Raw genomic sequence first — 115,343 nt, forward strand, 5'->3', positions numbered from 1 at the left:
CTGGAGAAAAAACTTTGTTTATTTTTATGTTTAGTTTTAATAAAGAATCAATTAAATGAGTATGTCCATCTTTTTTAAAAATAACAGAAGTCTGATTGGCAACTACACCAATTTTAAACTTTTTAAGCAATGGTAAATAGTTGTTTGTTCTGTTAGCGGCAACCAAAATTTCTTTATTAACAGATTTATTTTGTGCTTTACAAGAGGATAGTGTGGTAAAGCAGAAAAAGACAAGAATTAAAAATGTATTTTTGAAAACCAATTTAAAAGGCATAAGCATTTGAATTTCGAATTATTTATAGCAAACAGACTTACAAGGTCTCAGGAATATAAAAATAGTGTTTCATCTCCAATCATAAAAATAGCAATTATAGCTATAGCATTGGGTATGATGATGATGATAATTTCTATAGCTACAGGAATTGGATTACAAAGAAAAATTAGAGATAAAGTAGCAGGGTTTAATGGTCATGTAGTAATTAGTAATTACGATAACAACCAATCTAAGACGACACAGAACCCCATAAGTATTCATCAAAATTTTTATCCAAAGTTTACTACAGTTTCTGGTATTAAGCACGTTCAGGTTTTTGCTACACGAGCAGGAATCATTAGAACAGAAGACTCTTTTGAGGGGGTTGTTTTAAAAGGAGTTGATAAAGATTATGATTGGTCTTTTTTTAAAGAGTACTTGCAAGCGGGAAGATTACCTGTTTTTAGTGATAAAGCATCAAAAGAAGTATTAGTCTCTAAAATAATTGCTGATAGAATGCAGTTTAAATTAGAGGATACTTTTGATACTTATTTTATCAAAGAAGATCCAAATACAATGCCTAATAGAAGGGTATTTAAAATTGTAGGGATTTATGATACAGGTTTTGAGGAGTTTGATAAAAATATTATGATTGGTGATATCAATCAAATCAGAGGTTTAAATAAATGGAAAAATGATCAGGTAGGTGGTTTTGAAGTTTTTGTAAACGATTTTAATGAAATTGATAGCAAATCAAAAGAAATATATCAAGAAATTGATGTAACCTTAGATAGCCAAAGTTTGTTTGAACAATACCCACAAATTTTTGAATGGTTACAATTGTTTGATGGAAACATAGCTGTCATCATTATTATTATGATAGTCGTTGCAGGAATTAATATGATTACAGCTTTACTTGTGTTAATTTTAGAAAGAACACAGGTAATTGGTGTTTTAAAAACGTTAGGAGCTAAGAGCTGGTCTATCCGTAAAATATTTTTGTATAACGCTTCTTATATTATTGGTAGGGGATTGTTGATAGGAAATATTACAGGATTGCTTGTTATTTATTTACAATATCAGTTTAAGTTTATAGAATTAGATCCTCAAAATTATTATGTGCATGTAGCTCCCGTATATATTACATTTACTCAAATTGTAATTCTAAATCTAGGAACGCTTATTTTGTGTGTATTAATGATGTTAATTCCGTCTTATATTATTACAAGAATTAGTCCAGCTAAATCTGTAAAATTCTCATAAAAGCTTACATAAACACTGTGTTAAAATGTTTTTTGTCAGTTTTTAAATAATCATACTTTTTTAAATTGCAAAAAAAACTCCTCCATTGGGGATGGAGGAGTTTTCAAACTAACTAAAACTATCTAAACTATGAAAAACTATTTTGTTTTACATTGAATAGATATTCAATTAGTGTGCCAATAACTACTTTTTTGAATAAAATTAGTGAGGATTTTTACTTGAATTTTATGCATAAAAAAACCTCCATTGGGGGTGGAGGTTTTTTCAAACTAACTAAAACTATCTAAACTATGAAAAACTATTTTGTTTTACATTAAATAGATATTCAATTAGCGTGCCAATAAGTATTTTTTGAATAAAATTAGTGGAGATTTTTACTTGATTTTTATGCATAAAAAAACCTCCATTGGGGGTGGAGGTTTTTTCAAACTAACTAAAACTATCTAAACTATGAAAAACTATTTTGTTTTACATTAAATAGATATTCAATTAGTGTGCCAGTAACTATTTTTTTGAATAAAATTAGTGAAGATTTTTACTTGAATTTTATGCATAAAAAAACCTCCATTGGGGGTGGAGGTTTTTTCAAACTAACTAAAACTATCTAAACTATGAAAAACTATTTTGTTTTACATTAAATAGATATCCAATTAGCGTGCCAATAAGTATTTTTTGAATAAAATTAGTGAGGGAATTTTACTTGATTATTATGCATAAAAAAACCTCCATTGGGGGTGGAGGTTTTTTCAAACTAACTAAAACTATTTAAACTATGAAAAAAACTAAGAAGTTTTCTTGTTAAGTGGTTTAACAACTATCGTGCCAAAAGTTAGTTTACGTGTTTTTTTGCATGATAAGATGATCTTACCAAGGCAGAACTTTCTACGTGCTTAAATCCTAAAGATTTAGCGTACACTTCATATTCTTTAAATAATTCTGGTGTAATATATTCTTTTACAGGTAAATGCTTTTTACTTGGTTGTAAATATTGCCCTAAAGTAACAACATCAACATTGGCATTTGCTAAATCTCTTAAGCTTTCAAAAACTTCTTCTTTTTTCTCACCTAAACCTAACATAATACCAGATTTAGTTCTACGTTGTCCTTGTGCTTTAATATATCTTAACACTTCTAGACTTCTGTCATATTGTGCTTGTATACGTACTTCACGGGTCAATCTACGAACTGTTTCAATATTGTGAGAAATTACTTCTGGAGCAGCAGCAATCAATCTGTCGATGTTTTTAGTATCTCCTTGGAAATCTGGAATCAAAGTTTCCATGGTTGTATTAGGATTGGCTCTACGGATGGCAGCAATGGTTTCTGCCCAAATAATTGATCCACCATCTTTTAAGTCATCTCTATCAACCGAAGTAATAACGGCATGTTCAATACTCATAATTTTAATAGAACGTGCTACTTTTTCGGGCTCATCCCATTCTACTGTTTCTGGTTTTCCGGTTTTTACACCACAAAAACCACAAGATCTGGTACAAATATTTCCTAAAATCATAAAGGTAGCAGTTCCATCTCCCCAACATTCTCCCATGTTAGGACAACTACCACTGGTACAAATAGTGTTTAGTTTATATTTATCTACCAATCCACGTAATTCAGTGTATTTTTTTCCAACAGGTAACTTAACTCTTAGCCAATCTGGTTTTTTATTTCCAACAGGAATAGTTCCAGGATTTGTAGTTGTTTGTGCTTTATTTGGTAATACAGATTTAAATGTAGTTGCTTCCGTACTCATATGTTTTTATTTGGGCTGTAAAGATACAAAAAGTGAATAGGATGAAGTAATAACTACAGGAATAATGAAACTTCTAACGAGATTCTCTTTTTTTGTAAAAATATTCACCAACAAAGCATAAAGCAATAATAGAAAGTGCTACAATTACTCCTTCCATATTATCTTTAAATTGTTGCACTAATAAAATGATAAAAGCTAAAAGACATAAAATAAAACCAATTAGTGGAATTGATTTTTTACTATTAGTGTTCATCGCTAATTTATATCCAGATAAATTAACCATGGCAAAAATTAATAAAAACCCAACGCTACCAGCTGTTGAAATACTTTCTAGCTTTAAAAAATTAGTAAGGACTAAGGTTAAAATAGAAGTAATTAACAATCCAATAGGTTGATTCCATAATTGTCCTGTTAACTCATGTGGCAATTCGTCATCTTCTGCAATTTCATAACTCACTCTACTACCACCATATAAAGAAGCGTTAATGGCAGAAAAAGTTGAAATTAATGCTGCTATGGTAATAATAGTAAATCCAGTGTTTCCTAACATGGGTTTTGCAGCTTCTGCCAATACATAATCTTCGGCTGTTGCAATTTCATCAAAGGGCAAAGATCCAACAGTTACGCAGGCAATAATAATGTATAAAGCAATTACAAAAAGTACTGAGTATGAATAAGCTTTTGCGATGTTTTTTTTAGGATTTACAATATCAGGTGCAGCATTTGCTATCAATTCAAAACCTTCGTAAGCTACAAAAATGACCATTCCACCAGCCAGTAAATAAATAGGGTTTTCCCAATTTTCTGGAGATAGTTGATGAAGATTAGAAGTGTCTACCACAGTCATTCCGTAAAATCCAATGCCAATAAAAGCAATTAAAATAATAAGTTTAATAACGACTGCATAAGATTCAATTTTACTTACTACTTCAATGCTATAATAGTTAATAGCTGTGGCTAATATGATGATAGCACTTGCGTAAATATGAAAATCAATATTTTTATTAGCTGTAATTTCCCATAAATTAGGGGCATAGGATCCGAATGCTGAAGCATAAAGAGATAACATGATGATATAACTAATCCAAAGTAAATTGTTAATACCACCACTAAAAACCCCTTTATTAAAAGCTTGGTTAATAAATTTTACCGTACCACCTTTATCAGGATAAACTACAGAAAGTTTAGCATAACTGTACGAAGTAATAAAAGCAATAATTCCTGCAAATAAAAAAGCTAGGGGAGTTCCTCCTTTAGCGATTGAAACTGCCAATCCTAGAACGGCAAAAATTCCACCACCTACCATTCCTCCAATTCCAATAGAGATGGCTTCTTTAAGTCCGACTTTATTTTTCATATGTGTTTAAATTTAGAATAACGTAGTTAAATACCATGCACTAAATCCGATTAAGAATAATATCCCTAACCAAGACATGATTTTTAAAAATAATTTAGGTTGATATGCTACGGGAGTATGTTTACTTGTTATTAATTTATAGTTTAAAATAGCAAAGAATGGAGCGGTTAAAAAACTTAAAATCGTGGCTATTTTAATTAAGTTTAACATCTGATCTGTAAAAAAAGAAATTAAAATAATAGTTCCGACTGATAAAAATAAAATCCACAGAGCATAAGCGTGTTTAGAGGTTTTATAATTTAATAATTCTGCAGTAGTTTGCATGGCTCTTGGCGAGGCGTCTAAAGCAGTAATAGTTGTACTAAACATGGTGGTAAAAGCGGCAATAGCAATAAAAATAAAAGCGGTACCTCCAATGTTTTTGGTGTAGATTTCTATTAATTGTTTGCTAAAGCCTAAAGCTCCGTTAGAAAAAACTTCTCCGCTATTAAACATCACCAAAGCTCCCATTCCTAAAAAACAAGCACCGAGAATTAATGTTGAAATATATCCTACATTAAAATCCAATAAGGTTGTTTTTAAACTTCTTTTTTCTGTGGATTGATTTTGTTTTGCTTGAGACCATAAGGATTGCCAAATGGAAACATCTAAAGGAGCGGGCATCCAGCCTAAAAAGGCAATTAAAAAAGCCATTTCTACGCTTTCAAAATGAAATTTCTGAGTCAAGTTAATAGGAGTTGTGTTTTTAGACGAAGCAATAAATAAAGCTCCAATAGTAGTAATGGTTAAAGTTAATACAATAATTTTCATCACCTTGTCTAAAAATTGATAACGACCAATAAGTAAAATAATAGCACTAATTAAAGTGATGATAATACTTACCGTAGTAGCACTTCCTGTAAAACCAAAAATATTCATGGCCAAGCCAGCGGTAACTAGAGTAACGGCTGCTTGAATAGTAAACATAGAACAAAAGTTAATGATATAATATGCGACCAAAGTTCCTTTGTGTAGTTTGCTGTATCCGCTTAATAAATTATCTCCAGTAGCATTGGCGTAACGAGCACCAAATTGAAAAAATGGATATTTAACAATGTGTACTGCCACCAAAGCCCACAATAAGCTAAAACCAAAATCTGCACCTGCTCTTGTGGATTGTACCAAATGCGATACACCAATGGCAGCTCCTGCAAACAATAATCCAGGACCAAAGGCTTGAATTTTCTCTTTAATTGTCATTTTCTGAGTTGGTAATAATTTCTGCTAGTAATTTCTTAGCTCTTAAAAGTTTTACCTTCACATTATTAATAGGTTCATCAAGGTGATTGGCAATTTCAATATAAGTCATGTCCTGAAAGTACCTTAGGTTAATGACTTTTTGATATTTAAGTTTTAATTTTTTAATATTTCTTTTAAGTTCTGCTAAATTTTGTTCTATGATGATTTTATCTTCAGGAGATGGATTTGCATCAGACAAAGCATAAACCTCTCTGTTTTCATCTTGTAAAGAAATGGTTACATTTTTTTGTTTTCTTAACTCATCAATTAACAGATTTTTGGCAATGGTAAATAGCCAAGTTCTAAAACCATAATCATCATTATAAGAATCAATTTTATCAAAAGCTTTGGAAAAAGTAATAATAGTAATGTCTTCTGCATCAATAGAGTCATCACTTATTTTAGATTGTAGAAATGTAAAAACATCGTTCCAATATAAATTTAAAAGATAATTATAAGCGGTTTGATCTCCCTTTTTAGCAGCTTTGATATGAGTAAATAAAATATCTTGTGAAATCATGACCACTTATGGGGTTTATTGATTTTGTTATAAAGAAAAATATATAATTGAAAAAATAACAAACAGATATCTAAAACAGGGATGAGTAAAATAAGCCCTTTTTCTTTTAATTTATTTGATGCAATTCCCACAACAATATATTCACTTATAAGTTTAATTGCAATTAATACAGTAATAATTAATTGATAATTAGTGTTTTCTATATAAATAAGGCTTGCAGGTAAAACCAACCAAAAAAGTAATCTATTAAAAGCATATAGTCCTAATAAAAATTGATGCATTGGTTTGTACAAACTAGCAGTACTTATATGTCTTCTTTTTTGGGTAGCCCAACTTTTCCAATCCTTTTTTGGGGGAGATACAGTGTGTGAATTCTCGTTAAAACAAATAGCGGTGTTTTGTTTGTTGGCAATTTGGTTGATTAACAAATCATCATCTCCAGACATGACCCTAATATGTTGATGAAACCCTTTGTTTTTTAAAAAGACTGCTTTGCTGTACATTAAATTTCTCCCTACGCCCATGTATGGTACACCTATTTTGGCAAAAGAAAAATATTGTAAAGCGGTCATTAAGGTTTCGTAACGGATTACCTTATTTAAAAAACTGTTAGAAATATTTTGAAGAGCTCCATACCCTAGAACAATTTTAGTGTCTCCTGTAAATTGATTGGCCATTTCTTGAATCCAATAATCACTTTTTGGTTTACAATCGGCATCGGTAAAAAGTAAACAATCGTTAGTAGCAGCTTTAATTCCAAGAGTTAATGCATATTTTTTATTTCCATAAAAATAATCTGTTTCTTGAATGGTTACTACTTTTACAAAATCATATTTTGCTTCATATTCTTCAAAAATAATAGCAGTTTCATCGTAAGAACGATCATTAATCAACACCAACTCAAAATCGTCATATTTTTGATTGACCAAAAAAGGTAAATAAGTTTTTAAGTTTACTTCTTCATTTTTGGCACAAACAATCACCGAAACAGGAATGTTATTTTTGACTTTTTGTGGTGTTTTAGTAAAGTTAAAAAAGTTAAACACAAAGGTGTAGTAACCAAAATGTATAACAGTAATCAGTATACAAATTGATAAAAGGAAAATGGTCATAAAGGCCTATGCTATGAAAATTAAATTATTTATTCTCGCAATCTTCGGGCATTTTACCACAAAAACCACAAGGCTCACCAGAATCATTAAAATTAGCATTTTGACTAGCACAAGTTCCAGAGAACTTCCCGTCTTTTTTACCCCATATTTTAATAGCAATTCCTGCAAAAGCCAAGGCTAACAAACCAAATGAAATTAAGAATATTTTCATGAAAAATAATTTTAACAAATATACAATTTTTAAGCTTAATCTAAATTCATAAATATAGATTAAGCTGGTGTGTTTTTAGTAGGTGTTATTTGTGAAAAATTACATTATTGATAAAGACTTTTTTTAGGATTTTAATAAGGTTTAAATCCTAAAAAATGTTGATAAAACTGTTTTAATTAAGAGAATGTGCTTTTATATCAATAAAATTTAAAAAAGATATGTAAGTTAGAAATGTTGTGTTTTATGTTTTGAAAATGAGTATATTAGTGTTGTTTTTTGTAGCTTTAAAAGGACTGGTTTATGATTGATCAGTGTTAATTTTTTGTTACATCTCCCGTCTATACGGATGAGTTTTTGTAAATTTGTGTAAATTTTAACAAAAAATATTTTATGTACGATCAATTAATAGTTGTAAAAGTAGGAACCAATGTAATGAAAAACAAGAACAATAGAATTGTTCGCCCAGTGCTTCAAAACTTGGTGTCTCAAATTGCTGATTTATATGAGCGTAATATTATGACCATTTTAGTTTCTTCTGGATCTGCTATTGCAGGAAAAGAAGTATTAGGGCCTTCAATAATTAAAGACCCATCTATTAGAAGACAAGTTTATTCATCTATAGGACAACCTAGAATGATGCGTTTGTATTACAATATTTTTCATGATTTTGGAATTAATTGTGCGCAAGTGCTACCAACTAAAAGAGATTTTCAACCAGGAGTTCACCGTGATAATATGGTAAATTGTTATAAAGGGTTGTTAGAAGAGGGAGTAATTCCTGTGGCGAATGAAGATGATACAGTATCATTAACATCAACCATGTTTACAGATAACGACGAAATGGCAAGTTTAATTGCTGAGTTGGTAGAAGCTGATAAACTAATTATTTTAACAGATATTGATGGCGTTTATACAGGAAACCCAAGTGATGAAGGAACTGAACTAATTGAAGAAGTTACTTCTACCGAAAATTTAGACAAATACATTCAACCTAATAAAAAAGGTGAAGGTGAAGGTAGAGGAGGAATGAGATCTAAAATTAGTGTGGCTCAAAAATCTGCAAAAAATAACATTCCTACTTATATTGTAAATGGTAAAACAGAAAACATTATTTTAGATATCATCAATGATGAATATGTAGGAACAAGAATTTCTAATGATTTAGAAAAGTAATATTACTTTAAAAAACATTGACTTCAATTTCCAGAGGAATTTCAAATTCAGTTTTGATTTTTCTCTGGATTTTTTTTGCAATTTCGTAAACTTCTTTACCGGTAGCGTTTCCATAGTTAACCAATACCAAAGCTTGTTTACTATGTACTCCAGCTTCTCCAAAACGTTTCCCTTTAAACCCTGCTTTTTCAATTAACCAACCAGCTGGTACTTTTACTTGTGTTTCAGAAACAGGATATGATGGTATTTCAGGATATTGTTCTTTAAGTTTTTGATATAGTGAAATATCAATCACAGGATTTTTAAAAAAACTACCACTATTACCAATTTCTTTAGGATTTGGTAATTTGCTATTTCTAATGGCAATAACAGCATTGCTAATATCTTTTAAACTAGGATTTTTAATGCTTTTTAATTCTTCTTGAATGGCTCCGTAAGAAGTATTGGTTTGATGATCTTTGGTGGTAAGTTTAAAAGTAACATTAATAATAATATATCGGTCTTTTACTTCGTTTTTAAAAATAGAATTTCGGTATCCAAACTTACAATCAGCATTGGTAAAGGTTTTTATTTTTAAAGTTTTTTTATTCAAAGCTTCCAAAGAAACAATCGTGTCTTTAACTTCAAAACCATAAGCTCCAATATTTTGAATTGGACAAGTTCCAACATTTCCTGGAATTAAAGATAAGTTTTCTAAACCTCCAAAACCTTGATCTATACACCACAAAACAAATTCATGCCAGTTTTCTCCTGCAGCAGCAGTTACTTCAACTGTGTTTTCATCCTGATTGTTTACAATTACACCACTAAGATCTATATGAACCACTGTTTTATCAATGTTTTTAGTAAGTAACATATTACTACCACCTCCTAGTAAAAAAACAGATTTGTTTTCTTGTAAAACATCTTTTAATTCTTGTAGTGTTTTAACAGAAATAAACTTTTTAGCTTTTACATCAATACCAAAAGTATTGTGTTTTTGTAGAGAGAAATTAGTGTGATATTGCATAGGGTAAAGATGCTAAAATTTTAAGAATTATCAAGGTGAAAATAACGAGTAATCACAGGTTTTTATAACTCTTAGCTAAGAGTAAATATAAAAAAATCGCCCCAAAAGTATTTTTAATAAAATAGACTTTATGTTCATTGGTTGGTAACAAGATAGGACAGGATGCTTTTTAGAAAAGTAAAATATAAATTTGATGATTATCCGTGTCTGATGTTTAAACAGGCTAATTTTTAATCAAAAAAACATGAAGCTTCACTTATCTATTCTAGATCCTAAATCAATTTTTATAAAATATTGTCTTTTGTTTTTATTTACTACAACTGTTTTTGCTCAAAAACAAATGGAAAATTTAGATAGAGGTACAGTAGCTGTTCGTACCAATAATGATGAAGTTTTAGTTAGTTGGCGAATTTTAGGAACTGAGTTTGATAACACAACCTATAATGTTTATAGAGATAATAAACTGTTAAATAAAGAGCCTATCACAGGGGCGAGCAATCTTATAGATAAAACCACAGAAAATTATCATTATAGTATTGCTGCTATTGTTAACGGAAAAGAATTAGAAAAATCTCAACCCATAGAAGTTTGGAATAAAATTTATAAAAAAATTCCAATCACAGCTCCAGAAGGTGGTGTTTCTCCGGATGGTAGAGCATATAAATACACAGCAAATGATATTTCAGTCGCCGATTTAGATGGTGATGGAGCCTATGATCTTGTTTTAAAATGGACACCAACCAATGATCATGATAACTCTCACAGAGGATATACAGGAAAAACTTATTTACAAGGTTTAAAAATGGATGGAACTGTTTTTTGGACCATAGATTTAGGGATTAATATTCGTTCAGGGGCTCATTATACACAATTTATGGTATATGATTTAGATGGTGATGGTAAAGCAGAAGTTGCCTGTAAAACAGCTGATGGAACAGTTGACGGTACAGGTAGAGTGTTGGGAGATGCTTCAGCCGATTATAGAAATAGTACAGGATATATACTAGAAGGTCCAGAATATTTAAGTCTTTTTAATGGAGAAACAGGGGCTTTTATTACCACTCAAGATTATATTCCTCAAAGAGGAAATGTAGCTAGTTGGGGAGATTCTTACGGAAACAGGGTAGATAGATTTTTGGCTTGTGTAGCTTATTTAGATGGACAAAGACCTAGTTTGGTTTTTTGTAGAGGATATTATACCAGAACAGTTATAGCTGCTTATGATTATAGAGACGGACAGTTGACCAATCGTTGGGTTTTTGATTCTAATGATAGAGGAAATCAGTATTATGCAGGACAAGGAGCGCATAGTGTTACAGTTGGCGATGTTGATGGAGATGGAAAAGATGAAATTCATTATGGTTCTTGCGCAATTGATGATAACGGAAAAGGATTATATACAACACATTTTGGTCATGGAGATGCCATTCATTTAGGAGATTTTGATCCTGCAAGAGAAGGGTTAGAGTATTTTATGGTTCATGAAGAAGCTAATGATCCAAATGTTCCACAAGTGGATTATAGAGACCCAAAGACGGGAGAAGCTTTTTGGCTGACACCAGGAAAAGGAGATATTGGAAGAGGAGTAATTGCAGATATTGATCCTAATTATTTGGGAGCAGAAATGTGGTCATCAAACGGAAAAGGTATTTTTAATATCAAAGGGGAGGTGATCTCTAAAGTTTATCCAAGAACATATAGAGGACCAAGTTGGAATATGTTTGGCTGGTGGGATGGAGATTTGTTAAGAGAAATGGTTGATAAAACAGTTATCGTTAAATGGAATCCTGAAAAACAAGATACAGATGTTTTATTAAGAGCTTACGATTATGATGGTATGAAATTAAGAAGTAATAATGGTACAAAGTCTAATCCTTGTATCATTGCAGATGTATTAGGAGACTGGAGGGAAGAAGTTATTTGGAGAACTGAAGACAATACCTCTTTGGTTCTTTTTACGACTCCATATAGCACTAAAGAAAAAATCTTTACATTAATGCATGATCCTTTATATAGAACAAGTATTGCATGGCAAAATGTAGCATATAATCAGCCAGCACATACAGGGTTTTATTTGGGGGTAGGAATGAAAACTCCTAAGTCCCCAAAAATTTATTTAGCTAAAAGCCCTGAGTAATTTTAATAAAAAAAAAGAAATCTCCATGTGTTTTTTAATATATGGAGATTTCTTTTTTGCTTAATATCTATGTATTAGTGTAAAGGTCTCCTTTTTACAATTCCTCCTTTTAAATCTTTAATACTATTCATTACAATAAAAGCTTTGGAGTCTACTTTTTCTATTTCATTATTCAATCTACTTAACTCAAGTCTAGTAATTACAGTATAAAGAATATCAATTTTATTAGTATCTCCGGTTTTATCATATCCTCCTTGACCATTATAAATAGTAACACCTCTACCTAGTTTATCAGTAATCATTTTTTTGATTTCGGTGTTTTTAGCAGAAATGATTGTGACACCTATATATTCCTCAATACCTTCAATAATAAAATCTAAAGTTTTAGAGGCAGATATATAAGTAATCATGGAGTATAAGGCAATTTCAATAGATAACAAATAAGCAGCAATCGAAAAGATCAATACATTTATTAAGATGATGATATCGCCAATGGTAGTACCAAATTTTTTACTTAAATAAATAGCTAAAATTTCAGTCCCATCAATAACAGCTCCTCCACGAACAGATAGTCCAATTCCTGCTCCTAGAAAAAAACCTCCAAAAATAGCAACTAATAAATCATCATTGGTTACATTAGGAAAAGGTACGGTTGCAACACAAAGAGCCAATCCTGTAATGGCCAGTGCTGTTTTAATAGCAAATTGTTTACCCATTGTTTTGTACCCCATAAAAACAAAAGGGAGGTTTACAACAATAATTAATATATAAAGTGGAATTTCTGAAACTGCAGAAATCAATAAAGAGATTCCGGTAGCTCCACCATCAATAAAATCGTTGGTTAAAAGAAATCCTTTGAATCCAAATGAAGCGGAGAAAATACCAATAATAATTAAAAGACTATCTTTTAAAGAATTGATAAAACCTGTGTTTTTTTTATCGGTTAAGGTTGTACTCATATAGGGGTGATTATCATGTTAGATAATGTTTAAAAATACAAAACCCTTTGCAATAGCAAAGGGTTTAAAGAATGATTCTATAAATATTTTTATTACTTATCAGCAGCCAATTCTTTAGCTCTATTTACACAAGCAATAGTACCTTCTTTTATTAAGTTGTGTACATTGTTGTCGTCAAAATTATTTAAGGCTGCACGAGTAGTACCTCCTTTAGAAGCTACACGGTTCATCCACTCTTCTAAAGAAATATCGTTTTGTTTGTATAACTCAACAGCTCCTTCAAAAGTCTGAGCAGTTAAAGTTTTAGCTTCTTCTCTAGAGAATCCAAAATCTTCAGCAGCTTCAGCCAAAGCATTCATAAAGTAAAAAATATAAGCAGATCCACTACCAGAAATACCAGTTGTGTTATCAATCATATCTTCTGTTTCCACTTCAAAAGCTTTTCCTGTAGATTTTAAAATAGTCCCTACTAAGTCTAAGTTTTCTTTAGCGACTTCTTTAGAACCAACATAAGTAGTCATTCCTAGTTGAATAGAAGCAGGTAAATTAGGCATACATCTAATTACTTTGTCAATTCCTAATCCTTGTTGAATGGTTTCAATCGTCATTCCTGCCATGACAGAAACAAATAATTGATCTTTGTTTACAATAGATTTGATATCAGCAAATACCAACGGAGCAATTTGTGGTTTTACTGCTAAGAAAATAATGTCTGCATCTTTTAAAGCATCATAGCTAGTTGTTGCTTTCATTTTATTCATTCTATTGATTTCTGCAATTCTATCATCAGACTTGTCAATAATTTCAATATTTGCAATTTTTGCATTGTAAATTCCTTCTGCGTAGGTGAAACCCATGTTTCCACCACCAATAACAACTATTTTTTTCATAAAATTGTGTTTAGGTTTTTAAGATTATTGTGCGTTGTACTTCTCAATAGCGTCTTTAAGAATGGCAACCGCACGAATTAATTTTTCTTTTTTTAGCACGTAAGCAATTCTTACTTGGCTAAGCGCAATGTTTGGAGTGGAATAAAAACCACTTCCCGGAGCAACCATTACAGTTTGTCCGTTGTTACTATAACTTTCTAGCAACCATTTTGCGAATTTATCGGCATTGTCTACAGGTAAATCTGCCAAACAATAAAAAGCACCATTCGGTTTTACTACTTGAACTCCTTCTATTTTTCGCAATTCTTCTACCAGAATGTTTCTACGTTCTATGTATTCCTCACGAACTTCGTCAAAATAACTTTGAGGTGTTTCCAAAGCAGCCTCGGCAGCAATTTGTGCAATGGTAGGAGGGCACAATCTTGATTGGGCCATTTTCATTACCGTACTAATCAATTCTGGATTACGAGATACTACACAACCTACTCTTGCTCCACACATACTGTATCGTTTAGAGGTAGAATCAATCATAATGGCGTTCATATCCATTCCTTTTTCCTCCATAATAGAGTAGTGGCCTTCATCAGTATAGACAAATTCACGATACACTTCATCTGCAATTAAGAACAAATTATACTTAACAACTAATTTTTTTAATTGTTTAATTTCTTCCTTGCTATATAAAGTCCCTGTAGGATTTCCTGGGTTACAAATTAAAATAGCACGAGTTCTAGGGGTAATTAAAGCTTCAAACTCATCTACTTTAGGCAAAGCAAAACCATTGTCAATGCTTGTATTGATAGGTACCACATGCACCCCAGCAGCAATAGAAAAACTAGTGTAGTTAGCGTAAAATGGCTCAGGAATAATAATTTCATCCTGAGGATCAGTAATACTCGCAATGGTAAAATATAAAGCCTCTGAACCTCCTGTAGTTACTAATATTTCATCGTTTTTAAGATTGATATTGTGTTTTTTGTAATAATCAACCAATTTGTTTCTGTATTGTTCAGAACCATTTGAGGTAGAGTATTCTAAAACTTCCATATCAATATTTCTAACAGCATCTAAAGCTACTTTAGGTGTTTTAATATCGGGTTGGCCAATATTTAAATGAAATATTTCAATACCACGTTTCTTGGCGGCTTCTGCATAAGGAACCAATTTACGTATTGGAGACTCAGGAATAGCACGACCTTTGTTAGAAACTCTAAGCATTTATATTTTGTGTTTTAAAATTAGGCCAACAAAAGTACAAATTTCTAATCTTCTTAAAGAATACTAGCCATTTATTATGCTTTTGTTGTGGTTTAGATTTGTTAAATAAAAAAAACTGCTTATTAAAAATAAGCAGTTTTGAGTTTTATAAGGAATAGATTAAATTAATCTTTTAATACTTCCCCTATTACTCTAACAACTTTTGGCTTTTCAGTAGCGTTAGAAATAATTGTAATCGATCTTGAAATTCTACCCACTCTGTCAGTAGCATAACTTATTTTAATTTGTCCAGATTTTCCTGGCATGATAGGTTCCTCAGGTTTGGTTGGTACTGTACATCCACAACTACCTTTAACACTTTCTATAATTAAAGGAGCACTCCCAATATTTTTAATATTTAGGTAGCGAATTTTGTCAGAATTTCGAGCAATAGTTCCATAATCAATTACTTCTTTTTCAAATTGCATAACTGGTTTTAAAGTATTGTCTGTTTTAGCAGTTGCTTGTTGTGCAAAAGACAACATTGGAGCCAAGGCCATACAGATAATAAAAGCTAATTTCTTCATGTCTATATAAATTTTAAGTAAAAATAAATTTTATATTCAAACTTTCAATAACTATACCGTTATTTTTTTTAGTAGTGTAGATATTTGTATTTTTGGCCACCTGTTATTTAACGAAAATAAAGAATGAGTATTCCTAATACATACAATGCTACTGCGGTAGAAGAAAAATGGTACGACTACTGGATGAAAAACAATTACTTTCATTCAACACCTAACGATAAAAAACCCTATACAATTGTAATTCCACCACCAAACGTGACTGGAGTTTTACACATGGGACACATGCTTAACAATACCATTCAAGATGTATTGATTCGTAGAGCTCGTTTAAGAGGTTACAATGCTTGTTGGGTTCCTGGAACCGATCATGCTTCTATTGCTACAGAAGCAAAAGTAGTTGCCAAGTTAAAATCTGAAGGAATTAACAAGGATGATTTAACTCGTGATGAGTTTTTAAAACATGCTTGGGAATGGACAGATAAACACGGAGGAATTATTTTAGATCAGTTAAAAAAATTGGGTGCTTCTTGCGATTGGGAACGTACCAAGTTTACCATGGATGCTGATTTAAGTGAGGCAGTAACTAAGGTTTTTGTTGATTTATACAAAAAAGGAGATATCTACAGAGGATATCGAATGGTAAACTGGGATCCTGAAGCAAAAACAACTTTGTCTGATGAAGAAGTTATTTTTGAAGAAAAACAAGGAAATTTTTATCACATCAATTATAAAATTGAAGGAACTGATGAAGTGGTGACCATTGCGACTACTCGTCCAGAAACTTTATTAGGAGATACTGCTATTTGTATCAACCCAAATGATGAAAGATATGCTCATTTAAAAGGGAAAAACGCTATTGTACCTATTGCGAATAGAGTAATTCCTATTATAGAAGATGAATATGTAGATATTGAGTTTGGAACAGGTTGTTTAAAAATCACTCCTGCTCATGATCAAAATGATAAAGTTTTAGGAGAAAAGCACAATTTAGAAGTTATAGATATTTTAAATGATGATGCTACCTTAAACGATAACGGATTACATTACAAAGGAAAAGATCGTTTTGTGGTTCGTAAAGAAATTACCAAAGAGCTTGAAGAAATTGGAGCTTTGGTAAAAGTAGAACAACATTTACATAAAGTAGGAACCTCAGAAAGAACAAAGGCAGTTATTGAGCCTAAGATTTCTGCACAGTGGTTTTTACGTATGGAAGAAATAGTAAAGCCTGCTTTAGATGCGGTTTTAAAAGATGAAGAAATTAAATTATATCCAAAGCGTTATAACAATACTTATCGTCATTGGTTAGAAAATATTCGTGATTGGAACATTTCTCGTCAATTGTGGTGGGGACATCAAATTCCAGCTTTTTTCTATGGAGAAGGAGTTGAAGATTTTGTAGTAGCTACTTCTGTTGAAGAAGCATTACCATTAGCAATTGAAAAAACAGGAAATAATTCACTGTCAGTGTCCGACTTAAAACAAGATGAAGATGCTTTAGATACTTGGTTCTCTTCTTGGTTATGGCCAATTTCTGTATTCAACGGAATTAATGAGCCGGACAACGAAGAAATCAATTATTACTACCCAACCAACGATTTGGTTACAGGACCAGATATTATTTTCTTTTGGGTGGCTAGAATGGTGTTTGCTGGGTACGAGTTTAGACAAGAAAAACCGTTTAGCAATGTTTATTTTACAGGAATTGTACGTGATAAACAAAGACGTAAAATGTCTAAATCTTTAGGGAATTCTCCAGATCCTATTGAGTTGATGCAACAATATGGTGCTGATGGAGTTCGTGTAGGATTGTTATTGTCTGCAGCAGCGGGGAACGATTTAATGTTTGATGAAGATTTATGTGCACAAGGGCGTAATTTTGCAAATAAAATATGGAACTCTTTTAAGTTGATTAAAGGATGGGAAGTTTCCGAAACAGAAGCACAACCAGAAGCTTCTAAAATTGCGATTGAATGGTACAAAGCGAAGTTCCAAAAAACGTTGGCAGAAATTGATGCTAATTTTGAAGTATATCGTTTGAGTGATTCTTTAATGAGTATTTACAAATTGGTTTGGGATGATTTTTCATCTTGGTTCCTAGAAATGGTTAAGCCTGCTTTTGGATCTCCAATGGATGCCGTTACGTTTAAAGAAATCATAGGATTGTTAGAAGATAATTTAAAAATCTTACATCCATTTATGCCTCACTTAACAGAGGAGGTTTGGCAGTTGATTACAGATAGAAGTCCAGAAGAAGCTTTAATTATTGCAGAATATCCTAAAGCGACTTCTTATAACGAAGAAATCATTGCTAATTTTGAAATGGCCTCAGAAGTAATTTCAGGAATTAGAACCATTAGAAAAGATAAAAACATTTCTTTTAAAGAAACCATTGATTTATTGGTGTTTAACAATGACAATACATCAAAAGACTTTGATACTGTGATAGCCAAAATGGGGAATATAGCAGCATTATCTTATGTAGATACTGCTGTGGATGGAGCGTTGAGTTTCCGTGTAAAATCTAACGAATACTTTGTGCCAATGGCAGGAGCTATTGATGTGGAGGCTGAAGTAGCGAAGTTAAATGAGGAATTAAAGTATACAGAAGGTTTCTTAAAATCTGTTCAAAAGAAGTTGTCTAACGAACGTTTTGTAAGCAATGCACCAGAGCAGGTAATTGCAAGTGAGCGTAAGAAAGAAGCAGATGCTTTGGCAAAAATTGAAACGATAAAAGCAAGTTTGTCATCACTTGTATAATTACAAAATAAATAAGTTTAAAAATCCCATCATTTTATGATGGGATTTTTTTTGATAACTTTTTAATAAAACAGGGTTGTGTAGTGTGAATTGTTAATAGAAAATATATATTTTTAGGTTTTTACTAATTAAACTTAACTTTTAATAATGGATCATAAAACCTATAAGGAAAAAAGGAAAAAATCATCAGAATTTAAAAACAGAAAAGAATATCTAGAACACGAACTGTCTATTTTAAATTTTAGAAAGTGGAAAATCAATTTACCTTTTAGGGATTATTCTATAGAAATAGAAGATATTGCTCCAGGATTGGCTGCGACTATTGGAAAAGTGGTAATGGTAACAGCTGTAGTGGCAGCTTTTGCTGCTCAATTTGGTTTGTCAGCAGAATTTATCGCAGAAAATGTTAGATATGAATTGTTAATTGCTGGAGGGATTTTTGTGATTATTTTCTCTGCAATTTTAAATCCTAATGCAAATTTATCAGGGACACACGGACCAATGCTTCCTTTAATTCCAATTATTGCTGCTGCAGGAGGACATCCTTTAGCACTTGGAATATTAATTGGTGTTTTTGGAATTATATTAAGCGTTACCAAAGGAGGATCTAAATTGATGAATTTGACAGGAATTGGTGTGCGTGGTGGTTTGTTAATTTATTTAGGAGCTATGGGTTTGCTTAGTCAAATAGATAAGTTAGAAGGTTGGGCATCGTCATCAGGACAAAGCACTATATCATTTGTAATTATTGGAATGACCATATTAATTTATGCATATTTGGCTAGAGTAGGAAAAAGATGGATTGCGATTCCTTTATGTTCTACTTTAGCGGGGTTAGTAGCTTATTTTATGGGAGCTCATTTTGAGTTTTCAACAGCACCTGGTTTACCACATATGAATCCAATGTGGTGGTGGGGAGAAAATACAGGTTGGCAAATGGGATGGCCAACAGTAGAAAATTATATTGCTGTAATTCCTTTTGCTATTTTAGCTGTGGCTATGTGGTCTCCAGACTTTTTAGGACATAGAGTTTTTCAAGAAATTAATTATCCAAAAGGATCAGAAAAAGCATTAATGGATGTTGATGATACTATGTCTATCGCTTCTGTAAGACAAATTATAGGTTCATTTTTAGGAGGAGGAAATATTACTTCTTCTTGGGGAACTTATATGATTCCTGCAGCCATAGCAAAAAGACCTATTCCGGGGGGAGCTGTATTAACCGCTCTTTTTTGTGTATTAGCCTCTGTTTTTGGTTACCCAATGGATTTGGCCATGTGGCAACCTGTATTAAGAGTAGCATTAATTGTAGGGGTATTTTTACCTTTATTAGAAGCGGGAATGCAAATGGTAAAAAAGGAAAAAGATTCTGTAAGTGCTGGAACTTGTATTTTTGCTTGTGCCTTTGTAAATCCGGTGTTTGGATGGGCTTTAACCATGTTGTTAGATAACATGGGATTGATTGGTGATAGAGAAAGAGCCAAAGGAATGTCTTGGAAAGAAAAATTAGTTATTCCAGGAGTGATGTTTGTGGTTTGTGTGGTTTCTTTAGCCTTAGCAGGTCAATTACCAGGGATTCCTAGATTGCTTTAAATCATATAATGATAATAAATTAAAAAAGTCTCAATTTTTATTGAGGCTTTTTTTAACTCCAAATCAAAGACTTTCTTGCTTTCCAGTAATGACTTGATTCTTTTTTTATTCTTGTTAATTTTTGAATTTCTTTATTTGTAAGTTTAAAATCTAAGGCTTTTAAATTATCTTTTAATTGTTTTTTAGAAAATGCTCCACTTAAAACTACTGATGGATTTAGCCTGTCAATAATAAAACGCAAAGCAATTGCATCAATTCCGACATTATATTTTGTAGCCAATTCATTTAAAATAGAAGGAGTGTAGTTAAATATTCTTCCATTGGCAACGCCTTCTTTAATAATAACTTTTTTTTCATTTTTGATGAGTTCAACTAAAATGTTATAGGTGCTTTGTTCAAAAACATTGTAAGTAACCTGAAAAACATCAAACAAAAATTGACCGTTAACTTTTATTTGCATAGCTTCATTTAGAACTTCACTTTGTTGCGTTCCACTAGTGGTTAGTCCAATTGATAATCCTGTATTTCTTTTAATATCTGCTAGTTTTTTTAAGACCTTGTCATTTTCCAAAACACCACTTTCTATGGTTGCTGAATGTATTTGATACACTTTTAAATGTGGTAACATTTTTTTAGAAACTTCCCATTGCTCTATCAATTTTTCTATACTGTGTTCTTTTACTTCATGATCTCCTTTAAACCCCAATTGCCAGTTGGCAACATAAGTATATCCCCATTTGGTAGCGAGTGTAGTGTCGTGATGATTTTGAGTAGTTTGCCATTCATGTAAAAAATGTTCACCTTTACCATACGAAGGAGCAGTATCAAAGTACCTAATTCCTAATTGATAAGCTGTTTCTAACATTTCATAAGCATTGTTTTTAAATGCTTCTTCACTTTTATCTATTTTGTTATTATCTCTAATATTTATGTATTCTGGTCTTCCTAATGCAGCCAGTCCAAGTCCGATTTTTGTCATTTTTATTGCAATTTCTTGTAAAATCTAATCCAACAATTTAACCACTTTCAATATAGTATAAATTACAGTTTTTACGTATTTATTTAAGTGTGATTTTTAATTTTTAATTGAAATAATGTATTGTTAGTGATCATTGCACAAGATGAAAACTATACTTAGTTTTGAACTCAAATTAAAAGTAGAAATATGAGTTTTATAAAAGCGATGCAACAACGTTATACAACAAAAGTATACGATGCATCAAAGAAACTACCGATAGAAAAGATAGAGGAGTTGAAAGAAATTTTAAGAATGAGTCCTTCTTCTATTAATAGTCAGCCTTGGAAATTTACTTTTGTAAGAGATGCAAAAACGAAACAAAAGCTTTCGGAAGTCTCTTTAACAAATCATCAAAAAGTAACAGATTGTGATACTTTAATAGTATTTAGTAAAATTGATAATATTGAATTGTTTGAAAAGCAAATTAATGAAAACTTAACAGAAAGAGCTGTTGGTTATTATGTCAACTTTGTAAAATCTAAAGGAGAGGCAAATATTAGAAATTGGTTTGATAAACAAGTATATTTGTCTTTAGGAGTGTTTTTAAGTGCTTGTGCCGATATGCAGATTGACTCCACACCTATGGAAGGAATTGATACAGAAAAGTTTGATGAAGTGTTAGGGCTTACAGATTATAAAACTGTGGTAGCTGTTGCTATAGGAGGTAGAGATGTTGAAGATTTTAATCAGTTAGAGAAAAAGCCAAAAAGTAGAAAACCTTTAGAGGAAGTGGTAAAGAGTATATGATAAAAAAAAGGGCTTGATAATTTATCAAGCCCTTTTTTAATTTATGTTAGGAACTACAACTCAACATAGAACATCCTACTTTAGATTTTGCCCAATCGGGTCTCTTGGCAAACCATTTTTGATATTCAGGCTGCTCATCATAAGGTTTTTGAATTAATTGATATAGTTCATCAATCAAACTATAATCTCCTTGTTCGGCAGCTTCTATGGCTAGTTGAGACATGTAATTACGCAATACATATTTTGGGTTTACAGCATTCATTTTTAGAATTCTATTTTCTTTAGAAATCTTTTCAATTTCTAATCTTGTATGATATTGACCAAACCAAGCTTGCCACTCTGTTAACACTTCTCCTGCTAATTGTTCGGGAATGTAAAAAGCATCCATGCAATCTTCAATTTTATTGGCGGTTGCTAACAATCTGAAGAAAATTGTCATGTCTGTTTCTATCAATTTTAAGTTGGTTTCTAATGCTTGTATTAAAATATAATCCTGTTTATTTGGATTTTGAATTCCAATTTTAGCACACATCATTTGTAGATTTTGTTCTTCAAAATGAGTTTTATAACTATTCAAAGCTTCTTCTAAAGACTTTGCATCTTCTGTCAAAGTATAAAATGTATTGGCTAGTTGATACAAATTCCACAAACCAATATTGGGTTGTTGTCCATATCTGTATCTTCTATTTTGTCTGTCTGTTGTATTAGGAGTCCAATCAGGATCATAATTGTCTAACCAACCATAAGGTCCGTAATCTATAGTTAAACCTAAAACTGACATGTTATCAGTATTCATAACTCCGTGTACAAAACCAACACGTTGCCAGTGCACAATCATTTTTACAGTAGCATTTACTATTTCTTGAAAAAGTTTAGCATAATCATCTTTATTGTTTTCTTCTAAATGAGGAAAGTGATGACGAATAGTATAATTCATCAAAGCAGCTAAGATCGTTTTATCATTTCTAGAGGCAAATATTTGAAAACTACCAAAACGGATAAAACTTTCTGCAACTCTACAAACAATGGCTCCAGGTTCATAAGCAGGATTTCCGTTGTATAAAACATCTCTTAAAACTTCATCCCCAGAAAGTGCTAAAGACAATGATCTTGTAGTGGGAACTCCTAAATGATACATAGCCTCTGCACATAAATATTCACGAATAGAAGAACGCAACACAGCCAAACCATCTGCGGTTCTAGAATAAGGAGTTTTTCCTGCACCTTTTAGTTGTAGCGTATAAGATTTATTTGTTTTTACCTGAAATAAATTAATAGCTCTACCATCACCCAATTGACCTGCCCAATTTCCAAATTGATGACCTCCATAACACATGGCATAAGGTTCTGTATTTGGATAGACATAGTTTCCTGTAATTAAATTTTCAAATTCCTTACTAGTGATATCATCTTTAGAAAAACCTAAATTATTTGCTACTTCTTTGTTTACATGCAACAATTTTGAAGCTTTTGTTGCAATGGGATTTGCCAATGAATAACAAGCATTTTCTACCTGACGAGTATAATTCTCAGGATTGCTATCCGCAGGTAATTCACTAGTAAAGGTATTTTCTATATTTAATTTCATGTACTTTTTTTTAGGAAATAATGTCTTTCCATTTGTTACTTCTTTCTGCAATTAATTTTACATAACTACAAATGGCTACAGCTTTATAACCTTCTTTGGTTAGCTGTTCAAAAGTTTTTTCTACCAATATTTTTCCAATACCTTGTCCTCTTAAATTACTTGGAACTTCAGAATAAGTAAGATACATTATCTCATTTTTGATGTTGTATTCTACTATGGCAATATCTCCATCAACGTTTAAAACAAATCTGTTTTTTTCTTTCTGATGTTCTATTTCCATAAACTAAAAATCTTTTAATTTATCTGCATGTAGTTTTCTTAACTTGTTTAGTTTTGGTCCTATAACCATGGCACAATATCCTTCATTAGGGTTTTGTTTGTAATAATTCTGATGATAATCTTCAGCATCAAAATAGTTGATTAGCGGACTAATTTCTGTGACAATAGGATCTTCAAAATATTGCTGAACCTCTTTCGTTACTTTTTCGGCAATGATTTTTTGTTCCTCATGATGATAAAAAATTACGGAACGATATTGAGTACCAACATCTGCACCTTGTCTGTTTAAAGTAGTCGGGTTGTGTGCTGTAAAAAATAGATATAAAATATCTTCATAAGAAATGATATCAGCATCAAATTCAACTCTAACCACTTCAGCATGTCCAGTTAAACCTGAACAAACTTCTTTGTATGTAGGAGTTCCAGGAACAGACCCACCACTATAGCCTGAAATTGCTTTGATGACTCCTTTAACTTCGTTAAAAAAAGATTCCACACACCAAAAACATCCTGCTCCTAAGGTTGCTTGTTCTATGTTTGCCATTTATTTTTTGATTAAAGATTCTGAATTTACACAATAACGTAATCCACTTGGTTCTGGACCATCAGGAAAAACATGTCCTAAATGACTATCGCAATTGTTACACTGTATTTCAACTCTATCTCTTCCTCCAGATAAGTCTTTTAAATACTTAATAGCATTGATTTTTATAGGTTGTGTAAAACTTGGCCACCCTGTACCTGAATCAAATTTAATGGTAGAGTCAAATAACTCATTACCACAACAAACACAATTATAAATTCCAGCATCATAACTAGTACAAAAAGCACCAGTATGTGGGATTTCTGTACCAGACATACGAGTAATTTTAAATTGATCTGGTGTTAATTCTTTTTTCCATTCTTCGTCTGTTTTTTCTACTCTTTTTTCAGGAGATGGATTTCCGTTTACAGTAAAATTGACAATATCTTTCCAAGTAAGCATAAGGTTTTTTAATTTTTAATTATGAGTAGTAAAACTAAGTAAAAACTTACGAGGATAAAATAGTAATGGTTTAAAGTTGATGTATAGATATTTAAATTATTCATAATATTGTATATTTAATTTAAAAACGAATGGTTTTACTGTTTTTGTATCTTTTTTTGGCACTATTTGTATCATTTGTGTGCTCAATTCTTGAATCTGTATTGCTTTCTATTCCACAATCTTTTTTAATTGTAAAACAAGACAAAGGAGCTAGTTGGGCTGCTACTTTTATGGAGTATAAAAATAATATAGACAAGCCTTTATCGGCAATTTTATCTATGAACACAGTCGCTCATACTATTGGAGCTGCTGGTGTTGGGGCACAGGCAGTAAAAATTTATGGAGAAGCCTCTTTTGGTATTATATCAGCAATACTAACCATTCTAATTCTAATTTTTACTGAAATTATTCCAAAAACTTTAGGAGCTAAATATTGGAGACAATTGGCTGTGATTTCTTTACATACCATGTCCGGAATGGTTTTTTTAACATATCCCTTGGTATTGATGTCTGCAGTAATCACAAAATTATTTTCATCTGATAAAAAAGAACAAACAACAAGTAGAGAAGAGATTGCAGCACTTGCTAGTATTGGAGCTGATGAAGGTGTTTTTTCTGAAAAAGAACATAAAATCATTCACAATATTTTAAGGTTAAAAAATGTAAAAGTGATTGAAATTATGACACCAAGAGTGGTGGCTGTGGTGGCAGATGAAAATTTATCGCTAAATGATTTTTTAAAGAGTAAAGATTATTTAAAGTTTTCTAGAATTCCTGTGTATTCAGAAAACGAGGAAAATATTACAGGTTATGTTTTTAGACAAGAGGTTTTTGAAAAGTTAGCCGAAAACAAATATGAGTTAAAACTAAGAGATATTAAAAGAGATATTTATGTGGTTTCTAATGATATTGTCTTGTTTTCTCTTTGGGAAAATTTGTTAGATAAGAAAGAACATATTGCTTTAATAGTGGATCAATATGGTGGTTTAGATGGAATTGTAACCATGGAAGATGTGATTGAAACACTTTTAGGTTTAGAAATAATGGATGAAAAAGACACTATTACAGACATGCAAAAATTTGCAAGAGAACGATGGAAAACTCGTCAAGCTAAATACAAGCTTCTATATAAATTGAATAAAGAAATTTCTTCTGATGATGCAGATAAAAATGATGTTTAACTTTTTGTGAAATAGTAAAATATAACATATCATATAGTATATTTGCATCTTATTTTTATAGTTAAAATGTCAGAAGATTCTAAACAAAATTCAATAAACGATAAAGAAGTAAAACAATGTATCCATACATTGGAATCTTTGTTGAATGATACCAATCAACTTTTTGAAATGCCTGAAGAGCAACGTGTAACTTTAATGAAAGTTGCAGGTTTGTTAAGTAGACCTACCAAAGAAGAGCAGGATAGGAGAAGGAAAGATGCAAAAAAAGCAGCCAAACGTAAACAACGCGAAAGAGAAAAACACGCACGTAAAGAAACGGGAATTCGTTCTGCAAGAGAAGCAGCGGTATTTGAAGCTCCAAAAATGTTGACTTTTACAGAGGTTAAAAAAGATGATATTCCTGAATTAGAGTCGCCAAGAAACTGTTATGTCTGTAAGACTTTGTACACCAAATTGCATCATTTTTATGATAGCATGTGTACAGAATGTGGTGATTTTAACTATGCTAAACGTTTTCAAGAAGCAGACTTAACTGGTCAAGTTGCAATTATGACTGGTTCTCGTTTAAAAATAGGATATCATATTACCTTAATGATGTTACGATCTGGAGCTACTGTAATTGCTACTACTCGTTTCCCTGCAGATTCAGCCATTCGTTTTGCTAAGGAAGCAGATTTTCACGAATGGGGACATCGTCTAAAAATTCACGGTTTAGATTTAAGACATATTCCAAGTGTAGAAATTTTCTGTAATTACATAGAACAAAAATACGATCGATTAGATATTTTAATTAACAATGCTGCGCAAACGGTACGTAGACCTGCTGGTTTTTATACTCATATGATGGAGAATGAAGAAAAGCCTTTGTCTGCTTTACCAGTGAATGCTCAAGAATTGTTGAGTGATCACTACAGTTGTTTAGAAGAATTGAATTTGTTAAGTAGTAGTGTGGTAGCAACCAATAAGAATGCTCCTGTAAGTTGGCATGGAGAACAACCTGGGATTGGGTTAAGGGCTTCAGCTAAATTATCTCAAATACCCTATAGTTTTGATAATTCATTAACTACAAGTGAGGTTTTTCCAGAAGGAGAACTAGATGCAGATTTACAACAAGTAGATTTAAGAAAAACTAACAGTTGGCGATTAAAAATTGGAGAGATAGAAACCACTGAAATGGTAGAAGTTCAGTTGGTGAATTCTGTGGCTCCTTTTGTATTGATCAACCGTTTGGGAGAATTTATGAAAAAAGAAAATACGGGTAAAAAACATATCATCAACGTGTCTGCTATGGAAGGGAAATTTTATCGATTTAAAAAAGAAGACAGACATCCGCACACCAATATGGCAAAGGCTGCTTTAAATATGTTAACACATACTTCTGCTTCTACATTTGCCAAACATGGAATTTATATGAATGCAGTAGATACAGGTTGGGTAACTGATGAAGATCCTGTAGAATTGTCTAAAAAGAAAGAAGAGCTACATGATTTTCAGCCTCCATTAGATATAGTAGATGGTGCTGCCAGAGTGATAGATCCGTTATTTGATGGAATTAATACAGGAAAACATTGGTGTGGAAAATTCTTAAAAGATTATAAACCTATTGACTGGTAGGATATTCAATACGAACAAAAAAGGCTACTAATTTAGTTGCTCTTTTTTGTTTGCTGGTTTATTTCTATTGATGACAATATTTTGAATATGTGCAATACTGTATGCTGCCATTTGGGCTCTAGTAGCCAAATCACCTTCGTATAAGTTATCAATAGTTTTTTTCCAGATACTTAACCAGTGATCAAAATGTTTTTGAGTAATCATATGATTAAAGGCAGCATCGGTCAACAAATGTTTTTGGGTAGGGTTGCCTTTAAATTTAGCAACTCCAAATAAATTTGTTTCCCAAAAGTCAGTCAATTTTTCTAAGTGTGCTGGCCAATCTTCATTCGGAATCATTTTGTTGAAAATAGGACCTAAAAGATCATCTTTCCTAATCTCATCGTAAAAAGAACAAACCAATATGTTAACATCTTTTCTATTTTGGATATCTGTTTTCATACGATAAAGATATACTATTAGATTAATTATCTAAGGATTGATAAATGTAATATTAGTTCCATAAACTTTATAATCATTAGTAATAACAAAAGATCTTACATTGTATTTTTTAGCTTTTTTAAGTTCTTCAGGTATTTTTGCACTAAACGTAATATTTTTAATATTTCCAGTATAATTGATTACGCTGTCTGTTTCTGTAATTGGATTTTCTTTTGTACCCCATACAAAACCATAATTAGTTATTTCACTATCTCCCCTTGTTAAGAAATCAGCATTAAAATAGTATTCACCTGAACTCTCACTAATAGACAAGGTTCTTACTCTTGGGTACTCTCTAACAAAAACTTCTTCCTTGGTACACTTAATAGATATAATAAAAGCAAATAATAAAGCTATGGATTTTAATATTTTTATCATTTTTTTAATAGAATTAAGTTAATTGAAAAGCTGTTTTTTTGACCTCTAAATTTTTTTGGAGTCTCTAAGTTGTTAAGTTGATGAATATAACGAAGAGAAATCTCTGCATTAAAGTTATTAAAGCTCTTGTGAAATCCTAGTCCAGCTAAAAGGCCTATTTGAATTTTATTAATTTCAAAATCATTATTATTGTTCATACTGTAAACAATATTATTATTGTTTACAGTATCTTCATAATTAACTACGTTGTATTTAATATGATAATCAATATTTGAACCTCCTTGAAAATATAAACTAGAAGGTCTTTTTGAAAAAGCATATTTAAAAGATATTGGTATTGATAAAGTTGTTAAATCTATATAAGAATCATAGTTTTTAAGATTTCCATATTTATAATCTGTATTGTTTGATGAATAACTAGATTTTGAAAAAAGTAATTCTCCTTGATATGACATTTTTTGAGAAATTCTAGGAGATTTAATAGATATTAATAATCCAAAAGTTGGGGATATTGAATTGTCTTTAATATATGAATACTTACTGGATTTATTACGTGCTTTGATATATGATTTTTTGATTCCAACGATAGCTCCATACTCAATAATATTCCATTTTAAATTAGATTTAAACTCTTTGTAATTACTTCCTTTACATTTATTGTACTGAATAATTAAATTAGTTAAATCTTTTTCGTTGTATTTTAAATTTACAATTATTTCACTAGCATTGGTTAAGCAATCACTAATGAAATAGGAAACAATTCCTTTCCATCGGTTGTTTCGAACACTAACTTTTCCAATCAAACGATTTACTTCAACATTCATTATTTCTGATTTTAAATCAAAAATTTCATCATTTTTTTGTAAGTGAAACATTTCTCTTGATTTGTAAAGGCTAGTGTGTCCCTTGACTAAATATTCTGCAAATTCACCAACAGCAATTCTAGATCGATAGGCTTTATAGTTGTTATATCCAAATTCATATATTTCATTAGGGAAATATTCTTTAGTATCATTTCCTTTTTTGAATAAACAGGAAACATAATTTTTCGAATCTGGACGATACTTTACTTTACCATAAATAGTATCCTTTTTAAGGGTGATAATGTACCCGTCTTTGAAAGATTTTTGACCAAATGATTTTACACATAAGAGCATAACCATTGTCAAAGTAATCATAAGTTTTTTTTTCATAGCATATGTTAAAATAGTCAAACTATTATCTAAGTCTCTAATTCTGTTTAAATTTTCAGAAAAAGAATAAAACAACTCAAAAGTGTAGTTTTAACATTTTTATATAAAAGTAAAAAAAATGCTTTAAAAAAGCGATTCAATAGTTTTTTAATATAAAGCAACAGCCATTCCTAATAAAATGGCAATAAATTTAGGGTAACTAAATTTATGATTTTCGGAACTTTCAAAAAGAATTACAGTAGAAATATGTAAGAAAATACCTATGATTAATGCGGTGATTTGATGTTGGTAATCTTGAAAAAAAAGAATTTTAGAAGCTAAAAAACTTCCTAAAGGACTCATTAAAGCAAAGGTAGTCATGAAGAAAACAACCTTTTTTAAATCGTACTCATGTTTTAAAAAGAATGAAGTCAATACAATTCCTACAGGAACTTTATGAATTACAATGGCCCATAAAAAAGACTGATTATTAGCATATCCTAAGGGAATTCCTTCGGAGAATGCATGAAGACACAAACTTATAAACAACATCCAAGGAAATTGTTTTTTAGCATCGTGAATATGTACGTGCCCGTGTTCTGCTCCTTTAGAAAAAGATTCTAAAACTAGTTGAATGATAATTCCAATCAGAATAAAAACTCCTATCATTTTAGAGTTTATGGTTTCTGAATGTCCATGGTCATGATCTAAAATACCAAAAGCTTCAGGTAACAAATGGCTGATAGTCATAGATAGTAAATACGCACCACTAAAAGATAGTAGTAACTGGATAAACTTTTTATTTGGGTGACTAATGCTTACAAATAATACACTTACTAATACAGAAGCAATTAAATAAACGTAGATCATTTTGTTAAAATAAGTATAAGTCTATCAGAATTTTCGATATCAAATTCTGATAATTGATAGTCTCCAAAGATATGTTTAATTTTTAAATTGGCTTGCTTAGAATAGTGTTTGAATTTGTCTAAATCAATAGCTTTTACACGTTCTTGAAAATAGAGTTCTTCACCGTCTTCAGTCAAATTTATTTCTTTGGTAATAAAACCATCAGTTAGGTGTCTTTTAATACGAAACTCAATGTCATCACGTTCAATTACTTCAGCATTTACAAGGTTTTTAATTACTTTTTTTACATTCATATAATCAATAACTGCAACACCATCTTTGTTTAAACAAGTTTCAATATTCTGCAAAACTTTAATATCGTCATTGTCGTCATCAAAATAACCAAAACTGGTAAACATATTAAAAACTGCATCTACCTTTATAGAAAAAGGTTTACGCATGTCTTGAACAATAAATTTTAAGGTACTATTGGCAAACTGATTGGCGTAATCAATACTATTTTCCGATAAATCTGCACCGATAACAGGATAACCAAGTGTGTTTAAAAAGATTGAATGTCTTCCTTTTCCACAAGCTAAATCTAAAATTGAATTGTTTTTAGGGAGTTTTAAAAATGAAACCAAGTTTTGCATAAATACTTTGGCTTCATCGTTGTTTCTGTTTTTATATAAAATATGATAATAGCGAGTGTTAAACCATTCGCTAAACCAAGTTTTAGTGTTTTCCATGTACTTTTTTAATTGAACCTCAAATTTAGTTAATTTATTCTTTAGTAGTTTTATTCAAAAGACATTACAAACAATTACTTTTGTAGTCTAAAAATATATAAGTACATGGGAGTTAATTTTAAAATGGTAGCCATTACCTTACAAGGTCTAGAAGAAGTTTTAAGCAATGAGTTAAAGCAATTGGGAGCTCAGGATGTAAAAGCTGGAGTTAGAATGGTAGAGTTTGTTGGTGATGAGGGATTTATGTACAAAGCAAATTTGTATTTAAGAACGGCCATTAGAATTTTAAAACCTATTATTAAGTTTAAAGTAAAGAACGAAGACGATTTATATAAGAATTTATTAAAAATTCGTTGGGAAAAATATTTAGATGTTCATGGAACTTTTGCTACCAAAGGAACCAATCAGTATAGTGGAATTACTAGTAATACTCATTATTTGGCTTTAAAAACCAAAGATGCCATTGCTGATTATTTTATGGCAAAACATGATGCAAGACCTGATGTTGACATCAAACATCCAGATTTAAAGGTAAATGTACATATTGATAGATATGGATTTTGTACGGTTTCTTTAGATAGTTCTGGAGATTCTTTACACAAAAGAGGGTATAGAATGAACACCAACTTGGCTCCAATAAACGAAGTGTTGGCTGCAGGTTTGGTTTTGTTGTCTGGATATGATGGAGAAGAAAATTTTATAGATCCTATGTGTGGTTCTGCTACTATTTTAATAGAGGCAGCTATGGTTGCTTGTAACATTCCGGCAAACATTAATAGAAAAGAATTTGCTTTTGAAAAATGGAAAGATTATGATGAAAATTTGTTTTTTGCCATTCAAGATTCTTTAATCAAAAAAATTAGAGATCCTAAATGTAAAATTATGGGATTTGACAAAGCCCCATCAGCAGTAAGAAAAGCGAATGAAAACATTGCTAGTGCCAATTTAGAAGAGTTTATAGGAGTACATCATATTAACTTTTTTAATTCTAAAAAAGAAGTATTTGGACCCACTACTATTTTGTTTAACCCACCTTACGGGGAGCGTTTAAAGTTAGATAATATTGAAGGTTTCTACAAAAGCATAGGAGATACTTTAAAGCATCATTATCATAATTCTAGTGCTTGGTTTATTACTTCAGATATTGAAGCATTAAAACATGTAGGATTAAAAACAAGTAGAAGGATTGCTATTAAAAACAGTGATTTAGACTGTAAGTTTGTGAAATACGAAATTTACGAAGGAAGTAAAAAAGCGAAAAAGAACGATTATTAGGGGTTAAAATCTACTACAAAAAAAAGAGCTTTCTGTGAATTTTCAGAAAGCTCTTTTTTTAATCTATGGTATCGTATTCAATTAGATATAAATACTCATCGTCTTTTTTGTAATGATATTTTTCACGTGCATAATTATTAATGTTTTTTTGCACAGCATGTTCTTCTATTGTTTTTCTATTCTTTTTAATTTCTGATTTATAAAAATCGATAGATTTTTCTAATTTGTTAATTTCTCTGTTATATTCTAGTTGATACAAATAAGAGTTTGAGTCAAAAAATAGCATCCAAATAATAAAAGTGATAATAACAATTGGTCCAATTATTTTTTTGTTTTTTAAATTAAGCTTCATTATATCCCCTTTTTAGGTTTGATAATATTTTTAATACGGGTTCTTAATGACATGCTGTCATCGGTATGATGTCCATATGAGTAAGATCCATATCCATAACCATATCCATAACCATACCTGTATCCATATTTAGAGGTTTGAGCAAAATCATTAATAATAAAAGCAATGTTCTGTACTTCATTGTTTGTATATTTTTGATCAATCATTTTCATCATTCCTTTCTTAGTGTATCCTTGTCTGGTTACGTAAATATTTGCATCTGCAAAATCCATTAAATCTAAAGCATCGGATACCAAACCAATAGGAGGCGTGTCTATAATAATATAATCATATTTCCTTTTTAATATTTCGAATAAATCTTTAGTTGCATCACTTAAAATTAATTCAGATGGGTTAGGAGGAATGGTTCCTGTGGCAATTATCTCAAGATTTTCTATCTCGGTTTTTTGTGTTACTAGCTCTAAAGATTGTTGCCCAATTATATAATCTACCAATCCATAGTCATTTTCTAAATGGAAGTCTTTGTGGATTTTAGGTTTTCTTAAATCAAATCCTAAAAGAATGGTTTTTTTACCACTCATTGCAAAAGAACATGCAATGTTCATGGAGGTCACAGTTTTTCCTTCACCACTTATGGAAGAAGTACATAAAATGGTTTTGTTAGGTTTTTTTAAATCTTCTTTGTGAAATAAATATGGAATATTAGATCTTAAAGCTCTATATGATTCAGAGACTGCTGATTTGGGGTTGTTAAACAATACTAAGTTAGAATTATCATTATTTTTACCTATAACTCCCAGAACAGGAATATGGTATAATCGTTCTAATTGGTCTACTGTGTATATGTTATCGTCTAGCGCTTCTATAATCGTAATAAAAATTAATGGTAATATAATGGCTAATAAAATAGCAACAACATAATTAAATGATGATTTTTTAGCCAATGGTCCTTGGCCAATATCTTTTGCGTTGTCAATAATTTTAATACTTGATGAGTTTGCAGCAATGGCTGCTCCAGCATCGTAACTTTTTTGTTTTAAAAGACTGTAGTTGCTTTCAGAAACAGTATAATTTTTTTCTAACTGAATTAACTGATATTCTTTAAGAGGTAAATCTTTAATAGAAGTTTTAATATTGTCTAATTCTTCGGTTACTTTACGAGCTTTAAAAGCATTGTATTCAATCAAAGCATCAATTCTACTTTTTATATTTTGTTTAGAGAGTTTAATTTTATTTTCTAATTCAATAAACTCAGGATGTGTAGGATATATATGGTTAGATAATAGTTTTTGTTTTAATAATAAGAAGTTAATTAACTCTGTAATATTGGTTTGTAATCCCACATCTCCTAATTCTGCTAAAGGAATATTTTTAATATCAACATCGTTTGTAAGTTCATTGTTTTTAAGTCTTAACAATAACTCAGTGTTGTTTTTTATTTCTTTTTGTTGATTGGTATAATTTAAAATTTCTTGATAAGCTTGTTCTCCTTCATTAGATAAATTTACAGCATTTCTAGATTTAAAATTAATCAATTGATTTTCTAGTTCTTTTAATTTATCTGATTCTACATAAAATAAAGAATCAATAAATTTTTTGGTTTTTACTGCATATTCAATTTTTGTTTCTTTTTCAGCTTTTTCAAGAACGTATATAGTTTTATTAATGTAATCAATCAAACGTTTTTTGTTTGCTCCTTGTAAGCTTAAATTAAGTAATGATGTTCCCATTACAGCTGTGCTGATGTCAATATTTTTATAATTGGCAACAGTTGCATTAAAAGAACCAAAACTAATATAATATGGGGTGTTTAATGTTGGTTTATCAACCAAATGGAGATCAAATTCACAAAAAGGAGTGATAATACTTTTTGTAATATCAAAAGATTTAGTGAAATTTTCAGTATTTAAATCAATAGATTTAGAAGTGTGATCTGTATAGTTGTATAAATTAAGACTAGTTTCCTGATCCTTTAAGTCTAAAGAAATCTCTACCGTTTTTTCATCGGTAAAAACCAATTGAATTTTATTTCCTTGAACTTGATAGCTTTTAGGATTATTTATTTTAATTACAAAAGGAGTGTATCCATAAACATCCTTATATCTTGTTTCTAAAAGTATCTTTTCTTTTTTTAAGTAATTAATGTAAAACTGTAATTCAGAAACAACTTTTTCGTTATGGGTTCTAGATTTAAAATCTGCTTTTACAGATTCTACCATATTACTTGCTCCACCCCAATTAAAAGAAATATTGGTGCTGCTAGATAGCATTGGGTTCGATTTTTCATCAATAGTAATTAAACTATTAATTTTGTAAGTATCTGTACCCATCATATTTTTGTACTTAGCAAATGCTAATGATATCACAACAGATAAAACAAACAGTTTCCAATAACTAAAAACTTTAAGTAAATAACTTTTGATATCAATGGATCCAAATTCCTTGGTAAGATCTTTTATGTTCTTTGTAGACATTAACTTGTTTTATAATGAATTAATGAATAAAAATGTAGTTACTGCCACTGTAAATGTAGACAAAATAGTATTGAATACACTTAAACCAGTAGTCCCCACGCCAATAGGTTTTTGTTTAATAGGTTTAACATTGATAATATCATTGTTTTTAATTAAAAAAACTTCAGAATTAAAAGTGTTGATATCAGTAAGATCAATTTCATATTTTTTTAATCCACCTTCTTCTTGTCTAATAACTTCTACATTGGTTCTGTTCCCGTATTCTGTAATGTCTCCAGAATTTGCTATGGCATCAATAATATTGGCTTCGTATTGCATTAAATAATTGGTTCCAGGTTTTCCTATTTGTCCTAGAATAGTATATTTAATTCCAGCATATTTTACTTCAACAAAAAAACTATTTGTGTTTTGAATATATTTAGCCAATTCTTTTTCAATATTAACTCTAATTTCATCAATTGAGAATCCAAGAACATTCATTTCTCCAATATAGGGAAGTCTTATGTTTCCATGCGAATCTATTCTATAACCAGATAAATAAGGATTTATATTAATCCCTCCATTAGTTTGTTGTCCGCTATTGGCTAAAGAATTAAAAAAAGCTGTTAATTCTTGATTCTCAGAAGATACTTTAATAATAAGGATATCATTTACTTGAGTTTTAAAAGTTTTGTGTTGCAAGTTGTAAATTTCATCAGAAGTACTTCCTTGTAAATAGGTTGTTCTTTTGTTACTAACACAAGAAATTAAAAAACTTAAAGATAAAAAGGCAATAAGGAGTTTTTTCATTTAACTAAAATAATGGCTCTAACCACAAATATAAAACTATAAATTTGAGTATCTAATTTTAATTTGCTTTACTTTTACGCCTGTTTTATTGCGATATATGATTAAAAAATACATAAAATTTTTATTAAAAGCAACCAATCAACATGGAGTACATTCTCCTTTTATTTATAGTTTGGTTACTCAGTGCATTTACAAAAAATCTTCTTTTTCAATTTTAAATGAATTTGAGTACTATAAAAAAGTACTTGAAAATAACCATACAGAAATCACTATAACCGATTTTGGTGCTGGTTCTAAGGTTTTTAAAGACAATAAAAGAAAAGTATCCGATTTGGTTAGCAAGGTAAGTGTTTCAAAAAAATATGCATTGTTATTAAATAGACTTGTTCATCATCTAAATATAAATTATGCACTAGAACTTGGTACTTCTGTAGGTTTGGGAACGGCTTCTTTATGTTTTAATAATATAAATATTAAGGTTGATACTATTGAAGGTTGTGATAAAATTTTAGAGATAGCTCAAAAACAATTCAAAAATTACAAACTTCAAGATCAAATTACTACTTATTGTGGTGACTTTTCAGATGTGTTACCCTTGTTATCGGTTAAAAAATACGATTTAATTTACTTTGATGGAAATCATCAAAAAGAAGCGACTTTAAAATATTTTGAAGAATGTTTAAAAACTAAACATAACGATTCTGTTTTTATTTTTGATGATATTTATTGGTCCGATGAAATGGAAGAAGCTTGGAAAGAAATTAAAAATCATCCTGAAGTAAAAGTTACGGTAGATTTATTTAAATGGGGATTGGTTTTTTTTAGAAAAGAACAAGAAAAAGAACATTTTAAAATTAGATTTTAATAATGAAGATTTATACAAAAACTGGTGATGCAGGAGAAACCTCTTTATTTGGAGGAAAAAGAGTTTCCAAAGCACATATTAGAATTGATGCTTACGGAACGGTAGATGAGTTAAATTCATATATTGGATTGTTAAGAGATCAAGAAATTGACCAACATCACAAAACTTTTTTGATCAATATTCAGCAAGAATTATTTGTGGTTGGAGCTTTTTTAGCGACTCCAGAAGAGAGCGAAACACTAAAAAATGGTAAAAGTAGGTTGAAATTAGATGTTTTTGGTAAAAATGAGGTAGCAATTTTAGAAAAAGAAATAGACGCTTTAGATAGCCAATTAGAACCTATGACACATTTTATTTTACCAGGAGGAAATAGTATGGTGTCACATTGTCACATAGCTCGCACAATATGTCGTAGAGCAGAGCGTGCCTGTGTTTTGTTACAAGCAGAGGAGACTGTCAATTTAGGTGTACTTCAATATTTAAATAGACTATCAGACTATTTATTTGTGTTGGCACGAATGTTGTCCAAACAGTTACAGGTGGTTGAAACCAAGTGGATTCCATCAAAAAATAAATAAGTTCTTTAAAAGACTAAAAAAAACTTGACTTTTTTAATTAAAAAATTATTTTTGCAATAATTATAATTTGATAAAAAATGTATTGGACTTTAGAATTAGCTAATTATTTAGCAGATGCACCTTGGCCAGCTTCAAAAGATGAATTGATAGATTTTGCAATTAGAACAGGAGCTCCATTAGAAGTTGTAGAAAATTTACAAAGTTTAGAGGATGAAGGTGAAATCTACGATGATATTGTAGAAATTTGGCCAGATTATCCTACTGAAGAAGATTATCTTTGGAACGAGGAAGAATATTAAAAATATTTGAATATTAAATAAAGAAAAAGTCTCATTAGAGGCTTTTTTTTTATTTATTTTTGAAACATAAAACAATAAATGATGGGCATATTAGACTCAGTGTTAAAAGTATTTGTTGGAGACAAGCAACAAAAAGATTTAAAATTATTACAACCAATTGTTAGCGAGGTAAGAGCTTTTGAAGAAGCTTTTAAAAAATTAACTATTGATGAATTAAGGGCAAAAACAGTTGAGTTTAAAGATTTAATAGCAAAAGAGACAAAATCTATAGAAGAAGAAATAACTGCTTTAGAAGAAAAAGCAAAATCGGCTGCTATTGATGAAAAAGAAGCTATTTATAATCAAATAGATGTTTTACAAGATCAGGCTTACGAAGCTTCTGAAAAAGTATTAAATCAAATTCAAGCCGAAGCTTTTGCGGTAATAAAAGAAACAGCAAGAAGATTTACAGAAAATTCTCAGATAGAAGTTACTGCAAATGCATATGATAGAGAATTATCAGCAAATAATGCATATGTAGAATTGGTTGGAGAGGATAAAGCTATCTGGTATAACTCTTGGGATGCTTCTGGTACACAAGTTACTTGGAACATGGTTCATTACGATGTTCAGTTAATTGGTGGTTCTGTATTACATCAAGGTAAAATTGCTGAGATGATGACAGGAGAAGGTAAAACATTGGTTGCAACTTTACCTATATATTTAAATGCCTTATCAGGAAAAGGAGTACACGTTGTAACGGTAAATGATTACTTAGCAAAACGTGATAGTGCATGGATGGCACCTTTATTTCAATTCCACGGATTAACGATTGATTGTATTGATAATCACAGATCTAATTCCCCAGAAAGAAGAGCAGCATACAATGCAGATATCACTTACGGAACCAATAATGAATTTGGTTTTGATTATTTACGTGATAACATGGCTAGTACCATGGAAGATTTGGTACAACGTAAACCAAATTATGCTATTGTAGATGAGGTAGATTCAGTTTTAATTGATGATGCTCGTACGCCATTAATTGTTTCGGGTCAAGTTCAAGATGGAGACAGACATGAATTTAATGAGTTAAAGCCTAAGGTTGCTGATATTGTTAAATTACAAAGTCAATATTTGGTTGGAGTTTTGGCAAATGCTAAAAAATTAATCAAAGAAGGAGATACCAAAGAAGGTGCTTTTCAATTATTAAGAGTGTACAGAGGTTTGCCTAAAAACAAAGCATTGATTAAATTCTTATCTCAAGAAGGAATTAAGCAGTTGTTACAAAAAACGGAGAATCACTACATGGCAGATAACAACAAAGAAATGCCTGCTGTAGATAAAGAATTATACTTTGTTATTGAAGAAAAAAACAATTCTATTGAATTAACAGAAAAAGGAATTGCTACCTTATCTGGAGAAGATGGAGGAGACTTTTTTGTATTACCAGATATTGGGGTAAAAATTGGAGAACTTGAAAAACAAGAATTATCCGATGAAGAAAAAATAGCTCAAAAAGAAGAATTATACAGAGATTTTAGCATCAAGAGTGAAAGAATTCACACATTAAACCAGTTGTTAAAAGCTTATACTTTGTTCGAAAAAGATACAGAATATGTAGTCATGGACAACAAAGTGAAAATTGTTGATGAGCAAACAGGACGTATCATGGAAGGTCGTCGTTACTCTGATGGTTTACACCAAGCTATTGAGGCAAAAGAAGACGTGAAGATTGAAGCGGCCTCTCAAACCTATGCAACTGTAACTTTACAGAATTACTTTAGAATGTATCGCAAACTGTCTGGTATGACAGGTACTGCCATTACAGAAGCAGGAGAATTTTGGCAAATTTATGAATTAGACGTGGTTGTAGTTCCAACCAACAAACCAATTGCTAGACAAGATAAAGAAGATTTGATTTACAAAACGCAGCGTGAAAAATACAATGCGGTTATAGAAGATATTGTAAAATTAGTTGCTGCCGGAAGACCTGTTTTGGTTGGTACTACTTCTGTAGAAATTTCTGAGTTATTAGGTAGAATGTTATCTATCAGAAAAATTAAGCACAATGTATTAAATGCAAAATTGCATAAAAAAGAAGCAGATATTGTTGCAGAAGCAGGGAAACCTGGAATTGTAACCATTGCAACCAACATGGCTGGTCGTGGTACGGATATTAAATTGTCTGACGAAGTAAAAGCAGCCGGAGGTTTGGCAATTATAGGTACAGAGCGTCATGATTCTCGTCGTGTAGACCGTCAGTTACGTGGTCGTGCAGGTCGTCAAGGAGATGTTGGTTCTTCTCAATTCTATGTATCTTTAGAAGATAACTTAATGCGTTTGTTTGGTTCTGATAGAATTGCCAAAATGATGGATAGAATGGGCTTAGAAGAAGGAGAAGTTATTCAACACTCTATGATTACCAAGTCTATTGAAAGAGCTCAGAAAAAAGTGGAAGAAAACAACTTTGGTATTCGTAAACGTTTGTTAGAGTATGATGATATTATGAATTCTCAACGTGAGGTGGTTTACAAACGTAGACGTCATGCTTTAGATGGAAAACGTTTACAAGTAGACATTGCCAACATGATTTATGATGCTTGTGCTACCATTGTTGATGATAATAAATTAACCAACGATTTTAAGAATTTTGAGTTTGAGTTGATTTTAAATACTTCTATGAGTTCTCCTTTTACTCAAGAAGAATTTGAGAACACACAACCACAGGAATTGTCAGATAAGTTATATGATATAGTGATGAAACACTATATGGATAAAATGGCTAGAAATGCCAATTCAGCTTATCCAATTATTAAAAATGTATTTGAAAACGAGGGAGATAGATACGAGCGTATTGTAGTTCCTTTTAGCGATGGTACAAAAACGTTAAGAGTGGTTACTGATTTGAAAAAATCATATGAATCTCAAGGAGCTGAGCTAATTTCTGATTTTGAGAAAAACATCACCTTAGCTATTATTGATGACGAATGGAAAGATCATTTACGTAAAATGGATGATTTAAAACAATCGGTACAAAATGCATCATACGAGCAAAAAGATCCTTTGTTAATTTATAAGTTTGAAGCTTTTGAATTGTTTAAAAAGATGTTAGACAAAATAAACAAAGAAGTATTGTCTTTCTTGTTTAAAGGAGAGTTACCAGAGAGCAATCAACAAATTTCTGAAGCAAAAGAACAAAGAGTACAGCAAAATGTTCAAATTTCTAAACAAGAAGTTTTAAACTCATCTGAGGCAGCAAACAGACAAGCGATTCAAAATTCTCAATCACCAGAGCAGGCTAGACCTGAAACGATGGTGAGAGAACAACCAAAAATTGGTAGAAATGATAAAGTAGTGATTCAAAATGTGCAAACTGGTGAGAAAAAAGAAACCAAGTTTAAACAAGCCATTCCTTTATTAGAAACTGGTAAATGGGTACTTACGGGCTTGGCATAAGTCAAATTTTGTAAATAAGATAAAAAACCTGTAGATAAATTTCTACAGGTTTTTTGTTTATAATTATATATTAATGAATAGGTTTTTGTTTGGGTTCCCAAATGAGTCTTACAAAAGAGCTTAATCTTTCATTTTCTTTCTTAATAGGAATTCCCGCTACAATACCAATCATTAAATTATCAACAATTCCTAAGCGCATTTGTGGTCTTATGGTCATATCAAAATCATGGTTGTGAACTACTTTATTAAATTCAACTCCTATAAAGTTTTTAGTATTTGGAATCATATAGTGAAAACTAGAGTTGATTTTATAGTTCGTATGAAACTCATTGGACTCAAAATCTTGTTCAATCATAGGTCCGGTATATATCAAAGAGTGAAAATCTTGTCCCCATCTTTTTGCAATTACAAAAAAAGGATTGTATACATTTCCTTTTATAAAGGGCTTTCCAAAATTTTTAAAGTCAGATAATTCAAACTCATTAATATAACCGATAGCCATAGAAGTAGCTATTGATTTATTAACGAAGAAAGACCACTGCGTAGCAATTTTTATACTGTTTAATTGGTTTGATGGAGTATTAGCATTTTGATTGTTCGTTGGGGAGTATAGGGTAAATGGAAGTTCAACTTCAAAACCTAATCTGTCAATAGGTGCCCATTCATACTCTACCAAAGCTTCATATGAATCAAAATTTAGATTATCAGTCATTCCTAGACCTAAATTCCATTCTCTTTCTCCTTTTCTAGCTCCCAAATCACGTATTAAGTCAACGTATAAAGGTTCGGCGTGTAATACTTTGTCTGGTTTTTTAGAATCGTCTACTTTGTTTTTTGAATGTTATTAAGATTGCTGTTTTGAGCGGTTACATAGGTGGATTGTGCTAATAAGATTGTTAGCGTAATTCCTTTTTTGAAATTCATTTTTTTGATTTTTTTGCATGATAAATAATCCCATCATTAAATATGATAGGAACTTTTTTTTGTAAAAAAAATCAAAATTTGGGTGGAGGATTTTTTAATTCAAGATAGGCACTTGTTAGAAAAGACTTATCATCTATAAATTTTTGTCTGCATAAATTAAAAAATGACTTTTCTAGAGAAGTTGCATTATTAGTGTATACAATAAAATCTATTTTTAGACTACTTTTCGTTGTATAGTTTTCGGTATCATTATCATCATATTCCTCTATAGCATCTTCATAACCTAGTACTTTTTCAAGAACAATTTCAATAATGCTTTCTTGGTCGTTAAATGATAAATCTTCAGGAATATAATTGGGATTAGGGTCAGTAGTATCAATACTAATATTAAGCATATAGAGACCTGTAAAGCCACATATGAATTTTAGAAATTTGTTATTTCTTAATTTACCAATCACGAATTAAAACTAAGGAATTTTAAATGTTTGATGATGAATTTTTGTGTATAATTTAAATTCATTTGAACAAACAAACAACGATTGTACCGTTTTGAAAAAAAAAATGTCTTTTTTAAGTATTTAAATTAATCTCTTGTGCTTAAAAGATCCAAAGCTTCTTCTTGCCATTTTTTTTCTAATTCTTTATAATCAGATAAATTAACATCAAATTTATCTGATAAAATTTTAAGTATTAACTGATTATCCACATAGTTCATCACTTGTAAAGTAATCATACTTTGTTTTGCATCTATCATTTTTCCCTCTAAATCTTCTAATTTCATTTTGAACTTCTTTTTAATATTTGTTTCAAGTCATTAATATATAAAAATAATACGTACTTAATAGTTCAATCTATTGATTATATCAATCATAAAAATGTTTAGTTTTGCGACTTCTAAAAAGAGAATCCATTGAGTAAAAATACTTCTTTAAATATTGTATTGGTACATCCACAAATACCTAATAATACTGGAAATATTGGAAGACTTTGTGTGGGGTGTAATGCAAAATTACATTTGGTTAAGCCTTTAGGTTTTGAAATTACAGATACAAGAGTAAAAAGAGCAGGCTTAGATTATTGGAAAGATTTAGATATTACTATTCATGAATCTTTTGACGATTTATTAGGGTTGATAAAAGATCAAGAACGAATGTTTTTGTTATCTGCAAGAGCGGATAAATCTATTTATCAAACCAAATTTAAAGAAGGAGATTGGTTATTATTTGGAAAAGAAGCGGAAGGTTTATCAGCCAAAATTCAAGAAAAATATACAAATCAACTAAGAACTATTCCATTTCCTGGACCTATTAGAAGTTTTAATCTAGGAAATGCTGTAGCGATGGTAATAGGGGAGTGCTTAAGGCAATTTGATTTATAGTTTTATTTAAGAAAAACAAAAATCACAGCTATAATTGCAGGAAGTGCTTGTGTTATAAATATATTTTTACTGGCAGAAATGGCTCCATAAACACCCGCAACTATTACACAGCCTAAAAAGAAAATACTAATATTGGTAGACCATTCAGTGTAGCCAATAAATAAAGACCAAATGAGTCCTGCAGCTAAAAAACCATTGTACAACCCTTGATTGGCTGCCAATCCTTTGGTTGGAGTAAATAGATTTTCGGGTAAGGTTTTAAAAGTTTTTTTTCCAATGGTTTCCCAAGCAAACATTTCAAAATACATAATGTATATATGTTCTATAGCGACTAAAAGAATTAATATTTTTGAAACAATTTCCATGTAAAGCTAGTTTTTAGATTTTAAAGATAAGCATATTTAGATAAAATCAAATCTATTATTTCTTCTGTTTCATCAGCATATTCAACAGGAATATGTTGTTCTTTAGAAATCCATTCATGTACTATTTGTATATGTTTATCTTTTAATTTTTTAATTACTGGAATTCCTAATTCTAATAATGCACAAGCATTACATTGCTGTTCGTATTGATTTTTCATGGGAACAACGAGTAACTTTTTTTTTAGGTATAAAGCTTCTGCAGGTGTTTCAAAACCAGCTCCACAAATCATTCCTGTGCAAATTTCAAAACTTTTGATAAATGATTTGTTGTCTATAGGTTCTATGGTTACATTTCCATTTTTATAAGTGTTTTGGGTATGTTTAGAGAAAACTTGCCAATTGATATCTGTGAATTGATGAAAGAATTTTATGAGTTTTTTATCACCATAAGCAGGTAAATAAACGGTATAATGATCTCCATGAACAGGATTTAAATCTCTAATTTCTTTACGAATCACAGGTGTGAAAATATGCGAATTGTATTTTTTAAAATGAAACCCATAATAAGTATCAGTAGGAGCGTAGCGCTTTAAAATTCGTTCTCCTATAAAATCTTTTTTCTTAGGTTTTGGACTTTCTTTGGCTTTAACCGCAGCTTGGTGACTCATAGAAACACAAGGAACATTATTTAATTTAGCAGCCCAAGCAGATAAGGGTTCAAAATCATTAATCACCAAATCATATTGTTTGATATTGATTTTGCTCATTTCTTTTCTAAACTTGTTAAAGTCTGAGTTTTTTACTGTTTTCCATAAATCAACACCACCTTTTTTTCCAAAAATAAAACTCATTCCTTGTAGTTGATATTTAATATCAAAAGGAAGTTTTACATCTGCCTGAACCCCACTTACCAAAATATCTAAATCCACCTTTTTTTGTAAAATGGGTACAATATCTCTGGCTCTACTTAAGTGTCCGTTACCAGTTCCTTGTATGGCGTATAAAACTTTCATTAAGGTTGTAGTTTTTTATCAATCACATTCATTTCTTTCATCAATTGCTGAAACAAATCTTTGTTTTTTAAATCTGCTTTTCCCAAATCATTTTCATGATCGTGGTCAGTTGGATTTAATTTTTTAGCAATTTCATCTTCTTGATAGTGATATATTTTCCACTTTTTATTGTGATATTCTAAAGCAGTTAAATTTTCTATCCAATCTCCTGAATTTAAATATTCTACAGATTGATTTTTATCGTTTACAATAGTTCTGTGTTGTGGTTGGTGTATATGTCCGCAAATCACATAATCATATTCATTTAAAAAAGCGATATCAGCAGCAGTCTCTTCAAAATTATTAATGTGTTTTACAGCTGATTTTACACTGTTTTTAATCTTTTTAGAAAAAGAAATTCTGCCTCTTCCAAGTATTTTTTCACTAACCCAATTCACTAAGGTGTTAATCATAATTAACAAATCATAACCCACACCACCTAGTTTTGCTAGCCATTTAGAATGTTGCATGGTTACATCAAAAACATCACCATGAAAAAACCACGCTTTTTTGCCATCCAACTCTAAAACAAGTTTGTTGACTAATTGAAAATTACCAATTTGAAAACCCACAAATTTTCTAAGCATTTCATCATGATTTCCTGTGATATAATACACTTCAGTCCCTTTGGTTACCAAAGAGGTAATGTATTTAATCACTTTCATATGAGGTTTAGGAAAATAACTTTTTTTAAACTGCCATATATCTATAATATCTCCGTTAAGAATTAAAGTTTTAGGCTCAATAGTTTTTAAATAGTTCAATAATTCTTTTGCTCTAGATCCGTAAGTACCCAAGTGAATATCCGAAACAACGACTACATCTACTTTTCTTTTGTGTTTCTTTTTTATTGTAGGCATAAAATGAGAATAATTAATTAGGCAAACCTATCTCATCATTGTTAAAGCTAACTTAATTAAAAGTTAAATAATTGGTTTGATGTGTTTTTACTTTGAAAACGGCATTTTTTTTACAGAAATAACTGATTGCCATTCTATTAATTTTGCCTATTTTATGTAAAGAATTGACAAGTCTTTTTTAAAAATGATCTGTGTTAATTTTTTATATTTGATGAACTTAGAAAACTCAAGCTTTTGAATAATTATAGAAGTATCACTAAAGAAGAAATTGACCAACTTATTCAACAAAGATGTCAGTCTGATGAGTGGGATAAACTTTATATAAAACCAACAACTGATCTTTCAAAAATTACATCAGTTACTTTTTCTGGAGAGAACTACCTTGGTAGTATTGAAGGAAGTAGAACATTTTATGGAGGTATTGTAAAGCAAAACAGTATTAAAAATGTTCATTTACACAATTGTAGAATTGGAGACAATGCTTTTATCAACAACGTTAAAAGTTATATAGCCAATTATCATATTGGGGATAATGTATTGATAGACAATGTTGATATTATTGCTGTTGATGGGGCTTGTAGCTTTGGAAATGGTGTTACTGTAGATGTTATTAATGAAGGAGGAGGAAGAGATATTCTTATTTTTAATCAACTTTCTGCACAGATAGCTTATTTATTGGCGTTATACAGACACAAAACTGTGTTGGTTGATGAATTAAAACGCATGATAGAGGAATACACAAAATCTATTACTTCTACTGTTGGATATATAGGAAATGATGTTAAAATTTTAAATGCCAACACCATTAAAGGAGTTTGTATTGGTGATGGAGCTTATATCAATTCAGCCTCAAAATTAATTAACGGAAGCATTAATTCTACTAGCGAATCTCAAGTTTATGTAGGAACAGGGGTGATGGCAACCAATTTTATTATTTCTAGTGATTCAAAGGTTGATAATTCTTCTGTGTTAACCAATTGTTTTATTGGTCAAGGTTGTTTAATAGATAAGCATTACTCTATAGAACATTCTATATTTTTTGCCAATTGCCAAGGTTTTAATGGAGAAGCTTGTTCTATTTTTGCAGGACCTTACACAGTTACACATCATAAATCTACCTTGTTAATTGCGGGATTATTTTCTTTTATGAATGCCGGTAGCGGATCTAACCAAAGCAATCACATGTATAAGTTAGGGCCCATTCATCAAGGAATTATGGAGCGTGGAGCTAAAACTACGAGTGATTCTTATGTATTATGGCCATCAAAAATAGGTCCTTTTACATTGGTCATGGGAAGACATTACCAGCATGTAGATTCTTCAGACTTTCCGTTTTCGTATTTAATAGAAGACAAAAATAAATCATATTTAATTCCAGGAGCAAACTTAAAAAGTGTAGGTACGGTTAGAGATGCTCAAAAATGGCCAAAACGAGATAATAGACATCAAAAAAACAGAATGGATATTATCAATTTTAACTTGTTGAGTCCCTATACCATTCATAAAGTATCAGAAGGATTAAAATATTTAAATACTATTTTAGAGCTTTCTGGAGATAAATTAGAGGAATATAACTATAAAGATATGGTTGTAAAAAAATCTAGTTTACACAATGGAATAAAAATGTACAATATTGTGATTAATAAATTTTTAGGAAACTCTATTATAAGTAGGGTAGAAGATAAAAATATTAAAACAATAGATGAATTAAGAAAAATATTAAAGCCTACATCAAGTATAGGAAAAGGAAAGTGGATTGATGTCAGTGGTTTATTATGTCCCATATCTGCTTTAAATCTTTTTGTAGACAAAGTGGAAAAATTAGAAGTAAAAACAATTGAGGATGTTATTGATGAATTAAATCAAATCAACAATCATTATTATGAGTATGAGTGGAACTGGGCTGTTGAATTGATTGAAAGTTTTTATAAAATTAAAATTGAAGAAATTACTCAGGAAGATTTTATAAATATTGTAAACGATTGGAGAAAATCGGTAGTAGATTTGGACAAAATGTTATACAAAGATGCTAGTAAAGAGTTTGATTTACATTCTTATGTAGGTTTTGGAGCAGATGGTGATGAAAAAGAAAAATTAGCAGATTTTAAGAGCGTTCGTGGAGCCTTTGAAAGTAACTCAACCGTGTTAGAAATATTAAGTCATATCGACAGAAAAGAAAAGTTAGGAGCTAAAATAATTGCTCAAATCAAAGAGATTAAAGGATAAATTATGTGTGGAATCGTAGGGTATATTGGAAAGAAACAAGCTTCTAATATTTTAATTGAAGGGTTAAAAAAATTAGAATATAGAGGTTACGATAGTGCAGGAATTGCGGTGTTAGACAATGATATTTTGGTTTACAAACAACCAGGGAAAGTAGTGAATCTTGAAGAAAGCATTGATGAAAAAGTAGTGGGTAAAACCATTGGGATTGCACATACTCGTTGGGCTACACACGGTGAACCTACCGTAGAAAATGCACATCCTCATAAATCAAACAACCAAGAAATTGTATTGGTTCACAACGGAATTATAGAAAATTATAAATTCTTAAAGGATGAACTTTTAGATCATGGTTTTACTTTTTTAGGTCAAACGGACACGGAGGTGTTGGTGAATTATATTCAATATATTCAAGACAAAGATCAATCAACCATTGATGTTGCCGTAAGGAAAGCCTTGCAAAATGTGAATGGTGCATACGCTTTGGCTATTATTGATAAAAAAGAACCTAACAAAATGGTGGTGACTCGTAAAGGAAGTCCACTTGCTATTGGGTTAACAGGAACTAACGATGAATTTTACGTAGCTTCTGATGCTATTCCAATTATCGAGCATACACAATCTTTGGTGTATTTAAATGATAATGATGTGGTTGTGTTAGAAAGAGGTCAGCAAATGAAAGTGACTGATATTTATGGGGTTGAAAAGCAATACAAAGTAAAAACCCTTGATTTAAATCTAGATAAGGTTAGTAAAGGAGATTATGAGCATTATATGCTTAAAGAAATTTTTGAGCAACCTTCTACCATTAAAAACACTTTGTTTAGTCACTTAAATACAGAGAACTCAAACATTCATTTTGAGAATTTAGATGAGTTAAAAGAAAAATTAGTCAAAGCAAGTAGAATTATTATTGTTTCTTGTGGTACTTCTTGGCATGCAGGAATTGTAGGAGAATATATTATTGAAGAATTGGCAAGAATTCCTGTAGAGGTAGAATATGCTTCTGAATTTAGATATAGAAACCCTATCATTACCAAAGATGATATTGTGATGGCTATTTCTCAGTCCGGGGAGACAGCGGATACTTTAGCAGCTTTACGTTATTCCAAGGCACAAGGAGCTACAACTTTTTGTGTTTGTAATGTGTTTAATTCTTCTATGGCTAGAGAGTGTGATTTTACTGCTTATACTTATGCGGGAGCAGAAATAGGGGTTGCTAGTACTAAAGCCTTTACTGCTCAAGTAGCTGTGGTTTCTTTATTGGCAATTCAGTTAGGATTGGAAAGAAATGAAATTACTCAAGAAAGAGCAAACAGTTTAGTAGAAGAGATTAAAACGCTTCCTTCTGTGGTAAATCATATTTTTAATATTGATGATCATATCAAAAGTGTTGCTAAAAATTACATCAAAACGACGAGTTTCTTGTTTTTAGGAAGAGGAATCAATTTTCCTATTGCTTTAGAAGGAGCCTTAAAATTAAAAGAAATCTCATACATTCACGCTGAAGGATATCCAGCTGCAGAAATGAAGCACGGACCTATTGCCATGATTGAAGAATCTTTGCCAACGGTAATTATAGCAACTAATAATGAATATTACGATAAATTAGTATCGAATGCACAAGAGGTAAAAGCTCGTAAGGGACCAATTATTGCGGTGGTAAATGAAGATGATAGTGAAATGATTCACACTGCTGATTTTGTATTTAAAGTACCTAGAGTGTCAGATATGCTACAGCCAATTGTTGCCGTTCTTCCGCTGCAATTGTTTTCTTATCACGTAGCTGTTTTAAAAGGATGTAATGTAGATCAACCAAGAAACCTAGCGAAATCTGTAACGGTTGAATAAATTACTAAATTATCAAATAAAAAAGGCTATCTAAATTTAGATAGCCTTTTTTATTTGATGCTAAAGATATTACCAACCAATGAAATATTTTGAGTTTTTTCCCAATACTTTTTTTATAATGTTAGCTGATAAAATAGAGCTTAAGAATGTTGTAAGAAATAATAGAAGAACAATCAAGTAATATTTATTTACTTCTAATGAGAAAAAAAATAATCTACCATATATCTCTATAAATATTGAATGAATAAAAAATATTGGAAAACTGACTGCTGCAATATGTTTTAGGAATTTTAGATTTTTGTTTTCAATTTTTTTGCAAAAAGCAATCAAAAAGAAAATTAAACTGATTTTCTGAATGATCATTAAATCAAAACCACTCAAAATCCACGGGTAAAGTTTATGTAAATTTCCAATTTGTCCAAAATAACCCATTACATAGGAAGAAAATAGGCATGTAAAGAATAGTATGTAGATGTTTTTAGAAAAAAAAGTATCTGTGATGTTTTTGTGTTGACTGTATAAAATTCCTAATAAATAGAAGGGAGTGAAGTATAAAAAAGAATGTATTGGGTTAAAATTATGTAAAGGTCTATGTATAATTGAAGCTATTATAAATAATAAAACAGTTATGGAAATTTGTAGTTTTTTATTTATAGTTATAAATTTTATAAAAATATTTGAAAATAAAAAGATAATAAAGATAAAAGGAATGTACCAATAACATGGGGTATATTTAATAGAGCCAATAAATAATGATAATATATAATTGTAAAACAAGCTTCCTGTTTTAAGTCGATCAAAATTTGATAAAGGAAAATTTATTGTTTGATTAATGTATAAATAAGTTATTAAGATTAGAGAACTTATGATTACATATGGGACCCCTATGTTGATAAATTTTTTAATAATAAATTTTTTATATGAAAATGATTTGTAAAAAATACGATGAAAGAAAAAACCAGAGATGAATACAAATAAAGCAGTTCCTCCAGTTATTGTGTTTGTAATTGTATACTCATATGGGGCTTTAATATCCCAATTCATGTAACAATGACCTAAAACAATTAATAAAATTGAAATAGCTCTAAAGTAATCAAATTGAACTATTCTTGTTTTTGATGACATTTTTAATTGATTTAATTATATTGTTTGTGTTTGCCATATAATCAAACCAAAGCGTTTCTTCATCTTTTTTAAACCAGGTAAGTTGTCTTTTAGCAAAACGCCTTGAATTTTTTTTGATTTCAGAAACAGCGAAGTCAAAGTCTATAGTTCCGTCTAAATATAAGAATAATTCTCTATAACCAACCGTCTGTAAGGCGTTTAGATGTTTTAAGTTATAAAGAGATTCAACTTCTTTTAAAAGACCTTTTTCTAACATAATATCTACCCTACGGTTAATTCTATCATAAATAACATGTCTATCAGCGGTCAATCCAACTTTAATAGGAGTAAAGTTTCGAGGAGCTTTAGGTTTATTTTTAAAAGAACTATATGTTTGTCCACTTCCTATACAAACTTCTAACGCCCGAATAATTCTGTGTGGATTCTCAATCGCTATTTCATTGTAGGTTTCTGGATCTAATTCTTTTAATTGATTTTGTAAACTAGCTAAACCTTCTGTTTCTAATCTTGTATTTAATTCATCTCTAACAGAAGCATCAATGGTGGGGAAGTGGTCTAATCCGTTAATCACAGCATCTAAATACAAGCCACTACCGCCAACCATAATTACAATATTATTTATGGTAAAAAGCTCCTCTAATTTTTGCAATGCTTCACGTTCAAAATGACCAACGCTATATGCTTCATGTATGCTTTTGTTCTGAATAAAATGATGTGTTGCAGCAGCCAATTCCTCAGGTTCTGGAACAGCAGTTCCAATAGTCATTTCTTTAAAAAACTGTCTGGAATCACAAGAAATAATTTCAGCTTTAAAATGTTGAGCCAATTTAATACTCAACGCTGTTTTTCCAATAGCAGTAGGGCCTACAACGGTAATTAAATAATTCATTTATTTATAGTCTTTCTCCACATTGATGACAATATTTTGCATTATCACCATGATTACTTTCATTGCAATTATTACAAACTTGTGTGTTTATTTTGTGGTTTTTAAAGTTGGTATATTCAGAGGATACAATTCCTGTAGGAACCGCAATAATTCCATATCCCATAATCATTACAATGGCTGCAAAAAACTGTCCTAAAGCAGTTACAGGAGCAATATCTCCATAACCAACAGTAGTCATGGTTACCACAATCCAATAAATACTTCTAGGAATACTGGTAAAGCCACTATCTGCATTTCCTTCAATTAAATACATAATAGTTCCAAGTACAATAGATAATACCACAACAGCAAAAACAAAAACACCAATTTTAGCTCTACTGGCTTTAATAGCTTTTAGTAAATCGTTAGAAGCTCCTATATATCTGGCAAGTTTTAAAATGGTAAAAACTCTTAGTAAACGTAAAGATCTTAGTACTAACAACGCTTCTGTATTTCCTATAAACAATCCTAAATACTTGGGTAAAGTTGCTGCTAAATCAATTAAGCCATAAGTACTAAATATATATTTTAAAGGTGATTTTACAGTAGAAACTCTTAAAATATATTCAATGGTAAATAGAATGGTAATGACCCATTCTATGATTTGAAAATATGTTCCATAAATAGCTTGTAAATGCTCAACACTTTCTAGCATTACGACCAAAACACTAATTAGGATTAAAAGAAGTAATATAACATCAAACAATTTACCAGCAGGAGTGTCTGCTTCGTAAATAATTTCGTGTAATTTCTTTTTCCAATTGCTATTTTCTTTGCTATTCAAAGCGAATGATTTTTTTAAATTTACCTGTATCTAAATATTTTTTAACCTGATCTCTGTTGTAAAGATTATCTTCAATAGGAGAAATTAAGTTACGTACAATATCAATATGTGTAATTTGATAAGCCAATTCCACATAACCATATCCTTTTAATTGTCCGTTTTCTAATAAAAAGATAGATTTCTCGGCTGTTCCTCTACCGTTATCAATAAATAATGCATTACCAGAATTAAAAACAGTGGTTGGAATATTTTTTTTAGAAATCGTATTAAATCTAGGTTTGTTTTTTTCTATGGCTTGATTACTTTTAATACTAGAAATTAACAAACTTCCTGTTTCTTCAAAAGTAATGTCGTGAATCTTTTTTTGTAAAGATTTAGAACGATTGGATTTACGCATCAATAGTTGGTTGACCCCCGTTCTAATGTTTTTGTTTTTACCGATGTAAATAATATCACCGTTTTCGTTATGGATATAGAAGACTCCTGTTTTTCTTGGGGATTTGTCTAATAATTTTTGAAAGTGGTTGCTTAATTTACTTTTGGTTTTTCCTTCGGCCCTAATGTTGGTCTTAATAATGGTTTTATCTACATCTTTATTTAACAACATTTTAAAAAGCTTTACAGTTGCAAGTGCATCTCCATTGGCTCTATGTCTTTCACTCATAGGAATTCCAAGACTTTTACAAAGTTTACCAAGACTATAAGATTCTTGATCTGGAATTAATTTTCTACTCAATTCAACTGTACAAAGTGTGTCTTTTGTGTAATTATAGCCCAAACGATTGAACTCATTCCTAAGAATTCTATAATCAAAACTAGAGTTGTGAGCAACCAAAACACAGTCTTCTGTAATTTCTATAATTTGCTTGGCTATTTCGTGAAACTTAGGAGCATTTCGTAACATTTTGTTATTAATACCTGTTAGTTGTACCACAAAAGGTTGGATAGGAATTTCGGGATTGACCAAAGTAATGAACTTATCAACTACTTTTTTTCCATCAAATTTATGAATGGCTATTTCAGTCATTCCTTCTTCATTAAATTTTCCTCCAGTAGTTTCTATATCTAGAATAGCGTACATTTAATCAATTAACAGTTAATATTAAGCTTTGTAAGCTTTATGTTTTGTCACAAATATAACATATCCAAATTGATTGATGTTAGCAGAGGCATAACTATTTAAAAAGTGAGGTTGTATTGATTTTTATTAATTAGAGAATAACTTTTTTCTTTTAGTACATTTGTAAGAATTAAATAAGATCGGGTGAAAATATTTAATACCATTGATGAAGTTTTAAAAGAACTTAAACTTACTAAAAAAAGCATCTCGCCTTATTTCTATATTTTTAAGTTTGAAGAAATAGATTATGTTAAAAGAGTTGAAACTTTTCCTCATTACAAGCGGTTTTTTGAGGTTTCCTTTTATGAAGAAAATAAAAATAAAGTTCAAATAGGGCATACCAAACTTCAAGATTTAGACAATACCATCACTTTTACATCACCCATGCAATCGCTTTCTGTAAATCGTATAGAAAGACCTGTTGGCTTTGTATTGTTTTTTAATGCCAAGTTTTTTACACCAGAGAGACATCAATATAATATTCAGCAAGATTTCCCTTTTTTTAAGTTAAATACCACACCTATTTACAAGATTAGTAAGAACGAAAAAAGTTTTATTAAAAATATTTTAGAGGCCATTTATGTAGAGAACGAAGAAAATCAAGCCCAAAGTAAAGAAATGATTCAATCTTACCTGTTGATTTTGTTAAACTATATAACAAGAATTTTAAAAGGAGATTCTGGAAATGTGAAACTAAAACGATATGAAGAAATTACGTCTAATTTTGAAGAAATGATTTTACAAGAAGATGAAAGTTATAAAAGCATAGCTTCTTATGCCAAATTATTAGGAATTACTCCTTTGTATTTGTCCGAATGTGTGAAGAAAACAACAGGATTATCTGCTAAAAAAGTATTAACAAATTATCAAATCTTAAAAGCAAAATCTTTATTAGTACAAACTTCTATGTCTATAGATAATATAGCTCATATTATGGGTTTTAAAGAGACCACTAATTTTATTAAATTCTTTAAAAAGGAGGAGCAAATTACTCCATTAGCATATAGAAAACTACCATAAAAAGTATCATTATAGTATACTTTTGTATTGCTCTAACATTTATAAACCTCCTAACTTTGCCCTCATAAACAAAAGAAGTTTTATTTATGAAAAGTTTAAGGTTAGATAAAAACAAAAATATGGGAGTGATTACAGTGTTAATCGCCTTCCTAACCGCTTTGTCATCATTGGCAATAGATTCTTTTTTATCGGGAATGCCTTTAATGGCTCAATTTTTTGGAGTAGAAATCAATACCATAGAACTAATCATTACTCTTTATTTTTTAGGATTTGCTGTGGGTAATTTTTTTGGTGGTCCATTGTCTGATGCGTTCGGAAGAAAAAAAATTGCCTTGGCTGGAATTGGACTTTATGGATTTTCTGCTTTATCTATTCCTTTTTGCGATACCATAGAAATGGTTTTAGTGCTTAGGTTTTTTCAAGCTTTTGGTGGTGGTTTTGCTACTGTAACAGCCAATTTATTTATTAGAGATTGGTATCAAGGAAAACAAGTAGCTAGGTTAATTACCATTACGGCTATGATTATGATGTTGGTTCCTTTGTTTGCTCCTGTATTAGGAGGTTTTTTAATCAATTTACAAGGGTGGAAGTTGGTGTTTTATTTTCTGTTTGCCATGTCTGTGGTTTTGTTTATTATTTTCTATTTATTGATTCCAGAATCTAGAGAAAAAGCAAGTATTACCAATAAAATAACAGCCAAACAATTGGTTGCCAAATACAAAATACTATTGTCAGATAAAAAAGCTGTTATCTTTTTATTTGCATTGTGTTTTCCAGTATCAGGGTTATATGTATTTATTACCAGTGCTTCTTTTATCTATTTAGAATATTTTAATGTAGAAGTAAGTGTTTTCCCTTTAATATTTGCAACAAGCATTATATTAAACGTACTAGCATCGTTTTCAAATACTTATTTGCTTAGGGTATATGAGGCTAAAAAATTATTTCAATTAGGAATTACCATTCAGTTAATTTCAGGGTTTTCATTGTTTGTAATTACCTTATTAGATTTAGTAACTTTTTGGAATGTATTTATTTTAATAGCCTTGTTTATTGGTAGTATAGGTTTCATATTTGGAAATGGATCAGCTATTTTGTTAGATATCAAACCAGAAGTAAGTGGAGCTGCAAACGCAGCAATCGGAATTACAAGATTTATTTTAGGGTTTTTAGCCGGAACCCTAGTAGCCATTTTTCACACCAATGATTTAGTTCCTATTGGAATTGGAATGTTTGTTTGTTCTTTAATAGGGAATGTTATTTTTTTGGTTTTTAAATCAGTTAGTAATAAGTCAGTATTATTTGCAAGTTCCTGTAATTAACTTACATTTTTATAAAGTTTACAGCTGGCTTGGTTAAGAAATATGTTTAAAAACAGTTTTTTAACCAAGCTTTTATTTTGATAACTTAATATGAATACTGTAATTTTAATCGCTCATTGAATAAATTATATACCCACACTTATGAGACAAGTTTTTAAATGGTCTGTACTAAGTCTGTTTTCTTTTCAGATGTTTACAGTTTCCGCACAAGATGTAATCCCAAATAATCAAAGTGATTTTAATCCTATCATGTATCGTCAGAGTAGTCCATACAGATCTGCATTGGGACAACCAGGAGATCAATATTGGCAAAATCAAGCAGATTATAATATTGAAGCTACTTTAGATCCTGAAAAAAATACAATTACAGGGCATGTTACCTTAACCTATCACAACAATAGTCCGTATGATTTGAATTATATATGGATGTATGTAGAACAAAATCGTTTTACAGAAACTTCTAGAGGTACCTTAACTACTCCTATTATGGGAAATCGTTATTCAGGTGATGTAGATGGAGGTTGTGATATTTCTAATCTTGAAGCAAGAGCTAACAAAAGAAGTAAAGTTTCTTCAAAGCACGTAATTTCTGATACTAGAATGCAAGTGTTTTTTAATGATCCTATTTCAGCTAAGAATGGTGTTGCTACGGTAAGCATGGATTTTACTTATGTAATTCCTAAAGCAGGAATGGATAGAATGGGAAGATTAGAAACCGATAATGGAATTGTTTATTCTTTAGCACAATGGTACCCTAGAGTTGCCGTTTTTGATGATGTGAAGGGATGGAATACTGAACCTTATTTAGGGGCAGGAGAGTTTTATGTAGATTATGGTAATTACGATTACAAAGTAACCGTTCCTTATAATTATGTTGTAGTTGGTTCAGGAGCTTTGGAAAACGATAAAGAAGTTTTGACATCAACCCAAAGAGATCGTTTTGCAAAAGCAGCTAAAAGCGATGATAGAGTTTATATTATTACTCCAGAGGAAGTAAATGATGTTGATAAAACTCGCCCAACCAAGAAAGGAACACTTACTTGGCATTTTAAAATGGAAAACACTCGTGATGTTGCTTTTGCTACTTCTAAAGCTTTTGTTTGGGATGCTGCTAGAATCAATTTACCAAGTGGAAAAACCGCCATGGCACAATCTGTATATCCAAAAGAAGTTTCTGGAGATGATGCTTGGGGACGTTCTACAGAATATACAAAAGGATCGGTAGAAAACTATTCTAATCAATGGTTTGAGTATCCATACCCAAATGCTGTAAACGTGGCTTCAAATGTTGGTGGAATGGAATATCCAGGTTTAAGTTTTTGTAGTTCAAGAAGTAAAGGAGCAGGTTTGTGGGGAGTTACAGATCATGAATTTGGACACAATTGGTTTCCTATGATTGTAGGATCTAATGAGCGTTTATATCCTTGGATGGACGAAGGATTCAACACTTTTATCAACTACTACAGTGCCAAAGCTTTTAACAATGAAGAATATCCAAACGATTTAATCAAAGGAAGAAAAAGTTTAAGAATTTATAATTCTAAAAACAGAGAAGGAGTAGATACATATCCTGATATAGTAAATACTCGTAATTTGGGTAACACCGCTTATGGAAAACCAGGATTGGGATTGATTATGTTAAGAGAATATATTTTAGGTCCAGAACGTTTTGATTATGCTTTTAAAGAGTATATCAAAAATTGGTCTTACAAACATCCACAACCGTCAGACTTTTTTAACGCAATGGAGAATGGAGCAGGAGAGAACTTAAATTGGTTTTGGAGAGGATGGTTTTATGGAACAGGTAATATTGATTTAGCGATTTCTTACGTTCAGTCTTATAAAGGAGATTATGTAATTGTTTTGGAAAACAGAGGAGATATTCCAATGCCAGTAAAGTTAAAAGTAACTTATGATGATGATACTTCTGAAATTAAAGACATTCCTGTAGAAATTTGGCAAAGAGGAGATAGTTGGAATTATTTATTAAAAACAGATAAAAAATTAAAATCTGTTGAAATTGATCCAGATAAAATTTTACCAGATGTTAATAGTTCAAATGATGTTTGGCCTAGTGATATTTATAAAGATTAAAACAAAAAGTTCCAGAGAAATCTGGAACTTTTTTTATTTGTTATAGTTTCTATTTCCGAAAATGGCACTTCCTACACGAACCATATTACTTCCTTGTTCGATAGCCAATTCATAATCACCACTCATTCCCATAGAAATGGTGTTGAATTGTGGTTGAGTAGGTTTTAGTTCCTCATAAAAGGTTTTAAGCGATGAGAATTCTTGTTTTATTTGACTTTCATCCTCTACAAAACTAGCCATTCCCATCAATCCAACTACATTAATGTTTTGTAAACTACTATAATCATCGGAATTTAAGATATTCAATATTTCTTCTTTTGATAACCCAAATTTAGAGTCTTCTTCAGCTATTTTTAATTGTAGTAAACAGTTGATGATTCTATCGTTTTTTTTAGCTTGTTTGTTGATTTCTTTTAAGGTTGAAAATTTATCAACTCCATGAATTAAATCTACAAAATGAGCCATGTATTTTACCTTATTACTTTGTAAATGACCAATCATATGCCAAGAGATATCTTTGGGTAAAACATCGTATTTCTCTACCATTTCCTGAATTTTATTTTCACCAAAAATTCTTTGTCCCGCATCATAGGCTTCTTGAAGATCTGAAACAGGTTTGGTTTTGGATACGGCAACCAAAGTAACTTCTTTAGGAAGTGTTTTTTTGATATATACTAAATTTTGAGAAATACTCATTCAAATAAGTTTTAAGTTGTATGTAAAAATAAAAAATCCCCACAAACATAAGTCTATGGGGATTGAATTTATATAGTGAATTAAATTACTTCAAAATAGAAATAATTTGATCTGCTAATTCAGTACCAATACGGTCTTGTGCTTCTAAAGTTGCAGCACCAATATGTGGAGTTAATGAAATGTTAGGATTCATTAATACTTTCATAGATGGTTTAGGCTCGCTTTCAAAAACGTCTAATCCAGCTTTTGCAATTTCTCCACTTTCTAAAGCTTCAATCAAAGCAACTTCATCAATTACTCCACCACGAGCAGCGTTGATAATAATTGCAGTGTTTTTCATCATTTTAAATTCTGGAGTACTAATTACATAACCATCTTGAGCTGGTACGTGTAATGTAATAAAATCAGCATTCTTTAAAACTTCTTCTTTAGATACTGTGTTTACAGTAAAAGAAACTTTTTGTCCATCAAAGAACTCTAAGTCTAAATCAACTTTGTCAAAGAAAGGGTCAAAAGCAATTACTTTCATACCTAATCCCAAAGCAATTTTAGCAGTAGCTTGACCAATACGACCGAAACCAATTACTCCTAAAGTTTGTCCTTTTAATTCAACTCCCTTAGCATAAGATTTCTTTAAAGCTCCAAATTTAGAATCACCTTCTAAAGGCATGTTTCTGTTTGCATCTTGTAAGAAACGTACCAAACCAAATAAGTGAGCAAATACTAATTCTCCAACTGAGTGAGAAGAAGATGCTGGTGTATTGATTACGTGTAATCCTTTATCTTTAGCGTATTGTACATCAATGTTGTCCATTCCAACACCACCACGACCGATGATTTTTAAAGAAGGACAAGCATCAATTAATTCTTGTCTTACTGTGGTTGCAGATCTTACTAAGATCACATCAATGTTGTTTTCGTTGATGTAGTTTTCTAATTGATCTTGAGCAACTGTGTTTAAAATTACTTCAAATCCTGCTTTTTCTAAGGCATCAACACCTGATTGTGCTAAACCGTCGTTTGCTAAAACTTTCATTTAATTATTGTTTATGCTTAGGGTCTAAGCGTTAAAATTTCTTCATTACGTCAATTAAAGCTTGTACGCTTTCTTTAGGCATAGCGTTGTAAATAGAAGCTCTAAATCCTCCTACAGAACGGTGACCTTTTACGTTGCTAATTCCAGCTTCTGCACAAGCAGCTAAGAATTCTGCATCTTTAGATTCGTCTTTTAATAAGAATACTACATTCATTAATGAACGATCTTCTTTAGCAACACTATTTACAAATGATGGGTTGTTATCAATTTCATTGTACAACATAGCCGCTTTTTCTTCATTGTGTTTTTCAACAGCTTTTAATCCACCTTGAGCTTTCATGTATTCTAAATTTAACATAGAAACATAAATAGCAAAAACAGGAGGCGTATTAAACATACTTTCTCCTTTGATATGGATTTGATAATCTAACATAGAAGGAATGGTTCTACCAGTATTTCCTAATAAGTCTTTTTGAATAATAACCAAAGTAGCTCCGGCAGGACCTAAGTTCTTTTGTGCACCAGCATAAATAATTCCGAATTTAGAAACATCTACAGGTTTAGAGAAAATATCAGAAGACATATCTGCAACCAAAGGAACTTCTGTAGTAGGGAACTCTTTAAATTGTGTTCCAAAAATAGTGTTGTTTGTAGTAATGTGAACATAATCAGCATCCGAAGGAATAGTATATCCTTTAGGTATGTAGTTATAGTTAGTGTCTTTAGAAGTAGCCACAACTTCAACCTCTCCAAACAACTTAGCTTCTTTAATAGCTTTAGAACTCCAAGCTCCAGTATCTACATAGGCAGCTTTACCACCTTCGTTTTTCATTAAATTGATGGCTGTCATTAAAAATTGCATAGAAGCTCCACCTTGTAAAAACAATACTTCGTGAGTTTCTGGCACATATAACAATTCTTTAACCAATGCTACAGCTTTGTCATAAACAGCAACAAATTCCTTGCTACGGTGAGATATTTCAATTAATGATAAACCTGTGTTGTCAAAATCTAATACAGCTTGACTAGCTTTCTCAAAAACTTCTTGAGGTAGGATTGAAGGACCTGCGCTAAAATTATGTTTTTTCATTATATATTTAATTTTTGGAAAGCACAAATTTATAAAATCTAGTCACTTTACCTTTACGTTTGAGTATTTATTTTTAACGTTTTTTTATAATGTTATTAAAAAATTAACAGTATCAACGTTATCTGCATAATTCCATAATTTTGGAAGCTGTGTTTGACCAAATTTTACACTATCTTCAATATTTAGCTCAGAAGTGATACATTGAACTTTGTCTGAATCGTCTTTTAATTTGGTTTTAAGGCTATCAAAATCATCATAGAATTCATAAAATAGACTGGCGATAGGAGAGGCATAACTTTTGTCTTCTTTTAACATTAAAAAACCATTTTCTTTAATGTCAAATAAACTCATTAAATAGACTGCTTTATTGTAATCGTAATTGTTAGCGTATTTGGTATAGTTAAGAATGTCTTTGTGTTTGTAAACAGCCTTAAAAAGCTTGTCAAAATCATAATTTCTTGGAATAAATATTTTAGAAACATTTCTACAACCTAAGCCGTAGTATCTAAAAATATCATCACTTAAATTTTCTAGTTGTTCATGTGTTTCATTACCATCTAAAACGGCCACAGAATTTCTACTCTTTCTAATAATGTGAGGATGTTTACCAAAGTAGTAATCAAAATAACGAGCGGTGTTGTTGCTTCCTGTAGCAATTACAGCATCATAATTTTGTAATTTTTCTTCGGTAAAATTAAATGTTCCTTTAAAGCTAGGTTCTACATATTCTAAATATTTTGCTATTAAAGGAATAAAATATTTATCGTTTGATGACAATTTAGCCAAGACCTTATTTCCTGTGATGGCTACACATAAAAAATCATGAAAACCAACCAAAGGAATGTTTCCAGCCATAATAACCGCAATGGTTTTATCGCTGGTTGATTGAATGTTATAGTCTTGTAACCACTGTTCAATACTCTCTTTAGTCAGTGTTTTTGCCCAACTATCAAAAGCAAATAGCACATTGTTTTGAGTAAACCAACTGTTGTATTCTTCGGCTCTTTTTATTTGAGTAGTAAATACCTCAAAAAATAAGTCATTAAAAGGGACTTCTTCTTTTTTAAGAATCCCAGTTGTTGTAAATTGCGAAAGAAATTGCCCTAAGGTAATAAATGCTTGTTTTCTCTTATCTAAACTCATTATAAGTTAGTTTGTGGGTTTTGAATGAATACAAAATGTATTATTTTTGTGGCACAAATTTAAAGAAAAAAGAACGATGGCAATTATAATAACAGACGAATGTATAAACTGTGGAGCTTGTGAACCAGAGTGTCCTAATAATGCAATATACGAAGGTGCTGAAGAGTGGAAGTATTCTGAAGGGACTTCTTTAGAGGGAGATTTTGTGTTACCAAACGGACATAGTGGGAGTGCTGATGAAGAGCAAGAGCCTATTTCTGACGAAGTTTATTACATTGTGCCCGATAAATGTACAGAGTGTAAAGGTTTCCACGATGAGCCACAATGTGCTGCTGTTTGTCCAGTTGACTGTTGTGTACCTGATGAAGATGTGGTAGAAACAGAAGATGAATTGTTAGCTAAACAAGCATTTTTACACAAAGACTAAGGTTAAAAACATACTTATTAAAAACGCCAATCATAATTTATGATTGGCGTTTTTTGTTTGATAAATTGAAAGAAAAAAATATAAGATGATATATTTGTGATATTATCAAAATCTATTGAATCCTTTACAGTATGTCTACAAGATTGAATTTTTCTATGTTGTTATGTTTTATAACGACTGTTTGTACAAGTCTTTTTGCCCAAGAAAATAATACGACACCCTCAGATTTATTTCCATCCGAAAAAGTGGTGACTAGATATCATAATGATTGGACGATTAAAAACTATCAAAGTAGAATTGCTACGTTTGAAAAAGATGTTCCAGAGTTTGGAGATGTTTTTTTTATAGGAAATAGCATCACCCAACAAGGAAATGATTGGAATGAAAAGTTTGAATTAAATCACATCAAAAATAGAGGGATTGCAGGTGATGTAACCGATGGTGTGATTGCTAGACTAAATGAAATTGTGTATTACAAACCCAAAGCTGTCTTTATTTTAATTGGAATCAATGATTTGTTTAATTTACATCATGATGTAGATAATAGTCATAATTTAAAGTATGATAAAATTATTCCATCGGCTAAATATGTAGGGAAAAACATCATAAAAATCTCTAAAATTATTCATGAAAAATCACCAAATACTAAAATATTTGTGAGAACTGTGCTTCCAACCACACGTTCATTTTTAAAGGATGAAATTTTAGAAATCAATAAAATGATTAAAAAAGGAGCGCATAAAGGTTTTTATTCTGTAGTTGATTTATACAGCGTTTTTGTTGATGAATCTGGATTTATGCAAAAGGAATTAACCAAAGATGGTGTTCATTTAAATGACAAAGGGTATCAGCAATGGGTAGCGTTTGAGAAACCTATATTGTTAGAGTTTTATAAATAAAACAAGAGGTTGAATATTTATTCAACCTCTTGTTTTAAATTATTATTTTAATATTTTCTTGTAAGTAATACCTCTAGGGCTAATTAATTTTACATGATAGATTCCTGAATGGAATTTACTAAAATCGATGGTGTAATTTGTGGCGTTTTTTGGATTGTAAGTTTCTACTATTTTTCCAATATTATCATAAATTTCTACCCGAATTAAAGGAGTAGTTCCTGCAATATTTAAATCTGTTTTTACAGGGTTTGGAAAAATATCAATGGTTTTAACTTTTGATATTGCAGCGCTAAGATCTTCATCAACAGCAGTTGCATACCAACGTTGACAGTCACAGTTGGTGTTTTGATAGAGTTTTACTTGTGTTTCATAGGTGTAAGCAAAAGGTATTTCTAAAATGGTATTTTGAATAGATGGATAAATGACTAATTTATTATTCACAGGAGATTTTTGTACTCTAAATTTTTGATTGATTGCTCCGGTATAGTTGTTCGTTAGCTGAAGAACATCTCCATTTTCACTTCCATCTACGGCTTCTAGATAAAAATCTTTGTTTTTAGAGTTCTGTATTACATATTCTCCTGTTCCTAAAGGAGTAAATATCCACTTTTGAGATGCTTGATTTTCATCTTTATTATGTTGCCAAAGTAAAGCTCCTTCATCAACTATATGATTCTCTACATCTAAGAATTTATTACTATTTACATTTTCTAAGGTGTAAGTTCCTTCACTTAAAAAATCAAGAGATAATGATGGCCACCCGTCACTTCCCCAATCTAATTTACCAAAACCTAAAGTAGGCCCTCCCATATTGTTGGCTTCTTCACTAGGATAATAGCCTTTAGGGTCGTAATAATGAAAGCTTACATAGTCTACTCCACCTTCAGAATAAATACCAATATGTCCGGGACCATAATAACGATCTTCTAAACCACGAGCATCATCATGTTTAAAAAAGAGAGTACCTCCACTTGGAGTCCCATAGGTAACTAATGGTTTTCCCTCTTTATCAACGAAAGGTCCTTTGGCACTTTCTGAACGTCCCATTATAACGTAATAGCTACTAGCAATACCGTTACAACATCCTCCCTTATTGTAAAAGATGTAATAATACCCATCTCTATAAATCATAGTAGCTCCCTCTCCTTCGAAATAAACTCCAGTATTAGGACCTGTAAAAGAGTTGGCTATTGTTTTTCCGGGTAAATTTCCACTATAATTTTTTGGTATTCCGCTTATAGAATCAATTTCCGTAACAACCATTCCTCGTTCATTAAAAGATCCATAGGTCATCCATATTTTATTGTCATGACCTCTAGTAAGAGCAGGGTCAATAGCATTGAGCGCTAAGCCTGGTTGGTAAGACCAAATACCCAAAAATCCAGCATCTACCCAATTATAATCTGGGGAATCGGGGTTTAGAGATTTGGTAGAAACACAACCAATGGTTGAAGTCATTGTACCCCATTCCGAACAAGAGTAATATAAATAGTAACGACCATTCATTTTAATAATATCTGGTGCCCAAAAAGCTCCATGAAAAACAGCATCTCCATCATTATTTGTACCTCCTTTTACATAACTATTAATCCACTCTGGAAATTCTGTTTTTGTAAATGGAGAAGGTCCATTTTGCCAAGTAATAAGATCATATGAGTACATTGCGTGAATTCCATCTCCTGTGGCAAATATCCAATATCGATCACCATCTTTTACAATATTTGAAGGGTCATGTAGTCCTTCTGGCCAGTCTTGTGCAAATGCAGAATAAAATAAAGGAAAACAAAAAAATATTAGAAATATTATTTTTAACTTGAAGTTTAAGTAATTTAAAACGTATTTTTTTATCATAAGTATAGTAGTTCGTGTAAAAAAACATAAAAATAGTTAAAAAACAAGAGGTTTGGTGTTTATATTATAAAAACTAATACCATGGAAGAAGACGAGTTTTTTGTTTTTTATAATTAACAGTTCTGATTTATAACTCCTGATTTATATATGGTAAAAAGCATATATTTTTATTTATATGATAAAAAGCATATATTTGTACATATATGATAAAAAGCATATAAAAAATGAAAGCAGTCATCACAGCAGATATCATCAATTCAAGAGAGGTTTCTCCAGAAATTTGGTTAAATACTTTAAAAAGTACTTTGCTAAACATAGGGGAGGAGTATAGTGTTTGGGAAGTATTTCGTGGAGATAGTATTCAGATGATAATAGAACCTCAAAAAGCGTTAGAAGTAGCGGTTTTATTAAAGTCAGCAATCAAACAAATTCCAAATATTGACATTAGAATAGGAATTGGTATTGGAGAAGTTACTTATCAATCAGAAAAAGTAACGACTTCTAATGGACCTGCATTTGTAAATGCTGGTGAAGCTTTTGATGGTTTAAAGAAAAGTACCTTGTTCATAAAAACGCCATGGGGAGACTTTGATAAAACAATCAATATTATGCTAAATTTAGCGACTTTAACCATGGATTATTGGAAACCAGCCATGGCAGAAATTGTTTATGAACAATTACAAAATCCAGAAAGTAAACAAATAGAAATTGCTCAAGCTTTAAATAAAAAACAAAGTAATGTGAGTTATAGTTTAAAAAAGGCAGGATATGAGGAAATACAAGATTGTCTTCAGTTTTACAAACAGCAAATAGGAGGGTTATGTTAGTACTAAAATTATTGATAGCTCATGTATTAGGTGATTTTGTATTACAACCTAACAAATGGGTAAAACATAAGGAAAGGAAAAAATGGGCTTCCAAATATTTGTATATCCATACTGCAATTCATGCTTTGTTATTGTTGATTGTACTTGGTTTTCAAATAAAATATTTATGGAAAATTATAATAATTAGTATTTCTCATTTGGTGATAGATGGAATTAAGTTGCTAAAACCTATTAAAAATAGTCGAATATTATTTTTTGCAGATCAAATAGCACATTTAACAGTAATTGGATTGGTTGTCAGGCAATGGAGTGATTTAAATATAGATTTTAGTACTGTTGTTTCTGAACAAAACTTATTACTTGTATTGTCTTTGTTACTGTTAACATCGGTAACTTCTATTGTGTTAAAAGTGGTTTTTAGTGTATGGAATAAGGAGATAGAAGAAGTAAGTAAAGAAGATAGCTCATTGAAAAATGCAGGAAAATACATCGGAATTTTAGAACGTTTGTTTGTATTTGCTTTTGTCGTGCTGAATCAATGGCAAGCAATTGGTTTTTTATTAGCTGCAAAATCGGTGTTCCGTTTTGGGGATTTAACCAAAGCCAAGGATAGAAAATTAACTGAATATATATTGGTGGGAACTTTGTTAAGTTTTGGAATCGCCATTGTGATAGGTTTGACTTATCAATATTTGAGCTTTTAATGGTTTTATTGATTATTTTTAGATTCATGGGGAAATCTGCATTCTAGCAAATAGACACTTTTAGTAAATAATTGTGAAAATATTAAAGGTTCTCCCTGTAACTATTGTTACATCATATAGTATTTATTCTGATTAAATTTGTTATTTTAAGTTTAGTATTTTTTGAATACGAAACAAAAGAGATAGATTAATAAATTTTATTAAACATGAGCAAATTTTCAGAATTAATAAATCAAAATACTCCTGTATTAGTAGACTTTTTTGCAGAGTGGTGTGGACCTTGTAAAACGATGGGTCCAATTCTAAAAGAAGTGAAAGATAGTGTAGGTGATGACATTTTTATTATTAAAATAGATGTGGATAAGAATCAAGCTTTGGCAGCAAAATACCAAGTAAGAGGTGTACCAACATTGGTGTTGTTTAAAAATGGAAAACAAGTTTGGAAACAATCTGGGGTACTTCAAAAAAATGAAATTATAAATGTTATTGCTACTAATAGTTAAACTTTAGAAAGGTGACAAATTTTTGGGATGAAAGATATAGTGAAGAGGATTATGCCTACGGTCTACTTCCAAATTCATATGTTAAAATACAATTAGATAAACTTCCTCCTGGAAACATTCTTTTTCCTGCTGAGGGAGAAGGTAGGAATGCCGTATATGCTGCAAAAAAAGGATGGATGGTTACTGCTTTTGACAGTAGTAAAGTTGCAAAACATAAAGCTTTAGCATTGTCAAAATTGAATCATACAACGATTGATTATGTTGTTTCTAATGCAGAGGATTTTACATCAAATATAAAATTTGAGGTATTGGTTTTAAATTATGCCCACTTTCCTAAAGGTATTAGACGTAACATTCATAAACATCTTATTTCTTTTTTAAAACCAAAGGCTACTATTATTTTTGAAGCTTTTTCCAAGAATCAATTACAATATAGTTCTGGTGGTCCAAAAGATAAAAGTATGCTGTTTTCTATAAATGAGATTAAAAATGAATTTCCTAATATTAATTTTAAAGAATTAAAAGAAGAAAATATTCAATTGAACGAGGGTAGATATCATCAAGGGATGGCATCTGTAGTAAGATTCACAGGAGAATTAATAAAATAAATTATTTTTTAGTTTCCTTTTAAACGAGTCCATAAGTCAGATAATATTTTTTTGCCATCACGGTTGTTTTTTGGAACCTCAACAAACTGAACATTTCCATCAATATCAACATCTATTTTGTATTTAAAAACAAAGTTTTCAGATGTTGGATTGATACTTAAAAGTCCAAATCGTAAATCGTTAAAATAAAGAATTTCCTCTTTTTTAGTAATCGTATACCATCCTTCAGAAATAGCAATCATGCGTTTTACTTTTTCGTTTTTAACAAGATTTCCTAAGAGTTCATGGTTTTTAGGATAGTTTGTAAAAGTGATGGGTTGAGCATCAAAAAAAGAATAATTACCTAATAAATAAGCTTTCTCAGTTTCTACATTGGCACTCCAAAGTATGGTGTTTAAAGGAGATGGCCTTGTATCTATTTGTAAATACTCAATATTTTTACTTTCTAGTTCTGTTTTAAATTGATTGTATGCTATCCACTTAAAAAAAAGTTAAACATTAAATAAGAAGTACTGATTATCAATCCTGTTTTATTATAGAAACTACGTTTTTTAGAGGTCCTATTTTGTCTAAAAGCAAGAATTCAAAACACCAAAAAAGGAAGTGTGTATATGGGGTCAATCACAAATATGGTTTTAAATGCGAGTCTTGTATCAAAAGGCCAAAAGAGTTGTGTTTCCCATGTGGTATGTGCATCTAAAATAGGATGTGTTACAAAGCCCCAAAAGAACAACCAAGACCAATTTTTAAAGTTTTTATAGGTTTCATAACGAGAAATGATCCAACCAAAAACAGGAGCAAAAAGTACTGAAAACAGAATAGAATGTGTAAACCCTCTATGTATAGATAGTGCGGTTACGGTATCTGTAAAATAAGAAGCAAATACATCTAAATCGGGAATGGTTCCTGCAATGGCTCCATAAAATATGGCTTTGTTTCCAATTTTTTTTACCTAAAACAGCCTCACCAACAGCTGCTCCTAATACAATTTGAGTTAACGAATCCATATAATTGTATTATATATCGTTATTTATTTCTATCCAATACTTATCTGGATCTTGAAAGTAAATTTGTTGAATTCCATCTTTTCTAACGTAGTTTTTATTCGGAGTTCCTAACCAATCAGAGTAGTCAACATGTAACGTTTTTAAGTGATTTACAAATAAACTTATATCCTCTATTGCCAAAGCAAAATGAACGGCTTTATTGGTTGTAATGTCATCTAAACGAGGAATTAAATGAAGTTGTTTGCCTTCACCTAAGGATAACCATCTTGTTTTAGAATTAGAAGCTGTATTTTCAATTTCTTCTAGTTTTAAGACTCTTCTATAAAATTCAACAGATACATTTACATCTTTTACAGAAATGGCGACGTGATTAAATGAAAAAGGAAACATGGTCTAAAATTTTTAAGAAGTTCAAATATCGCTATTAATTTTAGGAAACTCTCTTGTTTATAAAAATTTAGAACTAAATAATGAATCAAACGATATTTTTTTGCTTGGTAACTAATGTTACTGACTACGGTTTTATTCTCGTCTACATTTGCTCTATAAATTAACCATTGATGAAAAAACATATGTATAGACCGTTATTACTTTTTGCATTTACAATATCTATGCAAGCACAAGAATTAATACCGATTACAAAAGTAGAAGTCTTGTCTAAAGTGTCCAAAAACAACACCAGTATTAAAATTTCTAAAGAAGATTTTAATCAAGCCAAAGCAGATTACAAACAAACAAACGCAGTGTTTTTACCCAACATTACGGCAAGTCATACTGCGATGACAACAACCAATCCTTTGATGGCTTTTGGTTCTAAGTTAAATCAAGAAATTTTAACACAGAATGATTTTAACCCTGCTTTATTAAACGATCCTTCTAGGACTAACAACTATGCTACTAGCATAGAATTTGAGCAACCATTAATCAATTTAGACGGGCTATACCAACGCAAAGCAGCCAAATCTAAAATGGAAGCCATGTCTTTGAAAACAGTACGAACACAAGATTATTTAGTTTTTGAAGTAGAGAAAGCCTACATGCAATTGCAATTGGCTTATAAAGCGGTTGATGTACTTAACAAAGCGGTAGAGGCCGCTAATGAAAATAAAAAAATAGCAGACAATAGTTTTAAGCAAGGCTATTTACAACGTACAGATGTGTTGAATGTAGAAGTACGAGTAACGGAAGTTAAAAACCAATTGCAAACAGCAAAAAGCAATGTGCAAAACGCATCCAATTATTTGTCTTTTTTAATGAATGATGATTCTTACGTTGTATATACACCTATGGATGAATTAACGGTTGTTACATTTTCAGTAGTGAACAAATCGGTTTCAGAAAACAGATCGGATATTAAAGCGATGGAATTGGCTTCTAAAGCCTACGAGGATATGAATAAGGCTGATAAAATGGCTTTTCTACCTCGTTTAAATGCATTTGGAAGTTATCAATTGTATGATCATCAAATTTTTAAAGGAGATGCCAATGGATATTTAATTGGAGCACAGCTAAGTTGGGATATTTTTAAAGGATCTAAACGTTTTGGAAAAGCACAAAAAAGTAAAGCCGAATTCGAGAAATCTAAATTAGAATACCAACAATATGTATTGCAAAGTAATTTAGAGTTGAACAAAACCAAACGTGCTTTTTTAGATGCTGAAAACAAGTTGATATTAACTGCTTTAGCTTTAGAGCAATCTGAAGAATCTTTACGAATTAGAACCAACAGGTTTAAACAAGGTTTAGAAAAAACATCAGATTTATTGATGGCTGAAACACAATATTTACAAAAGCAATTAGAATATTACCAAACCATTTTTGAATATAATTACACACAAGCGTATTTACAATTTTTAACTAAAAAATAATGATTACAATGAAAAAAATATATACAATCCTAACTCTATCGATGGCTTTATTAATAGCTAGTTGTGGTCACAAAGAAAAAGAAGTGGTCGTAGATAATTCTCCTGTGATAGCTGTAAAAGTAAATCCAGTAAATATCCATGGGGAAAGTCCATTTTTAAGTGTAAGTGGAAAAATTCAAGCAACCAACAGTGCCGATTTAAGTACTAGAATGATGGGTTATGTGAATAAAGTACATGTAAATGTTGGCGATAAAGTAAGTAAAGGTCAATTGTTAGTTTCTATTAATAATAGTGATTTACAAGCAAAAAAAGCACAAGTAAACGCAGGTATTACAGAAGCTACAGCAGCTTATAACAATGCCGAAAAAGATTACCAACGTTATCAAAGTTTGTTTGCAGATAAAAGTGCATCGCAAAAAGAAATGGATGATATGACGGCAAATTATAAAATGGCAAAAGCACGTTTAGAAGCTGCCAATCAAATGAAAAACGAAATTGAGGCACAATTTGCTTACAGTAATATTACTGCTCCTTTTAGTGGAATTGTGACAGGCAAAAATATAGAAAATGGCGACATGGCAAATCCGGGAATGCCTTTAATAAGTATAGAAGCACCTAATAGTTTTGAAGTAATGGCTATGGTTCCAGAAAGTGAGATTTCTGATATTAAAAAAGGAATTGAAGTGACGGTTTTGGTAAAATCTATAAACAAAACTCTTACAGCAAAAGTGAAAGAAGTAAGTATATCTGCTAAAAATACTGGAGGGCAGTATTTGGTGAAAATAGCTTTAGATAAAACGGAAGCATCTATTTTATCTGGAATGTTTGCCACGGTACAATTTCCTGTAGAAAGGAAAGAAAATACAACGTTGATTTTAATTCCAAATGAAGCCATTGTCACCAATGGTCAATTGTCTGGAATTTATACCGTGAGTCAGAGTAACAAAGCTATGTTACGTTGGTTGCGTTTGGGTAGAACATATGGAAATGAAACAGAAGTTTTGTCGGGTTTAAATGCTAATGAATCCTACATTGTTTCTGCAGAAGGAAAACTTTTTAATGGATCAAAAGTTTTAATTAAATAACTAAAAGTCGCGTTAAGGATAGAAACGGCATCCTTTTTACGTTGATTTTGAGTGCAGTTGCTTAAGTAAATTTGTATTGAAAACAACGTAAAAAGATACAGTGTATAGCCTGTTAAAACGCCCAAAAAAGAAGATAAAATGAAAGAAGGTATCGCAGGAAAAATTGCCAAAGTCTTTATGCAATCCAAGTTAACCGTGTTGTTAATGATTGTATTTATGGTGGTTGGTGTGTATAGTTCGTTTTTAATTCCGCGTGAGGAAGAACCACAAATTGATGTGCCCATGGCAGATATTTTTGTAGGATATCCTGGGGCAAGTCCTACGGAAGTGGAATCGAGAGTGATAAAACCGTTAGAACAATTAATTTCTAACATAAAAGGAGTGGAGTACGTGTATTCTACTTCTATGAAAGAGCAAGGGATGGTTATTGTTCAGTTTTATGTTGGAGAAGATATTGAACGTAGTTTTGTGAAGTTGTACAATGAGATTAACAAACATATGGATGAAATGCCAAAAGGTGTTACGTTTCCATTGGTTAAAACACGTGCTATTGATGATGTTCCTATGTTGGGGTTAACGTTGTGGAGTAAAAATTACGACGACTATCAATTAAGCCAAATGGCTCAAGAGTTAGAATCAGAAATTAAAAAGGTGAACGATGTAGCCATGACTCATAAAATTGGAGGTAGAAATCGCCAATTACGTGTGGTCTTAGATAAAGATAAATTGGCTGCCAGTGGATTAGATTTTTTAACGGTTTCTGAAATGATTAAGGCTAATAATAGTCAATTAAGTTCAGGAAGTTTTGATAAAAATGATACTGAGTTTTTAGTGAATACAGGTAATTTTTTAGCCTCTGTAACAGATGTAGAAAATTTAGTGGTTGGAGTACAACAAAATCAGCCTATTTATTTAAAACAAGTAGCCAAGATTATTGATGGACCAGAAGTGCCACAAAATTATGTGAGCTTAGGTTTTGGAAAAGGAAGTGTAAAATCGTCGGATTATAAATCGGAATATCCTGCTGTGACTATTTCTGTAGCTAAAAGAAAAGGAGCAGATGCTATGAAAATTTCAGAAGTAATTCTAGACAAAGTAGCTCATTTACGTAGTACTTTAATTCCGGATGATGTACATGTAGAAGTTACAAGAAACTATGGAGAAACAGCTTCACATAAAGTATCAGAATTGTTATTACACCTTATAGGATCTATTGTTGCCGTAACCCTTGTGGTGATGTTAGCCATGGGTTGGAGAGGTGGATTGGTGGTGTTTTTGTCTGTGCCGATTACGTTTGCATTGACTTTGTTAAGCTATTATATGCTTGATTATACACTAAACCGAATTACCCTTTTTGCGTTGGTATTTGTAACCGGTATTGTAGTTGATGATTCCATTATTATTGCCGAAAATATGCACAGGCATTTTAAAATGAAACGTTTGCCATTTAAACAAGCTGCGCTGTATGCGATTAACGAAGTTGGAAATCCAACCATTTTAGCTACGTTTACGGTTATTGCTTCGGTATTACCCATGGCTTTTGTATCTGGATTGATGGGACCTTACATGGCACCAATGCCTATTGGAGCTTCTATAGCCATGATTTTATCTTTATTTGTAGCTTTAACCATTACACCTTATTTGGGGTTTATTTTCTTAAAAGAAAAAGAGAAAAAAGGAGTAGAGCAAAAGCCAGAAAAGGCAGTAGAAGAGACTCTTATTTATAAAATTTATAACAAGTTTGAACGTCCTTTGTTACAAAGTACATCAAAACGTTGGTTATTTTTAGGAGGAACTTTTTTACTGTTAATGGGAACCATGGTGTTGTTTTTTACCAAATCGGTTGCTGTAAAAATGTTGCCTTTTGATAACAAGAATGAATTTCAGGTGGTGATTGATATGCCAGAAGGAACTACTTTAGAACGTACTGGAGTGGTGACACAAGAAATATCCCAATACTTATCGGGTAGACCAGAAGTGGTGAATTATCAAAACTACGTGGGTACATCTGCACCCATTACTTTTAATGGTTTGGTTCGTCATTACGATTTACGTGGAGGAAGCAACATGGCTGATATTCAGGTGAATTTAATTGATAAAGAAGAACGTACTGCACAGAGTCATGACATTGCAAAATTATTTAGACCCGATCTTCAAAAAATTGCATCAAAGTACAATGCAAATGTAAAGTTGGTTGAAGTTCCGCCAGGACCACCTGTAATGTCAACAATTGTTGCCGAAGTTTATGGGCCTGATTATGATGAGCAAATAAGAATTGCAAATAGTGTTAAAGAGATCTTAAAAAACACAGACGATGTCGTAGATATTGATTGGATGGTAGAAGCAGACCAAACAGAATATCAATTTGTTATCAATAAAGAAAAAGCCATGTTGTATGGTGTTGCACCACAACAAATAGCATTTACGATGAATATGGCATTGTCTAACAGAGCCATTACAAATTTGTATGATGAAAATGCTGTGAATCAAATTGGATTGGTATTGGCTTTAGATGAAAAAGAAAAATCTACCATTTCTGACATCTCTCAATTAAAAGTAACCTCTAAACAAGGAAATATGGTTGCTATTTCAGATCTGGTAACCATTACTAAAAATACAGCTGCAAAAAGTATTTATCATAAAAACCAAAAACGTGTGGTGTATGTAATGGCAGATATGGCTGGGGAATTAGAAAGTCCTGCCTATGCTATTTTAGGAATGGAAGAAAAGTTAAAAGAAATTTCATTAGCAAAAGGTTATAAGCTAAACGAAATGTATTTAGGTCAGCCCGATCTTGAAGAGGATTATACCGTAAAATGGGATGGTGAATGGCAAATTACATTAGAAGTATTTAGAGATTTAGGAATTGCTTTTTTAGGAGCGATTATCTTGATTTATATTTTAATTGTAGGATGGTTTCAAAACTTTAAAGCTCCAATTGTAATGATGGTTGCGATTCCATTATCGTTAATTGGGATTATTTTAGGACACTGGATTATGGGAGCCTTTTTTACAGCAACATCATTTATTGGAATGATTGCTTTGGCCGGAATCATGGTGAGGAACTCCGTATTGTTGATTGATTTTATCAACTTAAGAACTGCCGAAGGTGTACCCTTAAAGCAAGCTTGTATTGAAGCTGGAGCAGTACGTACTACCCCCATTTTATTAACTGCAGGAACCGTTGTTATTGGAGCATTTGTAATTCTATTTGATCCTATTTTTCAAGGTTTGGCTATTTCGTTAATGGGAGGAACTATTGTTTCTACAGTGTTAACATTATTGGTAGTGCCATTGGTGTATTACATGATTGAGAAAAAAAACTATAAATAATAAGCTGTCACTTCGAGTGGTTTTTTTAGAAAATTACTCGAAGTGACAATTAAATACATAAAAAATGAAATTAGTAATTGTAACAGTAGTAGAAGAGTTTCAACAAGATGTTTTGAAATTGTTTAAAAATGCAGAGATAGAAAATTTTAGTAGTTCTGATATAGATGGCTATAAAAATGGATCATCTGTTTTAATGGCCTCTAATTGGTTTTCGGCAGGAAAAGGAGGGAATGAATCTAGTATGTTCTTTTCTTTTGCAGAAGAAGACAATATTGATCATTTATTTGATTTGATCAAAGAATTTAATTCAAACTTAGAAACCAATAACCCTATAAAAGCGGTGGTAGTACCTATTGAAAAATCTATATAAATTTAAAAAATAAATTAAAATGTTAAATACATATTTTAGAGTTATTGTAGGAGTTATGGTCTTAATAAGTGTAGTCCTTACAGCATATGTAAATCCAAACTGGATGTGGTTTACAGTGTTTATTGGGGTTAATTTAATTCAATCAGCTTTTACCAAATGGTGTTTGTTAGAAACCATTTTAAAGAAACTAGGAGTGAAGTAAGGCTGTCTTTTGTATTATTTATAAAATCTGTATCTATTTTTAGGTACAGATTTTTTTGTTTGCAATGTAACCATTGTTACCAAAATGATTTATAGAAATATTTATTTTTACGCTATGGACAACTCAAACACAACCATTTATATTGTAGCAGCAATTATCCTTCTCCATTTTTTAGTAGGGTTTGGATATCTTATATATAAATTGACTAAGAAAGATTGAATTTACTTTCCAATACAAAAATTAGCAAAAATATTCCCTAATAAATAATCATTGGTTACTTCACCAGTAATCAGTCCAAAGTAATATAAGGTTCTACGAATGTCAATGGCCATTAAGTCGCTAGAAACATTGTTAATAATAGCATCATCTACTTTGTTAATTTCATTCAATACTTTTAGTAACGCATCGTAATGACGGGAATTGGTTATAATGGTATCACTATTATTTTTTGCATTTGCAATGTCCGTGCAAACACAAAAATTAATACCGACAACTAAACGTAGAAGTTTTGTATAAAGTATCCAAAAACAACATTTCACTAAGTTATACTACGATGATAGGTGTTTACAATAAGTGGTTTTTAATAGTTGTACTATTGAAAATTTACTGTTAATAAGTTTTTAATTTAGAAATTACTGTTTTCCAATTCTCAGAAAAATCAGTTTCTAGGGAATGTTTTACCTCTGTAAATGGATGCACAAATTCTAAGGTTTTGGCATGTAAAAACATGGCTTGATTTTGAAACTTCTCTTCAAACATCCTGTTGTGAAAACGATCTCCATATTTAGAATCTCCAATTAAAGGATGACTAATTTTGTTCATGTGAATTCGCAATTGATGCAAACGTCCAGTTTTGGGTTGTAATTCTACCAAACTATATCTAGAAACATCATAAGGTCCAACTTTTATAGGAACCTCAAAAGTCTTAATACGTTTGTAATAGGTAAGTGCTTTTTTATGTACATTGGCATCTCGTCCTTTTACAGGACTATCTACTTTTCCTTCTTCAGGAATAAAACCACGAACCAACCCAAAATAAGTTTTCTGAATTTGATTATTGATAAATAAATCCTGAAAAGGCTTTACAAACTCTTTCTGTTTGGCGAATAGAATAATTCCAGAAGTTTTTCTATCTAATCTATGGATAGGATAAAATTTAGTCCCCAATTCATTATCTAACAATTGAACCAATGATTTTTCTTCAAGCTGATTATTGGCCATTACAGAATGATGTACCAACGTATTGTTAGGTTTGTGAACTGCTAAAATATAATTGTCTTGAAAAAGAATTTGAATCATTGGTAGAATAATAATACAGCTTGTAAATATAGCAGTATTTATTTATTGCTACTGATATACTTTTCAAAGTAATAATTTGCCGCTGCTAAATCTTCAAGAGCATGGCCTACAGATTTAAATACAGTAAGTTCATCAGTATCCATTCTTCCTCCTTTTTTACCTGAAGTAAGTTCAAATAAATTAGCTTTGATTTCTTCTTCTCTTAATACTCCAGTTTTTAGAGGGATGGCTATATCTCCACTTTCATTAAGTCCATCGTAAGTGTCTACATAAACATTTGATTTAGAGATAGTTTCATCATCAGCTTCTCTCATGTCTTTTTTATAAGCTCCAACCAAATCTACATGTTGCCCTTTTCTTAAATGTTTTCCTAGTATAAGTGGTGTTTTAGATAAGGTTGCTGATGAGATAATATCTACATCACCTATTTTTTCTTCAATAGTTTTAATAGGAGTAATGGTAAAATCTTCATTCTCTAGTTGTTTACAAATGGCTAGTGCTTTGTTATAATTTCTTCCCCAAACAAAGACTTTTTTAAGTTTACGAACGCTTGCGTGTGCTTTGATTAAATTGATAGATAAAGCTCCCGTACCAATCATCAATAAAGAACTAGCATCTTTACGAGATAAATAGGAAGATGCTAATGCTGAGGCTGCAGCAGTACGTTTAGCTGTTAGACTTTTAGCTTCTATAATAGCTTTGATGGTTCCTTTGGTGGCATCTAAGTAAATATAAGTTCCTTGAATAGAGGGTAAATCAAATTGACTATTTTCTGGACTTACAGTAATAATTTTAACGCCAGCAGTTTCGCTAGGATTCCAAGCAGGCATTAATAATAGGGTGGAATCACTATTCATTTTTGGATTAGGAAAATCGTGATGATGTCTCTTAGGTACCATTAATTTATTTTCAGCAAAGTTTTTTTTTATTACTTCTATAAGCTCCGTAAAAACAGTGTTTTCTTCTATAAAAAGATTGTCTATTTGTATGATAGGATCCATAAATTATGTGTTTTGATTTTGTAGAAAGCATGTGTTTGTATAAACACCATACAAAGGTAAGGATTTCTATGTAGAAGAGAAGATTAGATCTTACTCACTAACAATAAAACTACTCCATTAACGGAGTTAAATACCTGAAAGTTTCTTGATATCCTTTTGCAATTAAACTTTCTGTTTGTGAAGTATGATACCTATCAAAAGAACCTAAATCTGGAGTAATTAAAATATCTGCTTGTTGGGTTTGTAATCTTGCAGCGGTTTCTAAAGTAAAATGAAAACTATTCTGTAAAACCTCAATCATATTTCCAGGTTTTCCGTATAGGTGTCTGGCATTTAAATCAATAGCAATAATGGTTTCAGCTTTCATTTCTTGTAAAGGACTTACGGGAACATTTTCAGCGATGGCACCATCTACTAGCATAAGGTCATCAATAGTAATAGGATTAAAAATTCCGGGAATACAAGAGCTTGCCATCACAGCTTGGGCAACATTTCCTTTTTTTAAGACTACCTTTTCACCTGTGGCAATATTGGTTGCCATAATGGCTAGTGGAATTTTCGCATCTTCTATGTTAACGTTTCCTATATTTTGTTTCATAAAATGAGCAATTTTGTTATTACTCATCAAACCAAATTTAGAGATGGAAAGAGAAGTAATGTCTTTCCAACTAATGTCTAAGGCAATGTCTTTTACTTTTTCACAATTGTTGTCAAATGCATAAAGTGCTGCAACCATGGCTCCAATGCTGGTGCCACTAATCCATTTTACTTGTAAATCTAATTCTTCAATAGCTTTTAAAACACCTACATGGGCTGCTCCTAAAACGGCTCCACCTCCTAAAGCCAATCCTACTGCATTACCTTTTTTTAGTGTTTTCATAAATAAATGTTTTAGAGTTCAAAAAAACTAAACATACATCCTCCGTATCGTTTGGCTTGGGTAAAATTAGGTAAGTTGCTTAAATCTGTTTGTTGAGAATGTTCAACCACTAAAGTTCCTTTTTCGTCTAACAAATTGTTTTCCCATACCAATTCAGGAATTTTGGCAAATTGTTCATCACTAAAATCATAAGGAGGATCCGCAAAAATAACATCGTATTTTCCTGTATGTTTTTCTAAAAAAGAAAAGACATCTGCTTTAATAGTGTTGATGTTAAATTCTAACTCTTTGCTAATTTGATTAATGTAATTTATACATCCATGATGTTGATCTACAGAAGTAATCTGAGTATTTCCTCTAGACCCAAATTCAAAACTAATGTTTCCGGTACCAGAGAACAGATCTAAGACAGTGATGTCATCAATATCGTACCAATTGTTAAGAATGTTAAAAAGTCCTTCTTTGGCCATGTCTGTGGTTGGACGAACAGGTAAGTTTTTAGGTGCGGTTAATCTTCTTGATTTATATTTACCAGAGATAATTCTCATAAGTGTAATTGTAATAGGTTATAATGTGCTTGTGGTAAGGTAACAACGTTTTTTCCTAATTTAGGATTTAAAGTAGCATAAATGCTTACATTTCTTACATAATTGTAAAGTAGCTGGTATACATCGTCTTTTTCTTTAATGGCACCATACAAGGTTAAAGCAAAGCTATTAGGATCCATTTTTAATTGTTCTGCTACAAATAAAACATAATACACAAAATCTTCTTTGCTTTGATAACTAAAATGATTTCCCAATAACAACTGATTATTTTCTATCACCATCAATTGAAAATTGTTTTCATAAACATTTACAAACATCGCTTTGTGTCCAACATCGTTAGATTTTAGAATGTTTTGTAAAAAAACAGTAGAAGAGTGTAAGTAGGTAAACTCACCAAAAGAATCAAAAATAAAATTATTTACGTTTACAAAAGGGATATAAACATTGTTTATACTGAACTCGTTTAACTCATCAAAACTTACATAATCATTCTCAAATACTTTAACGGTATTTTGTAAATAGCTATTAAGAATGTCTTCGTTAAAATAGGGTTGAGGCACAAAGGTGTTTAGTTCATTGTGATGAATTAATACAACCTCTTCGTAAGTATCATGTAAAAGCACATTGTTTTCAAAAATACGTTTCACTTCTTCTAGTATACTAGTAGGGGTGGTTATTTTGTTAGAAAACGGAATAGAGACAATATGTTCGTAATTGTTTTCTGCGTTGTTATATACGCAAAAAGAAAATCCATCCGAACTTAATTGGATGGATAACTTTTTATAATTATGTATAAGTGTTTCCTTACTCATTACTAGTTACTTGCCATAGCATCATATAATGGTGGCCAGTTTCCTGCTGTGCTTACTTCGTTTAAAGAACCAATAGTAATATATCCTCCAGGAATTTCATCTCCTCCTAATGCTAATTTTTCTTGTTTTATTAATGATGGACTCATTCCTTCTAAAACCTCTGCCTTGTCAATTTCAACTTGAAATACTGAAGCTAAAACATCATTTGCTCTCAGAATAACCGCAGATTGAATTTTAAATTCTTTATCAGAATTAGGAATTTTTAACATGTTTTTATAATTACGTCCTGCAAAAATCTTTTCTTTTACAGATTCGTAACCAATAGTGTCAGTTACTTTTTTCTCAACTTCAACCATTAAAGGAGACCAAGTAGTTCCTCTGTTTTCTTTAACAATTTCGGTATGTGTATTGGTAATGGCAAATTGAGCAGTATCAATAAATTTGATCAAACCGTCACCATCTCCTGTAAATTTCCCAGTGATTGTATTGTAAGCATCTTCAGCATCTGCAATTAACTTTAATTGTTTGATTACTTCAACATAACGTACTTTTTTCTCTTTGTTAAACTTGATAGGTTCCATGATCCCATCATAAATTAAATAAGAAATGTATCCTGCAGCACCAAGTAATATGATAGAAACAATAGGAGTGAATTTAATAGGTAAATATTTTACAATAAGTATAGCTAAGGCAACCGCTATTACTATTCCTAAAAGAATAAATAAAATCATTTTGTTTTTTGTATTAATTTTATAATGAACGAAGCCAAATTTACAATTTTTTTTTATTCATAAAAACTTTTACACATATTTCAATCCTTATATTTGTGTAAACTTTTTTCATGATAAAATCTTCTACAGTTTTTTATAAGACCTTATTAAAAAAATTCCCATTTGAACCAACACCAATTCAGCAAGAACTATTACGTCAACTATCTGATTTTTCGTTTGATACAGATGATGATGCTATTTTTATTTTAAAAGGATATGCAGGTACAGGTAAAACAACCACTATAAGTACTTATGTCAATCATCTGTGGGAAATTGGTAAAAAAGCAGTTTTATTAGCCCCTACTGGACGTGCCGCAAAGGTAATTTCTAATTATTCTAAGAAAAAAGCACATACTATTCACAAAAAAATATACCATCCTAAGAAACAGTCTAACGGGAATGTTGCCTTTGTAAAGCAACCAAACAAACATACCAATACTTTTTTTATTGTAGATGAATCTTCTATGATAGCAGATGGTTCTGGAGAGGTGAATTTGTTTGAGAGTAATTCTTTGTTAGATGATTTGATGGAATATGTGTACAATGGTCTTAACTGTAAATTAATATTTATAGGAGATGTTGCACAGTTGCCACCCGTAAAATCTGAAATGAGTCCTGCATTGTCTGTAGATACTTTGTCTATTAACTATGGTAAAAATCCTTATTTATTGGAATTAGATCAGGTAATGAGACAACACGAAGATTCCGGAATTTTATGCAATGCAACAGCACTTCGCGCTCAGTTAGAAAGAGATGGCTTTTATGATTTTCAGTTTGATTTAAAATTTCCAGACATCATTCGTTTACAAGATGGATATGATATTGAAGATGCTATTGTGAACGCTTACGACAGGGCAGGAGTAGAAGATACTGCTTTTATTGTACGTTCTAACAAAAGAGCCAACCAATACAATCAACAAATTAGGACTAAAATCCGTGGTCAAGAAAGTGAAATTTCTGCTGGAGATTATGTCATGGTGGTAAAAAATAATTATTTCTGGTTAAAAGATACTACCGAAGCTGATTTTATTGCTAATGGTGATATTTGTGAAGTGCAGCAAATTTATAATATTAAAGAATTGTACGGATTCCGTTTTGCAGAAGTAAAACTAAGATTGATAGATTATGAAGATTTAAAACCTATTGATACGGTTATTTTGTTAGATACTCTAACTTCGGAAACCCCTTCATTAACCTATGAAGAATCAAATAGATTGTATCAAGAAGTACTACAAGATTATGCAGAGGAAAGATCTAAATACAAGCAAATGTTATCTGTAAAGAACAACCATTACTTTAATGCTTTGCAAATTAAGTTTGCTTATGCCATGACATGCCATAAATCTCAAGGAGGACAGTGGGATACTGTTTTTATAGAACAGCCTTATTTACCTGATGGGTTGACCAAAGATAGTATGCGTTGGTTGTATACTGCTATTACTCGAGCCAAAGAAAAGGTTTATTTAATCGGATTTAAGAACGAGTATTTTGAGGAAAATGAATCGTAAATTTTGATGCTTTTAAAGTACTTCAATATTTAACATGATTACCAGCCGTATTTCTTATTAGTTTATTAATTTAGAAACTAAATCATAACAAATAAATGAAAATAGATATCAATGCAGATTTAGGAGAAGGTTTTTTGTTTGATGAAGAAATCATGCAAAATATTTCCTCATGTAATATTGCTTGTGGTGGACATACAGGTAGTGATAATTCTATGAGAGCAACCATTCGTTTGGCTGTAAAATATGGAGTAACTATTGGAGCGCATCCATCTTATCCAAATCCTGAGTTTTTCGGAAGAGAAGTCATGGATATTTCTGATGAAATGCTAAAGAAAGTTATTAGAGATCAAATTTTAACTTTGATAAGAATTGCTAGAGAAGAAGGTGCTTATGTGCGTTATGTAAAACCTCATGGAGCTTTGTATAATAAAGCTTCAGTCGATAGAGAAATGGCATTGTTGTTGGTCAATATTATTCAACAAATAGAACCAAGTGTGGCTTTAATGGGCTTGGCTGGTTCTGTGTTAGAAGAAGAAGCAAAAAAAGGACATCTAATCTTTTTAAGAGAAGGTTTTGCTGATAGAAGATATCATGATGATGGTACTTTGGTGTCTAGAAAAAATCCGTTAGGAGTGATTCGTTCTAAAGAACAAGTATGGGAACAGGTAGAAAGTATGATTTTGAATAAAAAAATCATCAGTTTAGAAGAAAATGAAATATCACTAAACATACACAGTCTCTGTTTTCATGGAGATACTCCCGAAGCAGTTGAATTGCTTTCTTATGTTAATCAACAATTAGAAAAACATAAAATAGAAGTCAAAAATGTCATTTAAAGTTGTTCCATATGGTGAAAGTGCTTTTTTAATTCAGTTTGCAGATGAAATTTCTGTTGAAACTCATTTAAAAGTAAAAGCTTGTTACCAACAACTTAAAAAGATGCATATTCATGGAGTTCATTCTTTAATTCCGGCATACAATTCTATTACGGTCATGTTTCATTCTGAAAAAATAGAAAGCAGTACTTTAAAAGTATTTTTAGAAAATACTCCTTATAAAATTACTGAAGAAGAACTAACCAAAAATATTATTGAAATTCCAGTGTGTTACGAAGCCCCTTATAGCTTAGACATGGAATATATTTCTGGAAAATTAAACTTAAGTCCCCAAGAAGTTATAGATCTACATACAGCGCAACCTTATCTAGTTTATATGATTGGGTTTGCTCCAGGATTTATGTATTTAGGAGGTTTGGATAAGCGTTTGCACACACCTAGAAAACAAACTCCAAGAGTTCAAATTCCAGCAGGAGCTGTTGGTTTGGCAGATCAACAAACAGGAGTTTATCCTTTGGTGACCCCAGGAGGTTGGCAAATTATAGGACAAACACCAATATCATTGTTTTCTAAAGAAAAACCATCATTGGTGGCTATGGGAGATTACGTACAGTTTGTGCCTATTTCTGTAGCTGAATTTGAAAAAATGAAAAAGGCATGAGTATAGAAATTTTATCTCCAGGTTTAAATACTACCATTCAGGACGGTGGTCGTTTGGGATTTCAAGACAAAGGAATTCCTGTGAGTGGTTTTATGGATGTTACATCTGCTCAATTAGCAAATACTTTGGTGACTAATGAACTCAATACTGCTGTGATTGAAATGACCTTATTAGGAATAAAATTTAAAGCAACGCAAGCCATTACCATTGCCATTACTGGAGCAGATATGCAGCCCAAATTAAATGGAAAATCAATCACTATGTACAAAGCTGTAGAAATTCCAAAAGACGGTATTGTTACTTTTAAAGGAGCATCTTCAGGAGTTTACGGATATATTGCAGTATTAGGAGGATTTAAAACACCAAGAGTATTGGGGAGTAAGTCGACTTATGTACCGGCAAAATTAGGAGGATACAAAGGAAGGATCTTACAAAAAGGAGATTTATTACCAGTTTTACACAATACTTTAAAGGCTATTAAATCTAAAGTAAAAACTCCTAATTTTTTATTAAGTGTTGAATTGTTTTGTGTGAAAGGACCAGAATGGGATTGGTTTTCTACAGAAAGTAAAACCGCCTTTCTCGATACTATTTTTACCATTGGAAAAGATAGCAATAGAATAGGAATTCGTTTAGAAGGTAATAAAATAGTACTTCCTAAAAAAGATGAGATCATTTCATCAGGAATTATTAAAGGTACAGTACAAATCACCAAAGCAGGTGATCCTATTGTAATGATGGCTGATGCACCTACTACAGGAGGTTATCTTCGTATGGTAAATCTTACCCAAAAATCTTGTGATTTACTAGCTCAAGTTCCCATAGGAGGAAAGGTACAATTTATATTAAAATAAAGTACGGGTAAACATATTAAAACATTTACCCGATACTATTTAGACAGCCACATTTGTATAATTTTGAATGTTGGTTTGGTGTAAAAATTTCATTTCAAAAACCTGTTCTTTTTCTTCTAATTTTTCATTTTCAGAAATCCACAATCTCATCAAATGATCAAATTCAGATTCAGGTAAATCTTTTCTTTTAATAATAGTGTTGTAAATGTTGTTTAGTTTTTTTCTTTGTTCGTGTAAGCTTAATTGATTTGCCATAATGGTATGTTTTTTTGTTTGATACAAATATGTGATCAATGTGTGTTGTGTTTGTGCACAATTGGTTATTTTTGATTTTTTACTAAAACATTCCATAAATTATGGCAACCAATAAAAATGCAATCATTCGTTATCAAGCGTTAGACAAATGCTTTAGAAATACTGGGAAAAAATACAATATCAATGATTTAATAAAAGCGTGTAATCAGGCTTTGTATGATTTTAATGGAGAAACAGATGGTATTAAACGTAGACAGATTTACGATGATATCAACTTTATGAAAAGCGAACAGGGTTATGGAGTTGAATTAGAGGTAACCAAAGAAGGTAGAACTGCTTATTATAGATATGTAAATCCCGACTTTTCTATCAACAACCAACCGATGAATGAAACGGAAGCCAAGCAATTAAAAGAAGCTTTGTTAACCTTAAACAGGATTAAAGGAATGCCTCAATTTGGTTGGGTAGAAGAATTGACTTTGAAGTTAGAAAAGGATTTTGATTTTCACGAAACGCCAAGAGAAATTTTAGGTTTTGAAAACAATCCGTATCTAAAAGGTTTAGAGCATTTAAACACTTTATTTAATGCTGTTTTATATGAAAAAGTATTGCTAATAGGTTATCAAACCTTTAGAAATAATGAAGTGGAAGTATTTTCTATGCATCCACAATATTTAAAACAATATAATAATAGATGGTTTGTATTAGGAACCCATTCAAAATATAAACCTGTAACTACTCTAGCTATTGATAGGATTGTGTCTATTAAAGAGAGTAAGGAAGAATACGAGGTTTCAACTATTGATTTTACAGAGCGTTATGAGGATATTATTGGAATTACCAGAGGTTTAGACGATAAGTTAACCACCATTACACTAAAGGCTAATAAAAGTTTGGCTTCGTATATTTTAACGTCACCATTACATGGAAGTCAAAAAAATGGGGAATTGAATGAAGATGGATTAACGTTTACTTTAGAAGTAATTCCTAATTATGAATTAGAACAACAAATTTTATCTTACGGAGAATCTTTAAAAGTAGTATCCCCTCCTGAGTTTGTGAATAAAATAAAAAACAGAATTAAAGATAGTTTAGATAATTACAAAAACTAAACATTTAAAGTTATCATTATCCAATGAAGCAAAAAACTTATACAAGGTGCCTAGAATGTAACACTGTAAATGAAGATAGTGATTACTGTAAAAACTGTGGAGCATTAATCAATATTGTTCTAAAACGTAGGCTAGAAAGTGAGGCTATGGAAGAGAGAAGAGTAGCTCTTGAGAATAAAATAAAGGAAGAGAGTAAAGTTTTAAAATTCTTTGAAAATGGTTTAACGCACCCATTCTTTATTATAAGATTATTCTTTAAAACATTACATTACATCTGGCTCTTTTTATCCATGGTTTTAGGTGGATTAATAGCCTCTATATTAGCTGCTGCGGCAGGTTAATGATAAAAACTTAGAATCCTAAAATGAAAGTTTTCCGTTTTTTTAAACCAATGCAATTGATATATTTTGTTTTAGTTATCATAGCTTTAACGGTTTATTCACTAAAACAGCATGGATATCAACTTCCGTTGTTCATCAATAATTTTTTAAATGATTTACTTTGCTTACCAATTGTTTTAGGAATAATTACTCGTGTGATACAATTTCTTAAAAAAGATTCTGAATTTAAACTTCCTATTGGATTTATTATTTGCTTGGCAACTTACTATTCTATCTATTTTGAATATTATCAACCTAGAGTAAATAATCGGTATACTTCTGATTGGATTGATGTTTTATTATATTTCATAGGTGGTTTTTCTTATTTTTTCATCAGTAGATATAAAACAAATAAAAAAAGTATATAATAAGTTTTTGACATACTTTCCTTCATCAAATTTTAAAGTCTTGCTAAAGAGCATTAAATAAATCATGCTCTTAAAAGAAGTGTTTTTAAATATTAGTTGCTTTTAGCATAAATCTAGATTATCAACCCAAAATGTCTAAATAAAATAGAATCATTATTTAGCTATGGTTTACAATTTAAAGACCATTGTTTTTTAGGAAAACATTTCTTGAATTTATTTATGAAAAAATACCTGTAAAGTTTTGGTCAATTCTAAAAGATAAATACATTTGCAAAAGTAAATGCATCATTGTTGCTTTTACGGGATAACTCTCCTTAAACAGGATTCATGAAAAATAGCTGGTTAAAAATTACGATAGCCCATTTGTTTCTCGCTCTTTTTATTTCTATAAAAATGGCAGGTTTGCATGCTTTTTTTCATTCTGATGAGGATAATGGTCATATAAATCACTGTAAAGTTTGTGAGCATGTTGTTTTAGACAATTTAACTCCTAGTTTAGCAAGTTATACAGGTGATTTTGAATTTGATCTTCTAAAAAAAGAAATAACACAAGAAGTTAAAACTGACTATAACTTTGTAGTAATTTCTGCTAGAGATACTTCTCAACTTTTTTCTAGGCCTCCGCCAGCAAAAAAATAATTAAACCTAAGAACCTTTTTATATAACTACATGATTTTTTTGCCATAGTATTTAATGGCATTAAAGAATCTATATAGGGAAGTTATGTATGTAGGTATCGTTATTTCTTTGTCTTCAAATTCTTGTTAGGAGACAATTATACAAATCAATCAACAAATTATGTATCGTAAATTATTGAGTATGTTCCTTTTTTGGGGAATATATATTACTGCGTTTGCACAACATATTCCTCATCAAATAAAAGGAAAGGTGTTAAATGCTAGTTCTTTAAATCCTATTGAAGGAGTTACTGTTATGGGGAATGGTCTTTTTGCTGTTACTTCAGCAAGCGGAGAGTTTTATATCAATAATGTTAAAACAGATCATTGTGTATTAACTATTTCTCATGTGGGTTTTGAAATAAAACAAATACATGTTACCAATGATGAAAATGATGAAGATGAGGAAGCGATAAAGATATTATTAAATCCTTCTAGGACCTCTTTAAAAGAAGTTCAGTTATATGCCAAAAAACAATTTCATCAACCCATAGAAATGCCTATGATATCTAAACAGGTTGATAAGGAATTTATGGAGCAAAACAGAGAAAATAGTTTAATGCAAACTTTGTCTAAAATTCCAGGAGTAACTACCATTAATATTGGATCAGGACAATCAAAACCTGTGATTAGAGGTTTAGGGTTTAATAGGGTAGTAGTGGTGCAAAACGGAGTAAAACACGAAGCACAACAATGGGGAGCTGATCATGGTTTGGAAATAGATCAGTATGCCGTAGAAAGTATAAAGCTTATTAAAGGGCCAGCTGCTATTATGTATGGTTCTGATGCCATTGCAGGTGTAGTTGATATTCAACAACCTAGTATTCCACTAAAAAATACGTTTAAAGGAGAGGTAAATGTTTTGGGAGAAAGTAACAATGATTTGTTGGGGATTTCCACAGGAATTACAGCAAGGACTAATCAATGGTTTTACCGAACAAGATTAACGTATAGAGATTTTGCTGATTACAAAGTACCAACAAATAAAATTAGTTATGAGAACTACCTTTTTAATCTTCATGACAACAATTTAAGAAATACAGCAGGTAAAGAGGCTGATGCTAGTTTTAGTTTGGGGTACAAAAACAATAATTTTATTACTGAAACTACTTTTAGCAATGTAAATGCAAAAAACGGTTTTTTTGCGAATGCTCACGGATTGGAAGTAAGAAATTCCGATATAGATTATGATAGTTCTAACAGAGATATCGATTTTCCATATCATAAAGTCAATCATTTTAAAATTACCAACAACACTAAAATTGCATTAGGAGATCATCAATTAGTTATTGATGTAGGGTTTCAAAACAATATAAGAGAAGAACATTCTGAACCGGTGCCACATGGTTATATGCCAAAACCTGAAAACAGCAAAGAACGCAGATTTCATAAAAATACCTATAGCTTAAATATTAAAGATGATATCCATATAAACGACCAACATCATTTGGTAGCGGGAATCAACTTAGAACAGCAACAAAACACTATTGGAGGATGGGGGTTTTTAATTCCAACCTACCAACGTTTTACAGCTGGAGCTTTTGTATATCACCAATTAAAAATCAATCAAAAGTTAGACATCATGTCTGGAATTCGTTATGATTTTGGATTGATAAATACCAAAGAACATTTTGATTGGTATAGAACTCCAGTAGAAAATAATGATGGAACTACTTCACAAGTTTATTTACAAAGAGCTCGTAACAAAAGCCTTGATTTTAGCAATTTTAGTGGAAGTGTTGGAGTCAATTATCAGCATCACAACACTACTTACAAAGTAAATATTGGAAAGAGTTTTAGAATGCCTTTGGCTAATGAGTTGGCTTCTGATGGAATAAATTACCATATGTATAGATATGAACGAGGGAATATCAATTTACAACCAGAGTCATCTTACCAAGCAGATGTTGAATTTAATTATGCTGGGAATAAAGTACATGTAAATGTAAGTCCGTTTGTTAATTATTTTGACAATTATATTTATTTAAATCCAACTTCTAATTACGATAATTCTGAAAATCTACAAACGTATGAGTTTACGCAAGCCAAAGTTTTTAGATATGGAGGAGAAGTAAGTGTTGCTACTACTTTATTTAAAAAGTTAGAACTACAGGCATCGGGAGAATACGTGTATTCTAGACAAACTAGTGGAGCAAAAAAAGGATTTACCTTACCGTTTTCTCCACCTTTATCAGGATTGTTTACAGCTACTTATTTGTTTAAAGATTTATCTTTTATAACATCACCTAAGTTGGTGGTAGATTATAAAATAACTGCTTCTCAAGAAGAAATTGTACCTCCTGAAGAAATTACAGAAGGATTTCAAGTGATGAATATTTCTTGGTTTGCTAATCTTTATCTATTAAATAAAACACAGTCCGTAAAAGCAAAATTCAAAATCAACAATGTGTTTAATACCAAATATTTTAATCACACAAGTTTCTATCGTTTAATTGATGTTCCAGAACCTGGAAGAAACTTTTCAATATCATTAACAATACCATTTTAAATACAATTATTAATCAATTAAAATCAAATTAAAAATGAAAACAACAATGAAGAAATTAAACATTAAATTTTTAGCCATGGCTTTTTTTATGGCCTTAACCTTACAATCTTGTAGCGAAGACGACGACCCAATATTAAATGCACCTATTATTTCTGGTTTTGAATATGGAATTCATGGAGAAGAAGGGCATAAAGCTTATAGAGGAAAAGATTTGCATTTAGAAGCAGAAATTACTGCAGAAGCAACTGTAAAAAGTATTTCTGTATCTATTCATTCTCACGAAGCTGAAGTAGGTGAAGGAGAAGTAGAATGGGATTTTGAACAAACTTTTACCGATGTAAAATATTTGGTAATCAACCCAACATTTCATGAACATATAGATATTCCTGCTACAGCTCCAGCTGGAGAATATCACGTAGAATTTGTTGTAACAGATGAATTAGGAAACACTACAGAAATAGAAGGTCATGTTGATATTTTGAGTCAAGTAGCAATCAGTGACTTTGAAATGGATGAAACGGTTGTTAGAGGAAATGATATTCATGCAGAATTTATGATTGCTGCTGTTAACGGAATTCACAACATTACTGTAAATATTCATGCACATGGATTAACAGTAGGAGCTGGTGAAGAAGAATGGCATTTTGACCAAGTTTATGAAGATGGTTTTCACGAATTAACAGAAGCTGAATTTCACAAACATATTGATGTTCCTGCAACAGCACCAGCTGGAGAATACCATGTACAAATAACTGTGAAAGATGAAGATGGAAACACTGCAGTTTATGATGGTCATATAGACGTTACAAAATAATTAAACAAATGAAAGAGGTTGTTTAAAAATGTATTAGAAAACGTCATTCTGAATTTATTTCAGAATCACAACATACTTTAAATAGTAGCTATGAGAAACTGAAACAAGTTCAGTTTGACGAAGTTTTATCTTTTAAACAATCTCTTTTTAATAAAACTAGCAAATGAAGTTTTTAAAACCTTATTTTATTTTATGGTTAATGGTAGTGACTGCTTGTTCTACCGATAATGATATTGATAAAGATTTAGACAAGCCCACTATTACTGTTAATTATGATGGTGGTTTCCCTCAAGGATGTGAACAATTACAACGAGGAAATACTTATATCATAAAAGCAAAAGTTACAGACAATTTGGCTTTGGCCTCTTATAGTATTGATATCCACAATAATTTTGATCATCATACACATGATGATCAAGGAAAAATCTGTGACTTAGAACCTATAAAAACCCCAGTAAACCCTTTAATTTTTAAAGAAAATTTTAAAATAGAAGGAAATTTAAAAGAACAAGAAATTGAAATAGAATTAAACCTTCCAGAAAGTATTGATACTGGTGATTATCACTGTGCTTTATCGGTAACTGACCAAACAGGATGGAATACTAGAACTTCTATTGATATTAAAATTGTGGAGTAAAAGTTTTATAAAACATGAAAAAATTACCTGTAACTGTATTGAGTGGATTTTTAGGAGCTGGAAAAACTACTTTATTAAATCATATTTTACACAACAAAAAAGGATTGAAAGTCGCTGTAATTGTAAACGATATGAGCGAAGTTAATATCGATTCTCAGTTTATAGAAAGTGAAAACACCTTGTCTAGAACCGAAGAAAAGTTGGTAGAAATGTCTAACGGATGTATTTGCTGTACCCTTAGAGAAGATTTAATGGTAGAGGTAGAAAAATTGGCAGCTCAAAATAAGTTCGATTACCTAATCATAGAAAGTACAGGTATTAGCGAGCCCATTCCTGTAGCACAAACTTTTAGTTTTGAAAGTGAAGATGGAACCATAGACTTAAGTAGATTTAGCTATGTTGATACCATGGTGACTGTAGTAGATGCGTTTAACTTTTTTAAAGATTTTTCTAGTTCTGATTATTTAGCAACTCGAGAATTAACAGATATTGAAGGTGATGATAGAACCATTGTAAACTTATTAACCGATCAAATAGAGTTTGCAAATGTTATTATTGTAAATAAAAAAGACATGGTTTCTGCTGATGCTTTAGAAGAGTTGTGTGCCGTTATTAAAAAATTAAATCCCGAAGCTCAAGTAATCACCACCAATCATTCCGAAGTTGCTTTAGATAAAGTAATTAGTACAGGATTGTTTGATTATGAAAAAGCAGAAGCTTCTGCAGGTTGGATCAAAGAATTGGAAAATGAACACACTCCAGAAACCGAAGAATATGGTATTGGTTCTTTTGTGTTTAAAACTAAAAAACCATTTCATCAAGACCGTTTTTTTAATTATTTAAACACCAATTTTCCTCCAAATATTATTAGAAGTAAAGGATTGTTTTGGATGGCATCAAGATCACATCAAGCCTTGTTATGGAGTACCGCTGGTGGTTCTGTAAAAGCTGATCATGCTGGAGTTTGGTGGGCATCTATGCCGTATAAAGAAAGAATTAATTATGCTTCTTTTAATGAAAATACAGCGCTAATAGAATCGGACTGGGATGCAGATTTTGGAGACAGAAAAATAGAATTGGTATTTATAGGTCAAAACATAAACAAAGAAAATATGGTATTAGCATTGAATAAATGTTTGTTAACAGACCTAGAAATTATAGAATGGAAAAACGGATTGTTTCCTCAAAAAGACAATTGGCCTATTGTAAAATAAAACACATTTGGAGTTTTTTTAATTAATCATAATGAAAGTGATAATATTAATAAACTACCAATATAGTTATAATCGTAGAGGTCGATTTTTACGCTAGGATTTAGTTACGGATTTGGTAAGGGAGAAGCCATGATTTACTCTGGAAGAAGAAGATAAATACAAACATCAAATACAAAATAAAATCGCTGTATTGACTTTCAATACAGCGATTTTATTTTATTAATTAGTCAATAATCAATCTTTTGTCCTTAGGGTGTTTTACTAAATATTCAATATTTAAAGTTTTACTAGTGGTTTTAGGAATGGTTAAGTTCCACTTTAATTCTCCAGACAAGCTATTCATTTCTGCATCTGAAATATTTAAAACCTCAACTTTAATTTCATCTGTGACAGAAACTGGCACTTGATCTAACACTTGAATATTAATAGGTTGATTTTTGTTATTTTTAATATCAACTTTCCAATGTCTAGTAGTTTCTACATTTTTACTCAAGAACTTCTGACCCACATTTTCGGTTACTGGACTTCTGTTAATATCTATTTGTTTGTCAACTCCTAAAGAAATAATAATTTCTTCTTTTACAGCTTCTAAATCTAATACTCCTTTGCTTTTAAAAGTGTTGTCAAAAAACACATTGGTCTCTCCATCTAACAATTGATATTTTTCCCAATCCTTAATTTTAGCGGTTAAATATGCTGATTTGTTCACTTTTGGAACTGTGTAATATTGATATTCTGCAGGAACTTGTAATGTTTTTAAGGTGATTTCTTTTACGTTTACAGTACTTTTTACTGTTTGATTCTTTTCAATCTTAAAATTAACAGCTGTTTGGTTGATGCTTGTAACGGCATTGGCTCCATTTTTAGTGGTAATAACAACAACACCATCACTTCCTCTACTTCCATAGACACTAGTGGCAGAAGCATCTTTTAAAACTTCAAAAGACTTTATTTCCTCTGGAGTTAAATTAGATATTTTATCCACAGAAACTCCATCAACTATGTACAAAGGAGAAGATTCATTATCATCTTCTGTACTAGTAGTTCCTCTAATTGCTAGTCCTGGAACATGACCTGACAACATTGAAGTTAAGTTAGAATTAGGTACTTTAACTTCTTTTGGACCAACAGAAGTAATAGAGCTCACTGTACTTGCTTTCTTCTGATTTCCATAACCAACCACCACAACTTCATCTAGAGATTCACTACTAGGGTTCAATCTAAAATTTAACGTTTCATTTGTTACGAATTTTTCTTGAGTTTCATAACCTAAATAACTTACTTGAATGATTTTGGTATTGTTAGGTAAACTCAGAGCATACTCTCCATCAAAATCAGTCATTGTAATAATATTAGTACCTTTTGCAGAAACATTAGCTCCTGGTAATGGAGTTCCACTTTTATCTAAAACTTGACCTTTTATATAAGAAATGTTGTTAGTAGTACTTCTTCTTTGGTTAAAAGACAATTGATAAGGTGTTAATTCTGGAGCTACTCCAGAAACTGTTGGGTTGTCTGATGAAAAAGTCAAAGCCACATCATTCCAATCTACTTGTGAGTTTTGCTGTAAATTGGCTTTATAAGTAATTTCTAAAGGATTGTTAATGTCAATTGCTTTGATGTCATAAGAAGGATACCAACTCACATTGTCTACCAAATAAGTAATTTCAAAATTTGTGTTTTCTATTTTGGTAGTTTCTACTTTTACAAAGATTTCTCCTGTGGGTAATTCTTTGTTATTACTAAGGGTATTAATTTCTCTAGTAATTTTTCTTTGCTCTTCTCGTAAATTTGTGAGTCTTTTAGCAATAGCCAATTCTTCTAATTTTAATTTTTTATACTGATTGGCATAATAAGTAGCAGTTTGGCTTAAATTGTTTACGGTTAAGGTTTGATTGGTTCCTCCAATGGTTTTGTTTTTTTGTAAAAAATCGATGTTCTGACTTACTATTTCAGACTGAGTGATCTCTAAGGTAATTTTATCAGTGATTGTTTCGCGCTTTTCTTCCAAAGCTTTTACTTGCTCAGATTTTTTAATTTCGTTGAGGTAGTTTTTTTTGTGATTTACGGCAAGAATATTAATGCTTGGAGCTGTTTTTACTTGAATGCTTTTTACATCGATAAAAGGAGAGAGTCCATTAAAGATAAGAGTAGTAATTCCTTTTTTTAAAGAAACTTTTACATCTCTGTTAATTTGTGCCTTGTTTAAGAAAACAGTGGCTTTGTTTACTTGGCTTGCTGTTTTTTGTTCTTCTTGGGCAAAAGTAATTTGCGTTAATAGTACAAGTGCTATCAGCACTCTATAAGTCTTTTTCATATAATTTTGTTTTTCTCTAAAATAGAAAAAAACATTGACAATTATTTCTTTTATCTATTGTCTGATTCTTCTTTGCGACCTTCAATAATCAACTCGTTGGCTTCTTGCATCAAATTAGAAGATATATTGTGAGAAGTAGGTTTTGTTTGATCTATGCAAAAATCTACATAAAGTGGTAAGTGATCAGAATTGATAGATTCGAGTGTTTTTATTGTTCGAACTTTAATGTTATTAGAGTGATATATCAAATCCAAAGGAATTTTAAAAAAACGATATTTGGCAGGAAACGTAGAAATAAATCCTCTTCCTTTTCTAGCATCTTTTAATCCTGATATTTTAGTAAACATTTTGGTAATTCTAGACCAAGCAACACTATTAAAATCTCCAATAACCACTGTGGGTAATGTTTGTTTTTTTACTGTTTTGGCTATAGAAAGTAATTCTCCATCTTTTTCTTTAGAGTTAGATTCTTCTGTAGGACTTGCTGGGGGTGGATGGATTCCATAAAACATAAAAGGAATTCCGTTGTTGGTTTTTATTTTTGCAGCAATGCTAGGAATGTCATCAGAAATAAAATAATTTACCTTAAGATCTTCAATTTCTAATTTGGTATAAAAATGCATTCCATAGGTGTTTTCTAACGCTACTTTTTTATAGTTAGGATAATTATCTTCTATTTTTTCTAAAGCATGTTCCCAATCTTTATTGCTTTCAAGGGTTAACAAGATATCTGGTTGATACTTGGCTATCAAATCAATTAAAAGATGATATTCTTTGTTAAACTGATATACATTTACTGAAATGATAGAAATAAAATCATCACAATCCGTAATTACTTTTTTGTTTCTTAAAGCAACATAAGGATATAAAATTTTGATATTATGAGCAATAGTAATTGATAAAATTAGCTGAGCTACAATAAAATAATAAGTAGGTTCTAAGTATAAGAATCCGAATAATAAGATAAAAACTTGAAAAACGGTAAGGTGTATTTTACCAAAACTAGCAATTCTAAAAATCCAATGTTGGTGAGGAACTTTTGGTAAAAAAGTAAACACAATCATTAATATGTTTAATGTGTAATAAACAGCTTCCATTAATTATTTGGTTGTGATTTTAAATTAATACCAACGTTTTTTCTTGGCTTTAGAAGCTTCAGATTTACGACCTTTTTTATACTTGCTTCCTTGTTTTTTATGTACTTCTGGTTTGGCAGCAGGATCTAATGGATAAGGATGATTTTCTTCAACAGTAATAAATTTCCCCATTAGTTGTTGAATGTCTTTTAAATAAGGTTTTTCATCGGCAGAACAAAAGGCTACAGCACGTCCTTCTTTTCCTGCGCGACCCGTACGACCAATTCTGTGCACATAACTTTCTGGAATGTTAGGCAAATCAAAATTGATTACAATATCTAAATCTGGAATATCAATTCCACGAGCAGCTACATCAGTTGCAATTAAAATATTAACATCTTTGTTTTTAAACTTATTCAATGCCTTGGTTCTAGCAGCTTGTGTTTTATCACCGTGAATGGTATCAACCTTATATTTATTTTTTAACAAGGTTTCTTCTAATTTATCAACCCCAAACTTGGTACGTCTAAAAATGATAATATTTCCGTGTAAATTGTTTCTTAACAAGTGCAAACACAATTCTATTTTTTTAGGTTTTGGCACCATGTATAACTCTTGATTCACTGTTTTGGCAGCAGAAGATATAGCTGAAACCGATACTTTTTCAGGCTCTGTTAATAATTCTTTGGCCAAAGCTTCAATTTTAGGAGGCATGGTGGCAGAAAATAGAAGCGTTTGTTTTTGTTTAGGACACAAACGTTCAATTTTTTTAACATCATCAATAAAGCCCATGTCTAACATCATGTCGGCTTCATCTAACACTAAAATCTGAATGTAATCTAAGTTTAAAACATCTCTTTTGTGTAAATCTAACAAACGACCAGGAGTAGCAATTAAAATATCGACTCCTTTTTTTAGTTGATCTATTTGTGGTTCCATAGACATTCCACCGTATACAGAAGTAGTTCTTAAATTGGTGTAAGTACTGTAACTTTTAAAGTTTTCTTCTATTTGTACAGCCAATTCACGAGTAGGACTCACCACCAAAGCTTTTATTTTTTTGTCTTTTTTACTAGCATCTGTTTGCGAAAACAAACGATCTAAAATAGGCAAGGCAAAAGCAGCAGTTTTTCCAGTTCCTGTCTGGGCACTACCAATAACATCTATTCCATCTAAAACCAAAGGAATGGTGGCTTGTTGAATAGGAGTAGGAGTGGTGTAGTTTTGCTCTGCTACCGCTTTTAAAATTTTAGCGTTTAAGTGTAAGTCTTTAAATGTCATAAATAGTGTTTACTAGTCTTGCAAAGATAGGGAAGTTGTTAGTAATATGTGTGTAAGTATTTTTATCTAATTTGTTTAGAGCGTAATATTGATTGTATCTTTAAGAATTGACAAAATTGCACACATGAAAAATATTTTTATTATAGGAAACGGCTTTGATTTGGCACATGGGTATGATACTGATTATGCTTCTTTTATTAGGTATTTAATCGATAATGATAAACTAATAGAAAAAATTAACACTAGAGAGGGAGAAAGAACAGTTGTAAGGAATCCTGGGGCTAGTAGAGCTACACATAATTCAACATTTACAACAAATAAAAATGGTTTGAATGTGAAATATGAAATGTTTATTGATAATGAATTTTTAAAAGAGATTATATTTAAAACCAACATAGAGAAGTGGTGTGATATTGAAGTTTTGTATTATGAATTATTAAAACCGTCAAAGAATCCCAAAAAACTAAATAATGAACTAAGTCAAGTTAAAAATGAATTAGAAAAATATTTATGTCAATTTAATAAAGAACAAAATGTCATCGCAGAATTCTCTTCTTTCTTTGAGAAAATAGGAAAAGGCAGAGACAATTTGGTATTGAATTTTAATTATACCAATACATTTGAACGTCTTTATAAAAATAAAATAGATAGTATAGAAGTGTTAAATTTTCACGGTCAGTTAAATAGCAAAACAAATCCTATTATTTTTGGTTATGCACCCACAGAAGAGGAAACTAAAGTTTTAATTAATAAAAATGATAATGAGTATTTAAAAAATATCAAACGTTATTATTATAAACAAACTCAGAACGAAAATAAGCTTAATGAGTTCTTGGAAAAATCAGATAAAAATATTGTGAATTCAGAAGAGATTAATGTTTTTGTGCTAGGTCATTCCTGTGGTGTTTCAGATAGAAAAATACTGAATGATATATTTACGGACAAAAATGTAAAAAATATTAACATCATGTATTATAAAGATTATCAAGGATATTTTGATACGTTGGTAAATATAGATAGGGTGATAGGTAAAGAAAGTAATTATGGTGTGATTAGAAATTTTGAATTGTCATTACAAGCTCCACAAAAGAATGATGTTGAGGATATAAAAGTAAACTTTAATAATAAACTAAATGTTTTGGTTAAAGAACTACCCGTAGAGATAAAGAAAACATATCCAACATTTAAAATAAATAGTTAATTAAAATTGGAAACAAAACAATGTCATTAAACATACAAGTAAAATATTTTTCTGAATTAACCACTCAGGAGCTATACGGAATACTACAATTAAGAAGTGAGGTTTTTGTGGTAGAACAAAATTGTGTGTACCAAGACATAGATGGGAAAGATGAAAAAGCTTTACATGTATTAGGTTATAAAAATCAAAAAATAATTGCTTATACACGTGTTTTTAAATCGGGAGATTATTTTGAAAGGGCAAGTATTGGTAGGGTAGTAGTGGCTAAAAAAGAACGTTCTTTTAAATATGGTTATGCTATTGTAAATAAATCCATAAAGATAATTGAAGATCAATTAAAAGAAGAGAAAATAAAAATTTCAGCCCAATTGTATTTAAAATATTTTTATAACAATTTGGGATTTATAGAAGAAGGAAATCAGTATTTGGAAGATGGAATTCCACATATTGCCATGATAAAATCCAAAGAGCTATCTTAATTTTGGAGACGATATTAAATAAAAAATGAATGTATTTAAATACATTCATTTTTTATTCTTTAAATCACTTAAAAAGTGGTTTATCACTATTTTTTATAAATATTTTTAGGAATGGCATGTTTGTTTAATAACAAAGCAGTGCTTTTGTATTTTACATATTCTTTGGTTACATATAAATATCCGTTATAGTCGTTAGATTGTCCCCAAGAGTTTTTTACAATATAATATTCTTTATCATTTTGGTCTTTTGCCAAACCAATAATTTGCATTCCATGATCATCTGTAGTTGTGTAATTGTCAAATGCTTTTTGTCTCATTTCAACAGTAACGTTTAATTCAGGTTTTGGACCGTTAAACATGGTGTTACGTTCTTCAGTAGTCATATTTTTGTAGTCAACAGCTGGTACATAAGCCACACCATTTTTCCAACTAAAGTATTTTTCACTTACATCAGTTGCCCATCCAACAGAATATCCTTTTTTAAGAGCGTTGTCTATAGAAGCAGTTAAATCTTCCATGTTTACATTATAAGCATAATCAAAACTCCAGTTGTCTGGAACTGCTAAAAATACATTTTGATATACAGGTTCACTAGGAATACAAGTCATTTCTATATAATCATTGGCATTTAATCCAATTACTTTATTGGCAAATTCTTTAGGAGTATATGTTTTTCCTTCGTATTCAAAATGTTCAGGAACTTTTCCTAAATAAGAATCAACCACGGCAGTAAAAGCCTCTAACCAGTTTGGTGTTAATTCTCCATTTTTGTTTTGAATTACACCATCAAGCATTCCTTTTAAAATAGCTTGCATTTCACCAAATTTGTTGTAATCAGTTCCATAGTTTAAACCAGTATAAACTTCTTGTGGTAAAGCTCCGTATTTTTTGTAGATGTTGATCACATCATGTAAAGCTCCACCATCACCCCAAGCTACATGTCCATGCATACGAACATAATTAATGGCTTTTTCTATGTATACACATCTGGCAGTATAAATTTCTGAAATATCAACAGCTTTTTTACCATTCTTAATCATTTCTGATTCAATAAAAGAGTTTCCAGAATAACTCCAACAAGTACCACTACTTCCTTGGTTTTTAACGGAGGTAGTTTCTAAGTTGATGACATCAGTAAATTGAAAACTTTCTTTGGATACAGTACTTTTGTTAGCGTCTAAAGATTTAATTAAGTCTACCTGAGCAGATGAACCAATAGTAACAAAGGAAATCAGTAGAAAAGTTTTTAGGTTATTTTTTAGGGATTTCATAAAATAAAATAGGGTTTATATATTTTTTAATAACTTCACTTTTTAACATTTAATAATATCAAAAAAAACGAATGATTTATTAAATGTTAACAGATGTGAATTTGAGGTAAATATAGCTAAAACACCAGTGTTATAGAGGTAATGAAATCATTTTTAAGCATATGTTAAGAGCTAAAAAGTATTTTATTATTATATAAAAGACAAAGGCATTGAAGTAATATCAATGCCTTTATTTTTTTTAGGAAAATTCTGTTCCTAAGAGTGATTAGAAATCTGTTCTTTAAATATTTTTAAACGTGCTTCTAAATCTTTGTAGTTAGTAAATCCGTTACTTAAATAAGCTTTTTTCCCTCCTCCTTGAATTACTAAACATGGCATTCCGCTAATGCCACTTTTAGCAAAAGTTTCAAAATCTTGTTTGGCTAAATTTAAGTATTTGTCTTCTTTCATTTGAGATGTAAAATTCTCAAAATCATAATCAATAACTGAGATAGCTTCTTTGTAGGAGTTTATTTCTCTTACATCTTTGGCATCAAGATTAATGGTTTTTAACAATAGTTCAGCAAAATCTAAAGCCTTGTTTGGAGCATTTTCTTTAATAATGCTTAAAGCAATGGCAGGAAAAGTAGAATCTAACCAAATATTGTCTTCTGTTTCAAGTTTGTTTACAAATGCTTGACCAAATTTTACTCCCGAAACTTCTTCTACGCTCCTAAAGGCTCCATCTTTAACGTAAGGAGCAATGTCATTAATTTTTCCTATTCTGTTTCCTAAAAACAATCCACCACTAATTACTTCAAAGGCGATATCATCAGTATGATTTTTTTTGAATTCCTGAAACGGTTTAGAAAAACCATAACACCAACCACAAAAAGCATCGTAGTAATATGTGATTTTTAATTCTTTTATTTTTTCAATTTTGTTGTTTTCTAGAGAACTTTTCTCATTATTATTTGGAGAACAAATTCCTGTATTGATATCACAATAATTGTCTTTAGTATCCATTTTTTATTGATTTTGGATGTTGGTCGGTAAATTATTTTTGAATTACATGATGAGATTAATTCCTAATTCAGTTTATATCCCATCAATAAAACTCTCAAAAGAATCTTTAAATCCGTAACCTTCTGTCAATTCTACTTTGGTTAATTTTTTATGTTCTACCAATGCCCACAACACAAATTCTTTAAAAAAGGCGAGATCTTTTTTGTCTAAATCAGGTTGATATTCTGTCAGTAAATCTGTCAAAGGAGTGATGTATTCTAATTGTTGTTCGTACTCTTTGTCTGTTAAATCATTGGCCAATTCAAAATCATCACCAGCTATAAACCATTTAATGATATCATCATAAGGAGTACTAGCATCTTTTCTAACTAACTTTTCAATGGTAGGAAAATAATTTGGAAATAAGGTTTTAATGGCATCGTTGATTAAAGTTTCTGCTACCGATGCCGCTCCTTCTTGCTCTCCTTCATACACCAATTCAACTTTTCCGTTAATAGCGGGAATAATACCCATAAAATCACTCAAACGAATGCTTGTTTTTTGATCTCCATTGGCTAACATTCTTAATTCAGCCGTACTCATTAAGTTTTCATAAGCAGAAATACTCAAACGGGCACTCACGCCACTTTTTACATCTACATATTCACTTTTCCTAGCTTCAAAACCAATTTGTTCCAATAAATCTTTAGCAAGTTCTGGTACATAAATATTTTTAGCTTGATTTTCTTCTAATTTTGCCTCTTGCTGTGTAATGGCTTTAGCAATCTGAATATTATCTGGATAATGCGTTAAAATTTGAGAACCAATTCTATCTTTTAAGGGCGTTATAATACTTCCTCTGTTGGTATAATCTTCAGGGTTGGCCGTAAATACAAATTGCATGTCTAAATCAAAACGAAGTTTAAAACCACGAATCTGAATATCTCCTTCTTGTAAAATATTGAATAATGCCACTTGAATTCTAGCTTGTAAATCGGGTAATTCGTTAATCACAAAAATAGAACGGTTGGCTCTTGGAATCATTCCGTAGTGAATAACTCTATCATCAGCATATGATAACTTTAAGTTGGCCGCTTTAATAGGATCAACATCTCCAATAATATCTGCTACAGTTACATCAGGAGTGGCTAATTTTTCTGCAAAACGCTCCGATCTGTGTAGCCAAGTAATAGGAGTTTCATCACCTTTTTCAGCAATCAATTCTTTGGCAAAACGAGAAATGGGTTTTAAAGGATCATCATTAATTTCAGAACCAGTCACCACAGGAATATATTCATCTAACAAATTCACCATCTGACGTGCCAAACGTGTTTTTGCTTGTCCACGCAATCCTAATAAGTTGATGTTGTGTTTAGATAAAATAGCACGTTCCAGTTGTGGAATTACCGTGTTTTCATATCCATGAACGCCTGTAAACGTGTCTTGTTGTGCTTTTTTTAGGTTGATTAAATTATTTCTTAACTCTTCTTTAATGCTTTTATATTGATAACCAGCAGCTTTTAAGGCTCCTAAGGTTTTGATATTTGGTTGTTTCATATTATCCTTTAATTCTTTTTTTTCTGTTTTGTTCGTAATCTTCAAAAATCATTTCTCCTAGTCCTTGTAAACCTGTGTAAAAGGCTTTTCCTTGATTGGCTTGGGTAAAGGCTCTTACAAATTGCATTAAATAAGGATCTTTTGCAATCATAAAAGTGGTGATAGGGATGTGAAGTTTACGTGCTTGACTCGCTTTATCGTAACATTTACGAACAATATGTTGATCTAATCCATTACTGTTTTTATAATATCTACCATCAGGCAAACGCAAACAACTTGGTTTTCCATCGGTAATCATAAAAATTTGTTTGTTGGTGTTTTTTTTACGTCTTAATAAATCCATAGCCAATTCTAATCCCGCAACCGTATTGGTATGATAAGGTCCTACTTGTAAATAGGGGAGGTCTTGAATGGAAATTCGCCAAGAATCATTTCCAAATACAATAATATCTAACGTGTCTTTTGGATAACGAGTGGTAATGAGTTCTGCCAATGCCATGGCTACTTTTTTAGCTGGAGTAATTCGGTCTTCTCCATATAAAATCATACTGTGGCTAATGTCAATCATCAAAACCGTACTCATTTGAGATTTATGTGTGGTTTCATTCACCACCAAATCTTCTTCGTGTAGTTGAAAACCATCTGCAATACCGTTATTGATTTGGGCATTACGAATACTTTCGGTCATAGAAACCTGATCTAAGCTATCACCAAATTGATAAGCCCTAGTTTCTCCAGTCGTTTCATCACCAGTACCTATTTTTTTTGTGTTGTGATTTCCAGATCCAGATTTTTTGAGTTTTCCAAAAATCTGATTCAACGCTCTTTGACGAATGGCTCTTTCTGTTTTGGCAGTAATCCCTGTTCCTGAATTTCCATCGGGTTTTACACGTTCTTGAATGAATCCTTTTTCAAATAAATCACGTTTGAAATCTTCTAAAGTATACTCTGGGGTTGTAATCTCGTAGGTTTTGTCTAATTGTTCTAGCCAATTAAAAGCCTCATCAACATCACCAGAAGTATGGGTAATCAATTCTTTAAAAATATCTAAAAACTTGTCGAAAATACTCAGTTCTGGAGCTTCATATTTTTTAAAAACAAAACCGGTATAAGTACTATCTCTGTTGTTCATGGGTTTAATTTTAAATGATGCATAAAGCTGCTACTAAATTTAAGAAATTTAGTAGTTTGATGGTTTAGTCGTAACAAGATGTGCTTAATTAAGAATTGTTATAAAATTATAACTCTGTAAAAATCTTATTATCTACTTGTTTGCTTACCACTACATTTTTTGGACCAAAAGTTCCGTTTAATCGATCAAAAGAAAGTAAAATATTTCCTGCTTTTTGATAATTGTTCCAAGCCATGGTAAACTTAGGCGTTTTATCATTAAAATTTGGGAAGTAAGACCATTGTTTTACCAAATGTTCTTGTTGATCTACATAAATCAAATATTTGTTCTCAGGGGTTACTCCAACATTTTCAAAAGTCATTTGCAATACATCTGCTGTATGTCCATCAGGAAGTTTTTCCGTTTCTATATATTTTAAATTTACTCCCGGATCTAATAATTTCCATGGCATTACCAACCAATAAGAATCGTTTATCCACCATTCTTTTCCTTGTTGTAATAACTTTTGGGCTTTTTCAGTATCCTCAACTAAAACACCATTTTTAAAAGATTTTCCTTTTAAAGTATTGATGTTAACTAAAACGACTAGGTTTTGTTCAGGGTTTTCTACACGAACATCTCCAGACCATTTATCCCAGTATAAAGTTCTTTTTCCAAAATCCCATTTGATAAAATGAGTATTGTTCCAGTTTTTTACACCTCCCATTTGTTCCATCACTTCCAAAGCTATTTCTTTGGCTTTTTTTGATGAATTCTGGGCTTGAATATTTATACTTCCTATTAATAGAAAAGAAAAGAGTAAGATTGATTTTATTTTAGTAGATAATTTCATGTTGATTATTATTTAGGATTAGAGTTTTATGATGAAAGTAAACCACTAATTTCTTCAATCCAGTAGTTTGTTTTGGCACCAATCTTACCAGTGCTATATGTTTTTTTAGTGTTGTTGATTAAATCATTTACAATAGATACAATTAATGGACCTTGTACATGTTCTGGATAATTAATTTCAAAAACTTGTTGACTTCCATCAGCCATTGTTAATACCACAGGATTATCATTAAAACAGGTCATTTTAATATTTCCTTTGGTTCCGTTAATGATTAACTCATCACGCCTTGTGCTAATTCCGTTGTTAAAAGCCCAAAAGCAAGAACCTACCACATTGTTTTTAAACAAAATATTGGCAGCTACTACATCATTAGATTTATTGATTTTAGACTGATTAACAGCCAAACCTTGAACATGCTCAATATCACCAATTAAAAATTCCAGAATATTAATTTGATGAGAACCCAAATCATAAAAGTAACCATCACCAGCAATTTTAGGATCTACTCTCCAATTGTTTTTCACGTAGTTTTCATCAACTACATCTAAGGGTTTTGTTAGGTTAATTTGTACATTTAATAAAGTACCAATAGTTCCATTGTCTATCAATTCTTTTGCTTTTAAGAAGTTTGGTAAACAAGTTCTGTAGTAAGCAATGTATAAAGGTAAATTTTTGTCTTTAAAAGCTTTGGTAATCTCCACACATTCTTGATGTGTAATAGCCATAGGCTTTTCTATATAACAAGCTTTTCCAGCCTCAGCAACTTGTAAAGCATAAGCTTTGTGGTATTTTGGAGGCGTAGCAATGTAAACCGCATTAATATCTGGATGGTTAATGATTTCATCAGCATTGGTTGTCCACTCTGGAATATGATGCCTTTTGGCATAATCTTTTGCTTTTTCAGCATCTCTTCGCATGACAGAAATAACAGATGAGTTTGGAGTTTTGTACATGGCAGGTGCACTTTTTACTTCGCACACATTTCCTACTCCAATAATTCCCCAGTTTACTTGTTTCATAAGATTAATTTTATTTTACCTAAAAGTAAGGTATTCTATGTAATTAATGAAATAAGAAAAATGAAGAAAAGATTGGAATTACTCAATTACATTTTGTTTATTTGCAGTTCAATTTAGAGAGGTGCCAGAGTGGTAATGGAGCAGCCTGGAAAGCTGTGGTCGAGAAATCGGCTCCAGGGTTCGAATCCCTGTCTCTCTGCAAGTTTTTAGTCCATTCGAAATTAACAATCATTATAGTTTTATAAAGTGTTTTTGAATATTACTTACTAGTTTCATAAATACTAATCAAGCATTCAAAAAAACATATATTGATAAGCGTTTATGTATTTTTAAGCATGAAAAAAATTAAAAAAACATTTATTTATATTATTTTAATTTTTGGAGTAATATCTTGTTCAGATACTAATGATAATATTGTTGTGCCTGTAGACAATTTAAGTTTTATGGTACTTTCTATGTCAGATGACTATTCTTCTGTATATCAATTAAATGTACACGAGTCGGGAGAGGTGATAGAAACTAGTTTAACATCTGAATTCGGGATAAAAAATAGAATTGAATTTATACCTTTTTTGCGTATAGATGGAGATATATTTTTACATAGAGATGTTGGTGTTCTACACATAAAGAATTTGAGGACAAATAAGTCTATATCAATTAATTCTTTATGTGATATTCCGTTAGATAATCATTATTTGAATATAATAACGAACTCAAATAAAGTTTTAATATTTTTTAAACCCTACGATGAAGAAATACTCGTAACAATTGATAAAAATCTAGAAGATATAACTTGTAAAACAATACCAATTAATAAATCTCCTTTTAGGAATTCATCTGATGTTCAATACTTAAGTCCAAAACATATTTTGTTTGACAAAAAATATATATTAGAGGATAATTTTAGTTACAAAAAATTCTGGTATAGTTTTAATATTGAATCAAATCAACTAGATAGTGTAAGTTACGAAACATTAACTAACCAAAATAATCTTCTTTCTATACCTATTGTAACGGGTGGGGATAAGTTTTATGCTTTCTCTGGCAAAGCTTATAAGGTATTTGATTATGAATTAAATCTGTTACAAGAGGTAACCCTTGAAGAATATCTTCATCCAATCTATGGTAGTCACATTATAGATCATAAAATAAAAGTAGAGATACTTAAACCAACTGAAACAGGATACACTAGAACACCAAATGTGTATGATATAGATCAACGAAAATTCTTAATAGAGGAAAATTTATCTCTTAAGAAGGAGAAGATATCTAATTTTGGAGTTGTATTGATGTATGAATTTGATCTGAAAAGAGAACATATTATTTATAGCATATTTGATCAATATTCCGGATTTAAAATTATAATTACAGATTTTAAAAAGAATGTTTTACATGTAATTCCTATCAACTCAAAGCCTCTTAAAATAAGCATTCTATAGTTTCGTCAGTTGTTTTTAAAATCAAGTTAATAATTTAGAAGTGTAGACTAAAGTTATTAAAAATACATATGCTTTTTTATAAAAAAGTTAACTATAATTAAGTGTCGTAAATGAATATGAAGAATCGTAAAGAAGAGCATTGGACTACTTGTTTAGATTGTAAAGGACAAGGTAAAAAGAAGAAGAGGATTCGGAAAAAAGAACGTCTGTATCATGAATGGAAACAGGCTCAGTTTGAAAAAGAAAGTCAAAAAGTAGAATCGCCAATAGCTCCTGAGAAATCATATTTAAGATGTAAAAAATGTGCAGGAACGGGCTTGGTTCGTTCGGAGTTTTTACCTGAAATCAAGCAACAAAATTATCCACATGTAGCCATTATTGGAGGTGGGATAGGAGGGATGGCTTTGGCTGTGGCTTGCTTTCACAGACAAATTCCTTTTACTGTTTATGAAAGAGATGAAAGTTTTGATGCTAGATCTCAAGGATATGGATTGACTTTACAGCAAGCAAGTAAAGCTATGGAAGGATTTGGAATTACATCATTAGAACAAGGAGTAGTCTCTACTAGGCATGTTGTACATAATAGTAAAGGAATTATACTTGGAGAATGGGGAATGAGGAAGTGGATAGAATCAGGAGAAAATAAAAAACCAAAAAAGACCAATATACATATTGCAAGACAGTCTTTACGTTTGAATTTGTTAAAGCAATTAGGTAATGATAATAACGTACAGTGGGGACATCAATTTTTAGGTTTTAAACAAAATGAAGATGCAAGTGTAACTTTGAATTTTAAAGTAAACGATAAAATTATTCAAAAAAAAGCAGATCTTGTTGTTGGGGCTGATGGTATTCGTAGTTCTGTAAGAAAATTATTGATAGGTGATGATATTACACCTTTACGTTATTTAGGTTGTATTGTTATTTTAGGAATTTGTCCTTTGTCTGTCTTAAAAGAGTTGAATAGTGATTTGTTAGATTCGGCTACCGTTTTTCAAACAGCAAATGGTCACGAAAGGATTTATATGATGCCTTTTACTAAGGATTCAATCATGTGGCAACTCAGTTTTCCGTTGTCTGAAGAAGAAGCTAAAAATTTAAGTGCACAAGGTGCTAAAAAATTAAAAGAAGAGGCTTGTAAAAGATTGCCATGGCATCATCCAATTCCGCAAATTTTAGAAGCGACTTTAGAAAAGAATATTTCTGGATACCCTGTATATGATAGGGCGTTACTGAAACCAGCATTTTTAAAAAAATGGGAACAAATTACGCTTATTGGAGATGCGGCACATCCAATGAGTCCTTTTAAAGGTCAGGGAGCAAATCAAGCTTTGTTAGATGCTTTGGCTTTGGCCAGAACTATCACAAAAGGTATTTCTACTAATTGGAGGGAAGTTGGTATAAGGAAAAGTATATTAAATCAATTTGAATCTGAAATGTTGGAAAGAAGTGCTATAAAAGTAAAAGAATCTGCCTCTGCTGCTGATTTTTTACATTCAGAAATAGTACTTCATAAAGGAGATGAACCAAGGGGTAAAATTCTTAAGAGCAGTAGATAATTAGTATTTATTTCAGTCATCTAAAAAAAAACGTTTGATAGAGTTATATAACCCTATCAAACGTATACAAATAATTAGATAAGTTTTAAATCATGAGCGTTTTTACAAGCTCAATTTCTTCTAATATATTCTCAAAAAAGGTTTGTAAATTAATATCTTCTAAATCTTTTAACTGTTCTAGTTCAGTTGCCATTTCAGATAATTTATTCATGCCAGCTGTAGAGGTTGTCCCTCTTAATTTATGTCCTATTTGTTTAATTCCTTTTAAATCTTCATTTTCAATATGTTTTTTGAGAATGTCAACAGATTCTTTTAACTGTTCTTTAATTAACTCTTGTATTTGCTTTAAAGCATCTATATCTTCACCATAATAGGTTTTTAATTGATTGATGTTAAAATGTTGTTCCATTTCTTCTAAAGTTAGTTCTGTACTTGAATTTATTTCTGTTTGTTCTTCTTTAGGAAGCCATTTATCAAACATGGCTGTAAGTTGATCTTCTATAATTGGTTTTATTAAAAAGTCATCCATTCCAATAGCTAGGCATTTTTCTTTTTCACCTTTAACATTACCAGCAGTAATTGCAATGATAGGAGTATGAATTTTAGTGTTTTTTTCTATTTCTCTAATTTTTTGAGTAGCCTGATATCCATTCATTCCTGGCATTTGAACATCCATTAAAATTAAGTCAAACTTGTCAGACTCATAAAATTTAATACCCTCTAAACCATCAACAGCTTCAACTAGTAAAGCATTAGGTATTTGTTTTTTGATGATTGTTTTTGCTAAAAATCTGTTTACACTATTGTCTTCAATAATTAGAATTTTTAGATTGGATTTAAAATTAGAATGATCTTCTGTTTCTATTTCAATAGTTTTGTTAACACCATTATGTTGACCTCTTAACTGCGATAATGTTTTGTATATCTCGTGAGCTTTTACAGGTTTTGTTAATCGTTTTGATACCCCTAACTCTTTACACTTAGGAAAAATATCAGCATCACTAGAAGAACTGTACAACAATATAATAGGAGATATTTCTGGAGAAGGAAAGAAACTGTCTCTAATTTTCTGAATAGTTTCAATTCCATTCATATAAGGCATATGATAATCCATAATAATGACATCATATTCATTGTTTTCAGATAAATATAACAAAGCCTCAAATCCACTTTTAGCTTCATCAGAAGCAATGTTTTCTAATTTTAATATTTGCTTTAAGATATTTCTATTGTTTTCGTTATCGTCAACAATTAAAACATTTTTAATAGATTCTAAATTTTCCCAAATGATTTCTTCTCCTTTTTCTGTGTTTAGAGTAATATCAAAGTAAAAAGTACTTCCTTTACCAACGGTACTAGTTAATTCTAATTTACTATTCATCATTAGCAATAGTTTGTTAGAAATGGTTAAGCCTAAACCTGTAGCTCCATATTTTTTTGTGGTTGATGAATCTTCTTGAGAAAAAGCTTCAAATATTTTCTGTTGTTTTTCTTGTTTAATACCTACTCCAGTATCTCTAACACTAAATCGAATGGTTTTTAAGTCTCCTTTGCTTTCTAGTATTTCAACTTTTAATTCAATTTCTCCTTTTTCTGTAAATTTGGTAGCATTTCCTAATAAATTGATAAGGATTTGTTTTAATCTAATGGCATCAGCCCAAATAAATCTTGGTACATCAGGGGAAATGTTTAACAACATTTCTAAATGTTTTTGTTGTATTTGATAGTTAACAATATCTGTTGAATGGGCACCAATATCATAGACGTCACATTTTTCAATATCTAATTCTAATTTACCTGCTTCAATTTTAGAAAAATCTAAAATGTCGTTGATGATATTTAACAGTCCGTTAGCAGATTGATTTACAATATTTAGATATTGTTGTTGTGTTTCTGTTAAGTTTGTTTTTAATACCAAATCTGTAAATCCAATCACTCCATTTAATGGGGTTCTGATTTCGTGACTCATATTAGCTAAGAACTCAGATTTTGCAACACTAGCTTGTTCTGCTAATATTTTTGATTTTTTTAATTCCTCTTTCTGACGAATCATATAGCTGATGTTCTGAGTAAAGATCATCATTCCTCCAATTCTTTTATCAAAAGTGTACCAAGGTCTCATTACCCACGTAATAGAATGTTTTCTGTTTGATGTTTTTGAAATGTATTGATCTTCTTCTTTTTTATGGATATTCCCGTTTTTTAAGACGTCTTGATGAATTTCTTTCATTTCCTTTCCTAAAACACAGTCAATATCATAATGAGATTTTCCTATAATATCTTGATTCTCTAAATGATAATCATTAATCCATTTTTTACTAACCTCAATATAATTCATCTTAGCATCTAGCATGGCTACAGCAGCAGGAGCATTTTCTACAAAGGCAGATAATCTTGCTCTTTCAGCAAGTAAATCACTTTCAAATTGTTTTCTTTTGGTAATGTTTGTAGCAACTCCTAAATATCCTATGATTTGATTTTCACTATTTTTAATAATAGTAACAACTAATGATACTATTAGTTTTTCTCCATCTTTCGTTATGTATGTCCATTCCCTTTGTTCAGAACCATGTTTTTCTGCCATGTAAACAAACGTTCTAAATCCTTCAATTTTTTCTCCTTCAGACTTTGTAAGTTCTAGACCTCTCTGTTTTACTTCTTCTGGATTATGAATAATAGCAGGGCTATTTTTTCCGACCATTTCTTTTTCAGAATATCCTAGAAGGTTTTGAGCCCCTTTGTTAAAAACCGTAATAAGCCCATCTGTATCTGTAGCAATAATTGCTACCTGAGAAGCAGCTTTTAAGATATCATTTAGTAATTTTTTAGATTCTTTAGACTGAATTTCAGCAAATTTTCGTGGACTAATATCTTGAAAAGTACCTAATAGTCTTACGCATTTTCCATCTTTAATTTCAGGATGTCCAATGGCTCTTACCCATATACTGTTGCCTTTTTTAGTAACCAATTCTAGTTCTAAATCCCATTTTTTATTATTCTCAATACTATTATTTACTGCTTCAATAATTGCATATCTTGATGCTCCTTCTTTGTAAAAATTAATTCCAGTTTCCATATCTGGAATAAAATCATCATCAACTTCATGAATTTTCTTGGTCATTTCGGTCCAATGGACTTTGTTTTTAATCAAGTCTACTTCCCAACCACCAACTCTTGAAACTTTGTTGGTTTGTTCTAATATATCTTTTGTTTTTTGTAGATCTTTTTCTAAATAATATTGCTCTGTAATATCTACTGCATTTCCAATTACATAATATTTATCTAAATCATCACTTTGTAAAGTATTACTAAAGAGCCATATTTTTATGGAACCATCTTTTGATTTGGTAACCATTTGTCCTTTAAAGACTTTATTGTGTTTGATAGCCATTAAGTATTGGTGGATATTATCGTGTCTTTCTTCTGGTACGATATCAAATAAAGTAAAGTTTAAAACTTCTTCAACAGTATATCCTATAGCTGCTGCTCCTGAAGTATTAACAGTTAAAAGTTTTCCGTTTAAATCATGAGTACACATCAATCCCTGAGAATTTTCAAAAAAGGATTTAAATCTTTTTTCGCTATTGGTAAGTTTTAAGGAAAGTTTAATATCATCAGTAATATCTCTGGCGTTTGCAAAAATATTTCCAGTGTTAGGCTCAGGTGTTGCTACCCATTGTAACACTTTGTAATCTCCTGATTTTGTTCTAAATCTATGAGTAAAATTAATGGTTTCAAACCCTTGTCCAAGTTTCTGAATTTCTTCCATACTACTTTGTTGATCTTCGGGATGGATGTAATCAAAAAAGGAATTGTTTAATAACTCATCTAATTCCCAATCCAAACAATTTTGAAAAGCAGGGTTTACTTTTTTAAAGAAACCATTTGTGTTAGCAATACATATTAAATCTTTGGAGTGTAAAAATAACTTGCTAAAATATTTATGTTCCTCTAAATTCCTTCTTTTTACAATTAAATCGGTGGCTTCTTTGGCTAGTATTTTAAGTGCTTTGCTTTGTTTTTCGGTAATTTTTCTAGGGATAGTGTCAATTACACATAGTGTTCCTAAAGCATGTCCGTTAGGATCTATAAGTGGCTGACCGGCGTAATATTTAATGTTAGGATCTCCAGTAACCAAAGGATTGTTGCTGTATCTATCATCTTTGGTAGCATCTTCTATTTCAAAAATTTCATTTTGTTCAATAGCATTATTACAAAAAGCTATTTCTCTAGGGGTTTCACTAGCTTCTAGTCCTTGTTTAGATTTAAACCATTGCCTTTCTCCATCAATTAAAGAAATTAAGCACATTGGGGTTTCACATATTAAAGAAGCTAATTTGGTAATTCTATCAAAATCTTCTTCAGCTTCGGTGTCTAAAATTTCATAATCAAGTAGGGCTTGTAGTCTTTCAATTTCTTTTTGATTCTTGTTTTTATCGAAGTTGCTCATGGGGCTTTTTTGTTTTTGAAGAAATAATTAATCTATAAGAGAGTTTCTTAATAAATAAGTTTTAATGAAAATAAGAATATATTATGACATTAAACATAGTTAACGCCTACTTTTTTCCTAACTTTATTAATCATAAAAAAAATCCCCTATGAGGCAAAATCATTTGACTTTAAAAAAAGTTACTTTGTTGTTTATACTTATTTGTTGTACTAAGAATGGATTTTCTCAAGATTTTTCTTCGGATGAGCTTTTTACACAGGCTAGAAATGCAGCATTTAAGGAAGATGATTATTCCAAAGCTATTTTATTAAGTAAAAAAGCGCTAGAGAAAAGTCCAGATTATGCAGATATCAGAATTTTTTTAGGTAGAGTTTATACTTGGTCAGATAAAAATGAAGCAGCCAGAAAAGAGTTTAATATTGTTTTAAAAAAATCTCCTGATAATGAAGAAGCAAGCATTGCATTGGCAAATGTCGAGTTTTGGAATAATAAGTCTAGAGAAGCACTAAAGGTAATTAATGCAGCATTAGAACATCATCCTAGTTCAGTAGATTTATTACTTTATAAAGCAAGGTTATTAAACGATATAAAAAAATGGTCTGAAGCAGAAGAAGTGGTTGAGTTAGTATTAAAACAGGATGCTACCAATGATAAGGCCAGATCGATGCTTATAAAAATTAAAGATAATTCTTTTAAAAATCAAGTAGGTATTTCTTATGAGTATGTATATTTTGACAAACGTTTTAATGATCCGTGGCATCTAACGAGTATAGATTATAGCACGCAAACATCAATAGGTTCTGTAATAGCAAGAGTAAATTATGCCAATAGGTTTTTAACCAATGGTTTGCAATATGAAATAGATGCATACCCTAGTTTTACTGAAAATTCTAGAGCATATATGAGTATAGGTTATTCTGATGCTAGTATTTTTCCTAAATACAGAGCAGGGTTTTCCTTTTACTATGATTTACCTAAAAGTTTTGAAGCAGAAGCAGGTTTTAGATATTTAAACTTTGGGAGTGATACATGGATTTATACAGCTTCTGTTGGTAAATATTACAAAAGCTATTGGTTTAATTTTAGGACTTATTTAACTCCTTCTGAAAATGATTTATCTAGGTCTTTTTCTTTTTCTACAAGATATTATTATAGCGGAACAGATGATTATATTGGAATAAGAATCGGTTCTGGTTTATCTCCTGATGATTCGTCAAATGCAAATTTGATAGGAACCTCAACATATAAATTAACAACTCATAATATCAATTTAAATTATAGAAAAACAATTAAAAAACTGAATGTGATTACATTAAGTGCAGGGTTTGAAAATCAGGAATATAGAGTTGATACTAGAGGTAATCAAATTGATTTTGGAATAAGTTATTCAAGACGTTTTAGATAAATGAAAAGAAAACATGTATATATAGTTGGATCCATTGTTTTATTTCTTCCTTTTTGGATGTGGTTGTTTTGGTTGTTTACACCTAAAACATTAATGCTTGGTTCTATAGTAGACAAAACAGTGTTAACCCCAAAGGGACAAGAACATATTTCCTTAACATGGATGTTAAATCATAAAAAAATGACCAAAACATCTACCAAACTTTATGAAGTAGGTCATGATTATTTTGGTTTTTTTCCAAAAGAAGATGAAAAGTTTAGAACAAAAGGTTTAGAAAGATTTACAGATCAACAATTAGAAAAATTAAGTA

At 30.9% G+C, this 115,343-nt stretch carries 105 protein-coding genes, 1 tRNA gene and 3 pseudogenes (2 of these 109 only partly in view); 49 read left to right on the forward strand and 60 right to left on the reverse strand.

The genetic code is table 11. The features are described from left to right. A protein-coding gene (locus BUB70_RS08910) for an exo-beta-N-acetylmuramidase NamZ family protein (RefSeq protein WP_084730245.1) crosses the window boundary here: on the reverse strand, window positions 1-274 show its beginning. Its footprint begins 926 nt before the window's first position; 274 of the gene's 1,200 nt are visible here — the first part of the coding sequence; the start codon lies at window positions 272-274; its stop codon lies off the left edge, out of view. A 6-nt stretch (window positions 275-280) separates the two neighbouring features. On the opposite strand from BUB70_RS08910, the gene BUB70_RS08915 reads away from it, so the two are divergent. Continuing rightward, window positions 281-1,516 carry an ABC transporter permease gene (locus tag BUB70_RS08915; RefSeq protein ID WP_073120686.1) on the forward strand — a complete coding sequence of 412 codons (1,236 nt, stop codon included), beginning with the start codon at window positions 281-283 and terminating at the stop codon, window positions 1,514-1,516. 829 nt (window positions 1,517-2,345) lie between these two features. Here BUB70_RS08915 and lipA read toward each other — a convergent pair. The 6 genes from lipA to BUB70_RS08945 form a co-directional block, all read right to left on the reverse strand. Beyond that, window positions 2,346-3,269, reverse strand: a complete 924-nt coding sequence (gene lipA, locus BUB70_RS08920; protein WP_229742969.1) for a lipoyl synthase — start codon at window positions 3,267-3,269, stop codon at window positions 2,346-2,348. A gap of 73 nt (window positions 3,270-3,342) precedes the next feature. Beyond that, window positions 3,343-4,626 carry an APC family permease gene (locus tag BUB70_RS08925; protein ID WP_073120688.1) on the reverse strand — a complete coding sequence of 428 codons (1,284 nt, stop codon included), beginning with the start codon at window positions 4,624-4,626 and terminating at the stop codon, window positions 3,343-3,345. Between the two features lie 12 nt (window positions 4,627-4,638). Next, on the reverse strand, window positions 4,639-5,865 hold the full coding sequence (locus tag BUB70_RS08930; protein ID WP_073120691.1) for an NRAMP family divalent metal transporter: 1,227 nt from the start codon (window positions 5,863-5,865) through the stop codon (window positions 4,639-4,641). Next, window positions 5,855-6,424, reverse strand: a complete 570-nt coding sequence (locus BUB70_RS08935) for an RNA polymerase sigma factor (protein WP_073120693.1) — start codon at window positions 6,422-6,424, stop codon at window positions 5,855-5,857. Before BUB70_RS08935 ends, BUB70_RS08930 begins: the two co-directional genes overlap by 11 nt. Continuing rightward, window positions 6,421-7,536, reverse strand: a complete 1,116-nt coding sequence (locus BUB70_RS08940) for a glycosyltransferase (RefSeq protein ID WP_073120696.1) — start codon at window positions 7,534-7,536, stop codon at window positions 6,421-6,423. The genes BUB70_RS08935 and BUB70_RS08940 overlap by 4 nt, the downstream gene beginning before the upstream one ends. A gap of 25 nt (window positions 7,537-7,561) precedes the next feature. Continuing rightward, a complete protein-coding gene (locus BUB70_RS08945) occupies window positions 7,562-7,747 on the reverse strand; it encodes a membrane or secreted protein (RefSeq protein ID WP_073120699.1) in 186 nt (61 codons plus the stop codon). A gap of 390 nt (window positions 7,748-8,137) precedes the next feature. On the opposite strand from BUB70_RS08945, the gene proB reads away from it, so the two are divergent. Next, complete coding sequence (gene proB, locus BUB70_RS08950; RefSeq protein ID WP_073120701.1) at window positions 8,138-8,920, forward strand: glutamate 5-kinase; 783 nt, start codon at window positions 8,138-8,140, stop codon at window positions 8,918-8,920. A gap of 7 nt (window positions 8,921-8,927) precedes the next feature. Here proB and murB read toward each other — a convergent pair whose 3' ends face one another. Then, window positions 8,928-9,929, reverse strand: coding sequence for a UDP-N-acetylmuramate dehydrogenase (gene murB, locus BUB70_RS08955; protein ID WP_073120702.1), 1,002 nt, complete (start codon window positions 9,927-9,929; stop codon window positions 8,928-8,930). Window positions 9,930-10,173: 244 nt separating this feature from the next. Here murB and BUB70_RS08960 point away from each other — a divergent pair, with 244 nt between their 5' ends. Then, entirely contained in the window at window positions 10,174-12,066 is a 1,893-nt protein-coding gene (locus BUB70_RS08960) for a rhamnogalacturonan lyase (protein ID WP_308691365.1), read from the forward strand. Window positions 12,067-12,140: 74 nt separating this feature from the next. Here BUB70_RS08960 and BUB70_RS08965 read toward each other — a convergent pair whose 3' ends face one another. The 4 genes from BUB70_RS08965 to BUB70_RS08980 all read right to left on the reverse strand — a co-directional run bounded on the left by BUB70_RS08965 (window position 12,141) and on the right by BUB70_RS08980 (window position 15,699). Beyond that, entirely contained in the window at window positions 12,141-13,025 is an 885-nt protein-coding gene (locus tag BUB70_RS08965; protein WP_073120703.1) for a YitT family protein, read from the reverse strand. 92 nt (window positions 13,026-13,117) lie between these two features. Then, a complete protein-coding gene (proC, locus tag BUB70_RS08970) occupies window positions 13,118-13,915 on the reverse strand; it encodes a pyrroline-5-carboxylate reductase (protein ID WP_073120704.1) in 798 nt (265 codons plus the stop codon). A 24-nt stretch (window positions 13,916-13,939) separates the two neighbouring features. Then, the gene (locus BUB70_RS08975; RefSeq protein ID WP_073120706.1) at window positions 13,940-15,133 is read right to left on the reverse strand and encodes a pyridoxal phosphate-dependent aminotransferase; all 1,194 of its coding nucleotides are present in this window, start codon (window positions 15,131-15,133) and stop codon (window positions 13,940-13,942) included. Window positions 15,134-15,297: 164 nt separating this feature from the next. Next, a complete protein-coding gene (locus tag BUB70_RS08980; RefSeq protein WP_073120708.1) occupies window positions 15,298-15,699 on the reverse strand; it encodes a DUF1573 domain-containing protein in 402 nt (133 codons plus the stop codon). A gap of 123 nt (window positions 15,700-15,822) precedes the next feature. On the opposite strand from BUB70_RS08980, the gene BUB70_RS08985 reads away from it, so the two are divergent. Continuing rightward, window positions 15,823-18,456, forward strand: a complete 2,634-nt coding sequence (locus BUB70_RS08985; protein ID WP_073120710.1) for a valine--tRNA ligase — start codon at window positions 15,823-15,825, stop codon at window positions 18,454-18,456. Window positions 18,457-18,603: 147 nt separating this feature from the next. Next, window positions 18,604-20,049 (forward strand): DUF3360 family protein, encoded by a 1,446-nt coding sequence (locus BUB70_RS08990; protein WP_073120711.1) that lies wholly within the window; start codon window positions 18,604-18,606, stop codon window positions 20,047-20,049. A gap of 52 nt (window positions 20,050-20,101) precedes the next feature. On the opposite strand, the gene BUB70_RS08995 is transcribed toward BUB70_RS08990, so the two are convergent. Next, window positions 20,102-21,028 (reverse strand): aldo/keto reductase, encoded by a 927-nt coding sequence (locus BUB70_RS08995; protein WP_073120713.1) that lies wholly within the window; start codon window positions 21,026-21,028, stop codon window positions 20,102-20,104. A gap of 186 nt (window positions 21,029-21,214) precedes the next feature. Here BUB70_RS08995 and BUB70_RS09000 point away from each other — a divergent pair, with 186 nt between their 5' ends. Beyond that, entirely contained in the window at window positions 21,215-21,814 is a 600-nt protein-coding gene (locus tag BUB70_RS09000; RefSeq protein WP_073120714.1) for a nitroreductase family protein, read from the forward strand. 46 nt (window positions 21,815-21,860) lie between these two features. On the opposite strand, the gene BUB70_RS09005 is transcribed toward BUB70_RS09000, so the two are convergent. From BUB70_RS09005 to msrB, 4 genes are read right to left on the reverse strand one after another with little or no spacing between them, the layout of a single operon-like run. Next, complete coding sequence (locus BUB70_RS09005) at window positions 21,861-23,402, reverse strand: protein adenylyltransferase SelO (RefSeq protein WP_073120943.1); 1,542 nt, start codon at window positions 23,400-23,402, stop codon at window positions 21,861-21,863. A 10-nt stretch (window positions 23,403-23,412) separates the two neighbouring features. Continuing rightward, window positions 23,413-23,682, reverse strand: a complete 270-nt coding sequence (locus BUB70_RS09010) for a GNAT family N-acetyltransferase (protein WP_073120715.1) — start codon at window positions 23,680-23,682, stop codon at window positions 23,413-23,415. Window positions 23,683-23,685: 3 nt separating this feature from the next. Next, window positions 23,686-24,225, reverse strand: a complete 540-nt coding sequence (gene msrA / locus BUB70_RS09015; RefSeq protein WP_073120717.1) for a peptide-methionine (S)-S-oxide reductase MsrA — start codon at window positions 24,223-24,225, stop codon at window positions 23,686-23,688. After that, window positions 24,226-24,666 (reverse strand): peptide-methionine (R)-S-oxide reductase MsrB, encoded by a 441-nt coding sequence (msrB, locus tag BUB70_RS09020; protein WP_073120718.1) that lies wholly within the window; start codon window positions 24,664-24,666, stop codon window positions 24,226-24,228. It abuts the gene before it with no gap. Between the two features lie 158 nt (window positions 24,667-24,824). Between msrB and BUB70_RS09025 the strand changes: the two genes are divergently transcribed. Beyond that, window positions 24,825-25,889 (forward strand): CNNM domain-containing protein, encoded by a 1,065-nt coding sequence (locus BUB70_RS09025; protein WP_308691364.1) that lies wholly within the window; start codon window positions 24,825-24,827, stop codon window positions 25,887-25,889. A gap of 66 nt (window positions 25,890-25,955) precedes the next feature. Continuing rightward, on the forward strand, window positions 25,956-27,503 hold the full coding sequence (locus tag BUB70_RS09030) for an SDR family NAD(P)-dependent oxidoreductase (RefSeq protein ID WP_073120721.1): 1,548 nt from the start codon (window positions 25,956-25,958) through the stop codon (window positions 27,501-27,503). Between the two features lie 27 nt (window positions 27,504-27,530). On the opposite strand, the gene BUB70_RS09035 is transcribed toward BUB70_RS09030, so the two are convergent. The 5 genes from BUB70_RS09035 to BUB70_RS09055 form a co-directional block, all read right to left on the reverse strand. Beyond that, on the reverse strand, window positions 27,531-27,944 hold the full coding sequence (locus BUB70_RS09035) for a group III truncated hemoglobin (protein WP_073120723.1): 414 nt from the start codon (window positions 27,942-27,944) through the stop codon (window positions 27,531-27,533). Between the two features lie 30 nt (window positions 27,945-27,974). Continuing rightward, window positions 27,975-28,361 carry a hypothetical protein gene (locus tag BUB70_RS09040; RefSeq protein ID WP_073120724.1) on the reverse strand — a complete coding sequence of 129 codons (387 nt, stop codon included), beginning with the start codon at window positions 28,359-28,361 and terminating at the stop codon, window positions 27,975-27,977. Further along, complete coding sequence (locus BUB70_RS09045) at window positions 28,358-29,554, reverse strand: porin family protein (protein WP_143155276.1); 1,197 nt, start codon at window positions 29,552-29,554, stop codon at window positions 28,358-28,360. Before BUB70_RS09045 ends, BUB70_RS09040 begins: the two co-directional genes overlap by 4 nt. A 147-nt stretch (window positions 29,555-29,701) precedes the next feature. Beyond that, window positions 29,702-30,403, reverse strand: a complete 702-nt coding sequence (locus BUB70_RS09050) for a ZIP family metal transporter (protein WP_073120727.1) — start codon at window positions 30,401-30,403, stop codon at window positions 29,702-29,704. Next, a complete protein-coding gene (locus BUB70_RS09055) occupies window positions 30,400-31,131 on the reverse strand; it encodes a class I SAM-dependent methyltransferase (protein WP_073120729.1) in 732 nt (243 codons plus the stop codon). The genes BUB70_RS09050 and BUB70_RS09055 overlap by 4 nt, the downstream gene beginning before the upstream one ends. Window positions 31,132-31,236: 105 nt before the next feature. Between BUB70_RS09055 and BUB70_RS09060 the strand changes: the two genes are divergently transcribed. Further along, window positions 31,237-32,406: a THUMP domain-containing class I SAM-dependent RNA methyltransferase gene (locus BUB70_RS09060; protein ID WP_073120730.1), complete on the forward strand. Its 1,170-nt coding sequence runs from the start codon at window positions 31,237-31,239 to the stop codon at window positions 32,404-32,406. Window positions 32,407-32,464: 58 nt separating this feature from the next. On the opposite strand, the gene BUB70_RS09065 is transcribed toward BUB70_RS09060, so the two are convergent. Genes BUB70_RS09065 through BUB70_RS09075 form a run of 3 tightly spaced genes read right to left on the reverse strand, consistent with a single transcriptional unit; the run spans window position 32,465 to window position 36,021 of the window. After that, window positions 32,465-32,758, reverse strand: a complete 294-nt coding sequence (locus BUB70_RS09065) for an FtsB family cell division protein (protein WP_073120732.1) — start codon at window positions 32,756-32,758, stop codon at window positions 32,465-32,467. Further along, complete coding sequence (locus BUB70_RS09070) at window positions 32,758-35,232, reverse strand: exopolysaccharide transport family protein (protein ID WP_073120734.1); 2,475 nt, start codon at window positions 35,230-35,232, stop codon at window positions 32,758-32,760. The genes BUB70_RS09065 and BUB70_RS09070 overlap by 1 nt, the downstream gene beginning before the upstream one ends. Window positions 35,233-35,241: 9 nt before the next feature. Then, the gene (locus BUB70_RS09075) at window positions 35,242-36,021 is read right to left on the reverse strand and encodes a polysaccharide biosynthesis/export family protein (RefSeq protein WP_073120735.1); all 780 of its coding nucleotides are present in this window, start codon (window positions 36,019-36,021) and stop codon (window positions 35,242-35,244) included. Window positions 36,022-36,118: 97 nt separating this feature from the next. Here BUB70_RS09075 and BUB70_RS09080 point away from each other — a divergent pair, with 97 nt between their 5' ends. From BUB70_RS09080 to secA, 4 genes are all read left to right on the forward strand, one after another. Then, on the forward strand, window positions 36,119-36,886 hold the full coding sequence (locus BUB70_RS09080) for an O-methyltransferase (protein WP_084730236.1): 768 nt from the start codon (window positions 36,119-36,121) through the stop codon (window positions 36,884-36,886). A 2-nt stretch (window positions 36,887-36,888) separates the two neighbouring features. Continuing rightward, window positions 36,889-37,464, forward strand: a complete 576-nt coding sequence (locus tag BUB70_RS09085; RefSeq protein ID WP_073120738.1) for a cob(I)yrinic acid a,c-diamide adenosyltransferase — start codon at window positions 36,889-36,891, stop codon at window positions 37,462-37,464. Between the two features lie 77 nt (window positions 37,465-37,541). Beyond that, window positions 37,542-37,763 carry a DUF2795 domain-containing protein gene (locus BUB70_RS09090; protein WP_068825177.1) on the forward strand — a complete coding sequence of 74 codons (222 nt, stop codon included), beginning with the start codon at window positions 37,542-37,544 and terminating at the stop codon, window positions 37,761-37,763. Between the two features lie 81 nt (window positions 37,764-37,844). Next, complete coding sequence (gene secA / locus BUB70_RS09095; protein WP_073120740.1) at window positions 37,845-41,201, forward strand: preprotein translocase subunit SecA; 3,357 nt, start codon at window positions 37,845-37,847, stop codon at window positions 41,199-41,201. A gap of 70 nt (window positions 41,202-41,271) precedes the next feature. Here secA and BUB70_RS09100 read toward each other — a convergent pair. From BUB70_RS09100 to BUB70_RS09110, 3 genes and pseudogenes are all read right to left on the reverse strand, one after another. Beyond that, window positions 41,272-41,976: pseudogene (locus BUB70_RS09100) on the reverse strand (HAEPLYID family protein); the annotation flags it as partial. A 220-nt stretch (window positions 41,977-42,196) separates the two neighbouring features. Continuing rightward, window positions 42,197-42,520 (reverse strand): hypothetical protein, encoded by a 324-nt coding sequence (locus BUB70_RS09105; protein ID WP_234950298.1) that lies wholly within the window; start codon window positions 42,518-42,520, stop codon window positions 42,197-42,199. A 188-nt stretch (window positions 42,521-42,708) separates the two neighbouring features. Continuing rightward, window positions 42,709-42,906 carry a hypothetical protein gene (locus BUB70_RS09110; protein WP_073120744.1) on the reverse strand — a complete coding sequence of 66 codons (198 nt, stop codon included), beginning with the start codon at window positions 42,904-42,906 and terminating at the stop codon, window positions 42,709-42,711. A 129-nt stretch (window positions 42,907-43,035) separates the two neighbouring features. Here BUB70_RS09110 and BUB70_RS09115 point away from each other — a divergent pair, with 129 nt between their 5' ends. Next, window positions 43,036-43,503 (forward strand): tRNA (cytidine(34)-2'-O)-methyltransferase, encoded by a 468-nt coding sequence (locus tag BUB70_RS09115; protein ID WP_073120746.1) that lies wholly within the window; start codon window positions 43,036-43,038, stop codon window positions 43,501-43,503. A 2-nt stretch (window positions 43,504-43,505) separates the two neighbouring features. Here the strand turns inward: BUB70_RS09115 and BUB70_RS09120 are convergent, their stop codons facing one another. From BUB70_RS09120 to BUB70_RS09130, 3 genes are read right to left on the reverse strand one after another with little or no spacing between them, the layout of a single operon-like run. Next, on the reverse strand, window positions 43,506-43,868 hold the full coding sequence (locus BUB70_RS09120) for a DUF1304 domain-containing protein (protein ID WP_073120748.1): 363 nt from the start codon (window positions 43,866-43,868) through the stop codon (window positions 43,506-43,508). Window positions 43,869-43,888: 20 nt separating this feature from the next. Beyond that, the gene (locus tag BUB70_RS09125; RefSeq protein ID WP_073120751.1) at window positions 43,889-44,881 is read right to left on the reverse strand and encodes a glycosyltransferase family protein; all 993 of its coding nucleotides are present in this window, start codon (window positions 44,879-44,881) and stop codon (window positions 43,889-43,891) included. Further along, window positions 44,881-45,780, reverse strand: coding sequence for a UDP-2,3-diacylglucosamine diphosphatase (locus tag BUB70_RS09130; protein WP_073120753.1), 900 nt, complete (start codon window positions 45,778-45,780; stop codon window positions 44,881-44,883). The genes BUB70_RS09125 and BUB70_RS09130 overlap by 1 nt, the downstream gene beginning before the upstream one ends. 234 nt (window positions 45,781-46,014) lie before the next feature. Between BUB70_RS09130 and BUB70_RS09135 the strand changes: the two genes are divergently transcribed. Then, window positions 46,015-48,006 (forward strand): DUF4954 family protein, encoded by a 1,992-nt coding sequence (locus tag BUB70_RS09135; RefSeq protein WP_073120755.1) that lies wholly within the window; start codon window positions 46,015-46,017, stop codon window positions 48,004-48,006. A gap of 3 nt (window positions 48,007-48,009) precedes the next feature. Beyond that, window positions 48,010-49,854, forward strand: coding sequence for a glutamine--fructose-6-phosphate transaminase (isomerizing) (gene glmS, locus BUB70_RS09140; protein ID WP_073120757.1), 1,845 nt, complete (start codon window positions 48,010-48,012; stop codon window positions 49,852-49,854). Window positions 49,855-49,923: 69 nt separating this feature from the next. On the opposite strand, the gene BUB70_RS09145 is transcribed toward glmS, so the two are convergent. The 4 genes from BUB70_RS09145 to BUB70_RS09160 are packed head-to-tail and all read right to left on the reverse strand — an operon-like array spanning window position 49,924 to window position 53,772. Further along, entirely contained in the window at window positions 49,924-50,898 is a 975-nt protein-coding gene (locus BUB70_RS09145) for an acyltransferase family protein (RefSeq protein WP_229742967.1), read from the reverse strand. A 49-nt stretch (window positions 50,899-50,947) separates the two neighbouring features. Beyond that, window positions 50,948-51,868 carry a tRNA (adenosine(37)-N6)-dimethylallyltransferase MiaA gene (gene miaA / locus BUB70_RS09150; RefSeq protein ID WP_073120761.1) on the reverse strand — a complete coding sequence of 307 codons (921 nt, stop codon included), beginning with the start codon at window positions 51,866-51,868 and terminating at the stop codon, window positions 50,948-50,950. Between the two features lie 4 nt (window positions 51,869-51,872). Next, complete coding sequence (locus BUB70_RS09155) at window positions 51,873-52,691, reverse strand: ion transporter (protein ID WP_073120763.1); 819 nt, start codon at window positions 52,689-52,691, stop codon at window positions 51,873-51,875. After that, complete coding sequence (locus BUB70_RS09160; protein ID WP_073120765.1) at window positions 52,684-53,772, reverse strand: exonuclease domain-containing protein; 1,089 nt, start codon at window positions 53,770-53,772, stop codon at window positions 52,684-52,686. The genes BUB70_RS09155 and BUB70_RS09160 overlap by 8 nt, the downstream gene beginning before the upstream one ends. Window positions 53,773-53,955: 183 nt before the next feature. On the opposite strand from BUB70_RS09160, the gene BUB70_RS09165 reads away from it, so the two are divergent. From BUB70_RS09165 to BUB70_RS09175, 3 genes are all read left to right on the forward strand, one after another. Next, window positions 53,956-54,831 (forward strand): helix-turn-helix domain-containing protein, encoded by an 876-nt coding sequence (locus tag BUB70_RS09165; protein WP_073120767.1) that lies wholly within the window; start codon window positions 53,956-53,958, stop codon window positions 54,829-54,831. 86 nt (window positions 54,832-54,917) lie between these two features. Next, window positions 54,918-56,153, forward strand: a complete 1,236-nt coding sequence (locus tag BUB70_RS09170; RefSeq protein ID WP_073120770.1) for a multidrug effflux MFS transporter — start codon at window positions 54,918-54,920, stop codon at window positions 56,151-56,153. A gap of 141 nt (window positions 56,154-56,294) precedes the next feature. Next, complete coding sequence (locus BUB70_RS09175) at window positions 56,295-58,247, forward strand: M1 family metallopeptidase (RefSeq protein ID WP_073120772.1); 1,953 nt, start codon at window positions 56,295-56,297, stop codon at window positions 58,245-58,247. A 33-nt stretch (window positions 58,248-58,280) separates the two neighbouring features. Here the strand turns inward: BUB70_RS09175 and BUB70_RS09180 are convergent, their stop codons facing one another. The 4 genes from BUB70_RS09180 to BUB70_RS09195 all read right to left on the reverse strand — a co-directional run bounded on the left by BUB70_RS09180 (window position 58,281) and on the right by BUB70_RS09195 (window position 62,212). After that, entirely contained in the window at window positions 58,281-58,943 is a 663-nt protein-coding gene (locus BUB70_RS09180) for a YggS family pyridoxal phosphate-dependent enzyme (RefSeq protein ID WP_073120775.1), read from the reverse strand. Window positions 58,944-59,028: 85 nt separating this feature from the next. Beyond that, the gene (locus BUB70_RS09185) at window positions 59,029-59,979 is read right to left on the reverse strand and encodes a D-2-hydroxyacid dehydrogenase (RefSeq protein WP_073120777.1); all 951 of its coding nucleotides are present in this window, start codon (window positions 59,977-59,979) and stop codon (window positions 59,029-59,031) included. Window positions 59,980-60,010: 31 nt separating this feature from the next. Next, the gene (gene serC, locus BUB70_RS09190; RefSeq protein ID WP_073120780.1) at window positions 60,011-61,069 is read right to left on the reverse strand and encodes a 3-phosphoserine/phosphohydroxythreonine transaminase; all 1,059 of its coding nucleotides are present in this window, start codon (window positions 61,067-61,069) and stop codon (window positions 60,011-60,013) included. 84 nt (window positions 61,070-61,153) lie between these two features. Then, window positions 61,154-62,212 carry an acyl-CoA reductase gene (locus tag BUB70_RS09195; protein WP_073120782.1) on the reverse strand — a complete coding sequence of 353 codons (1,059 nt, stop codon included), beginning with the start codon at window positions 62,210-62,212 and terminating at the stop codon, window positions 61,154-61,156. Window positions 62,213-62,288: 76 nt separating this feature from the next. Between BUB70_RS09195 and BUB70_RS09200 the strand changes: the two genes are divergently transcribed. Next, entirely contained in the window at window positions 62,289-62,639 is a 351-nt protein-coding gene (locus BUB70_RS09200) for a 4Fe-4S dicluster domain-containing protein (protein WP_073120784.1), read from the forward strand. 131 nt (window positions 62,640-62,770) lie between these two features. Beyond that, complete coding sequence (locus BUB70_RS09205; protein ID WP_084730237.1) at window positions 62,771-63,538, forward strand: GDSL-type esterase/lipase family protein; 768 nt, start codon at window positions 62,771-62,773, stop codon at window positions 63,536-63,538. Between the two features lie 42 nt (window positions 63,539-63,580). Here the strand turns inward: BUB70_RS09205 and BUB70_RS09210 are convergent, their stop codons facing one another. Continuing rightward, window positions 63,581-65,389 (reverse strand): family 43 glycosylhydrolase, encoded by a 1,809-nt coding sequence (locus BUB70_RS09210; RefSeq protein WP_073120786.1) that lies wholly within the window; start codon window positions 65,387-65,389, stop codon window positions 63,581-63,583. A gap of 224 nt (window positions 65,390-65,613) precedes the next feature. Here BUB70_RS09210 and BUB70_RS09215 point away from each other — a divergent pair, with 224 nt between their 5' ends. From BUB70_RS09215 to BUB70_RS09230, 4 genes are all read left to right on the forward strand, one after another. Beyond that, the gene (locus BUB70_RS09215; RefSeq protein WP_073120788.1) at window positions 65,614-66,216 is read left to right on the forward strand and encodes a SatD family protein; all 603 of its coding nucleotides are present in this window, start codon (window positions 65,614-65,616) and stop codon (window positions 66,214-66,216) included. Then, window positions 66,210-66,920 (forward strand): DUF3307 domain-containing protein, encoded by a 711-nt coding sequence (locus tag BUB70_RS09220; RefSeq protein WP_073120791.1) that lies wholly within the window; start codon window positions 66,210-66,212, stop codon window positions 66,918-66,920. Before BUB70_RS09215 ends, BUB70_RS09220 begins: the two co-directional genes overlap by 7 nt. Before the next feature lie 206 nt (window positions 66,921-67,126). Next, on the forward strand, window positions 67,127-67,423 hold the full coding sequence (gene trxA / locus BUB70_RS09225; RefSeq protein WP_073120793.1) for a thioredoxin: 297 nt from the start codon (window positions 67,127-67,129) through the stop codon (window positions 67,421-67,423). 11 nt (window positions 67,424-67,434) lie between these two features. Next, window positions 67,435-68,031: a class I SAM-dependent methyltransferase gene (locus BUB70_RS09230; protein WP_073120795.1), complete on the forward strand. Its 597-nt coding sequence runs from the start codon at window positions 67,435-67,437 to the stop codon at window positions 68,029-68,031. A gap of 8 nt (window positions 68,032-68,039) precedes the next feature. Here BUB70_RS09230 and BUB70_RS09235 read toward each other — a convergent pair. Continuing rightward, window positions 68,040-69,038, reverse strand: a pseudogene (locus BUB70_RS09235) (metal-dependent hydrolase). A gap of 9 nt (window positions 69,039-69,047) precedes the next feature. Beyond that, a complete protein-coding gene (locus tag BUB70_RS09240; protein ID WP_073120798.1) occupies window positions 69,048-69,428 on the reverse strand; it encodes a VOC family protein in 381 nt (126 codons plus the stop codon). 170 nt (window positions 69,429-69,598) lie between these two features. Here BUB70_RS09240 and BUB70_RS09245 point away from each other — a divergent pair, with 170 nt between their 5' ends. From BUB70_RS09245 to BUB70_RS09265, 5 genes are all read left to right on the forward strand, one after another. Further along, a complete protein-coding gene (locus tag BUB70_RS09245) occupies window positions 69,599-70,906 on the forward strand; it encodes a TolC family protein (RefSeq protein ID WP_073120800.1) in 1,308 nt (435 codons plus the stop codon). 8 nt (window positions 70,907-70,914) lie between these two features. Further along, the gene (locus BUB70_RS09250; protein ID WP_073120948.1) at window positions 70,915-71,991 is read left to right on the forward strand and encodes an efflux RND transporter periplasmic adaptor subunit; all 1,077 of its coding nucleotides are present in this window, start codon (window positions 70,915-70,917) and stop codon (window positions 71,989-71,991) included. A 138-nt stretch (window positions 71,992-72,129) separates the two neighbouring features. Further along, complete coding sequence (locus tag BUB70_RS09255; RefSeq protein WP_073120802.1) at window positions 72,130-75,324, forward strand: efflux RND transporter permease subunit; 3,195 nt, start codon at window positions 72,130-72,132, stop codon at window positions 75,322-75,324. 64 nt (window positions 75,325-75,388) lie between these two features. After that, entirely contained in the window at window positions 75,389-75,694 is a 306-nt protein-coding gene (locus tag BUB70_RS09260; RefSeq protein WP_073120804.1) for a hypothetical protein, read from the forward strand. 19 nt (window positions 75,695-75,713) lie between these two features. Continuing rightward, entirely contained in the window at window positions 75,714-75,896 is a 183-nt protein-coding gene (locus BUB70_RS09265) for a YgaP family membrane protein (protein ID WP_073120806.1), read from the forward strand. Between the two features lie 221 nt (window positions 75,897-76,117). On the opposite strand, the pseudogene BUB70_RS09270 reads toward BUB70_RS09265, so the two are convergent. The 7 genes and pseudogenes from BUB70_RS09270 to BUB70_RS09300 all read right to left on the reverse strand — a co-directional run. Next, window positions 76,118-76,348 (reverse strand): annotated as a pseudogene (locus tag BUB70_RS09270) (tRNA uridine-5-carboxymethylaminomethyl(34) synthesis GTPase MnmE); the annotation flags it as partial. Between the two features lie 157 nt (window positions 76,349-76,505). After that, window positions 76,506-77,195: a pseudouridine synthase gene (locus BUB70_RS09275; RefSeq protein ID WP_073120808.1), complete on the reverse strand. Its 690-nt coding sequence runs from the start codon at window positions 77,193-77,195 to the stop codon at window positions 76,506-76,508. Between the two features lie 38 nt (window positions 77,196-77,233). After that, window positions 77,234-78,196 (reverse strand): bifunctional Delta(1)-pyrroline-2-carboxylate/Delta(1)-piperideine-2-carboxylate reductase, encoded by a 963-nt coding sequence (locus BUB70_RS09280; RefSeq protein ID WP_073120811.1) that lies wholly within the window; start codon window positions 78,194-78,196, stop codon window positions 77,234-77,236. A gap of 109 nt (window positions 78,197-78,305) precedes the next feature. Beyond that, the gene (locus BUB70_RS09285; RefSeq protein ID WP_073120813.1) at window positions 78,306-79,076 is read right to left on the reverse strand and encodes a patatin-like phospholipase family protein; all 771 of its coding nucleotides are present in this window, start codon (window positions 79,074-79,076) and stop codon (window positions 78,306-78,308) included. 11 nt (window positions 79,077-79,087) lie between these two features. After that, entirely contained in the window at window positions 79,088-79,624 is a 537-nt protein-coding gene (locus tag BUB70_RS09290) for an RsmD family RNA methyltransferase (RefSeq protein ID WP_073120815.1), read from the reverse strand. Then, window positions 79,621-80,436, reverse strand: coding sequence for a DUF3822 family protein (locus BUB70_RS09295; RefSeq protein ID WP_073120817.1), 816 nt, complete (start codon window positions 80,434-80,436; stop codon window positions 79,621-79,623). The genes BUB70_RS09290 and BUB70_RS09295 overlap by 4 nt, the downstream gene beginning before the upstream one ends. A 2-nt stretch (window positions 80,437-80,438) precedes the next feature. Further along, entirely contained in the window at window positions 80,439-81,167 is a 729-nt protein-coding gene (locus BUB70_RS09300; protein WP_073120819.1) for a hypothetical protein, read from the reverse strand. Window positions 81,168-81,277: 110 nt separating this feature from the next. Between BUB70_RS09300 and BUB70_RS09305 the strand changes: the two genes are divergently transcribed. From BUB70_RS09305 to BUB70_RS09320, 4 genes are all read left to right on the forward strand, one after another. After that, on the forward strand, window positions 81,278-82,714 hold the full coding sequence (locus BUB70_RS09305) for an ATP-dependent DNA helicase (protein WP_073120822.1): 1,437 nt from the start codon (window positions 81,278-81,280) through the stop codon (window positions 82,712-82,714). A 95-nt stretch (window positions 82,715-82,809) separates the two neighbouring features. Further along, a complete protein-coding gene (gene pxpA / locus BUB70_RS09310) occupies window positions 82,810-83,550 on the forward strand; it encodes a 5-oxoprolinase subunit PxpA (protein WP_073120824.1) in 741 nt (246 codons plus the stop codon). Continuing rightward, the gene (gene pxpB, locus BUB70_RS09315) at window positions 83,540-84,211 is read left to right on the forward strand and encodes a 5-oxoprolinase subunit PxpB (RefSeq protein WP_073120826.1); all 672 of its coding nucleotides are present in this window, start codon (window positions 83,540-83,542) and stop codon (window positions 84,209-84,211) included. Before pxpA ends, pxpB begins: the two co-directional genes overlap by 11 nt. Next, window positions 84,208-85,065: a 5-oxoprolinase subunit C family protein gene (locus tag BUB70_RS09320; RefSeq protein ID WP_073120829.1), complete on the forward strand. Its 858-nt coding sequence runs from the start codon at window positions 84,208-84,210 to the stop codon at window positions 85,063-85,065. The genes pxpB and BUB70_RS09320 overlap by 4 nt, the downstream gene beginning before the upstream one ends. Before the next feature lie 39 nt (window positions 85,066-85,104). On the opposite strand, the gene BUB70_RS09325 is transcribed toward BUB70_RS09320, so the two are convergent. Beyond that, window positions 85,105-85,320, reverse strand: coding sequence for a hypothetical protein (locus tag BUB70_RS09325; RefSeq protein WP_143155277.1), 216 nt, complete (start codon window positions 85,318-85,320; stop codon window positions 85,105-85,107). Between the two features lie 101 nt (window positions 85,321-85,421). On the opposite strand from BUB70_RS09325, the gene BUB70_RS09330 reads away from it, so the two are divergent. From BUB70_RS09330 to BUB70_RS09365, 8 genes are all read left to right on the forward strand, one after another. After that, window positions 85,422-86,432 (forward strand): helix-turn-helix transcriptional regulator, encoded by a 1,011-nt coding sequence (locus BUB70_RS09330; protein ID WP_073120834.1) that lies wholly within the window; start codon window positions 85,422-85,424, stop codon window positions 86,430-86,432. Between the two features lie 146 nt (window positions 86,433-86,578). Next, window positions 86,579-86,773 (forward strand): hypothetical protein, encoded by a 195-nt coding sequence (locus BUB70_RS14105; protein ID WP_159431426.1) that lies wholly within the window; start codon window positions 86,579-86,581, stop codon window positions 86,771-86,773. A gap of 50 nt (window positions 86,774-86,823) precedes the next feature. Next, window positions 86,824-87,180: a hypothetical protein gene (locus BUB70_RS09340; protein ID WP_073120950.1), complete on the forward strand. Its 357-nt coding sequence runs from the start codon at window positions 86,824-86,826 to the stop codon at window positions 87,178-87,180. Window positions 87,181-87,507: 327 nt separating this feature from the next. Then, on the forward strand, window positions 87,508-87,819 hold the full coding sequence (locus tag BUB70_RS09345) for a hypothetical protein (protein WP_143155278.1): 312 nt from the start codon (window positions 87,508-87,510) through the stop codon (window positions 87,817-87,819). Between the two features lie 159 nt (window positions 87,820-87,978). Then, a complete protein-coding gene (locus tag BUB70_RS09350; RefSeq protein ID WP_073120841.1) occupies window positions 87,979-90,366 on the forward strand; it encodes a TonB-dependent receptor in 2,388 nt (795 codons plus the stop codon). Window positions 90,367-90,400: 34 nt separating this feature from the next. Next, the gene (locus tag BUB70_RS09355) at window positions 90,401-91,180 is read left to right on the forward strand and encodes a DUF4625 domain-containing protein (protein ID WP_229742966.1); all 780 of its coding nucleotides are present in this window, start codon (window positions 90,401-90,403) and stop codon (window positions 91,178-91,180) included. 163 nt (window positions 91,181-91,343) lie between these two features. Beyond that, window positions 91,344-91,817, forward strand: coding sequence for a DUF4625 domain-containing protein (locus tag BUB70_RS09360; protein WP_073120843.1), 474 nt, complete (start codon window positions 91,344-91,346; stop codon window positions 91,815-91,817). 14 nt (window positions 91,818-91,831) lie between these two features. Next, window positions 91,832-93,031, forward strand: coding sequence for a GTP-binding protein (locus BUB70_RS09365; protein ID WP_073120845.1), 1,200 nt, complete (start codon window positions 91,832-91,834; stop codon window positions 93,029-93,031). A gap of 223 nt (window positions 93,032-93,254) precedes the next feature. On the opposite strand, the gene BUB70_RS09370 is transcribed toward BUB70_RS09365, so the two are convergent. From BUB70_RS09370 to BUB70_RS09380, 3 genes are read right to left on the reverse strand one after another with little or no spacing between them, the layout of a single operon-like run. Next, the gene (locus BUB70_RS09370; RefSeq protein ID WP_073120847.1) at window positions 93,255-95,348 is read right to left on the reverse strand and encodes a DUF4139 domain-containing protein; all 2,094 of its coding nucleotides are present in this window, start codon (window positions 95,346-95,348) and stop codon (window positions 93,255-93,257) included. A 50-nt stretch (window positions 95,349-95,398) separates the two neighbouring features. Then, window positions 95,399-96,445: an endonuclease/exonuclease/phosphatase family protein gene (locus BUB70_RS09375; protein ID WP_073120849.1), complete on the reverse strand. Its 1,047-nt coding sequence runs from the start codon at window positions 96,443-96,445 to the stop codon at window positions 95,399-95,401. 24 nt (window positions 96,446-96,469) lie between these two features. After that, window positions 96,470-97,705 carry a DEAD/DEAH box helicase gene (locus BUB70_RS09380; protein ID WP_073120851.1) on the reverse strand — a complete coding sequence of 412 codons (1,236 nt, stop codon included), beginning with the start codon at window positions 97,703-97,705 and terminating at the stop codon, window positions 96,470-96,472. 124 nt (window positions 97,706-97,829) lie between these two features. On the opposite strand from BUB70_RS09380, the gene BUB70_RS09385 reads away from it, so the two are divergent. Beyond that, a complete protein-coding gene (locus BUB70_RS09385) occupies window positions 97,830-98,906 on the forward strand; it encodes an AbiH family protein (RefSeq protein ID WP_143155279.1) in 1,077 nt (358 codons plus the stop codon). Window positions 98,907-98,926: 20 nt separating this feature from the next. Then, on the forward strand, window positions 98,927-99,385 hold the full coding sequence (locus BUB70_RS09390; RefSeq protein WP_073120855.1) for a GNAT family N-acetyltransferase: 459 nt from the start codon (window positions 98,927-98,929) through the stop codon (window positions 99,383-99,385). 86 nt (window positions 99,386-99,471) lie between these two features. Here BUB70_RS09390 and BUB70_RS09395 read toward each other — a convergent pair whose 3' ends face one another. From BUB70_RS09395 to BUB70_RS09420, 6 genes are all read right to left on the reverse strand, one after another. Next, a complete protein-coding gene (locus BUB70_RS09395; protein ID WP_073120858.1) occupies window positions 99,472-100,656 on the reverse strand; it encodes a C1 family peptidase in 1,185 nt (394 codons plus the stop codon). 255 nt (window positions 100,657-100,911) lie between these two features. Next, on the reverse strand, window positions 100,912-101,661 hold the full coding sequence (locus BUB70_RS09400; RefSeq protein ID WP_073120860.1) for a DsbA family protein: 750 nt from the start codon (window positions 101,659-101,661) through the stop codon (window positions 100,912-100,914). 72 nt (window positions 101,662-101,733) lie between these two features. Further along, the gene (locus BUB70_RS09405; protein WP_073120954.1) at window positions 101,734-103,197 is read right to left on the reverse strand and encodes a magnesium chelatase; all 1,464 of its coding nucleotides are present in this window, start codon (window positions 103,195-103,197) and stop codon (window positions 101,734-101,736) included. A 1-nt stretch (window position 103,198) separates the two neighbouring features. Beyond that, entirely contained in the window at window positions 103,199-104,329 is a 1,131-nt protein-coding gene (locus BUB70_RS09410) for a vWA domain-containing protein (protein ID WP_073120861.1), read from the reverse strand. A 106-nt stretch (window positions 104,330-104,435) separates the two neighbouring features. Beyond that, the gene (locus BUB70_RS09415) at window positions 104,436-105,161 is read right to left on the reverse strand and encodes a hypothetical protein (protein ID WP_073120863.1); all 726 of its coding nucleotides are present in this window, start codon (window positions 105,159-105,161) and stop codon (window positions 104,436-104,438) included. A 26-nt stretch (window positions 105,162-105,187) separates the two neighbouring features. Then, window positions 105,188-106,180, reverse strand: coding sequence for a Gfo/Idh/MocA family protein (locus BUB70_RS09420; protein ID WP_073120865.1), 993 nt, complete (start codon window positions 106,178-106,180; stop codon window positions 105,188-105,190). Window positions 106,181-106,295: 115 nt separating this feature from the next. Between BUB70_RS09420 and BUB70_RS09425 the strand changes: the two genes are divergently transcribed. From BUB70_RS09425 to BUB70_RS09435, 3 genes are all read left to right on the forward strand, one after another. Continuing rightward, window positions 106,296-106,379 (forward strand) — tRNA-Ser (locus BUB70_RS09425). 136 nt (window positions 106,380-106,515) lie between these two features. Beyond that, entirely contained in the window at window positions 106,516-107,619 is a 1,104-nt protein-coding gene (locus BUB70_RS09430; RefSeq protein WP_073120867.1) for a hypothetical protein, read from the forward strand. A 110-nt stretch (window positions 107,620-107,729) separates the two neighbouring features. Continuing rightward, window positions 107,730-109,178 carry an FAD-dependent oxidoreductase gene (locus tag BUB70_RS09435; RefSeq protein WP_143155280.1) on the forward strand — a complete coding sequence of 483 codons (1,449 nt, stop codon included), beginning with the start codon at window positions 107,730-107,732 and terminating at the stop codon, window positions 109,176-109,178. An 85-nt stretch (window positions 109,179-109,263) separates the two neighbouring features. On the opposite strand, the gene BUB70_RS09440 is transcribed toward BUB70_RS09435, so the two are convergent. Further along, window positions 109,264-113,628 (reverse strand): PAS domain S-box protein, encoded by a 4,365-nt coding sequence (locus tag BUB70_RS09440; RefSeq protein WP_073120869.1) that lies wholly within the window; start codon window positions 113,626-113,628, stop codon window positions 109,264-109,266. A 148-nt stretch (window positions 113,629-113,776) separates the two neighbouring features. Between BUB70_RS09440 and BUB70_RS09445 the strand changes: the two genes are divergently transcribed. Beyond that, entirely contained in the window at window positions 113,777-115,033 is a 1,257-nt protein-coding gene (locus tag BUB70_RS09445) for a YaiO family outer membrane beta-barrel protein (RefSeq protein WP_073120871.1), read from the forward strand. Then, window positions 115,034-115,343: the 5' end (the start) of a hypothetical protein gene (locus BUB70_RS09450; protein ID WP_229742965.1), read on the forward strand. Its footprint extends 512 nt past the window's final position; the window shows 310 of its 822 coding nt (coding positions 1-310); its start codon is at window positions 115,034-115,036; its stop codon lies off the right edge, out of view.

This window comes from Wenyingzhuangia marina (assembly GCF_900130035.1).
Taxonomy (GTDB): Bacteria; Bacteroidota; Bacteroidia; order Flavobacteriales; family Flavobacteriaceae; genus Wenyingzhuangia; species Wenyingzhuangia marina.

Bases quoted from the DNA above. Each gene is read 5' to 3' on its own strand.
- BUB70_RS09365 (WP_073120845.1), top strand. From the start codon at position 91,832: ATGAAAAAATTACCTGTAACTGTATTGAGTGGATTTTTAGGAGCTGGA.
- msrA (WP_073120717.1), bottom strand. From the start codon at position 24,225: ATGGCAAACATAGAACAAGCAACCTTAGGAGCAGGATGTTTTTGGTGT.
- BUB70_RS09170 (WP_073120770.1), top strand. From the start codon at position 54,918: ATGAAAAGTTTAAGGTTAGATAAAAACAAAAATATGGGAGTGATTACA.
- BUB70_RS08960 (WP_308691365.1), top strand. From the start codon at position 10,174: ATGAAGCTTCACTTATCTATTCTAGATCCTAAATCAATTTTTATAAAA.
- BUB70_RS09070 (WP_073120734.1), bottom strand. From the start codon at position 35,232: ATGTCTACAAAGAACATAAAAGATCTTACCAAGGAATTTGGATCCATT.
- BUB70_RS09110 (WP_073120744.1), bottom strand. From the start codon at position 42,906: ATGAAATTAGAAGATTTAGAGGGAAAAATGATAGATGCAAAACAAAGT.
- BUB70_RS14105 (WP_159431426.1), top strand. From the start codon at position 86,579: ATGGAAGAGAGAAGAGTAGCTCTTGAGAATAAAATAAAGGAAGAGAGT.
- BUB70_RS09265 (WP_073120806.1), top strand. From the start codon at position 75,714: ATGTTAAATACATATTTTAGAGTTATTGTAGGAGTTATGGTCTTAATA.
- BUB70_RS09175 (WP_073120772.1), top strand. From the start codon at position 56,295: ATGAGACAAGTTTTTAAATGGTCTGTACTAAGTCTGTTTTCTTTTCAG.
- BUB70_RS08940 (WP_073120696.1), bottom strand. From the start codon at position 7,536: ATGACCATTTTCCTTTTATCAATTTGTATACTGATTACTGTTATACAT.
- BUB70_RS09405 (WP_073120954.1), bottom strand. From the start codon at position 103,197: ATGAAACAACCAAATATCAAAACCTTAGGAGCCTTAAAAGCTGCTGGT.
- BUB70_RS08985 (WP_073120710.1), top strand. From the start codon at position 15,823: ATGAGTATTCCTAATACATACAATGCTACTGCGGTAGAAGAAAAATGG.
- BUB70_RS09280 (WP_073120811.1), bottom strand. From the start codon at position 78,196: ATGGATCCTATCATACAAATAGACAATCTTTTTATAGAAGAAAACACT.
- BUB70_RS09030 (WP_073120721.1), top strand. From the start codon at position 25,956: ATGTCAGAAGATTCTAAACAAAATTCAATAAACGATAAAGAAGTAAAA.
- BUB70_RS09080 (WP_084730236.1), top strand. From the start codon at position 36,119: ATGATTAAAAAATACATAAAATTTTTATTAAAAGCAACCAATCAACAT.
- BUB70_RS09285 (WP_073120813.1), bottom strand. From the start codon at position 79,076: ATGAAAACACTAAAAAAAGGTAATGCAGTAGGATTGGCTTTAGGAGGT.
- BUB70_RS08975 (WP_073120706.1), bottom strand. From the start codon at position 15,133: ATGCTTAGAGTTTCTAACAAAGGTCGTGCTATTCCTGAGTCTCCAATA.
- BUB70_RS08990 (WP_073120711.1), top strand. From the start codon at position 18,604: ATGGATCATAAAACCTATAAGGAAAAAAGGAAAAAATCATCAGAATTT.
- BUB70_RS09410 (WP_073120861.1), bottom strand. From the start codon at position 104,329: ATGAACAACAGAGATAGTACTTATACCGGTTTTGTTTTTAAAAAATAT.
- msrB (WP_073120718.1), bottom strand. From the start codon at position 24,666: ATGCTTACTTGGAAAGATATTGTCAATTTTACTGTAAACGGAAATCCA.
- BUB70_RS09045 (WP_143155276.1), bottom strand. From the start codon at position 29,554: ATGAAAAAAAAACTTATGATTACTTTGACAATGGTTATGCTCTTATGT.
- BUB70_RS09325 (WP_143155277.1), bottom strand. From the start codon at position 85,320: ATGGCAAATCAATTAAGCTTACACGAACAAAGAAAAAAACTAAACAAC.
- BUB70_RS08995 (WP_073120713.1), bottom strand. From the start codon at position 21,028: ATGACAAAAATCGGACTTGGACTGGCTGCATTAGGAAGACCAGAATAC.
- BUB70_RS09360 (WP_073120843.1), top strand. From the start codon at position 91,344: ATGAAGTTTTTAAAACCTTATTTTATTTTATGGTTAATGGTAGTGACT.
- BUB70_RS09245 (WP_073120800.1), top strand. From the start codon at position 69,599: ATGAAAAAACATATGTATAGACCGTTATTACTTTTTGCATTTACAATA.
- pxpB (WP_073120826.1), top strand. From the start codon at position 83,540: ATGTCATTTAAAGTTGTTCCATATGGTGAAAGTGCTTTTTTAATTCAG.
- lipA (WP_229742969.1), bottom strand. From the start codon at position 3,269: ATGAGTACGGAAGCAACTACATTTAAATCTGTATTACCAAATAAAGCA.
- BUB70_RS09005 (WP_073120943.1), bottom strand. From the start codon at position 23,402: ATGAAATTAAATATAGAAAATACCTTTACTAGTGAATTACCTGCGGAT.
- BUB70_RS09195 (WP_073120782.1), bottom strand. From the start codon at position 62,212: ATGAGTTTAGATAAGAGAAAACAAGCATTTATTACCTTAGGGCAATTT.
- BUB70_RS09295 (WP_073120817.1), bottom strand. From the start codon at position 80,436: ATGAGTAAGGAAACACTTATACATAATTATAAAAAGTTATCCATCCAA.
- BUB70_RS09105 (WP_234950298.1), bottom strand. From the start codon at position 42,520: ATGCTTAATATTAGTATTGATACTACTGACCCTAATCCCAATTATATT.
- BUB70_RS09415 (WP_073120863.1), bottom strand. From the start codon at position 105,161: ATGAAATTATCTACTAAAATAAAATCAATCTTACTCTTTTCTTTTCTA.
- BUB70_RS09060 (WP_073120730.1), top strand. From the start codon at position 31,237: ATGGGAGTTAATTTTAAAATGGTAGCCATTACCTTACAAGGTCTAGAA.
- BUB70_RS09050 (WP_073120727.1), bottom strand. From the start codon at position 30,403: ATGATCTACGTTTATTTAATTGCTTCTGTATTAGTAAGTGTATTATTT.
- BUB70_RS09255 (WP_073120802.1), top strand. From the start codon at position 72,130: ATGAAAGAAGGTATCGCAGGAAAAATTGCCAAAGTCTTTATGCAATCC.
- BUB70_RS09395 (WP_073120858.1), bottom strand. From the start codon at position 100,656: ATGAAATCCCTAAAAAATAACCTAAAAACTTTTCTACTGATTTCCTTT.
- BUB70_RS08925 (WP_073120688.1), bottom strand. From the start codon at position 4,626: ATGAAAAATAAAGTCGGACTTAAAGAAGCCATCTCTATTGGAATTGGA.
- BUB70_RS09345 (WP_143155278.1), top strand. From the start codon at position 87,508: ATGAAAAATAGCTGGTTAAAAATTACGATAGCCCATTTGTTTCTCGCT.
- miaA (WP_073120761.1), bottom strand. From the start codon at position 51,868: ATGAATTATTTAATTACCGTTGTAGGCCCTACTGCTATTGGAAAAACA.
- BUB70_RS09065 (WP_073120732.1), bottom strand. From the start codon at position 32,758: ATGAAGCTTAATTTAAAAAACAAAAAAATAATTGGACCAATTGTTATT.
- pxpA (WP_073120824.1), top strand. From the start codon at position 82,810: ATGAAAATAGATATCAATGCAGATTTAGGAGAAGGTTTTTTGTTTGAT.
- BUB70_RS09260 (WP_073120804.1), top strand. From the start codon at position 75,389: ATGAAATTAGTAATTGTAACAGTAGTAGAAGAGTTTCAACAAGATGTT.
- BUB70_RS09385 (WP_143155279.1), top strand. From the start codon at position 97,830: ATGAAAAATATTTTTATTATAGGAAACGGCTTTGATTTGGCACATGGG.
- BUB70_RS09010 (WP_073120715.1), bottom strand. From the start codon at position 23,682: ATGGAAATAGAACATCAGAAAGAAAAAAACAGATTTGTTTTAAACGTT.
- secA (WP_073120740.1), top strand. From the start codon at position 37,845: ATGGGCATATTAGACTCAGTGTTAAAAGTATTTGTTGGAGACAAGCAA.
- BUB70_RS09180 (WP_073120775.1), bottom strand. From the start codon at position 58,943: ATGAGTATTTCTCAAAATTTAGTATATATCAAAAAAACACTTCCTAAA.
- BUB70_RS08945 (WP_073120699.1), bottom strand. From the start codon at position 7,747: ATGAAAATATTCTTAATTTCATTTGGTTTGTTAGCCTTGGCTTTTGCA.
- BUB70_RS09320 (WP_073120829.1), top strand. From the start codon at position 84,208: ATGAGTATAGAAATTTTATCTCCAGGTTTAAATACTACCATTCAGGAC.
- BUB70_RS08935 (WP_073120693.1), bottom strand. From the start codon at position 6,424: ATGATTTCACAAGATATTTTATTTACTCATATCAAAGCTGCTAAAAAG.
- BUB70_RS09440 (WP_073120869.1), bottom strand. From the start codon at position 113,628: ATGAGCAACTTCGATAAAAACAAGAATCAAAAAGAAATTGAAAGACTA.
- serC (WP_073120780.1), bottom strand. From the start codon at position 61,069: ATGAAAAAACATAATTTTAGCGCAGGTCCTTCAATCCTACCTCAAGAA.
- proC (WP_073120704.1), bottom strand. From the start codon at position 13,915: ATGAAAAAAATAGTTGTTATTGGTGGTGGAAACATGGGTTTCACCTAC.
- BUB70_RS09305 (WP_073120822.1), top strand. From the start codon at position 81,278: ATGATAAAATCTTCTACAGTTTTTTATAAGACCTTATTAAAAAAATTC.
- glmS (WP_073120757.1), top strand. From the start codon at position 48,010: ATGTGTGGAATCGTAGGGTATATTGGAAAGAAACAAGCTTCTAATATT.
- BUB70_RS09040 (WP_073120724.1), bottom strand. From the start codon at position 28,361: ATGATAAAAATATTAAAATCCATAGCTTTATTATTTGCTTTTATTATA.
- BUB70_RS09185 (WP_073120777.1), bottom strand. From the start codon at position 59,979: ATGAAAGTTTTAGCAAACGACGGTTTAGCACAATCAGGTGTTGATGCC.
- BUB70_RS09290 (WP_073120815.1), bottom strand. From the start codon at position 79,624: ATGAGAATTATCTCTGGTAAATATAAATCAAGAAGATTAACCGCACCT.
- BUB70_RS08980 (WP_073120708.1), bottom strand. From the start codon at position 15,699: ATGAAGAAATTAGCTTTTATTATCTGTATGGCCTTGGCTCCAATGTTG.
- BUB70_RS09075 (WP_073120735.1), bottom strand. From the start codon at position 36,021: ATGAAAAAACTCCTTATTGCCTTTTTATCTTTAAGTTTTTTAATTTCT.
- BUB70_RS09380 (WP_073120851.1), bottom strand. From the start codon at position 97,705: ATGACATTTAAAGACTTACACTTAAACGCTAAAATTTTAAAAGCGGTA.
- BUB70_RS09055 (WP_073120729.1), bottom strand. From the start codon at position 31,131: ATGGAAAACACTAAAACTTGGTTTAGCGAATGGTTTAACACTCGCTAT.
- BUB70_RS09085 (WP_073120738.1), top strand. From the start codon at position 36,889: ATGAAGATTTATACAAAAACTGGTGATGCAGGAGAAACCTCTTTATTT.
- BUB70_RS09160 (WP_073120765.1), bottom strand. From the start codon at position 53,772: ATGTACGCTATTCTAGATATAGAAACTACTGGAGGAAAATTTAATGAA.
- BUB70_RS09240 (WP_073120798.1), bottom strand. From the start codon at position 69,428: ATGTTTCCTTTTTCATTTAATCACGTCGCCATTTCTGTAAAAGATGTA.
- BUB70_RS09355 (WP_229742966.1), top strand. From the start codon at position 90,401: ATGAAAACAACAATGAAGAAATTAAACATTAAATTTTTAGCCATGGCT.
- BUB70_RS09205 (WP_084730237.1), top strand. From the start codon at position 62,771: ATGTCTACAAGATTGAATTTTTCTATGTTGTTATGTTTTATAACGACT.
- trxA (WP_073120793.1), top strand. From the start codon at position 67,127: ATGAGCAAATTTTCAGAATTAATAAATCAAAATACTCCTGTATTAGTA.
- BUB70_RS09090 (WP_068825177.1), top strand. From the start codon at position 37,542: ATGTATTGGACTTTAGAATTAGCTAATTATTTAGCAGATGCACCTTGG.
- BUB70_RS09200 (WP_073120784.1), top strand. From the start codon at position 62,289: ATGGCAATTATAATAACAGACGAATGTATAAACTGTGGAGCTTGTGAA.
- BUB70_RS09035 (WP_073120723.1), bottom strand. From the start codon at position 27,944: ATGAAAACAGATATCCAAAATAGAAAAGATGTTAACATATTGGTTTGT.
- BUB70_RS09370 (WP_073120847.1), bottom strand. From the start codon at position 95,348: ATGAAAAAGACTTATAGAGTGCTGATAGCACTTGTACTATTAACGCAA.
- BUB70_RS09130 (WP_073120753.1), bottom strand. From the start codon at position 45,780: ATGCCTACAATAAAAAAGAAACACAAAAGAAAAGTAGATGTAGTCGTT.
- BUB70_RS09340 (WP_073120950.1), top strand. From the start codon at position 86,824: ATGCAATTGATATATTTTGTTTTAGTTATCATAGCTTTAACGGTTTAT.
- BUB70_RS09375 (WP_073120849.1), bottom strand. From the start codon at position 96,445: ATGGAAGCTGTTTATTACACATTAAACATATTAATGATTGTGTTTACT.
- BUB70_RS09275 (WP_073120808.1), bottom strand. From the start codon at position 77,195: ATGATTCAAATTCTTTTTCAAGACAATTATATTTTAGCAGTTCACAAA.
- BUB70_RS09300 (WP_073120819.1), bottom strand. From the start codon at position 81,167: ATGATTTTATTTATTCTTTTAGGAATAGTAATAGCGGTTGCCTTAGCT.
- BUB70_RS09120 (WP_073120748.1), bottom strand. From the start codon at position 43,868: ATGGAAATTGTTTCAAAAATATTAATTCTTTTAGTCGCTATAGAACAT.
- proB (WP_073120701.1), top strand. From the start codon at position 8,138: ATGTACGATCAATTAATAGTTGTAAAAGTAGGAACCAATGTAATGAAA.
- BUB70_RS09220 (WP_073120791.1), top strand. From the start codon at position 66,210: ATGTTAGTACTAAAATTATTGATAGCTCATGTATTAGGTGATTTTGTA.
- BUB70_RS09000 (WP_073120714.1), top strand. From the start codon at position 21,215: ATGAGTTTTATAAAAGCGATGCAACAACGTTATACAACAAAAGTATAC.
- BUB70_RS09435 (WP_143155280.1), top strand. From the start codon at position 107,730: ATGAATATGAAGAATCGTAAAGAAGAGCATTGGACTACTTGTTTAGAT.
- BUB70_RS09125 (WP_073120751.1), bottom strand. From the start codon at position 44,881: ATGAAAGTTTTATACGCCATACAAGGAACTGGTAACGGACACTTAAGT.
- BUB70_RS08965 (WP_073120703.1), bottom strand. From the start codon at position 13,025: ATGAGTACAACCTTAACCGATAAAAAAAACACAGGTTTTATCAATTCT.
- BUB70_RS09350 (WP_073120841.1), top strand. From the start codon at position 87,979: ATGTATCGTAAATTATTGAGTATGTTCCTTTTTTGGGGAATATATATT.
- BUB70_RS09250 (WP_073120948.1), top strand. From the start codon at position 70,915: ATGAAAAAAATATATACAATCCTAACTCTATCGATGGCTTTATTAATA.
- BUB70_RS09445 (WP_073120871.1), top strand. From the start codon at position 113,777: ATGAGGCAAAATCATTTGACTTTAAAAAAAGTTACTTTGTTGTTTATA.
- BUB70_RS09420 (WP_073120865.1), bottom strand. From the start codon at position 106,180: ATGAAACAAGTAAACTGGGGAATTATTGGAGTAGGAAATGTGTGCGAA.
- murB (WP_073120702.1), bottom strand. From the start codon at position 9,929: ATGCAATATCACACTAATTTCTCTCTACAAAAACACAATACTTTTGGT.
- BUB70_RS09330 (WP_073120834.1), top strand. From the start codon at position 85,422: ATGGCAACCAATAAAAATGCAATCATTCGTTATCAAGCGTTAGACAAA.
- BUB70_RS09430 (WP_073120867.1), top strand. From the start codon at position 106,516: ATGAAAAAAATTAAAAAAACATTTATTTATATTATTTTAATTTTTGGA.
- BUB70_RS08930 (WP_073120691.1), bottom strand. From the start codon at position 5,865: ATGACAATTAAAGAGAAAATTCAAGCCTTTGGTCCTGGATTATTGTTT.
- BUB70_RS09390 (WP_073120855.1), top strand. From the start codon at position 98,927: ATGTCATTAAACATACAAGTAAAATATTTTTCTGAATTAACCACTCAG.
- BUB70_RS09145 (WP_229742967.1), bottom strand. From the start codon at position 50,898: ATGAATTGGGATATTAAAGCCCCATATGAGTATACAATTACAAACACA.
- BUB70_RS09215 (WP_073120788.1), top strand. From the start codon at position 65,614: ATGAAAGCAGTCATCACAGCAGATATCATCAATTCAAGAGAGGTTTCT.
- BUB70_RS09400 (WP_073120860.1), bottom strand. From the start codon at position 101,661: ATGGATACTAAAGACAATTATTGTGATATCAATACAGGAATTTGTTCT.
- BUB70_RS09210 (WP_073120786.1), bottom strand. From the start codon at position 65,389: ATGATAAAAAAATACGTTTTAAATTACTTAAACTTCAAGTTAAAAATA.